Genomic DNA, 115,343 nt, shown 5'->3' with positions numbered 1-115,343 from the left:
CGATGCTGCTATATCCAGGGCATCTCTGGGTACGCAAGGATGATTCGCTGGAAAAAGACATCGTGGTCGACGCAAAGGCGCCGCCGACGTTCATCGTGCAGGCCGCCGATGACCCGACGGACGATGTCCGTCACGCATTGGTCTACCACCGCGCACTGATCGATGCCGGCGTGCCGGTTGAAATGCATCTGTTCGCGCACGGCGGCCACGCCTTCGGCCTGCGCCTGAAAGATGCGCCGGTGTCGGCATGGCCCAGCCTGGCCGAACGCTGGATGCATGACATCGGCATGCTGACGAAGCACTAGCGTCGGGGGGGGGCTCGGCCTTACAAGGTCAGCGCGCCACGGGCGAACGCCACCAGCGTAGCGATCGCCACCACCAGGATCGCGCCGAACAGCACCCATTCCCAGCGCGTGAACACCCGCTCGCCGCGCTGGCGCCGGGTCAACGCGTACAGCACTACGCCCGGCACATACAGCAGCACCGACAGCAGCAGGTTGTCCAGGCCACCGGCATACACCAGCCACAACGCATAGGCGCTGGCCAGCAGCGCGACGATGAAGTCGCGCCAGCGGGCGCCGGTCGCGCTGGCGTATGCCTCGCCCTGCCAGGCCAGCTTCACGCCGAATGCGCTGGACAGGAAGTACGGCACCAGGCTCATCGACGCCGCCAGCAGCACCAGGCTGGTGTAGCTGCCCGAATTGAACAGCACCAGCAGCAGGAACAACTGGATCAGGCCGTTGCTCAACCACAGCGCATTGGCGGGCACGCCGCGCGCGTTCTCGCGGCCGAGAAAGGCCGGCATCGTGCCATCGCCAGCGGCGGCAAACAGCACCTCGGCGCACAGCAGCACCCACGCCAGCAGCGCGCCCAGCACCGAGATGATCGAGCCGATGATGATCACCGTCGCTCCCCATTCGCCAACGATCGCGCGCAGCACATAGGCCATCGAGGGATTGGGCAGGCCGGCCAGTTCGGCCTGCGACAGCACGCCCATCGACAGCAGGCTGACCAGCACCAGCAGCAGCCACACGCCGATGAAGCCGATCACGGTGGCGCGGCCGACATCGGCGCGCCGTGCCGCGCGCCGCGAATAGATGCTGGCGCCTTCGATGCCGATGAATACCCACACGGTGACCAGCATCATCCCGCGCAGCTGCTGGCCCATGTCGCCCAGCGCGGGAGCGCCGAAGAAGTCGGCGCGGAACACGTCCATGCGGAATGCGCCGGCCGCCAGGATCAGGAACAGCGCGATCGGCACCAGCTTGGCCACGGTGACCAGGCCATTGACGATCGCCGCGGTGCGCAGGCCGCGCAGTACCAGCAGGTGCACGGTCCACAGCAACAGGGACGATGCGGCAATGGCGGCCGGTGTATTGCCTTCGCCGAACACCGGCGCGAAGTGGCCGAGACCGCTGAAGATCAGTACGAAGAAACTGGCGTTGCCGAGTACCGAAGCGACCCAGTAGCCCCAGGCGGCGGAGAAACCGATGTAGTTGCCGAAGCCTTCGCGCGCATACGCATAGATGCCGGTGTCCAGGTCAGGGCGGCGATTGGCCAGGGCCTGGAACACGAAGGCAAGCATCAGCATGCCGGCACCGCTGACCGCCCAGCCGATCAGCGCGGCGGCCGGACCGGCGCTGCGCGCCACGTTCTGCGGCAGCGAGAAGATGCCGGCACCGACCATCGAGCCGACCACCAGCGCGGTCAGTGCGGCCAGGCCAAGGCGTTGGTTGGAAGAGGACATTACGTGCGCCGCAGGTATCGGGGTATCCATGATGGACGCTGTCGCGTGCGGAAAAAAGCAAAGGCCCGGGCGCGAGCCCGGGCCTTTGCAGGTAAAGCGGCAGCAGTATTACTTGAAGGTGTACTTGAAACCGACGGTGTAATAACGGCCCAGCGCACCGGAGAAGTGCATCGGGTTGTAGTTCACGCCGCCGTAGGTGGTCGGGTCGAGCGGGGCGATGCGGTCGAACACGTTCGCCACCGAGGCGTTGAGTTCGAACGAATCGTTGATGCTCCAGCGACCGGACAGGTCCATCGTGGTGAACGAAGAAATCTTCTTCACCGGCTCGCCATCGGCGTAGAAGGCCAGGTAGTCGCCGCCACGCTTGTCCTTGTTCTCCATCTTGCTGATGTAGTTGGCAACGGCGCTGACGCTCCACGGCCCCTGCTTCCAGGTGGTGCCGAAGTTCACCTTGTCCTTCGGCGTGCCGATGCAGTTGGTGACATCGCAGTTGCCGTGGGTACCCACGTAGTCAACCGTGTCGCCACCTTCGGTACGCTCGAACTTCAGGATGTGGCTCCACTGCAGGTCCAGCTCCAGCTGGCCCGGGCCGATATCGAAGGTCTGGCGGATATCGGTATCGATACCGCGCACGCGCGAGGAGCTGGCATTCACGTAGGCGGTGTTGACTGCCAGGATGGTGCCGCTGTTGGCCACGCCATTGAGATCGTTGCTGTCACGCAGGACGTTGCCGGCGAGGATCGCCGCCGAAGTGCTGCCCTGCACGATTTCGTTGGTGCGCTTGATCTGCCAGGCATCGACGGTCATCGAGGTGGACGAAGTCGGCTGCAGCACGATGCCGACCGAGTAGCTCTTGGACTCTTCCGGCTTCAGCAGCTTGTTCGGCTTGGTGATGATCGCCACCGAGTTTGCGCCGCACTCTGCCGCGTTGTTGCCGCTGATCTGGCAACGAATCGGGTCGACGGCGGTGGAGAAGGCCGCCAGGCCACCGTCACCGTTCTCGGCCGGGTTCGGCGCGCGGAAGCCTTCGGCGTAGCTGGCGCGCAGGGCGATCCAGTCGGCCGGGGTCCACTTCACGCCCAGCTTCGGCGTGGCCTTGCCTTCACCGCTTTCGTACTTGTCGTAGCGCATGGCGGCCGACAGTTCCAACTGCTCCAGCACCGGTGCGGACAGTTCGACGTAGCCTGCATACACGTTCTGGGTGCCGTCGTAGGCCGAATAGCCCAGGCCGATGATGTCGCCGGTGTCGGTGAAGGTCTGCGGGGTCAGGCTGTTGCTGGTCTTGCGCCATTCGGTGCCGAACGCCAGGCCCAGCGGGCCACCCTTCAGGTCCATCAGGCTGCGCGACATGGTGAAGTCGAACATGTCCAGGCTGGACTTGGCGCGTGCACTGATCATCGGCGAGATGAAGTCGTACAGCGCCTGCGAGTTCTGGCCGGCGTTGTCGCCGATGCGCCACACGCCACCGGCGCAGTTCGGGTTGGCCAGTGCGCAACGCACGTTGTCGTAGTTCAGGAAGCCGGTGCGCTTGTTGGTCAGGTCGGTGCCCGAATGCAGGTAGGCGGTGTCGTAGCTCCAGTCACCCCAGTTTCCCTTCACGCCAACCAGGAAGCGATTGAACTCGTTGGTGTTGTCGGTAACGCGCGGGCCGACGTCCCAGGCCGAGTAGCGCAGGCGCACCGGCGCACCGGTCGGGTTGTCCGGGTGGGTGGCACCGAGCGTGGTTGCGCCCGAGCCGCTGTTGGCGTTGACCGGGCCGCCGGGGTAACCCCAGCCGCCGGATACGCCGGACGGGGTGTTGCTGAAGATCGTCTGCTTCTTCGAGTAGCCGATCTCGGTGTAGACCTCGCCGCCTTCACCGAAGGCGAAGCTGGCGCGACCGAACACGTTGACGTACTTCTCTTCCGGGATCAGGTCGCGGTACTGCTGCGCCGGATCGAACAGGCAGCCGTCGGCGGCGATGCTGGCCGGGGTCTGGCCACCGATGGTGGTCAGGCCCGCGCAGCCGGGCAGGGGAACCAAGTGGCCGGTGGCATCCAGGTAGGAGCCGTTCGGGCCGGAACCGCCCGAGGTGCCGCCACGGGTGTACGCGCCGCCCAGGAACTGTGCGGTCTTGTCATAGCCCCACTGGCGGGTGTCGCCGGTGCCGATCCACTTGCGGTTCTTGCGGTCGCTGATCTTGATGGCGTCGGTCTTGCCGACGTCCAGGCTGAAGAATGCATTCCAGCCGTCGCTGGCCAGGTCGCCGGTACCCGCGGTCAGGGTCGCCTTCTTGGCGTCGCCGTCGCTGTCGCCGGACAGGCCGTAGGAACCACGCAGGATCACGCCCTGGAAGTCGCTGCGCAGGATGATGTTGACCACGCCGGCGATGGCGTCGGAGCCGTAGATTGCCGAGGCGCCGTCCTTCAGCACTTCAACGCGTTCGACTGCGTCGAGCGGGATGGTGCTGAGGTCGGTGAACACCTTCTGGCCGTCATCGGCCAGGCCATAGGTGGCCATGCGGCGGCCGTTCAACAGCACCAGCGTGGAGCCGGCACCCAGGCCGCGCAGCGAAATGCCGGCGCCGCCGCCGGCGAAGCCGTTGCCGAAGGTCTTGGGAATGGAGCCGGCACCATCAGCGGTGATGGTCTGCAGGTACTCGGCCAGCGAGGTCTTGCCGGTGCGATCGATTTCCTGGCGGGTCACCACCTGCACCGGCGACGGTGTCTCGGTGTTGGTGCGCGGGATGTTCGAACCGGTGACGGTGATCCGGTCAAGGTTGGTGGCCTGTTCCTGCGCGAATGCAGAAGAGGAAGCCACGGCTCCGGCGAGCAGCAGGGCACCGCCGGTGAGGATATGGGTGATGGACGTTGCCAGGTGGTTGCGGCGGCGGCTGGCGGGCCGTTGGATCGGGTGTTTCACAGCTTCTCTCCTGACTGGAAAACTCGAGCATTGAGGGCTGTCTCCGGTGTGTCCCGGGACGCGTCAATCTAGGTTTCCGGCAGGTGACGAAGGTGTGAAGTTTTACTAAATTCGTAACGGTTTTCCAACGAAGTTCAAATAACCGGGCAGATTGGCCCTGTTCCGGCCCATTCACCGTTACTGCCGGCCCGGCAGGTGCCGGGCCGGCCCAGGGGTCAGTTGGGCAGGGAGAACTGCACCGGCACCATGCCGATGGCCGGAACGGCCATGCCATCACGCTCGGCCGGCACGAAACGCCAGTGGCGCAGCACCTGCTGGCGGGCGGCCTGGTCCAGGCTGCGCGAGCCGCTGCTGCGTTCGATGCTGACGTTCACCGGCTGTCCGCTGGGGTCCACCTCCACCCGCAGCAGCACCGTGCCCTGTTCGTGATTGCGCAGGGCCTGGATCGGGTAGCTGGGCGGCGGGTTGCTGCGGTACTGCAGCTGGGCGCCGGCCAGCGGCGTGGACGGGGCAATGGTCGGCGCAGCCTGCACCGCGGTCGGCTCGGCTGCCGGCAGGATGATGCCCTGGGCCTCCTCGACGGTCGCGGTGGGCGTCGGCAGCGGTGCGGGCACCGGCGTGGCCTGCCGCTTGTGCACCACCTCCACCTTTTCAGGCTCGGTCGGCACCGGTGCCGGCGGCTTCGGGTCTTCCTTCGGAATGAACCGGATCGTGGTCTGGTCGCGGGGAAGTGCGGTGACGGCCTGGTAGGTCGCCGGGATCAGCAACAACAGAAGCGCGAGCAGATGCAGGGCGATGGCCGCACTCCAGGCGGCAACGCGGGCGGGATCGAAGTGCAGGGGTACTACGGGATACGTACGAACCATGGTCCACCTCCATGCCAGTGTCGAAGTCCTCAACGCACCAGGGCCGCCATCGGGGTTGCCGCACGCGGCTGGCAGTCAATCATTAGCGCGCGGCCTCCACCACTGCCTAGAGGCAGGGGCGGCAGCGTTGAGCTGCCCTTCATGTAACGCTGCCGGCACGGCGGCGGTGGAAACGAAAACGGCGCCCCGCAGGGCGCCGTCGGTTGAACGGAAGGAGCCTCAGCGGCCCAGTTCGAACACCACGTCCAGGTTCACCGAGACGGTCGATTCACCCGGGGCGACCGGGGTGGCCTTGTCCATTGCCATGCCGGCGGCCTGCGCACGCATCATCGGCATCGGGCGGAAACCGCCACCGGCGTTCTCGGAAATGCTGACAATGCGGCGCACCTGCAGGCCAAGCGACTTCGCATAGGTCTGGGCACGGGCCTGGGCCTTCTTCAGTGCCGCCAGGCGCGCTTCGTCATAGACCGGCTCGGGCTGGTCGATCTCGAACTGCGGGCCGTTGATCTGGTTGGCGCCCTGCGCGGCCAGCGCGTCCAGCACCTTGCCGAGCTTGGCGATGTCGCGGACCTTCAGGCTGACGGTGTTGCTGGCCTGGTAGCCGGTGATCTTCGGTGCTTCGTTGTCGGCATAACGGTACTGCGGGTTGAGGCTGACGCCGCTGGTCTGCACGTCGCGCTCGGCGATGCCGGCGGCCTTGATCGCGGCCAGGACCTTGTCCATCTGCTGGGCGTTCTGGCGCATGGCGCTGTTGCCGTCGGCGGCCTGGGTGACCACACCGGCCGACAGCGTGGCCACGTCCGGCACGCGGGTGGCTTCGGCGTTGGCCGAGATGTTCAGCAGGGTGCCTTCGGCCGCGGCGGCGATCGACGGCGACGACGGATCGGCATGGGCGGTCATCGAAGCTCCAAGGGCGAGGGACAGGGCAAGCAGCAGCGGGGTGGCGGTGCGACGCATGGGATCTCCTTGTTGTGGCGCTGAGGGTGGTGTCGTAGCGATGAACGCGTTGTGAGTCCGTTCGGGGTTGCAGGCGCCGGGGAAGGATTGTCCGACGATTCAGGTACCGGCGTCAGGTTATGCTGTGTCGATGCTCTATCTTGCTTCCCGCTCCCCCCGACGCAACCAGCTGCTGGCCCGACTCGGACACCCTTTCCAGGCCTTGGACCTGGAGGTCGTCGAGCAGCGCGCGGCCTCTGAAAGTGCCCAGGACTATGTCTGCCGGGTCGCCGCCGACAAGGCGCGCGCCGGCCTGGCACGGGTGCTGGCCGAGGACCCGCAGGCGAGGGTGCTGGGGTCGGATACCGAAGTGGTGCTCGATGGCGAAGTATTCGGCAAGCCGGCCGACGCGGCCGACGCGCGGGCGATGCTGGCACGGCTGGCCGGGCGCACCCATCAGGTGATGACCGCCGTGGTGGTGGTGGACGCGCAGGGACTGGACAGCGAACTGGTCGTTTCCGAGGTCACCTTCGCCGCCATCGAGTCCGCCGACATCGCTGCCTACGTCGCCACCGGCGAGCCGCTGGACAAGGCGGGTGCCTATGCCATCCAGGGCGGTGCCGAGCGCTGGATCGAACACCTTTCCGGCAGCTACTCCGGCGTCATGGGGCTGCCGTTGCTGCATACCGATCGTCTGCTGGCCCGCTGCGGCGTGCTGGCCCCAACTGCTGATGCCGCCAGGGAGGCTGCCGATGTCTGAGGAAATCCTGGTCAATGTGACCCCGCGCGAAACCCGGGTCGCGGTGATCGAGAACGGCATGCTGCAGGAACTGCACATCGAGCGCGGTTGGCGCCGGGGTGTGGTCGGCAACATCTACAAGGGCAAGGTGCAACGGGTCATGCCGGGCATGCAGGCGGCATTCGTCGAAGTGGGCCTGGAGCGCGCCGCGTTCCTGCACGCCAACGACGTGGTGCGGCCGGCGCCGGTGGCCAGCGCCGATACCGAGAACACGACCCTGCCGCCGCCGTCCAGCGTGCCGATCGTGGAGCTGCTGCGCGACGGCCAGGACATCGTGGTGCAGGTGGTGAAGGATCCGATCGGGACCAAGGGCGCACGCCTGACCACCCAGATCAGCATTCCCTCCCGCTACATGGTGCTGCTGCCGCAGTCGAAGGTGGTGGGCGTGTCGGCGCGCATCGAGGACGAAGGCGAGCGCGCGCGGCTGAAGGCGCTGGTGACCGAACTGTCGGCCCAGCACGGCGGCTACGGCTACATCGTGCGCACCAATGCCGAAGGCCAGCCGGCCGAGGCCATCGCCGAAGACATCGCCTACCTGTCACGGGTATGGAACGTGGTCGAGCGCCGCGGCCGCGAGGCGGCGTCGTGCAGCAACATCTATGAAGACCTGAGCCTGCCGCTGCGTTCGGTGCGCGACCTGATCCGCAAGGACGTGGACAAGGTCAAGGTGGACTCGAAGGAGACCTTCGCCCAGCTGCAGGCGTTCGTGGCCAAGTACATGCCGGTGCTGGCAGAGAAGATCGAGCTGTACAGCGGCGATCGTCCGATCTTCGACATGTTCGGGGTCGAGGACGAGATCGGCCGTGCGCTGGACAAGCAGGTACCGCTGAAATCCGGTGGCTACCTGGTGATCGACCAGACCGAGGCGATGACCACCATCGACGTCAATACCGGCTCGTTCCTCGGCCAGCGCAACCTGGAAGAGACGGTGTTCCGCACCAACCTGGAGGCCGCGCAGGCGGTGGCGAGGCAGCTGCGCCTGCGCAACCTGGGCGGCATCATCATCATCGACTTCATCGACATGGATGACGCCGAGCATCGCCGCCAGGTACTGCGTACCCTGGAAAAGGCGCTGGCCCGCGACCATGCCAAGACCACGGTGTACGACTTCTCGCCGCTGGGCCTGGTGGAGATGACGCGCAAGCGCACGGTGGAAAGCCTGGAGCGCCAGCTGTCGGAAACCTGCCCGCAGTGCAGTGGCCGCGGCACCATCAAGACCACCGAAACGGTGACCTACGAGATCTTCCGCGAGATCACCCGCGCGGTGCGCCAGTTCGATGCCGCGCGCCTGCTGGTTATCGCGTCCAGCAAGGTTGTGGCGCGGATCACCGATGAGGAATCCACGGCCGTGGCCGAGCTGGAGGAGTTCCTCGGCAAGAGCATCCGCTTCCAGGCGGACGAGCAGTACCTGCAGGAGCAGTTCGATGTTGTTCTGCTCTGATCCAGGCCGACTGTCTGCTTTCGGTGGCCGATGAGCGCGCCGCCGCGCCTGCGACTGCGAAGGATCCGCCGTCATTTCATCGCCGCATGCGCGGTTGGCCTGGTCGGGCTTGCCCTGCTGGTCGGCACCCTCAGCCAGCTGCTGCCGCTGGCTGAGCGTCATCCGGACCGGATCGCAGCCTGGCTGAGTGCGCGTGCCGGACAACCGGTGCGTTTCGAACGCCTGGACACTACCTGGACCCGACGCGGTCCATTGCTGCAGTTGAAGGGCCTGCGCATCGGCGCGGGCCAGGGCTTGGCCATCGGCGAAGCCGAGGTGCTGGTGTCGATATACAGCGGCCTGTTGCCGGGCCGTTCGCTGACCGAACTGCGGCTGCGTGGCTTGGCGCTGGACCTGCAGCAGGCCGCCGATGGCCGCTGGTCGGTGCGCGGCCTGCCGCAGTCCCGCGCTGGCGGCGATCCGCTGGATGCGTTGCGCCGGCTGGGCGAACTGCAGGTGATTGGTGGCCGCCTCGGCGTGCATGCGCCAGCACTGGGTGTCGACGCCACCCTGCCACGTATCGACCTGCGCCTGCGCGTGGATGGCGACCGCCTGCGGGTGGGCGTGCGTGCCTGGGCACAGACCGACGCCTTGCCGCTGACGGCGGTGCTGGACCTGGATCGCCAGCGCGGCACCGGCCAGGCCTGGGTAGGTGCCGATCCGATCGATTTCCGTGCCTGGGCGCCGTTGCTGGCGGCCGGCGGCATGCGCCTGCGCGAGGGCAAGGGCGAGCTCAACCTGTGGCTGACCCTGCGTGATTTCGCCCCGGTGGCGCTGATCACCGATTCGGATCTGCGTGATCTGCGTGTCGAAGGCGCGCCGATGCCTGGCGTGGCGCGCCCGGAAATTCAATTGCAACGGCTGCAGGCGCGCCTGCGTTGGCAGCGGACGGCAGAAGGCTGGGCGCTGCAGGTGCCGCGCCTGCGCCTGCAGGCCGATGGCAGCCAGCAGCAGCTCGACGGGCTACAACTGCGGGTGGGCAAGCAGATGCAGGTGCAGGCCGCAGCAGCGCAGGCGGGTACCGCGTTGCGCGCGCTGGCGCTCAGCGACCGACTGGATGCGGGCCTGCGGCATTGGCTGTACCTGGCCAAGCCGCAGCTGGACGTGGCACAGGTGCAGTTGCGCGGCCAGCAGGGTGGCCCGTTGTGGGTACAGGGCGAACTGCAGTCGCTGGGCTTTGCCAGCGTCGGCAACTCGCCGGGCCTGCGTGGCCTGGGCGGCCGCTTCGAGGGCGATGCCAACGGCTTCAGCCTGCAGCTGCAACCCCAGCGCCAGCTGCAGTTCGATTGGCCGACCGGTTTCGGCGTGCGTCACGACCTGCACCTGGCCGGGCAGATCGTCGGTTGGCGCGACGAGGCCGGTGGCTGGCGCATCGGCACCCCGGCGATGCGTGTGGAAGGTACCGACTACGCCGCCGACGTGCGCGGTGGTCTCTGGTTCCAGGGCGATGGCACCCGGCCGTGGATGCAACTGGCGGCCAAGCTGGACGACGTACCGATGACCGCGGCCAAGCGTTTCTGGATCCATTCCAGGATGAGCAAGGGCGCCACCGACTGGCTGGACATGGCCTTGGCCGGTGGCCAGGTGCGCAACGGCATCGGACTGGTCAGTGGTGACCTGGACGACTGGCCGTTCGACAACAACGATGGCCGCTTCGAAGCCACTGGGCACATCACCAACGGTGACATCCGCTTCCAGCACGATTGGCCGTTGATGGGCCAGGTGGACGCCGATGTCGCCTTCATTGGGCCCGGTTTCCACATGCAGGGCCGCGGCGATCTGGCTGGCGTGGCGGTGCAGACGTTCGAAGCCGGGATCCGGGATTTCGGCCAGCAGCCACTGTACGTCCGCGCCGACAGCCAAGGCGATGCCGGCAAGCTGCTGGCGATGTTGCGGCAGAGCCCGCTGCACAAGGAATACGGCGACACCCTGGACAACCTCGCGGCAAGCGGGCCGGCCAACGTGCATTTCGACCTGCTGCAGCCCTTGCATCATGACCAGGGCGGTGGCCACCTGCAGGGCACGGTGGACCTGGCCGGGCTGAAGCTGGTCGACAAGCGCTTCCAGCTGGAATTCGACAACATGCGCGGGCAGGCCCGCTACAGCAACGCCGGCTTCGCGGCCGAGGAACTGGCAGTGCGCCACCTCGGACAGGACGGAAGGCTGAGCCTGCGCGCCGGTGGTTTCGTGCGTGACCCCAAGCTGGCCTTCGAATCGGAACTGGCCGCCACGCTTGATGCGGGCGTGCTGATCGACCGCGCACCGGAAATGGCGTGGCTGAAGCCCTACATCAACGGCACCTCGCCGTGGACCATCGCGGTGAACCTGCCGAAGGTCGCGCCGGGTACACCAGCGCCGCCCAGCGAGCTGCGCCTGCGCTCGGATCTGCTGGGCACCCGCCTGGACCTGCCGGCACCGCTGCAGAAGCCGGCCAACGAGCCGCTGCCGACCACCGTGGCCGCACAGCTGCCGATGGGCGCCGGCCGCATCGACGTGGCGTTCGGCCAGCGTCTGGCGCTGGCTGCGCGCAGCCACAACAACCAGACCGGCGTTCAGGTCACCCTGGGCAGCGACCACGTTGACCGCGAACCACCGCCCAGCGGGCTGACCATCAATGGCCGCAGCCCGACCCTGGATGCGCTGGAATGGATCGGCCTGGCCCGTGGCGCCGGTGGCGATGGCGAACCGATGCCGCTGCGCGCAGTGGACGTGCAGGTCGGCCAGCTGATGCTGATCGGCGGCGTGTTCGAGCAGACCCGCCTGCAGCTGCACCCCGGCCCGCAGGCACTGGACGTGCGCCTGGATGGCCCCTCGCTGGCCGGCAAGTTGAATGTACCCAACGCCGATGGCGGCACCATCAGCGGCCAGCTCGAGCGCGTGTACTGGCAATCGCTGCCGACCCTTCCCGGAGCCACGGTGGCACCGGCGCGGGTGCAGGCCGGTGCCGACGACATGGACCCGGCCAAGCTGCCGCCGTTCGCACTGGACATCGCCGACCTGAAGTTCGGCAAGGTCGTGCTGGGCCAGGCGGTGCTGCGTACGCGGCCGATCGCAAATGGCCTGAGCGTGGAACAACTGCAGTTCCGCGCCCCCAGCCAGGAGATCGACATCCGTGGCCGTTGGCTTGGCAAGGGTGGCGGTTCGCGAACCGCGCTTGATGCGCAGGTGCGCAGTGAAGACCTGGGCGGGTTGCTGCAGAACCTCGACTACGGCGGCCAGCTGCGCGGCGGCTCCGGCCACGCCCGGCTGCAGGCCTCGTGGCCCGGCGGTCCGTCGGACTTCCAGCTTGGCAACCTGCAGGGCCAGCTCGATGTGAATGCCCGCAATGGCCAGCTGCTGGAGCTGGAGCCGGGTGCCGGCCGCGTGCTGGGCCTGCTCAGCGTCGCCCAGCTGCCGCGGCGGCTGATGTTCGACTTCCGCGACTTCTTCTCCAAGGGCTTCGCGTTCAACCAGGTCGAGGGCAGCGTGCAGTTCGGCGAGGGCATGGCCCGTACCGACAAGGTGTTGATCGAAGGGCCGGCAGCGAACATCACCATCCGTGGCGAGGCCGACCTGCGAAAACAGCAGTTCGACCAGACCATCGACGTCAACCCGCGCGCCGGCAACCTGCTGACCGTGGTCGGCGCGGTGGCCGGCGGCCCGGTGGGCGCAGCGCTGGGTGCAGCCACCAATGCGGTATTGTCCAAGCCATTGGGCGAGATCGGTGCCCGCACCTACAAGGTGACCGGCCCCTGGAAGGAGCCCAAGGTGGAAGTGATCGAGCGCAGCCGCGAACGTGCGCCAGTACCCGCACCGCCGCCGCGCCTGCCGCCGTTGCCGGCCGTGCCGCCGACCGTCACCGAACCACCGCCGCCGCGCTGAGCGCGGCCCCCGTTTCCCCAGGGCGGCCTTGCCTGACCGCCTTCACACCCCCAGATCGAGACCATGACTGACAACGCCCTGACGCTTGCCCAAGATCGCCTGTTGCGCCCCGGTGGCCTGGATACCGCTGGCCTGGAGCGCACCTTCGGCCAACTGCTCGGCCCCGGTGTCGACTTCGGCGACCTGTACTTCCAGCACGCCCGGCGCGAAAGCTGGAGCGTGGAAGACGGCATCGTCAAGGACGGTGCCCATTCCATCGAGCAGGGCGTGGGCGTGCGCGCGATTGCCGGCGAGAAGACCGGCTTTGCGTATTCCGATGACATCCATGCCGGTGCATTGCTGACCGCAGCGCAGTCGGCACGCGCGATCTCGCGCGAAGGCGGCGCACAGACCGGACGCTCGCTGCTGCGCGGCGATGCGCGCGTGCTGTATCCGGCGCTGGACCCGATCGACGGCATCGGCAACGAAGCCAAGGTCGAGGTGCTCAAGCGCCTGGACGGCTACCTGCGCGCGGCCGACCCGCGCGTGAAGCAGGTGATGGTCAGCCTGTCCGGTGGCGTCGATACCGTGCTGGTTGCCCGCACCGATGGTGTGCTGGGCGCCGACGTGCGCCCGCTGGTGCGGTTGAACGTGCAGGTGATCGTCGAGCAGAACGGCCGCCGTGAGTCGGGTTATGCCGGCGGCGGTGGTCGCTATGGCTATGAAGCGCTGTTCGCCGATGGCCGCCCGGAAGCCTTTGCGCGCGAGGCGCTGCGGCAGGCCCTGGTGAACCTGGAAGCGGTACCGGCGCCGGCCGGGGTAATGCCGGTGGTGCTGGGCCCGGGCTGGCCGGGCGTGCTGCTGCATGAAGCGGTCGGCCATGGCCTGGAAGGTGACTTCAACCGCAAGGGCACCAGCGTCTACGCCGGCAGGATCGGCGAGCGCGTGGCTGCCCCGGGCGTGACCATCGTCGACGACGGCACCCTGGATGGGCGCCGTGGTTCACTCAACATCGATGACGAAGGCCACCCGACCCAGTGCACCACGCTGATCGAGGACGGCATCCTGGTCGGCTACATGCAGGACAGCCTCAACGCGCGGCTGATGGGCGTGGCGCCGACCGGCAACGGCCGTCGCGAATCGTTCGCGCACATGACCATGCCGCGCATGACCAACACCTACATGCGCGCCGGCCAGCACGATCCTCAGGAGATGATCCGTTCGGTGAAGAAGGGCCTGTACGCGGTCAATTTTGGTGGCGGCCAGGTCGACATCACCAGTGGCAAGTACGTGTTCTCGGCCACTGAGGCCTACCTGATCGAGGATGGCCGGATCACCGCTCCGGTGAAGGGCGCGACCCTGATCGGCAACGGCCCGGAGACCATGCAGAAGGTGCGCATGGTCGGCAACGACCTGGCCCTGGACGAGGGCGTGGGCATCTGCGGCAAGGACGGGCAGAGTGTGCCGGTCGGTGTCGGCCAGCCTTCGCTGCTGATCGAGGGCATCACCGTCGGCGGTACCCAGGCCTGAGCACGGCGATGGCCACAGCCACCGCCATGCCCGACGGGGACTCAGTCCTCGTCGGCGTCGTCGACCGGCTCGTCTGCCTCGACATCCTCAGCGGATGCCTTCAGGCCCAGCGCGGCCGGCAGCATCAGCGCGCGCAGTACCTGGAAAATTTCGCGGTAGGCGCGCGGCGGCTTGTTCTTGGCCTTTTCGGCCTGGGCGTTGCGCACCAGCGTGCGCAGCTGTTGGCGGTCGGCCTGCGGATGGTCATCCAGCAGTGCGGCCAGCGCTTTGTCGCCCTCGTTCATCAGGCGTTCGCGCCAGTCTTCGGCACGGTGCATCATCGCCACTTCGCGGCGGCCGGTGTCGCTGTTGGCGTCCAACGCATCGCGGATCGCATCCAGCGCGGCATCGTCCTCGCGGCGCATGTGCTTGGCCAGGAACGCCAGCTGCCGCTTGTGCGCGATATGGGCGGTGATCCGCTTGCACTCGGCGATGTGCGGCAGCAGGTCCTCCGGGATCGGCAGGCGCGCCAGCTGGGCCGGGGTCAGCGATACCAGCTTCTCGCCCAGGGCCAGGACGTCGAGCGCATCGCGCCGGTTCTGGCTGCGGCTCTTGTCGTGGAATTCACCGGTTTCTTCGTCGCGTCCGCGCATCGTCCATACCTGATTTCAAAAAAAGTCGCCCGGCGTGATGCCGGGCCCAACCCGCACAGGATAAAGCATTGAACGTGATCGCCCCTGAAGTCGCCGTCGGCGACGACAGCCCGGCCCGGCTGGAACGGCTGGCCGACATCTCCCAGCAGCTGCTGCAGCGTGCCCGCGCGCTGGGCGCCAGCCAGGCCGAGGTCAGCTGCAGCGAAGACCGTGGGCTGGAGGTCAATGTCCGTCTCGGCGAGGTCGAGACCGTGCAGTCCACCCGCGACCGCGGCATTGCCGTGACCGTCTACTTCGGCCAGCGCAAGGGCAGTGCCAGCACCGCCGACCTGCATGAGGCCAGCCTGCTGGCCACCGTCGAGCAGGCCTGCGCGATCGCCCGCCATACCGAGGACGACCCGGCCGCCGGCCTGGCCGAGGCCGACCTGATGGCCCGCGACTTCCCCGAACTGGATGGCTGGCACCCCTGGGAGCTGCAGGCCGACGAGGCGGTGGACCTGGCGCTGGCCTGCGAGGCGGCGGGCCGCCAAGCCGATGCGCAGATCCGCAATTCCGATGGCGCCTCGGTATCGAGCATGCAGAGCGTGTCGGTCTACGCCAATTCGCATGGGTTCATTGGCCGCGAGCGCGGAACCCATCATTCGATCGGCTGTGCGCTGATCGCCGGCACCGGCGATGGCATGCAGCGCGACGGCTGGTACACCGGCGCACTGGCCCGCGAGGATCTGGAAGATCCGGCAAGCGTCGGTCGCCGCGCCGCAGAGCGCACGATCGCTCGCCTGCAGCCGCGTTCGCTACCGACCGGCAGCATGCCGGTTCTGTTCGCGCCGGAAGTGGCGCGCAGCCTGGTGGGCCATCTGCTGTCGGCGGTCTCCGGCGGCGCACTGTACCGCCAGGCGAGCTTCCTGCTGGACAGCGTCGACCAGCAGCTGTTCCCCGACTGGATGCAGATCGAGGAGCTGCCGCACCTGCGCCGTGGCCTGCGCTCGGCCGCCTTCGACGGCGACGGCGTGGCCACCCGTGCCTCGGCCCTGGTGCGTGACGGCGTGCTGCAGCGTTACGTGCTGGGCAGCTATTCGGCGCGCAAGCTGGGCCTGCAGACCACCGCCAATGCCGGCGGCGTGCACAACCTGCAGCTGGCGGCCAACGCCGGCTCCCTGCAGGACATCGCCGCGCAGATGGGCAACGGCCTGCTGGTGACCGAGCTGATGGGGCAGGGGGTGAACGGGGTGACCGGCGACTACTCGCGCGGCGCCGGCGGCTTCCGCGTGGAGAACGGCCAGATCCAGTATCCGGTGGATGGCATCACCATCGCCGGCAACCTGCGGGACATGTTCATGGCCATCGAGGCGGTCGGCAGCGACGTCGATCCGCGCTCGCATATCCGCACCGGCTCGATCCTGGTGGGACGGATGACGATCGCCGGCAATGATTGATGCCATTGATGGCGTAAGCTAGGCCCGCCTGACGCGACCGGCTTGCCGCCGGTCGGTCAAGACCACCCAATAAAAAAGGAGTTTTGTCGTGAGCGAATTCGAGAACGTCCCGGCGGCGAGCAGCGTACCCGCTGACCAGCGCACCATGGCCCTGGTGGCGCACCTGCTGGGCATCTTCACCGGTTTCATCGGCGCACTGGTCATCTGGCTGATCAACAAGGATGACGCCAGCAAGGCCTTCGTCACCGACCAGGCCAAGGAAGCGCTGAACTTCCAGATCACCGTCGCCATCGCGATGTTCGTCTGCATCATCCTGACCTTCGTGGTCATCGGTGTGTTCCTGGCGCCGATCGTCGGCCTGCTCAGCTTGGTCTTCAGCATCATCGCTGCGGTGAAGGCCAACAACGGCGAAGCCTACCGTTACCCGTTCGCGCTGCGCCTGATCAAGTAAGAACGGCCGCACGCGGATACGAAAACGCCCGGCAGTGCCGGGCGTTTTTGTTGGTGGCCGCACACTGCTTCAGTGATCGCGTTCCACGGCCAGCGTGGCCAGCGCGCGCAGCGCATCGGCTTCTTCGTGATAGCCCGCCAGTGCCTGCTGCATGCGCGCGGAAAGTTCGCGCAGCTGCGCCTTGGCACCGTCCATGCCGAGAAGGGCAGGGAAGGTGCTCTTGTCCTGGGCCTGGTCCTTGCCGGCCGTTTTGCCCAGCTGCTCGGAACTGGCCTCGACATCGAGGATGTCATCGCGGACCTGGAAGGCCAGGCCGAGCGCATCGGCGAAGCCGTCGAGCTGGGCCAGCACGGGCTCGGGCGCTTCACCGCACAACGCGCCCATGCGCACCGCAGCGCGGATCAGCGCACCGGTCTTCAGCGCATGCATGCGGGTGAGCGCTGCCAGCGACTGCTGCTGGCCGGTGGCATCGATGTCCAGCGCCTGGCCGCCGCACATGCCGGCCGCGCCGGAGGCGTGGGCCAGGGTCTGCAGGCATGCCACGCGCAATGCCGCCGGCAGCGGCGCATCGGCCAGCAGGCCGAACGCACGGGTCTGCAGGGCGTCACCGGCGAGAATGGCGGTGGCTTCGTCGAAGGCGATGTGGGTGGTGGGCTTGCCACGGCGCAGGGCGTCGTCGTCCATGGCCGGCAGGTCGTCGTGCACCAGCGAATAGGCGTGGATCAGCTCCACCGCCATTGCTGCGGCATCGAGCTTGTCCAGCGGGGCACCGAACACCTGGCCGGCGGCGTAGACCAGCAAGGGGCGCATGCGCTTGCCGCCACCGAGCACGGAATAGCGCATCGCCTGGTGCAGGCGTTGCGGGGCTTCGGCCGGCGAGGGCAGGGCGGCGTCGAGCTGGCTTTCGATACGGTCGCGCCAGCGCGCGAACAACGCCTCAGCCGTCATGGCTGGGCGGATCGAAGGGTTCGGCGGTTTCGGGCTGGGCCGGATCGCTGAGCAGGCGCACGCGCAGTTCGGCCTGCTCCAGCGCCTGCTGGCACTGGCGGTACAGACCGACGCCACGTTCGTAAGCACTGAGCGAGGCTTCCAAGCTCAGCTCGCCGGTTTCCATCTGCTCCACCAGTTGTTCCAGCGATTCGAGCGACTGCTCGAACTGGGCGACCGGGGAGGCGTTTTCGGGGGACTTCTTGGCCATGCGACAAGTGTGGACGGCGCGCGTGCGAGGGTCAATTCACCAGCCGCCCGGATGCCACTGCAACTGCGCATTGCGTGCCTGCAGCCAGGCCTGCAGCGGTGCGGCAATGACTACATCGGCGGCCGCCAGCAGCTGCCCCTGGTCGAACAGCAGGGGCAGCTGTGCGCGTCGCCAGGGCGCCAGGTGCTCGCGCTGCAGGCAATCCTTCAACGCGGATGAATGCGCGCGGCCGGGCAGCACGATGCGCTCGCCACCCTGGCGGGTGCGCAGTTGCAACGGGTGTTCGAAGCCGTCCGTGCCGAGCAGGCGCAGCTGGCCGCCGTCGGGCAGCTGCAGCGGCGCGCGGCCGTCCCACGCCGCCTGCCAGTCCTTCGGCAGTGACGGCAACGCTGCCGGCATCAGGTAGGCGTGCTGGCGCCACTGGCGGATGGCGTGCTGCTGCCAACGCGCCTGCGACTGCCGATCGGCGCCTGCGGCCATCAATTCGTTCTGCACTTGTCGCAGCACATGCGCCGGCAACGGCGCTGCGTTGTGCTGGCGTACCCACGCACGCAGCACGCGCGCAGCACGTTCCGGTGCAACCTGGCGCAGCAGCGCAAGCGACAGCACCCGTGGTGCCACTTCCAGGTGAGCGAGCAGCTCGGCATCTTCTTCGTCGAGCAGCGCGCGGGTCTGCGCGCTATGCGCGGCGCTGCCAGCCAATGCGGCAGCGGCGTGTGGCCAGCGCTGGCGCAGCAGTGGCAGTACCCGCAGACGCAGGAAATTGCGGTCGGCGTGGTCGTCGCCGTTGCTGGGGTCTTCGATCCAGTGCAGGCCGTGTGTGGTGGCGTAGGCCTGCAGCCCGCTGCGAGGCACATCGAGCAATGGACGCCACAGGCGATGGCCGTCGAGGTGGCTGTCAGCGGTCATCGCCGCCAGCCCATCAATGCCCGAGCCGCGCAACGCGCGCAGCAGGAAGGTTTCGGCCTGGTCATCCTGATGCTGGGCCAGCGCCAGGGTTTCCGCAGGCTGCAACTCGGCGGCGAATGCAGCGCGGCGTGCCAGCCGCGCGGCACCTTCGATCCCATGCCCGCCCTCACGCGTGACCTGCACGCAGTGCACGGCCAGTTCGATGCCCAGCGCAGCACATTGCTGCTGGCAGTGCCTTACCCAGTCGTCGGCAGCGGGTTGCAGGCCATGGTGTACATGGATGGCACGCAAGGGCGTGCCGGCGGCCTGCGCCGATCGCCACAGCCAGTGCAGCAGCACGGTCGAATCCAGCCCACCGCTGTAGCCGACCAGCAGCGGTGCATCCAGCGGAACGAGGGTCGGGAAGGCGGTCACGGCGGCAAGTATAGGGTGGGTGGGTGAGTCGGCAGGGCTGCGCCCTGCACCCGCCAGATCAAATGCAACAGCCGAAGCAACTGCAACAGCGGGCATTCCGTTGGATGGCGGGGTGGGTCCGGTTGCGGGGGACGCTGCAAGTACGTCCATGTAAGCTCGGTCGCGCCATCCATGGCRCTCACGCCCCCGCAACCGGACCCACCCCGCCTTCGACAGTTTTCYGMGATCTGTCGGAAYGGCARGGCCTGCYCYTGKTGGGTGTCGACCTTGGTCGACACGGATCTGACTCCAGAATTTCATTCGATATCTGACAGATTTCATCCACGCATGGCGTGGATCTACTGGCCACCGGCCAACTGTCAGAGGTGGGGCGGTGTCGGATTGCGGGGTGTCCGCGGCATGGATGCCGCGGCCAAGCCCCCAAGGATGGGTTTACGGCGTCCCCGCGATCCGACACCGCCCCGCCACCCCACGGAATGCCCGCTGTTGCTGTTGCTTCGGCTGTTGCATTTGATCTGGCGGGTGCAGGGCGCAGCCCTGCTGAAAAACCCTTACTTCACTCGACGACCGGAACGATCGATGCGGAACCACTCGCCGCCTTCCATCGGCGTATGCCCGTCGCCATCGGGCGTGCCGCGGCGGCAGCCGTTGCAGACTTCGGCCACGCCGTCCTGGAATGGCCAGGCAAAATCGAACGTGGCCGCAATCACCTGTTCGAAGGCGGCGTTGAAGTAGCCCACGCGATCGCCGACGCGGCCGCGGAACAGGCCTTCCTGCAGGGAGTCGGCGCCGTTGTCCCAGGCGATCACCGCCTGGCTGCGGCCGCGACGGTCGACGTAGTGGAAGCCATCGGCGGTCTGTACCAGCGCCAGGCCATCGCCGTCGTAGGGAAGATCCTGCAGGGTCTCCGCGCTGATCTGCGGCTTGTCATTGACGACCTCGCAGCCGGGCAGCATCCACAATCCGTGTTCTTCGGTCATGACATTGCAGGCCGGCCCCTGCGCTGACGCACAGGTACTGGCCAGCACACCCAGCAGGGCCAGCCAGCGCGCACGGCGGAGACTGCCCAGAGCAGGGCGTGCCGGCCGCGCCATCACTTGGCCTCGGCCTTGCGTTCGAATGTGGCCGGTGCCGGCAGTTCCACCGGCACGCCCTTGTCATCGCAGGTGCCGGCCTGGCACAGGCGATCGCGCAGGGCCGGGGTGGCCTGCACGATCATGTGGTAGATCGCGTTCTGCTCCAGGGTGCCGCGGATCGCCTTGCTGCCCGGGCCGCGTGCCCAGATGCCGACGTCCTCGCCACCATGCGATTCGGACTTCATCGGTACCAGCGCTTCCTGCATGTAGTCGGGATGCTCGGTATCGACGTCGTGCAGGTTCGGGCGGCCGTTGGCCGGCTCGAAGCTGCTGGGGTTGTGCGGGTAGCGCTTCGGACCGGCCGGTTGCTGGTTGCTGGTGCCGGTGTGGCCGGGGCCGTTGGCGTAGCTCAGGGTGGTGTACGGCTGGCCGTTGCCATCCAGCGCGTAGTCGAGCTTGCCGGCGCCATCTTCGCCACCCTTGTCCTTCACCTTGCCCAGGATCGGATTGCCGCGGGCGGGGTAGCCGACGAAATTCAGGGTGTGCGAATGATCGGCAGTGACGATGATCAGGGTGTCATCGGCCGAGGTCAGCTCGTTGGCCACGCGCACCGCGTCGGACAGGGCCACGGTTTCGGTCAGCGCACGGTACGCGTTGCCGCTGTGGTTGGCGTGGTCGATGCGCGCGCCTTCGATCATCAGCACGTAGCCTTCCTGATGGCGCGACAGGTTCTTGATCGCCGCAGCGGTCAGCTCGGCCAAGCTCGGCTCACCGGCCGGGTCCTGCGGACGTTCGTACTCGTAGCGCATGTGGTCGGGCTCGAACAGGCCGAGGATCGCCGGTGCGTTGGCGGCGGCCTGCAGCTGCTTGCTGTTCCACACGTAGGCGCCCTGTGGGTGCGCCTGCTGCCATTCCTGCACCAGGCTGCGGCCGTCCAGGCGCTGGCCGACCTTGTCGTCGTACTCGGGGTCGCGCTCTTCCACGGTGGTGAACTCACCGCGACCACCGCCCAGGGCGACCAGCGGGCCGCGGCCGTAACGCGAGGTCGACAGCAGCTGCTGGGCGATGTCCTTGCAGCCGGCGGCCTTGGCCGCTTCGCTCAGGTCGGTGTCGTTCTCCCAGTTGCGCTCGGGCGAATGCGCATAGGTCGCGGCCGGCGTGGCGTGGGTCAGGCGTGCGGTGGAGACCACGCCAGTGGCCAGACCGGCGCTGTCGGCCAGCTGCAGCCAGGTCAGCAGCCCCTTGGACAGGCTGTCGGCGCAGTCGGTGCGGCTGCCGGCACTGACGCCGATCGCACCCATGTGGGTCTTCACGCCGGTGGTGATGGCGGTCATGGTGCCGGCCGAATCCGGGGTCTGCGAGTCGGTGTTGTAGGTCTTGCTGAACGCGGTGGCGGGGAAGCGCTCCCACGACAGCAGGTTCTCTTCGCCCGAGCCGCCCTTCTGCTGGCCTTCGTAGATGCGCGAGGCGGCCACGGTGGTCAGGCTCATGCCGTCACCCAGGAACAGAATGACGTTTTTGGCCTTGCCGGTCATCGCACCGTTCGCCGCCGCCTGCGCAGCGCCGCTGCGGTACCACCACTGCGGGGTTTCACCGGCCGGGTGGGCGACGGGGGCAACGGTGACCTTGAGGCCGGCCGGGGCGGACGCGGGAGCGGTGCTGGCGCAGGCGCCAAGCAGCAGGGTCGTGGCACAGGCGGCCAACAGGGAGACGGAACGGCGCATGGACGCTGGGATCTCACAAAGTGTAACGGGACGTTCATTATGCCCGGCCCTGCAAGGCACGCCGATGACACACTGATTTGCCACATGGGCGGTCGTTCTGCGGCCCGCCTTGGGCTATCGTGCCAGCATCCCTTCCTACCCCCTTGGATTGCCTATGAAGCTGGTCTCTGCCTGGCTGCGGATTCCATTCTGGCAGCGCGTGGTCGGTGGCTTCGTGCTCGGTGCGCTGGCCGGCTGGGCGCTTGGCCCGGCTGCTGAAACCTGGTTCGGCCCGCTCGGCGAGCTGTACGTCACCCTGATCAAGATGATCGCGGTGCCGCTGGTGTTCTTCGCGGTCATCAACGCGATCTCTTCGCTGCACGGCCAGAAATCGGTCGCCGCGCTCAGCGGGCGCACCTTCCTGTGGTTCGTGATCACTGCCGCGCTGGCGGTATGCGTGGGCCTGGGCGTGGGTACGGTGCTGCAGCCCGGCGCCGGTGGCCTGCAGCTGTCGATGGCCAGCAACTATGTGCCGCGCGAAGTGCCCAGCGTGGTGCAGGTGCTGCTGGATGTGGTGCCGTCCAACGTGTTCTACGCGCTGTCGGGTATCGGCACCAAGGTCAACGCCGCCGGTGAGACCGTGCTGGCGGCGGGCCGTGGTTCGATCCTGCCGGTGATCTTCTTCGCTGGCCTGGTCGGCTTTGCCATCGTCAAGCTTGGCGAGAAGGTGACCGAGGCGCGCAAGCTGGTCGGGCAGATGAGCGACATCATGATCCAGGTGACCCGCTTCGTGCTGGAAGTCACCCCGATCGGCACCTTCGGCCTGATTGCCGGCCTGGTCGGCAGCTATGGCTTCGAGAAGCTGTTGCCGCTGGGTCACTTCGTGCTGGCGCTGTACGTGGCCTGTGCGCTGCACATCGTGGTGGTGTACAGCGCGCTGCTGCTGGCACACGGGTTGAATCCGCTGAAGTTCTTCCGCGGTGCGGCGCCGGGCATGCAGGTGGCCTTCGTCAGTTCCTCCAGCTTCGCGGCGATGCCGGTCGCGCTGCGCTCCATTACCCACAACCTGGGCGTGAACAAGGACTACGGTTCGTTCGCGGTGCCGCTGGGCGCGAGCATCAAGATGGACGGCTGCGGTGCGATCTATCCGGCGCTGTGCGCGGTATTCATCGCCCAGTACAGCGGTGTGCCGCTGACGCCGGAGCAGTACGTGGTGGTGCTGATCGCTTCGGTGCTGGGCAGCTTCGGTACCGCCGGCGTGCCGGGTACGGCGGTGATCATGGCAACGGTGGTGCTGAGTGCGGCCAACCTGCCGCTGGAAACCATCGGTTACCTGTATGCGATCGACCGCATCCTGGACATGATGCGCACGATGACCAACGTGACCGGACAGATGCTGGTGCCGGTGCTGGTGGCCAAGGAAACCGGCCTGCTCGACCAGACGGTGTACGACAACCCGTCCACCAACGTCGGCATCGATGATCCCGACCCGAGTCCGCCGCGCGCCTGAAGCGGCACTGCAACGGGCTGTATCAGTACCTGTAACACTACTGATACAGCCCCGATGGCGCCTTGCGCAGTGGTGTTTCCTGCGCGTTAAGGCGAACGGAATCCGAACGAAGTTGTAACACTGTGGCGTCATGCCGCCGCGGTGTTACCCGTCAAACCCCCGCTGCGACGGACTTCCGGTGTTGGCACGAAAGCTGCTCTATCCCTGCGCATATGCAACGGGAGAGCGGCATGGACGGCAGCACCACCCTTTTCACTGTTTCTGGCCGGCGGCTTGCGCTGCTGCTGGTGCTGGCCGTTCCGCTGGCGGCTGCGGCCTCGGGTGCCCGCCAAGGGGTGAAGGCGCAGCCGGGTGAGATCGTCCTGCTGCGCGACGTGTCTACGCGCCCGGCCTACCGCATGGCGCCGCCCGGCATGGCGTTGATCGCCGATCCGAAACCGCAGCATGAGATCGCCGCCGCACTCGGCAGCAGCGGCGCTGCCAGCGGCATGGATGAACTCAGCGATGACGACTACGCCGGCCTCGGCGCTGGCCAGACCGGCAGCGTGCACGCGCACGGCGTCACCACTGTCGAGCGGGTGACGCAGCAGGCACTGGGCGGAACCCTTGGACGCTCGGGCGAGGGGATGATGAGCGGCAGCAGCCTCAGCGGTGCGATGAGCGGCCCGCTGGGGGCGGTCGGCAATACCACGCGCGGCATCGGCGATACCGTGCGTGGCGCACTGTCGCAGTTCCCGCTGGGCGCTCCGGCGCAGGCGGGTGGCAAGTGAAGCGCGCAGTGCTGCTGGCGGCCTGGCTGGCATTGCCCGCCTCAGCGCTGGCCGACGACTACAGCGGGATGCTGGCCTACCTCGACGTGACCCGCATCGACGGTCGCGCGCTGGCCGGTGCCAGTGGTGCCATCGCCATCAACCAGGCGGCGGGCGATCTCAACATCCAGGCCAATCTGCATGGCATGGCCAGCGGCGACCGCGCCGACGTGGCCATCGCTGCGCGGCAACAGCACAGCAACGACGTCGTGCTTTCGGCACCACTGGAAGCCAGCGCGCACATCGCCGGACAGGCCTTGGCAGGCGCCAGCGGCATTGCATCGATCAACCAGGCCAGCGGCATCGCCAACACGACGCTCAACGTCGTCAGCGCGACGCTGGCCCGGCAAGGAATACGCGAGTCCGATGACACGGCGTTGGCCGCCTCGGACATCGCGTCAGCAGGGGGGCAGGGCGATACCGGTGACGGTGTTGCGGCGGGTATCCGCAGTGTCGGCGTTTCGTCGACGGCACTGCGGGGCTTCGACGGTGTCCTGCAACTCAATCAGATCGCGGGAGCGCGAAACGACACGGCCAATGTTCTGGGCCTGGTCGTGCAGGGCAACCCGTGAGTACCACCCACCCGAACCAATCACCTGATGAGAGAGAGGGCACCATGAAAGCGACTGTCAAAAAGACCGTACTCGCCATGGCAATTGCCACTGCCTCGACCGCTGCTGCGGCCAATGGCTGGGACAACCAGAATGCCAATGCGAACATCAACCACAACCACGTCGTGACTGAAACCCGCAACGACACGCACAACCATACCGACAACGAAGTCCGCAACTGGACCCGCACCAACACCACAGTACGCAACAACACCGACACCTCGAACGTGACCCGCAATCGTACGGTGAACGTCAACGAGCAGGTGCAGAAGAACAGCAACATCCAGGCCGACGAGCGCAAGGAAAAGAACAACCACGGCGTCGACGTGAACCTGGAGAAGGATCTGCGGCTGAGTTCGGACATCAACTTCTCCGGCGATCCGACCATCACCGGTGACATCGACCTGGATTCGGCAGCCATCGCCGTGATCGACAACCGCCAGTCGATCAGCAACAACCTCACCGGCAACAGCCTGGTCACCAACAGTGCATCGATCGCCGATGATGTCGGTGCGGGTGCCTCCGGCAACCTCGGCTTCAACGTGGTGGCCGGCGACAACAACGCGCAGGACAATGCTGCGTCGCTGTCCGCTGCAGATGCTTCCTTCAGCTTCGGCATGGCCGACGCCGAGGTGTTCGTCAACCAGGCCGGCTTCGGCAACACCACCATGAACTCCGGCGTCACCAACGCCGCCGGCCTCGGTGGCAATGCCTTCGGCGGTGCCTCGGGCAACATCGGCGTGAACATCGCCTCGGGCAACAACAACGAGCAGAAGAACGCGCTCGCAGCCTCCGTGGCAACCAGTGCGATGGCGCAGTCGAGCATCAGCTCCAACCAGGTGTCCACCGGCAACACCGTGTCCAACGCCGGCTTCGTGCAGTCCTACACCGATACGGTGCAGGTCGGCCTGAGCGGTCGCGTCGCAGGCGGTACCCTGGCCGTGGGTGCCGGTACCTATCGCGGCACCGGCAATGCCTACCAGATGGCCAACTACTACCTCGATTCGTGGAGTGGCGATCTGCCGCATCCGGGTGGCAATGCGACCGGGCACATCGATCTGGACAACGAGATCCAGAATGCAACGATGAACCCGAACCGGCCGGGAGTGGGTGGCCTGGGCTTCGATACGCGTGAAAGCGGCACCAGCCAGTTCGTCGAGCTGGGCGTGGCCGACCTCTATGCCAGCCTCAGTGGCACGGTCAGCACCACCCGCTGGGTGAACGTCAATGCGACCAACACCTCGGCACTGTCCGGCAGCGCGTTCTCCGGCGCGTCCGGCAACATCGGCGTGAACGTGGCATCGGGTACCGGCAACCTGCAGGCCAACAGCCTGGCATTGGCCGTGGCGCAGCCGAGCACCGGCGGTGGGACCGGCGGCGGCGAGTGATCCACGGTGTGACCGCTTTCGCAGCGAACCTGCGTTGAGCGCAACAAGCCCGGCCATCCGCCAATGGCCGGGTTCCCCCGGGGGCCCCTGTCCCTCCTCCCCCTTGGGGCAGGGGTCCCTTCCTTCTCGTGGAGAACGGCATGGCCGGTCATCGCTGGTGGTTGCGTCTGCTGCCCTGCCTGCTGCTGCTGACCAGCGCATGTGGCTGGGCAGGCGAGGTGGTGTTCAGCGGGGTGCTGCCCAATGGCGCGCTGCTGCAGCAGAAGGTGGAAAGCATGCAGGAGCGGCGTTATCGCAACCTGGTGCGGCAGCACACCGATTACAGCTGCGGGGCGGCCGCTCTGGCCACCATCCTGCGTTATGCCTACCACCTGGACACCACCGAGGCGACGGTGATCGAGGGGATGATGGGGGTATCGGATCCACAGCTGGTCAAGGAACGTGGTTTTTCACTGCTGGACATCAAGCGCTATGTCGAATCGCTGGGCATGCGTGGACGCGGTTATCGCATCGATGAATCGCGCCTGCGCACGTTGCGGGTTCCTGGACTGGTGCTGATGGATGTACGCGGCTTCCGGCATTTCGTCGTGCTCAAGCAGGTGCGCGACGGGGTGGTGGAAGTGGCCGATCCGATCCTGGGCAACCGCAGCCTGTCACTGGCCGAGTTCAGTGCCGCCTGGCCGTCACGCGCCGTTTTCGTCGTGATCGGCAGCGACTTCGATCGCAATACGGTGCTGCTGCAACCCAGCGAACGGCCCAGTGCCCGCGCGTTGTATGCGCGGCAGGGACCGATCACCGACGCCGAACTGGTCGACTTCGGCTTCAGCCACGCCGACCTGTTCTGAAGGAGGCACGATCATGCAATGCCAACGTGTAGTACTCGCTCTGCTGCTGATGTTGCCGGTGTCGCCGTTGATGGCGGCAGACGGTGCACCGGGGCGAGGCCTGAAGGAAATACCCGATCCCGAACTGAACCTGATGCGCGGCCGCTACACCGTTGGCGGCAACAACGTGGCCTGGTTCGGGGTGACGATGATTTCGCAGTGGCAGGGACCCAACGGTGCAGTGGTGCAGGGCGCGCTGACCCTGGGCATGGATTTCCGCAATGGCGGCACCCCCAAGCTGAGCTTCCAGCCAAGCGTGCAGATTACCGCCGCTGACGCACCGTTGCCGGCAACGGCAGGGCGCAGCATCGACAGTACCGGCCTGGCCAATGCCAGCGGACTGGTGCAGAGCGTGCAGGTGGCCGGCGATGGCAACACCGCACGCAACGTGACCACCCTGACCGTGCGTGACGGCTTGGTGCCGACCGCACTGGGCGATGACGGCAGCCGCATGGCACAGGCACAGCAGGGCGGGGCTACTGCCACCGCCATGCTCGATGGCAATCAGGCGCGCCTGCTGCTGCAGGTTGATGGGCAGAGCCTGGTACAGCAGTGGATCCGCAATGGCAGCGTGGGGCAGGGCATTGCCCTGGCCGGCGATGGACAGACCGCCAGCAACCGGCTGCAGCTGGAGCTGGTACGCAATACCGCGGCCAACAACCTGCCCTTGAGCCAGAACGTGGCCCAGGCGATCGGGATGAACCGCGGCATGGGCCCAGGCCAGTAACACGGCCTGGTCGGGGGGAACCGACGTACAACGCAGGTCACCGACATGCACACTCTCTACCGGCTTACTCCGCTGGCGCTGGCGGCGCTGGCGGCCACTGCCTTCGCCCAGCAGCCTGCGCCCAGTGATGGCGCCGACATGCAGGCATTGATCGCGCAACTGGAACAGCTCAAGGCCAATTACGCACAGGAGGTACGACGCCTGCGCGAACTGGACATGCAGGTGCAGGCGATGCAGGCGCGGCTGAGTGGTCGCGCAGGCCCCGGTGCGACGCCCGCTGCGCCGTTGGCGCCGGCTGCGGCATCCGCGGTACCGCCCAGCAGCGAAGGCTATGCCAGCAGCGCGGCCGAGGCACAGCAAGCCAAGCAGGAGGCCCGGCGCAGCGTGGATGACGTCAAGCAGCAGCAGGCGGCATTGTTCTCGCGCCGGTTCACCATCGAAAACGGCCTCACCTATGCACGCTACGACCGCAAGCAGCTCACGCTCAACGGCTTCCTTGCGCTGGATGCGATCTTCCTCGGCAACATCGCGATCGAGAACGTCGAATCCGATTCGTTGACCTACAACCTGGCCGCGCGCTGGGGCGTCAGTCCCAATCTCACCTTGAACATGGACGTGCCGTACCTGGCCCGACGCACGGTCTACCAGAAGGGCGGTGCTGGTGGTGCGGCGGCGGCGATCGCGCAGGAAGAAACCAATGGCAGCGGCATCGGCGATGTCAGTCTGAGTGCCAATTACCGGCTGTTCGCCGAAAGCGGCTGGCGCCCGGAGACGGTGCTGACCGGTGGCGTTACCGCACCAACGGGTCGCGCGCCCTATGGGCTGGACTGGAAAGTAATCGAGCGCGACGACGATGACTACATCCGCTTCGCGGTGCCGCAGGAACAGCCGACCGGCAACGGCGTATGGCAGGCCAACCTGGGCGTATCGATGGTGAAGACCGCCGATCCGGCCATCCTGTTCGCCAACGCCGGCTACATCCATTCGTTCCCGCGCGGTTTCAGCGATATCGACAGCAACCCGGATACGGTCAATCCCGGCGATGTGAAACTGGGCGGTTCGGTGTACTTCGGTGCCGGCGTGGCCTTCGCGTTCAACGAGCGCACCAGCCTGAGCATTTCCTTCAGCGACAAGATCAGCACGCGCGCCTCGACCCGGTTCAAGGGCGGTGAATGGGTGAAGGTGATCGGCAGCGATGCCAATGCGGCCTCGCTCAATCTCGGCGTGACCTACGCGTTGAACCAGCACACCACGCTGGTGACGCTGCTGGGCATCGGCCTGACCCCGGATGCGCCGGACTTCACGCTGGCGTTCAAGGTGCCGTACATGTTGTAAGCGCGGCAGCCCGGCATGGCGCGGCGCTGCACGGCCGCGCTTTGCTGGTGTCGGTGCATGCCCGGCCGCGCAGGGGCCTGCGTTGTCAGCGCTGCGCCGGCAGTTCCAGATGATGCTTGCGGCACAACCGGTATATCGTGACCCGCGAGATCTGCATGTGCCGCGCACACGCCGACACGTTGTAGCCATGCTGGCGCAGGGCCTGCAGCAGTACATCGCGCTCCACCTGGCCACGCGCATCCTGCAGCAGCGCGCGCCGCGCAGGGGCGTCCGGCTCTGCCAGGTCCAGGTCAGCGGCGTTGATCAGCTCGCCTTCGGCCACGATCGCTGCCCGCTGCACGCGGTTCAACAACTCACGTACGTTGCCGGGCCAGTCGAACCCGCGCATGGCCTGGCGTGCACCGGGATCAAACCCGCGTGCGCGGCCGGGGTGGCGTTGGCGGAAGCCGCGCAGGAAGTGCTCGGCCAACAGCAGGACATCGCTGCCACGTTCGCGTAGCGCGGGCATCGGCAAGCGCAGGACATTGAGGCGGTAGTAAAGGTCCCGGCGGAAGTGGCCCTGGGCCACCGCCTGTTCGAGTTCGACGTGGGTGGCTGCCAGTACGCGCACGTCCACACGCAGCGGCTGGTTGCTGCCGACCCGTTCCAGCGTCCCCTCCTGCAGCACCCGCAGCAGGCTGGTCTGTGCGTCGGCGGGCAGGTCGCCGACTTCATCGAGGAACACGGTGCCGCCGTGGGCACTTTCAAACAGACCGATGCGGCGTTGGGCGGCACCGGTGAAGGCCCCACGCTCGTGGCCGAACAGTTCGGACTGCACCAGATTGGCAGGGATCGCGCCGCAGTTGATCGCCAGGAACGGTTTGCCGGCGCGCCCGGACAAGGCATGCAGCGCTTGCGCGGCAAGTTCCTTGCCGGTGCCGGTCTCGCCGGTGACCAGCACCGGCAGGTCGACCGGAGCGAATTTATGCAGGGAGGCGCGCACCGACAGCAGGGCGGTGCTGTCGCCGATCAGCGCCGGCAGGTTGCCGGACTCGCGGACCATGTGCGGCAACGCGTCGTCGCCCTCGGATTGCCGCTGCATTGCCGACAGCAGATCGTGCAGTTCCAGTGGCAGCGCGAACTGGTCGCGGCACGCGCGCAGCAGCGGCCCCCACGCGGGCGGAGCGCTGCCCAGTCCAGGGGGCAGCACGGCGAGCCAGGGCAGGTGGTGATGCCGCTCGATCCATGGCAGCAGCAGCTGCACGGCGTCGGCATCAAGGTGACGCAGATCGACGATGGCCACCAGGTGGTCGCGGCCGCGCAGGCCGATGGCCATGGCAGGGGCAGGGCTGACGCAGCGCAGTTGCCAACCGGCCGCCGCCAGCGCACCCCGCTCGGCTGCCTGCGGTTGGCCGAACCAGATTGCGCAACGCGATGGAATCTCCAGGCTTGCCGCCATTCCTTTCCCCCAGGCAACACGGGCGGCCCAGCCGGGCACCCGGCGCGCCGCCCCGCGCCGGGATGCTGTGGCCGAACACGGTCGGCCTGTCGCGGTCACTGCAACCTTGACATCAAGGACCAACGCAGCAAGCGGCGGCCAGCGGCCAGCGGCCCCGGTTACGGCCAGCCGCCCAATGAAAAAGCCGCTGCAGGGCAGCGGCTTTTCAGGCAATGCGCAGATGACCCCGGATCAGAGGTCGACCCGGCGGGCCTGCATGAACTTGTTGCCCCAGTAGCCGGTGAGCAGGGTGTCGACGCGGACGTCCTTGCCGGTGCTTGGGGCGTGCAGGAAGCGGCCATCGCCCACGTAGATGCCGACGTGGTCGACCCGGCCCTTGCGGCCGAAGAACACCAGATCGCCTGCAGCCAGCGCGGCGCGGTCGTTGATCAGTTCGGCATTGGCGTCATGCGCCATTTCGCGCGAGACGCGCGGCAGCTCGATGCCCAGGGCCGAGCGGAACACGTAACCGACCAGGCCACTGCAGTCGAAGCCGCTGTCCGGATTGCTGCCACCCCAACGGTACGGGGTGCCGAGCAGGGTCATGGCCCGGCGCAGCAGCGACTGCACCTTGCCGTTGTCGGCAGCGTTGCCGACCACGACGCTGCCATTGGCGGCGCTGCTGGTGTCGTAATTGGCGAGGAGGCGGCTGAGGTCACCGGCCACCATGGCCGAGCGGTCCATCAGGGGAATGGTGTCATTGGCGGCCAGGTGCGGCAGCAGGGCGGCCAGGGTGGCGCTGGCGGCGGCATCGGCGCGGCTGCGCTGCGGAGCGGTGGCGTCGGCCTTGGCGGCTGCGCGAGGGGCGGTCTCGGCGGTAGCAGCCGGGGTCGCATCGGTACGGGTGGGAGCGGACTGCGACCAGGCGGGAAGGCTGGTCAGACACAATGCCAGGCCCAGCAGAAGCGGGCGGACACTACGCGAAGAAGCGGCGGTCTGGCCTTGGCACGTCGGGTCGTTTGTCGTCACGCGTCGGTCACAAGGAAAAAAACGATGGGGCATCATGCCCTGTAAAAGCAGTAATAAGTTAAAAATTCCGTTAATAAATCGTTAGTTGCGCGGTGATATCTGTCACAGTTTTGAACATATCGCCTGTTCATTTTAGCGAAGGACCCGTTTCGCCCCTGTGTAGTGGTCCTTCCAATAGGGGCCGCTGAGGGAATCAAGGCGGACCGTTCCGCCGGTGCTCGGGGCGTGCACGAATCGACCTTCGCCCACGTAGATACCGACGTGGCTGACACTGCCGCGGCTGCCAAAAAAGACCAGGTCGCCGGTCGCCAGGCGCTTCGGGTCGATCTTCGGGCCCTGAACCGCCGCCAGGTCGCGTGAGGTCCGCGGCAGCTTCAGATCCAGCATTTCACGGTAGACGTAGGCGACCAGACCACTGCAGTCGAAGCCGGATTCAGGCGTGTTGCCGCCGTAGCGATAGGGCGTGCCAACCAGGCTGATGGCACGCATCAGCACCGAATTGGCCGCTTCGGGGTTGTCCGGAGTGGTGCTGGGCCAGCCTGCCGCAGGCGGTGGCGGTGCGGAACGGACGGCCTTGCCGCCGCCGCAGGCGGTCAGCAGCAGGGGCAGGGCCAGCAGCAGGGCGGGCGCGAGGAGCCGGCGCGTGCCGGACGAAACTGGCGTGATGTGCATGTTCTCCGGATAATGCGCGACCTTGGATTGGCCGTCATGATGGCGGCGTCCCCGCCGGGCGACAACCCGCCCCAACCCGCCTGCCTCCGGCAGATCCAGACAGAGTTGCGCATGAAGATCGAAAAAGACCGCGTTGTCCGCTTCCACTACACCGTCTCCGAGGCCGGCCAGGAGACGATCGAATCGTCCAAGGACCGCGGCGAGCCGCTGGCGATCCTGATCGGCCACGGCAACATCATCCCGGGCCTGGAAAACGCCATGATGGACAAGGAAGCCGGCGCGACCTTCGACGTCGACGTCAAGGCGGCCGATGCTTACGGCGAGCGCCGTGATGGCCTGTCCCAGCGCGTGCCGAAGAAGCACTTCGGTACCGCCAAGCTGGTCCCGGGCCAGCAGGTCGTGCTGCAGACCAACTTCGGCCCGCGTGCCGTGACCGTGCAGAAGGTCGGCATGAGCGTGGTCGACGTCGACCTGAACCATCCGATGGCCGGCAAGGACCTGCATTTCGACGTCGAGATCGTCGACGTGCGCGAAGCCGGCAAGGAAGAGCTCGAACACGGCCACGTCCACGGCGACGGCGGTCACCAGCACTGATCGCGTCGCGATAGTGATGGCAGCAACGGCCCGCCTCGGCGGGCCGTTGCGTATGTGGAACAGGGCGGAGCCATCCACGGTCCGCAGGCCGGCGGCATAATGACGGACCTGCACGCCGGATGCCCTGTGAACACCGCTTCCCCTTCCCTGCAACCGGTGGCTTCCGGCGAACGCATCGCCCTGCTGGACATACTGCGTGGCTTCGCCCTGCTGGGCATCCTGCTGATGAACATCGAGGCCCTCAGCGGGCCGCTGGACCTGGCCTTTACGGGCATCGACGCGCATTGGCAGGGCATCGACTACTGGGCTGATGCGTTCGTCTATGTGTTCGTGCAGGGAAAGTTCTTCACCCTGTTCTCGCTGCTGTTCGGGGCGGGCTTTGCGGTGATGGCCCAGCGCGCCGAGGCAGCGGGCCGCCAGTTCACTCCGTTCTACCTGCGCCGCAGCGCCGGGCTGCTGCTGATCGGCCTGTGCCATGCACTGCTGGTCTGGTCGGGCGACATCCTGGTGCTGTATGCGTTGGCCTCGCTGCCATTGCTGGCCTGCCGTGAGGCACCGCGCAGCTGGCTGCCCTGGATGGGGTTGCTGGTGTATGCGCTGGGTGTTGCGCTGATGCTGCTGGTCGGCGCGATGGTGTCGATGGCCACCCCGCAGGACCTGCAGAAGATGCTGGTCGACGCGCAGCAGGGCATCGACCAGCAACGCCTGGTGTACGGCCAGGGTGACTGGATGCAGGCCAACGTGCAGCGCCTGCATGAGTTCGGCGCGTCGCTGGGTGGCATGTTCATTTCCGGGCCCGAAGTGCTGGGCATGTTCCTGTTGGGGGCCTGGTTCGCCGGCAGCGGCGCATTGACCGCGCCGGAGCGTTTCCCGCGGTTGTATGCCGGCCTGCGCTGGATCGCATTGCCTCTGGGCCTGCTGGTCACCCTGGCGGGTGTGTTGTGGAAGCCCTATCTGGCCCCGGGTGTCTATGACCTGCCGACCACCTCGGCAATGGCGCTGGTGGCCGTGGGCGGCGTGCCGATGTGCCTGGGCTACCTGGCCTGGATCGTGCACTGGCGTGCGCGCATGGGCTGGCTGGCGCCAGTCGGCCGGATGGCGCTGACCCATTACCTTGGTCAATCGGTGGTCTGTACGTTGCTGTTCTATCACTACGGGCTGGGGTGGTTCGATGCAGTACCGCGTGCCTGGCAGCTGCTGTTCGCCTTGCTGCTGTTCGCTGCACAGGTAAGCCTCAGCCATCTGTGGCTGCGTCGTTTCCGCTTCGGTCCGATGGAATGGCTGTGGCGTGCGATGACGTACCAGCAATGGCCAGCGATGCGCCGTGGGGCTGGGCAGCGGTGATCGATGCAGGGCGCGCGCCTGGCGATCTGCATGGCTGCGTGCATCGTCAAGCACGCCATTGCACACCCTCACGTCTGCCCTGCAGCGGGTCATGGCATGCTCGCAGCAGCATGAGCGCCTGCGTCAGCCAGCTGCCCGTCGATCTTTTCTGCGGGCGCGCGCCCGCCATCGATCCTGTTCCCTGTCGACCCGAGCGATTCCGATGAACACTCCCTCTTATGACTACGATCTGATCGTCCTTGGCGGCGGTTCCGCTGGCCTGGCCGGCGCCATCCGCGCCGCGCAGCATGGCAAGCGTGTTGCCCTGCTGGAGCCAGGTGAACTGGGCGGTACCTGCGTGAATGTAGGGTGCGTGCCGAAGAAGGCGATGTGGCTGGCGGCCGACCTGGCCGAGCGCATCGGCCTGGCCAGCGCGATGGGCTTCGACGTGGAGGCGCGTCCGGCGCTGTCGTGGAAAGAGCTGGTGATCCATCGCCAGGCCTACATCAGCAACATCCACACCAGTTATCACAAGCGCCTGGATGAAACCGGCGTGGTGCGCATTCCTGCCCGTGGCCATCTGCTGGATGCGCACACGGTGGCGTGCAGTGATGGCGTGCAGTACAGCGCTGCGCAGATCCTCATCGCCACCGGGGCGCATCCGCAGCGGCCCGACATTCCCGGCGCCGAACTGGGCCTGGTGTCCGACGATTTCTTCGACCTGCGTGCAGCACCGGCCGACGTCGCCATCATCGGCGGCGGCTACATCGCGGTGGAACTTGCCGGGCTGTTGCAGGCGCTGGGCAGCAGGGTGAGCCTGCTGGTGCGTGGCAGTCGCCTGCTGGAGCGCTTCGACTACGAGCTGACCGCGCAGCTGGCCGAGAACCTGCGCCAGCAGGGTGTCCGCATCCACTTCGATTATCGTCTGCGCGAGTTGACGCGCGACGGCGAACGCGTGCGTGCCTTCGGTCACGACGGCCCGATCGACAGCGTGTTCGACGCCGTCTTCTTCGCTACCGGCCGGCGCGGCAACAGCAAGGATCTCGGCCTGGAGGCGCTCGGTATAGGCATCGGCGAACACCAGCAGGTAGAGGTGGACGAGTGGCAGACCACGGCCGTGCCGAGCGTGCATGCGGTCGGTGACATCGCCGGCAAGGTCGGGCTGACGCCGGTTGCCGTGGCTGCATCGCGCCGTCTGATGGATCGCCTGTTTGGTGGCCGCCCGGACGCGAAGATGGATTACGACAACGTGGCCAGCGTGGTGTTCTCGCACCCGCCGCTCGGCGCAGTGGGCATGAGCGAGGAAGATGCACGTGCGCGCTTCGACCAGGTGACGGTGTACCACAGCCGTTTCCGGCCGATGCTGCAGGCGCTGGCCAACGGCACCCAGCGCAGCCTGTTCAAGATGGTCTGTGCCGGCCCGGAGGAGCGTGTGGTCGGCATACACCTGCTCGGCGAAGCGGCCGACGAGATCCTGCAGGGTTTCGCGGTGGCGGTGAAGATGGGTGCGACCAAGGCGCAATTCGACGACACGGTGGCGATTCACCCGACGTCTGCTGAAGAAGTGGTGTTGATGCGCTGAGCCGACACTCACGGTAGTGCCGGCCGCTGGCCGGCAACCTCAAGATCAACAGCCGAAGCAACAGCAAAAGCGTGCTTCCTGTGGCATGGCGGGGTGGATCCGGTTGCGGGGGACGCTGCAAGTCCCCCTCCGGGGCCCGGCCCAGCCGCTGGCGGCTGTGCGTTCGGGCGCTTGCGAAGCAGTGCTTCGCAAGCAAAGCGCCCTCACCCCCGCAAGCTCGGTCGCAGCTTGCTCGCGTGCGCTGTCCTGCGCACACGGCAAGACCGGGGTTGGGCGTCCTGCCCAACCCGCCCGAGGTATACCTCGGGCCCATGCGGCTCACGCCCCCGCAACCGGACCCACCCCGCCTTCGACAGATTCCTGCGATCTGTCGGACCGGCGTTCTGTGTTGCTGTTGGTGGGTGTCGACCTTGGTCGACACGTAGATTCACGCCATGCGTGGATCAGGAATTGCAGTGAGCATGAACGGACATCGGATCGTTCGCCCGGAAGTGCCATGAGACAATTGGAAGCAATCCGGCTGCTTCCAGCCGCCCATGCGGCCCGTTTTCTTCCTGATGTCCACTTCTTCCCCCCGCATCGCCACCACGTCCCCGCGCATCGCTCTGGGCGGCATCGGCCTGGCTGCGATCGGCGCCATTGCTGCCTCGGGCAAGGCGATCATCGTCAAGCTGGGGCTGCGCCATGGCGTGGACGCGACCACGCTGCTGGCGCTGCGCATGCTGATGGCGCTGCCGCTGTTCGTGCTGATGGCGGTGTGGGCCTCGCGCCGTGCGGCGCCGCTGTCGTGGGCCGACCGCGCGCGCGTGCTGTGGCTTGGCTTCACCGGTTACTACCTGTCCAGCCTGCTGGATTTCCAGGGCCTGCAGTACATCAGCGTGACCCTGGAACGGTTGATCCTGTACTTGAACCCGACCCTGGTGCTGCTGATCAACGTGCTGCTGGCGCGGCAGCGGCCGGGTCGCTGGCAGGTCGGCGCGCTGGTGCTGAGCTATATCGGCGTGCTGATCGCCTTCGGCCACGATCTGCAGCGTGAGGGCGGGCAGATCATCCTCGGCAGCCTGCTGGTGCTGGGCAGTGCACTCAGCTATGCGCTGTACCTGTTCGGCAGTGGGCAGGTGGTGGCGCGCATCGGTGCGGTGCGGCTGACCGCCTATGCCAGCTGCGTGGCCAGCGCGCTGGTGCTGCTGCATTTCGCGGTGACCCATCCGCTGCCGCTGCTGTGGCAGGCTCCGGCGCCGGTGCAGTGGCTGTCGCTGGTCAACGCCACCGTGTGCACGGTGCTGCCGGTGCTGGCGATCATGCTGGCGGTGCAGCGCGTGGGTTCGTCGCTGGCCGCGCAGGTCGGTATGCTGGGCCCTGTTTCCACCATCGTGATGAGCCTATGGCTGCTCGACGAACCGATGGGGCCGGCGCAGATCGCCGGCACCGTACTGGTGCTGATCGGCGTACTGCTGGTGACCCGCCTGCGACGCTGACGCCGGAGCAGGCGCGTGCGCGCATCCTGGCGGTGATCCGTGCGATTCCGCCTGGCAAGGTGATGGGCTACGGCCAGGTGGCGATGCGTGCCGGCCTGCCTGGGCGCGCGCGGTTGACCGCACGCATCCTCGGCCAGAACGACGATCCAGACCTGCCCTGGCACCGCGTGCTGCGCTCGGATGGGCGCATTGCCATGGAAGAAGGGTCGGCCGGCTGGCGCGAGCAGTCGCAGCGGCTGCGTGCCGAGGGCGTAGTGGTGGAGAATGGCCGGGTGCGGATGCCCGCGACCGATCCGGTTGCAGCGCTGGATGCGGCCGTGTGGGGCCCCGGTTGAGCGCCGCTGGCGACTGAACAGGCTACGCCTGCCGGTCGCCAACAAGACACGGTGCTGCGGCTATGATGGAGGCCGTTCCATGCCGGTGTCCCCATGTTCCCGCGACTGCCAACCGTCACCAAGGCCCTGTTGATCGCCAACGCGATCCTGTTCCTGCTGCAGCAGCCGTTCCTGCTCGGCATGCAGACCTTCGAGCCGTTCATGCTGCAGCCGCTGCAGCAGGGCTTCGATGCGTTCTCGCCGGGCGGCAATTTCCAGCCCTGGCAGCTGCTGACCTACGGCTTCCTGCACGGCAGCTTCTTCCATCTGTTCTTCAACATGCTGGCCGTCTTCATGTTCGGCGCGCCGCTGGAACAGACCTGGGGTGAGAAGCGCTTCCTGACCTATTACCTGGTGTGCGTGGTCGGTGCCGGCGTGTGCCAGTTGCTGGTCGGTACGATGCTCGACAATCCGGCCACGGTGCTGGGCGCGTCCGGTGGTGTGTTCGGCCTGCTGCTGGCTTACGGCATGCTGTTCCCCAACCAGCGGGTGATGCTGCTGTTCCCGCCGATTCCGATGAAGGCGCGTACGTTCGTGATCCTGTTCGGTGTCGGCGAGCTGGTGCTGGGCATGACCGGCTGGCAGCCGGGCGTGGCCCATTTCGCGCACCTGGGCGGCATGCTGTTCGGCTGGCTGCTGATCCGCTACTGGCGCGGCCAACCGCCGTTCAACAAGCGTCGTCCGCCCGGCCCGCCGAAGCGCCCGAACCACCTGCGCAGCGTGAAGTGAGGCGCAGGTGGGTGCCAACCTTGGTTGGCACACCTTGTCCCACGCGGGTAGGTGCCAACCTTGGTTGGCACGCATTTCATGCATCGGCCAACACCACCTGCGCCGCGTTGTGCCCGGGCGCGCCGGTCACCCCACCGCCCGGATGCGTGCCCGCGCCGCACAGATACAGGCCGGGCAGGGCGCCACGATAGCCGGCCTGGCCAACCATGGGCCGCGCCGAGAACAGCTGGTTGGCGCTGAGCGCACCGTGGAAGATGTCGCCACCGATCAGCCCGAACGTCCGTTCCAGATCCAAGGGTGACAGTGCCTGTCGACCAAGCACGCTGTCGGCGAAGCCGGGAGCGTAGTGATCGACGGTGGCGATCATCAGGTCGGCAACGGTATCGCGGTGATCATCCCAGTGACGGCCATCGGGCAGCACCGGTGCCACGTGCTGGCAGAACAGGCTGGCCACATGCTGCCCGGGTGGCGCCAACGAGTCGTCCAGCGTGCTCGGAATCAGCATCTCCACGATCGGCTCGCGCGACCACCCCTCGCGGCGTGCATCCAGCCAGGCACGGTCCATGTAATCCAGGCTGGGCGCCATGATGATGCCTGCACTGAGGTGATCGCCGGGGCCGGGCAGGGCGCGGAAATCCGGCAGCCGCGACAGCGCCACGTTCATCCGGAACGTGCCCGAGCCGCAGCGCCAGTTCGCCATGCGTTCACGGGTGGTGACGGGAACCTGGGCGGGCTGCAGCAGTTGTTCGTACAGCAGCTTCGGGTTGACGTTGGCCACCACGGCACGTGCGCGCAGGCTCTCGCCGCCGGACAGCGCGACGCCGACCACGCGCCCGTCCTCAACCAGCAGGCGCTGCACGCCGGCATCGACGCGCAGCTCGGCGCCGGCCGCACGCGCGGACGCGGCGATGGCCTGGCTGATCGCGCCCATGCCACCGATGGCGTGGCCCCACGCGCCCTTGACCCCGTTGCACTGGCCGAACACGTGATGCAGCAGTACGTAGGCGCTGCCTGGCGTGTACGGGCTGGCGTAGTTGCCAACAATGCCATCGAAACCAAACAGGGCCTTGATCGGCTCACTTTCGAACCAGCGATCCAGGTACTCGGCGGCCGACAGCGTGAACAGGTCAAGCAGTTCCTGGCGCAGTGCAGGGGCGAGTGCGGCCAACTCCCGTCCCAACCGGCCCATCTGCCACAACGCCGGCAACGCACGCCAGCCAGCCATCACCCCGAGGTCGGGCGGCGGACGCAGCGCCCAGTCGCGCAGCACATCAGCAAATACCTCCAGGCGCGCTTCATAGGCGGGCAGCGCCTGCGCATCACGTTCGGAGAACTTCGCCACCTCAGCCTGGGTGCGGCCAGGTGCGGACAGCAGGTAGCGGCCATCAGGCAATGGCAGGAAGTTGTTGGCCGGCCGCGCGACGATGCGCAGTCCGTGCGCATGCAGCTGCAGCTCCTCGATCACCTTCGGCTGCAGCAGCGACACCGTGTACGAGGCCACCGAGTTGCGGAAGCCTGGATGGAACTCCTCGGTCACAGCCGCGCCGCCAAGGATGCCGCGACGTTCCAGCACCAGCACCCGCTGCCCCGCGCGCGCCAGATACGCCGCACACACCAGCCCGTTGTGGCCGCCGCCAACGATGATCGTGTCCAACGTCGTCATGCGTTGCGGATCGCCGCTTCGATGGTGGCGATGTCGATCTTCTTCATCGGCATCATCGCGTTGAAGGCGCGCTTGGCCAGGGTCTTGTCCTTGCTGGTCACCGCTTCGATCAGCATGCGCGGGCTGATCTGCCAGGACACGCCCCATCGGTCCTTGCACCAGCCGCATTGGCTTTCCTGGCCACCGTTGCCGACGATGGCATTCCACAGGCGATCGGTCTCGGCCTGGTCCTCGGTGGAAATCTGGAACGAGAACGCTTCGCTGTGCTTGAAGGTCGGGCCACCATTGAGGCCGACGCAGGGAATGCCGCAGACCGTGAATTCGACGGTGAGCACGTCCCCCTGTTTGCCGTCGGGGAAGTCGCCGGGCGCGTGATGCACAGCGGTTACTTCGCTGTCGGGAAAGGTCTTTGCGTAGAACGTGGCGGCCTCGAGCGCACCGTTGTCATACCAGACGCAGATCGTGTTTTTGTGAGCCATGGCGGGGCTCCGCAGTGGACGAAGGCGCAGCGATAGCATGGGCGGTGTTAATGCCGGATCGTGCTGCACTGCGGGAGCTGCCGGCGCCGCGCTACCATGGCCGGACGACACGACAGGGATGATGCGTGAAGATCCTGATTCTGGGTGGCTATGGGGTGTTCGGGGGGCGCCTGGTCCGCTTGCTGGCCGACCTGCCGATGCTGGAACTGCTGATCGGTGGCCGCAACCTGGCAGCGGCACAGGCCTTCTGTGCAAGCTACGTGGGGCAATCGACACTGCGCCCACTGCAGGTCGACCGGCAACGGCTGGCCACGGCCCTGCAGGCCGAGCGACCGGACCTGGTGGTGGATGCCTCCGGTCCTTTCCAGGACTATGGCGAACACCGCTATGGCGCGATCGAAGCTTGCATCGCCGCCGGCATTGATTATCTGGACTTCGCCGACGCGGCAGACTTCGTGTTCGGCGTTTCGCAGTACGACGCGCAGGCCAGGGCGGCTGGCATCTACGTGCTGTCGGGCGTCAGCAGCTTCCCCGTACTGACCGCCGCGGTGCTGCGCGAGATGGCCACGCACATGGACATCGTCAGCGTGGAGGGCGGCATCGCGCCATCGCCGTATGCCGGCATCGGCCTGAACGTGATGCGTGCGGTGGTCGGCTATGCCGGTGCGCCGGTGAAGCTGCGCCGCAACGGTCGCGATGGGCACGGCATCGGCCTTGCCGAGAGTCGCCGCTTCACCGTCGCGGTGCCGGGGCGGCTGCCGCTGCGCAACCTGCATTTCTCGCTGGTGGATGTGCCCGATCTGCAGGTGCTGCCACCCGCACATCCGACGATGACCGACATCTGGATGGGGGCTGGCCCGGTGCCGGAGATCCTGCATCGCGTGCTCAATGTGCTGGCCAAGGCGCGCCTGCACCTGAAACTGCCATCGCTGGAGCCATGCTCGCGGTTGTTCTACACCGTGTTGAACCTGATGAAGTTCGGCGAGCATCGCGGCGGCATGATCGTGCGTGCCGTGGGCACCCGCGATGGTGCGCGTGTGGAACAGAGCTGGCACCTGCTGGCCGAAGCCGATGACGGCCCGTACATCCCGTCGATGGCGATCGAAGCGGTGATCCGCAAGCAGCTGGCCGGTGATCGGCCGTCACCGGGTGCACGCCCGGCCACGCATGCGCTGGAACTGTCCGACTACGACCGGCTGTTCGACGGGCGCACGATCCATACCGGTTTCCGCCGCGACATGCCCGGTGCCAGCCTGTACCAGCGCCTGCTGGGCAGCGCGTACGCGCAGCTGCCGGCCAGCGTGCAGGCGTTGCACGCACCGTCTGCAGCCAAGCGCTGGAGCGGCACGGCATCGGTCGAACGCGGTGCTGGGTTGTTGTCGCGGTTGCTGGGGAAAGTGTTCGGTTTTCCGGCAGCGGGCGAGGCGGTGCCGGTCAGCGTGGAGTTCACCGCAGAGGCGGGTGGTGAGCGCTGGACACGGACCTTTGCCGGCCGTCGTTTCTCTTCGTTGCAGACGCAGGGGCAGGGGCGCAACGAAGCGCTGCTGGTCGAACGCTTCGGTGCGGTATCGGTAGCGTTGGCGCTTCTGGTCGACGACGGGCGGCTGCAACTGGTGCCGCGACGCTGGTCGATCCTGGGCCTGCCGTTGCCGCAGTGGCTGTTGCCCGGAGAGAACAGTTTCGAGAGTGACGAGGATGGGCGCTTCGTCTTCGACGTGGAGATCGGCGCGCCGGTGGTGGGGCGGATCGTGCATTACCGGGGAACGTTGAAGCCCGCGTGATGTCCACCGACGAAAAAGGGCGCCACGAAGGCGCCCTTTCCGTTATTGCTGTTGCATGAACCTCAGCGCAAGACCTTGATCTGCTCGCCGTCGGTGCGCTGCATCGGCTGGCCCGGCTTGCAGCTGAAGCTGGCGCCGAATGCCGGCAGGTTCGACAGCGGGCCATTGGTGCGCCAGCGACCCGGTGCACGGATGTCGGCGGTCAGGCGGCGTGCGGCCTCGTTCGGCGACAGCTGCTGCGGCCACAGCGCAGCCCAGGCGCGGAAGAAGCCCTGCTGCTGTGCCGGCTTGGCCTTCGGCTCCTGCGCGGTGTACGCGGCCCAGGCCAGTTCCAGACCGGCGATGTCGGCCAGGTTCTCTTCCTGGGTCAGCATGCCGTTGACCTTGGCCCCCTTCACGCCGGGGAACTCGTAGGCGCCGTACTGGGTGGCGACACGGGTGCCGAGCAGGGTCCAAGCGGTCTTGTCGGCCGGGGTCCACCAGCTGCGCAGTTCGCCCTTGGCATCGACCAGCGCACCCTTGGCATCGATCGCACGGGTCAGCTCGTGGCCGACCAGGCCGCCGAAGCTGCCGAACTTGTCGGCGGCATCGGCCTTGGCGTTGAACACCGGGCCCTGCAGGATCGCCGCAGTGACGATCAGCCGGTTCTGCGCCAGGTCATAGGCCAGCGACGGCTGCTGCGGCAGCACGTCCCAGCGGCGGTCGGCGTTGCCCTTGCCGATGCGCTTCATTTCCTCGCGGTGGCGCCAGGTGGACGCGATCAGCATGTTGCCGCCGAACGAACCACGGCCCATCGGCTGCACGCTGTAGTCCAGGTCACGTAGCGGGGTGCCGATCTCGATCTTCAGCGCGGCCAGCTTGGCCTGCGCTTCGGTCTTGGCCTCGGCGCTCATCCAGCTGTTGTTCTTGACCGCTTCGATCTGCACTTCACGCACCTTGTCGACGATCCAGGCCGCCTGGCGGCGGTCTTCGGCGGACAGGTAACGGGCTGCGTATTCGCGGCCGACCATCGGGCCAGCGGCCACGTTGATCGCGTCCAGCACGCTTTCCCAGCGCTGCGGCGGCAGGGTTTCACCACGCAGCACGCGGCCACGGAATTCGAACTCCGCATCGCGGTACGCCTTGGACAGGTACGGCGCCATCGAGTCGCCCACGCGCCAGCGCAGGTAGGCCTTCCACTGGTCCGGCTTGAGCTTGGTGACCATGCCGTCGAGCTGCTTGAACAGCGCCGGATCGGCCAGCGACACCAGGTCATCGTTGACGCCCTGCGCCTTCAGGAACGCGTCCAGCTGCAGGTTGCGGTAGCGGCTGTTGAGGTCCTTGGTGGAGATCGGCGCGTAGTTGTTGAACGGGTTGTTGATGCCCGCCAGCGACTGCGCGTTGCGCGCCAGTTCGGTTTCCAGCGCGATCACCGCCTGCGACTCGGCGTCCAGCTTGGCCGCCGGGGTGCCGGTCAGTGCGAGGATCTGCTTGACGTAGTTGCGATAGCGGCCCATCAACGCGACGGTGTCGGCGTCGGTGCGGGTATAGAAGGCCGGATCAGGCAGGCCCATGCCGCCCTGCATGAAGTAACCGATGTGGCGGTCCAGCGCCTTCAGGTCCACGTCCGGACCGAAGTTGAAGGCCACCGGGATGCCGACCTGGTGCAGCGCGGCGATCGAGGCCGGGACATCCTTGGCCTTCTTGATCGCGTTGATGCGGGTCAGCAGCGGTGCGATCGGGTTGGAGCCGTCGGCTTCCACGGCCGCTTCGTCCAGGCCGCTGGCCCAGAAGTCGCCCAGCAGCTTCTGCACGTTGCCCTGCGGCGCCTTCATCGAGGCGTCCAGCAGTTCACGCTGTTGCTGCCGGCTGCGGTCGACCAGCTGGCCCAGTGCGGTGGCGGCGCCGGTCTGCGGCACCGGGTTGGCCTTCAGCCAGCCTGCGTTGGTGGCGTCGTAGAAATCGCTGCACTGCGCACTGACGGCCGGGGCGCGTGCGGCCTTCTTCTTGGCGGCGAACGCATCGTGGGTCGGAACCAGGGTCGCCAGGCTGATGCCCAGGGCGATGGCAAGCGGACGGAAGTTGGGCATGTAGAACGAATCCGTGATGGATTGAGGGCGGGCGAACTATAGCAAGCCGGGCAGGGTGGGAGATGCATGCGCTGTGACGTCTGCAACGACGCAGATGATCTCCACCGCGCGGAAAAACAAAGGCCCGGGAAATCCCGGGCCTCTGCAGGCAAGCCGTGGCCTCAGCCGTGGCTTACCAGATCACCACCTGCGAGTCGCCGGTGCGCGACATCGGCGTACCCGGCTTGCACTGGAAGGCCGCGGTGAAGGTCGGCAGGTTCGACGGCGCACCGACGGCGCGGAACTGCGCCGGCGCGTGCGGGTCGGTTGCCAGGCGGACCTTGGCGTTCTCCGGGGTGTACTTGGTGCGCCACACGGTGGCCCAGTTGAAGAAGAAGCGCTGATCGCGGGTGAAGCCATCGATCTTCGCGTCTTCCTTGCCGGCCGACGCCTTCTGCAATGCGTCGTAGGCGGTGGCCAGGCCACCCAGGTCGGCGATGTTCTCGCCCAGGGTCAGATGGCCGTTCACGGCCTGGCCGTCGACCTTGTACTGGTCGAACTGCTTGACCAGCTTGCCGGTCAGGCCAGCGAAGTTCTTCGAATCGGCTTCGGTCCACCAGTTCTCGAAGTTGCCGGTCGGCCCGAAGCGGCTGCCCTGGTCGTCGTAACCGTGGGTCATTTCGTGGCCGATGACCGCACCGATACCGCCGTAGTTCAGCGCGTCGTCCGCCTTGGCATCGAAGAACGGCGGCTGCAGGATGGCGGCCGGGAACACGATCTCGTTCTGCAGCGGGTTGTAGTAGGCGTTGACCGTCTGCGGGGTCATGCCCCACTCGGTCTTGTCCACCGGCTTGCCGATCTTGGCCAGGTTGTACTGGTAGTTGAACGCGGTGGCCGCGCGCACGTTGCCCAGATAGCTGTCACGGTTGGTCTGCAGGCCCGACCAGTCACGCCACTTGTCCGGGTAACCGATCTTCGGAGTGAAGGTTTCCCACTTGGCGATGGCCTTGGCCTTGGTCTCTTCGCTCATCCAGGACAGGCCCTGGATGCGTTCCTTCAGCGAAGCGGCGAGGTTCTTCACCAGCTCTTCCATCTTCGCCTTGGCTTCCGGCGAGAAGGCGACCTTCACGTACAGCTGGCCGAAGGCTTCGCCGGCGTCGCTCTCGATGGTGCCCAGCACGCGCTTCCAGCGCGGCTTCTGTTCCTTCTGGCCATTGAGGGTCTTGCCGTAGAACTCGTAGCTTTCCTGCACGAACGCATCAGCCAGGTACGGCGAGGCGCTGTCCACGGTGTGGAAGCGCAGGTAGGCGCGCCACACCGACGGATCGGTATCGCCCAGCGCCTTGCTCACTTCCTGGTGGAAGGCCGGGATGGCCAGCGAGAACTTCTCCGGCGCGGCCACGTTCTGCGACTTGAAGAACTCGGTCCAGCTGAAGTTCGGGGTCAGCGCATCGGCCTCGGCCAGGCTGACCGGGTGGTAGTACAGCGAGACATCGCGCGACAGCTCGACGCTGGACTTGGACGCCTTGGCCAGGCGGGTCTCGAACTTGACGACTTCTTCAGCCTGCTTTGCTGCATCGGCAGCGGCCACGCCGGACAGCTCCAGCACCTTGGCCACGTGAGCCTGGTAGGCCTTCAGCTTGTCGGCCTTGGAGGCATCGGTATAGAAGGTCTTGTCCGGCAGACCCAGGCCGCCCTGGCTGGCATAGGCCATGTTCACGGCCGAGTTCTTGAAGTCGGCTTCGGCGCCGAAGCCGAACAGCACGTTCTCGCCCTTGGCGGCGCTGGTGCGCAGGTAGTTGGCGATGGCCGCCTTGTCCTGCAGGCCGTCGATCGCAGCCAGATCGGCCTTCAGCGGCTCGATGCCCTGGGCGTTGACCTTGGCTTCGTCCATGCCGGTGGCCCACAGGTCGCCGACGATCTTCTCGATGCCGGCCGGATTCTTGACCTGCGCGACCTGCTCGGCCAGCTGGTGCTGCACGGCCACCGAACGCTCGTCGAGGATGGTGAAGGCGCCCCAGCTGGTGCGGTCGCCCGGAATCTCGTTGGCGGCCAGCCACTTGCCGTTGACGTAGTCGCCGAAGGCGGTGCAGGCGTCAAGGTTGCTGTCCAGATCGCTGGCCTGGAAGGCGTTGTAGGCCGGCAGCTTGCTCTCGTCGAGCTTGTAGGTGGTGGCGGCGTCGGCCGCGGCCGGCGTGGAGGCGGTGGCATCCTTTGCCGGGGTTTCGTTCTTGCCGCAGCCGACCAGCGCGGCCGAAACGGCCAGGGTCAGCAGCACGATCTTGGGAGTACGGGTCACTTGAATGGCCTCCAGGCCGAGTGAGTCAGGGAAGGGCCGGGGGAACGGCCGTGGGCCGAACGATACGCCGCCGGCCCGCACTGCAAGGGTGTCGAAGGTCATGGCCGGGCGCAAGGGGGCCTTGCCGGTACCGGAAAAAGACAGACCCGGCAAAAGCCGGGTCTGTCGGGTTACTGCATGTGTTGCTGGATCAGAACTTGTAGGTAGCGCCCATGTACATGTAGCGACCGATGTTGTCGTACATCGCCGAACCGACGTCGGAGCCGAAGTAGTTCACCGGCGGATCCTTGTCGAAAGCGTTGTCCACGCCCAGGTAGACGTCGATCTTGTCGCCCGGGAAGCGGTAGCCGAACTGGAAGTTGTGGTAGACGTACGAGCCGTTGCGGATCGGGCTGGTCTGGCCCGGGTTGGCCTGGTAGCTCTTGGGCTGCACGCGCAGGTTGCTGCTCACGTAGTTCAGGTCCCACGACGCACGCCACTGACCCAGCGAGTACTTGGTCTGCAGCGAACCGCGCCAGCGCGGGTCGGTCACCCAGGTAACGTTCTCGTCGTACTCGGTCGGGAAGTCCTGGAAGGCCCATTCACGCGACTGCAGCAGGCGGGTACCGACCAGGCGGATCACCGTGTCACCCTCGGCCAGCTTGAAACGGTAGTCCATTTCCAGGTCGACGCCGACGCGACGCGAACGAGCCAGGTTTTCGTTCAGCGCAACCCAACGGCTGATCGAATGTTCCGGGAAGGTCCGGCCGCCGGCATCGGTCTTGCCACCGACCGGTGCGCGCTCGATGAAGCCGCAGAAGCTGTTGTTGATGCCGCCCGGAGAATCCACGCAACGGGTGGCATTGGTCTGTGCAGTCACAGCACCGATGGCGTCCTTCAGACTGATCCACCAGTAGTCCACGGACATGCCGAAGCCCTGCAGGAAATCAGGCTGCCAGACCAGCCCATAGGTGAAGCTGCGCGCACGCTCCGGCTTCAGATTCGGGTTGCCGCCGCTGACACCCGGGCGCGTTGCGGTGTAGGTGTCGACCCAGCCCACCGGCACGCCCAGCGCCGAGCAGTTGGCCTGGCGCAGAGCCGGATCAGCTGCGGTGTTGGGACGGTTGGAATTGGTGGCCAGGTAGTTGCAGGGATCGTTGACGGTGGCGAAGTTCTCGCTCTGCGGGTTGTACAGTTCACCAATGCTTGGTGCGCGCACCGCCTGCGACAGGGTGCCGCGGGCGCGCAGGGACGGGATGATGGTCCAGTCCAGGCCGACCTTCCAGGTGGTGGTCTTGCCGATGCTGCTGTAGTCGGACCAGCGACCGGCAGCGTCCATGGTCAGGTTGTAGATGCCCGGGATGTCGGCCAGCAACGGCACAGTGGCTTCGACGAATGCTTCGCGTACGTCGTACTTGCCCATCCGGTTGGGGATCGCGTTGAGGAAGGTCAGGCCCTGCGCTGCCAGCGGATCGGTGATTTCGCGGCTCTTCTCGCGGCGGTATTCCACGCCACCGGCCACGCCGACGTCGCCGGCCGGCAGGCTGAACAGCGAGGCGTTGGCCAGCGAGGCGCTGAACACCGACTGCTGCAGGCGCGAATAGTTGAACGACTTGACGTTCATCCAGTCACGCGCAGCCTGGGTCACTGCACCGTTGCCGAATACGGAGAACGGTACGCAGCCCTCGCGTGCGAACTGCGAATACACGCGGTTGCCGTTGTTGGGGTTGGTCGCGTTCGGGTTCAGCGTGGTGCGGCAGACGATCTGGCCGGTGGACGGATCGACCACGGTGTCCAAGCCTGCCTGCCAACGCTCGTTGATGCGGTTGTTGAGGTTCCAGCGCTTGACCTCGCTCTGGCCCCAGTTGCCGTACACGTCGTAGGTCCAGTTCTCGGTCAGGTTGCCCTCGACGCCAAGCACGAAGCGCTGGGTGTTGCGCTCCACGTGCTCGCCACGCTGGCCGGCATCGACGTTGAAGCGGCTCAGGGTCAACTGGCTGGCGCCGTTGGCGGCCATCAGGGCGCGCAGCTGCGGCGAAACGTAGGCATTGTCGCGCTGGATGCGCAGGGTCTGGTCGAACGACGGCTGGGCTAGGAAGTCCGACACGGTCTCGGTGTACTTGCCTTCGAAATACAGGCGATGGTTGTCGGTCAGATCGAAGTTGACGACTGTATTGACGCTCTTGCGGTCGAAGCCGGGCTGCAGATCGGCCACCGAATTGAGGTCGGCGAAGTCGCAGTTGACGCAGCTGGTGGTGCTCGGCATCACGCCGTCATAGCGCTGCGGGCGGTAGGTGCCGTCCGGGTTGAACTGGTAACGGTTGCCCCAGGTCGCCTTGTTGGTGGGCGAGAACGCACCCAGTGTGAAGGTGCCGCCGAAGGAGATCGAATGGTTGCCACCCGGGCCGCTGAGGACGGTCTGCGGATTGCTTTCGTTGGAGGGCTTGGTCGGGTCGTAGTTCGGGTTCGGCACCGACACCAGGAATTCGTTGCCGATCGCGCGGTCGCTGCGGACAAAGCGGTCCTGCTTGCTGTATTCCAGGGCGATCGCCGCGCTGCCGCGGCCATTGGCGAAATCGGTACCTGCCGAGGCGCTGATGAAGGAACGGTTGAAGCCGCCTTCACTGGCCATGCCGGTCTGAGCGCGCACTTCGGCGCCGTCGAACGACTTCTTCATGATGAAGTTGACGACGCCGGCCACTGCATCGGCGCCGTACACGGCCGATGCACCACCGGTGATCACTTCAACGCGTTCGATCCACTCGACCGGGATCGTGTTGACGTCCACCGCCGAGGAGCCGKAGGTGGCGCCGACATGGCGGCGGCCATTGACCAGAACCAGCGTACGCGAGGTGCCCATGCCGCGCAGGTCCATCAGGCCGACGCCGGCGGTGCCGATGAAGCGGGTGGAATTACCCAGCGTATAGGTCGGGCTCAGCGCCGGCAGGCGCGCCATCAGGTCGCCGATGTTGTTGGCGCCGGTGGCGCGGATTTCTTCGGCAGTGATGGCGGTGACCGGCGAGGGGGTCACGAAGCCGGTACGCGCGATGCGCGAGCCGGTCACGCTGACGCGGTCCAGGTCGATCGGGTTGCTGCCGGAGCTGGCCTCCTGGGCCAGAGCTGGGGCCGCGGCAGCCATCATCAGGCCGGCGAGCAGAGCGTTGGTCAGCGGGTGGCGACCGGGCGTGCGGTAGTGCGTCATGTGGTGAATCCCCCTAGTGGATGAAGATCGTCCGCATCCCTGCGGTTGTTACGGTCATGTTCATGGTTTGTCCTGACCTTGATCGAACCTAACACGCACTTAACGGGAAATGCATGGTTTCGTCACACTTTGTCACCCGGAATGTCAACGGCGTACATGAAATTGCAACAAATACAGATGCTTAGTCTCATTTGTGATGTGCCGAGTCTGGCGGCATGGGCCACATGTGAATGGCCTGTTAAGCCGCGCTTTGCGCAAAAAGGTGTCTCGCAAGTACATCGCTTGCCTCCTGCGTGGCGACGGGGAGTGGTGGGCGGTCAGCGCATTCAGGAGCCATTTGTGTGCCGCGGGGCGTGGTGTCAGCGCTGGCGGTGATCGGCGGTCACGGTGCGCCGCCCGCTTGCCGCAGGCAAAAGAAAAGGGCGGCCGGAGCCGCCCTTTTCATGTGCTGCAATGCTGCGATCAGAACTTGTAGGACACGCGCGCGAAGAACGTGCGGCCGTACCAGTCGTACTGGGATGCGTACAACGGCGTGTTGCCATAACGGGTGCCGGCGGTGTTGGAGATCAGGTCCGGCTCCTTGTCGAACAGGTTGCGCACGCCGACCATGATGTTCCAGTCATCCATGTCGTAGCCGACAGAGACACTGTGGCGGAACTGCCAGCCGGCCTTGATGTCGCGGGTCGCGTTCTGGTAGCCGGAATAGGTGAAGTTCCGGTCCAGGTCCTTGTTCTGGGTGCTGCTGACGTACGTGCCCTGCCAGTTGAACGTCCAGTCACCCCGTTCCAGGCTGACGCTGGCCAGGCCGACGGTCTTCGGCCGGCCGATGTAGCCGACCTGGTCGGAGGTGGTGATACCACTGTCAGAAGCCGAGTCGAACAGCTGGTACGTATCTTCGATGGTGTAGGTGACCTGCGCTTCAGCGGAAATCTTGCCGAAGGAGAAGTCGTTGTCGTAGTTGACCTGGAGGTCGTAGCCGCGGGTGCGCTCGCGGTTGATATTCACGTATTTGTTGTAGATCGTGGTGATGTTGTTCGGCGCCGACGCGTTGGTCGGGCTGTTGCGCACAATCTGGTCACAGAATGCGTTGGGGAACACCGCCGAGCCGTAGCAGCCGAACACGATGTCGTACTCGTCGAGCTGAGTGATTTCACCGCGCACGTCATAGTCGAAGTAATCCAGCGCCACGTTGAGGTTGGCGAAGGTCGGGCTCCAGACCAGGCCAAGGGTCTTGGCCTTGGACGTTTCCGGCTGCAGGTTGTTCTTGCCGCCGCCACCGGAATAGATGGTGGCGCTAGTGCCGCCGCCGCCGGTATAGGTGTCCGGAATGCCGGCCGCTCCGCAGTTGGCACGGATGAAGGTGTTGTTGCTGTCGCCCCACTGGATGCAGGGGTCGATCTGGGTCTGCGGCAGGAAGCCGGTCTGATCGCCCAGGTACAGCTCGTACAGGCCCGGCGCACGGAACGAGGTACCCATGGTGCCGCGCACGCGCAGTGACGGGATGATCTGCCAGTTCACGCCGGTCTTCCAGACGTGATCCGAGCCCGGCACCGAGTCGTATTCGAACACGCGGCCGGACAGGTTGACCGACAACGATTCAATGCCCGGGATGCCCTTCAGCAGCGGTACGTCGACTTCGGCGAACGCTTCCTTGACCTTGTCGGTGCCACGGGTCGGGCCGGCAGAGGTGGAGTTCCAGGCGCGGTCCGCGAGTGCGAAATCCGACGGCGTGTCATCGATCTTGTACTTGCGGAACTCGACACCGAATGCCGAGGCGACATCGCCGGCGGGCAGGGTGAACAGGTTGCCGCTGAAGATCGCGTTGGCACTGGTCTGATCGTAAGTGGTCTTGCCGGTGTGGTACTGGCCCACGGCGGCAATCAGCTCATTCATGCGGGTGCCGTTGAGGAAGCCCGGATCGAAGTAGTTCACCGGCATGTCGTCGTCGGTATAGACGAGGTCGCCGGCGCGGTCGACATCGATCGACAGCGTGCCGTACTTGCCGGTGGAGCGGCTGAAGCCAGCGTTGACTTCCCAGGTCCAGCTGTCGGTCGACTTGAACTGGCCATCGAACTTGGTGGTGCCGTAGAAGTAGTCGACCGTGATCTTCTGGTCACTCGGGAACGGCATGATGACCTGGAAGTAGTCATCGGCGGCCTCGCTGTAGACCGTCGGGTAGAACTGGCGCCAACTGTGCGCCTTGGTCTCACGGCGGTTGTACAGGAACTGCGTCTTCCAGTTGAAACTGTCGAAGCTGAAGTCAGTGGCGGCGTACAACGAGGCACGCTCACGCTGATTGATCACTTCCTGGTCGTGGTAGAACGGGAAGTTCAGGACATCCTGGTAGTACGCGGTGCCGCCGTTGGCGTAGGTCGGAGTCGGGCGCGGGCGTGGACGATAGCCCGGGAACGGGCCCACCGTGCTGCCATCGGGCGAGGGCACGTAGCGGATTGCCGGGTTGTTGTAGTTGATGATGGTATTGGCGTACAGGTTGCCGGTGCTGCAGCCTGCCAGGTTGCTGCCGGCCAGGATCGAGCGATCCTCACGGTCGATCCGCTTGCCGTCAGTGCCCCAGACCATGTCTTCGGCGCAGCGGAAGTAATCGCGATCACCCACGGTCAGTGCGTTCAGACGGTCCCACTGCGCGGCCGCCACGACACTGCCCTTATCGAAGTTCCAGCCGTTGGCGATCGAGGCAGAGAACTGCTCGCCGCCCCCATGCTGCGGCACGCTCATGGAGTAGGTCATCTCCGGACGGTCGATGCTCTTCTTGGTGATCAGGTTGACCACGCCGGCAAGCGCATCGGAGCCGTAGATGGAGGAGGAGCCGTCCTTGACGATTTCCAGCCGCTGCAGGATGGCCTGCGGAATGACGTTCAGATCGAACGCGGCGACCTGGCCACGGGTACCGGCCGGGCCGGGACGCTGGCCGTCGAGCAGGATCAGCGTGCGGTTCGCGCCCAGACCACGCAGCGAGACCGTCTGCACACCGGTGCCGCCTTCGACGACGAAGCCGCCGAACTGGTTGTTCATCTGCGTGGAGCCTGCAGCGATCGAAGACGTCTGCAGGAAGTCGGCGGTATCGAACTGACCGGCAGAGATCGCCTTGTCGATCGAGATGACCTGCACCGGCGACGTGGTCTCGTACTCCGGACGCTTGATCAGCGAACCGGTGACGACGACGGTGTCAAGTTCGGTGGCGCGCTTGGATGCGGGGGTGGTACTTGACGAAGCAGCTTCCTGCTGTGGTGTTTCCTGGGCAAAGGCAGGAGCGACATGTAGACAGGCCAGAACCGCCAAGGTCAGCGGGACGCGGCTCGGCTTGGAGAGGCGAATGACGTTGCGCATTTCGGTAATTTCCCTATTTGTTACGCTTCGGTTAACGGAGTGTATGTTTGCCGTAAAGTAAATGCAAGATGAACGAAGCGTGCCTGTAATGCTTTGATGTTTAAGGGAAATTCATCGTGTGGATGCGAAACGCCCCCGCTGGCGGATGCCAGGCGGGGGCGCTCAGCGACACGATCTAGGGGTCAGAGGCCGCCCGGGCCGCAATCCTTCTTCAGGAAGCCTTCGATGAGGCCCAGCGTTTCCCGCTGCTGGCGTGGGTACCACGRCATGCTGTGCTGCTGGTCGGCAATCAGGTGGTACTGCGCAGGCACCTTGTCCTTCACCGCTTCGTAGAAGCCCTGGGCGTGGAAAGAGGGTGTACGCACATCGCGGTCACCCACGAACAGCATCACCGGAATGTTGGCGCTGGCGGTGTTGCGCATCGGATCCATGCCCTTGACCGTCTGCCCTTGCAGGATGCGCTGCAGGCGGTTGTCGCTCCAGCTGGTGCCCAAGCGTGCGAGATCGGTGACCGGAGCGCCGGCAATCGCGCACTGATACGGGCTGCCTGGGCGAACGGTGGCTGCGGCAGCAGCGAAGCCGCCGTAGGAGTAGCCGAAGATCGCGATGCGGTCCTTCGCAGCGAAACCCTGCGACACCAGCCACGCCGCACCGTCATCATTGTCGTCGGACATCTTCTGGCCCCATTCGCGGTCGCCGGCAATCCACAGGTCCCGGCCCAGGCCAGAGGAGCCACGGTACTGCGGGCGAAGCACGGCATATCCGCGAGACGTCAGCAGCGCGACCCAGCCGGAGGCATCCCATTGCACGTAGTCACGCGCCCAGGGGCCGCCGTGTGGATGGACAATGGCCGGCGCTGCGGCATCGCCTTCCTTCCAGCCCGCAGGGAGATCCAGGATGGCAGGAATGACCCGTCCGTCGCGTGCCTTGTAGTTCACCCAGCGTTGTTCGCCCACCGTGCCCTTGCTGATCCACGGACGCTCGCTGCCCAGGCTCACCACCTTTTTCCGATCCAGCAGCAGGAAATGGGAGGGCGGTGCATCCGGACCGGTAGCGCGGAACAGGATCCTCGAGAAATCATCGTTGTAGCGGCTGATCTCGATCTGCCTTCCCGGCGCAGCTTGCTTCAGCGTGTCCTGGATCGATTTCAGCGTCGGGTCGACGTAGACCGTCTGTTGCGAAGGGCCATCGATGGTGAATCCGACCACTTGATTGAAGGTGCTCGGCTGGGTGCTGAAGACAAGGCTTGCGATGGAGAAGTTTGGATTGGCCAGCACCGGTTCGGGATCGAACTTCTGCGCCTTGGCGTCGTACAGATGTGCCTGCACCTTGTCCGAGAAGAGGTCGGTCAGGACGTAGTACTTGCCGGTGGCATCGTCCACACCAGCCAACTCGACCGTATGCCGGTTGGACAGGCGTGTCAGCAGCGGCTTCTGCAGTACGAACTGCCCGGAGCTCGGATCAAGGATCTGAATCTGCTGGTCGTAATCGCCGCTGACCGGTTCGATCTGGCTCTTGGCGAGCACCTTGCCGCTGCGCGGGTCGAACAACGCAGGCTGGGCGCGGGTGCCGCCGCGGAACAGCAGTTCGGTTTCCTTGGTCTTGAGGTTGTACAGGTAGTAATTGGCGGTCAGCGTTATCTCGCTGAGCTGGCGGATGATGACCCGGTCCGGATCCAGCGGCAGCATGTTGACCAGCGATGCGCTGCCACCCAGTTCCAGGCAGCGCTGGGTCTGTTCGCTCACGCCCAGCTTGCGCGTGTTGTCGGCGAATGCTTCGTTGAAGGTCTTCTGGCTCTGGTCGGTCAGGTAGGTCTTGACCACGAATGTCTTGGTCGCACCCGATACGCTGCCCTCGCCACACCCCCCAAGCTGCCCGGTCCACTCCTGGCGGCCGACCGCCAGGATCTGGTCGGACTTGAGAGCGCCCACGGCAATGAACTTCATCCGGTCGCCCGAGGGCGTAACCACCTTCGGGGCACCTCCCATTGCGTCGGTATCCCAGCTGGCCAGCGCAGTTTCTTCCGGGTTGCCCGGAGAGGGGATCAACGCGACCAGATGCTTGCCGTCCGGACTCATCGAGACCGACTGCAACGCTGGCATGCGTGCCAGGTCTTCGATCGGGATGGGAGCGGCGTGTGCCGTGGCGCCGGCCAGGGCCATGGAGAGGGCACCGCACAGGGTGCGAGCGGAAATCACGTGCATGTCTTGTCCTTTTGCTGCGCGTTGATCGGCTGAAGCTGACTGGATTGTGAACAAGGTCGAAAGGTAGCAGATCGATGACCTTCCTTGGCAGTGCCGCCGCCGCTCCGCCCTCCCTTACCGCACCGGTGCCACCCAAAGCAGAAGACCCCGCCGGAGCGGGGTCTTCTGCTGCAGGAAACGACGTCGACGGATCAGTTGTTGCCGAACTCGTACTTGGCCTGCACGTAGATGGCACGGCCATAAGCGTTGTACAGGTAGTTGTTGTACGGCTGGCCGCTGGTGCCGGCGAAGCTGTACCGCTGGTTGTCAGGCATCTTGTTGAACACGTTGTTGACCATCAGCGACAGGGTCAGGTTGTCCATCGCCCGATAGTTCACGCTCAGGTTGTAGGTGGTGTACGAACCCCACTTGCCGGCCTTGTAGCCGGAGCTGTGGACGTAGTCGTAGCCATTGCCCAGGTAGGCCATGTAGTTCGGCGTCTTGCCGATGTAGTTGGCATACAGGGTGGTGGTCCACTTGTCCTTGGCCCAGCCGATCGAACCGTCGGCGCGCACCTTGGCGTACGAGTCGTACACCCACATCGCATACGGGTCGCGCAGCAGGTCCAGGTACTCATCGCCCGGCTGCGGTTGCAGTTCGCGCTTGAGCATGTCGGTGTAGTTGCCGGAGAACTGCAGCGAACCGAAGCGGCCGATGTCCTGTACGTACTTGAAGCTGGCCGTCAGCGCCTGCAGGTTCTGGCTGGCCACGTTCATCTTCGGCGTATAGATCTCATCGAGTACGCCGGAGGCGTCGCGGGTGATCCAGTCGCTGACGTTCTGGCAGCTGGCCGAGGTGTTGTTGGTCTGGCCGTTGCGGCAGTAATACTCGGCCAGCAGCAACTGGTCGGAACTGAGGGTGTTGACCTCGTTCTTGATCTTCCAGTTGTAGTAGTCCACCGACACCGACAGGTTGTTGATGGGCGCCCACACGATGCCGGCGTTCCAGACATCGGCGGTGATCGGCTCCAGGTCCGGGTTGCCGGATTGGGTGCCGAACACCGACACGCTGTCATACGGGCAGCCGGTGGTGTTGGCCGGGTCGTAGCCCAGCTGGCCGCAACGGTAGTAGTCGGTGGAGCCGTTGGCGTAGTAGCCGCTGACACCCTGGAAGGCATCGGACAGGGTGGGCGCGCGGAACGCGGTGCCGTACTTGCCACGGAACAGCAGGCTGTCGATCGGACGGAATTCCAGGCCGACGCTGTAGGTCGCCTTGTCGATGGTGTTGCCACCGATCTTGAAGGCGTCGTAGCGGCCGGAGCCGGTCACCGTCAGTGATTCCAGCAACGGCATGCGCAGTTCGCTGGTCACCGCGTAGCTGCTGCGATGGCCGGCGCCGGAAACCGCAGTGGTACCCCACACGCTGCCATCCACCAGCCGGGTATCGGGCGTGTAATCCCAGCCTTCGCTGCCGCCTTCAACCACCACAGCGAAGCCGGCGTCGCCGCCGGGCAGCTTGAACAGCGAACCATTGGTGACCTGCGCACGCAGCAGGTTCTGCCAGGTGCGGCTCTGGCTGTAGGTGTAGCCGGTGAAGCTCTGGAAATCACCGCTCGGCAATGGCGAGTAGAACGCTTCCCAGTCCGGGCTGTATATGTTGTACCCGGTGCTGGTGGTGCCCAGCACCGGCCCCAGCACGCGCTGCTCGAAGTAGTCGTTGATCGGATCGTTCCAGCGCACGAAGTTGCGCTCGGTCAACTTGTATTCGCCGCGGGTGAAGCTGGCACTGTAATCCCAGCTGCCGGCCGTGCCGCGGCCGCCGAGCGTGACCTGGTAAGCCTTGTTGCGATCGGTGTTCATGATGTCGCGATAGCCGCCGGCGCCGATGTCCTCCGGCGCGAACACGCGCTGCAGGTTCATGTACTGGCCGCTGTCCTGATCGTAGAAGCGGCCCCAGCCGGAGGAGGTGCCCCACCAGGTGTAGTTCGAGCCTGTGGCGTACTTCACTTCTTCCAGGCTGTAGAGCGCGTCGCCGAACAACTGGAAGTTGTCGTTCACATCGAAGGTCATCGAGCTGTAGATCTGCCCGCTTTCCTTGCCGTTCTTGATGGTCTTGTAGCCGGTGCCATAGACCGAACCGCAGGCCTGGCCGGTCGGCCGGGTGCCGAGCACGGTGGTGCCGTCGAACTGGCCCGCCACGTTGGCGCACAGGTTCGGGTCCATCATGGCGTAGCGGTTGCTGTTGGCCGGCAGCAGCACCAGGAAGTCGTTGGAGACGTACTGGGGGCTGTAGCCGTCGGGATTGTTGACCTTGGTCAGGTCACGCTGATAGCCCCAGATCGGGCTGGTCTTTTCGTACTGCACGTTGACCAGCGCATGGAATCGATCGTCGACACCATTGAAGCCGCGCGCCGCACTGACGCGTACGCTGTTGCCGCCGCCTTCGGAGTAGGCACCGCCACGGACGTTGAGCACACCGCCATCCATGCGCTCCTTGAGGATGATGTTGACCACGCCGGCGATCGCATCCGAACCGTACAGCGAAGACTGGCCGCCGGGCAGGATCTCGATGCGCTCGACGATGTCGATCGGAATGCCGCTGATGTTGTTGAAACTGTCGCTGCCGTTGTACAGCGCCGGATACGAGAGCATCGGGCGGCCGTTGATCAGGTACTTGGTGTAGCCGGGGCTGAGCCCGAACATGCCGGCGGCCTCGGCACCCTGGGTGAACGAAGCGGAGGTCTGCCCGCCCTGCAGGCCGCCGGTCGACAGCGAGGACTGCTGCAGGACGTCGGCGACGCTGGTGAAACCGCGGGTCTGGATGTCCTCGGCGGTGACGGTCAGGACCGGCGTGTGGTTCTCGATCTGCGTCTGCGGGATCAGTGAGCCGGTGACGGTGACGCGGTCAAGCTGGGTCGGGCCGGTGTCCTGCGCGTGGGCTGCGCCGGAGGCGAGCAGGGTGCCGATCAGGGCAAGGGTCAGGGGGTGACGCGAAGGCGTGGAGCGATGGCGAGACATGATGGATCCCCGTAATGAGCGATGTCGTCTGGCTGATGTCCTCCCTGACATCTTCATGATGTGTTCAGTTGCAATCCATTCAGCCGGACCGTAACACGACGTTCACGTTGTCAAAACGGTCCCGTCACACGGATGTGCTGCTCATCGGAAGAAAAGTCCTTTGAAATCAGTGCGTAAACGCGATTGTCTGGGAATGTTTCAAAATGTTGCGTTGCGGAACAAAATCGATCGAAGTCGATGTTTCTTATGTAGATCAAGGGCTTGCCGCCTTCGCGGATGCTTTTCTCATTATTTAATTTATGAGACTTATTTTGATCTTCCGTCTCAATTGACGGGCATGAAAAAGGCCCCGCCTAAGCGGGGCCTCCCGGGCAGCGCGGGCGCGGCGCTTACTTCCCGCCGAACTCGTACTTGGCCTGCACGTAGACCGCACGGCCGTAGGGGTTGTAGATGCTGCTGTTGTACGGTGCGCCGATGTTGCCGGCGTAGCTGTGGGCCTGGCCGTCGGGCATCTTGTTGAACACGTTGTTGACCATCATCGACAGCGTCAGGTTGTCCATCGCCTGGTAATTCACGCTCAGGTTGTAGGTGGTGTACGAGCCCCACTTGCCGGCCTCGTAGCCGGACGGATGCACGTAGTCGTAGCCCTTGCCCAGGTATGCCATGCGGTTGGGCGTCTTGCCGATGTAGTTGAAGTACACGGTGGTGGTCCACTTGTCCTTCGCCCAGCCCACCGCACCGTCGGCACGCACCTTGGCGTACTGGTCGTAGTTCCACATCGCGTACGGGTCGCGCAGCAGGTCCAGGTACTCGTCGCCCGGCTGCGGCTGCAGTTCGCGCTTGATCATGTTGGTGTAGTTGCTGGAGAACTGCAGCGCACCGAAGCGGCCGATGTCCTGCACGTACTTGAAGCTGGCCGTGACCGCCTGCAGGTTCTGGCTGGCGATGTTCATCTTCGGCGTGTAGATCTGCTCCAGCTTGCCGGTGCCATCGCGGGTGATCCAGTCGCTCACGTTCTGGCAGCTGGCCGAGGTGTTGTTGGTCTGGCCGTTGCGGCAGTAGTACTCGGCCAGCAGCAACTGGTCGGAACTGAGGGTGTTGACCTCGTTCTTGATCTTCCAGTTGTAGTAATCCACCGACACCGACAGGTTGTTGATGGGGGCCCACACGATGCCCGCGTTCCAGACGTCGGCGGTGATCGCTTCCAGCTCGGGGTTGCCGGACTGCTCACCGAACACCGATTCGTTGGCATACGGGCAGCCAACCGTGTCGCTCGGGTTGAAGCCGAGCTGGCCACAGCGGTAGTAGTCGACCGAACTGTTGGCGTAGTACCCGCTGCGGCCCTGGAAGGCGTCGGACAGGCTGGGCGCGCGGAAGGCGGTGCCGTACTTGCCGCGGAACAGCAGGCTTTCAATGGGACGGAACTCCACGCCGATGCTGTAGGTCGATTTGTCGACGGTCTTGTCGGCGATCTTGAACGCGTCGTAGCGGCCCGAGGCGGTCACGGTCAACGACTCCAGCAACGGCATGCGCAGTTCGCTGGTCAGTGCGTAGTTGCTGCGATGTCCGGCACCGGCCACCGAGGTGGTGCCCCACACGCTGCCGTCCAGCAGGCGCTGGTCGGGGGTATACGACCAGCCTTCGCTGCCTGCTTCGGCCACCACTGCCAGGCCGGCATCGCCACCGGGCAGCTTGAACAGCGAACCATTGGTGATCTGCGCGCGGCCCAGGTTCTGCCAGGTGCGGCTCTTGTTGTAGGTGAAACCGGTGAAGGTCTGGAAATCGCCGGCCGGCAGCGGCGAATAGAACGCGCCCCAGTTCGGGTTGTAGATGTTGTAGCCGTCGTCGGTGACGCCCAGCACCGGACCCAGCACGCGGTCTTCGAAGTAGCTGTCGATCTCATTGGCCCAGCGCGCGAAGCTGCGCTCGGTCAGCTTGTACTCGCCACGGCTGAAGCTGGCGCTGTAATCCCAGTTGCCAACGTTGCCGCGCCCGCCCAGAGTGATCTGGTAGGCCTTGTTGCGATCGGTGCTCATGGTGTCGCGGTAGCCGGCGGCGCTGATGTCCTCCGGCGCGAACGCGCGCTGCAGGTTCATGTATTCGCCACTTGCCTGGTCGACGAACGCACCGAAGCCGACATCGCTGCCCCAGAAGGCGTAGCCCGAACCGGCGTTGTACTGCACTTCTTCCAGGCTGTAGAGCGCGTCTGCGAACAGCTGGAAGTTGTCGTTGACGTCGAAGGACATCGACGAATAGATCTGGCTGCTTTCCTTGCCGTTCTTCAGCGTCTTGTAGCCGGCACTGAAGGGCGAGCCACAGGACTCACCGGTAGCGCGTGTGCCCAGTACGGTGGTGCCGCCGAACTGGCCGGCGACGTTGGCGCAGCGGCTCGGGTCCATCATCACGTAAGCGTTCTGCTGGCCCGGCAGGTAGACCAGGAAGTCGTTGGTCGGAACCTGCGGCGTATAACCCTTGGTGTTGTTCTGCTTGGTCAGGTCGCGCTGGTAACCCCAGATCGGGCTGCTCTTCTCGTACTGCACGTTGACCAACGCGTGGAAGCGATCATCGAATGCATTGAAGCCATGCGCGCCGCTGACGCGGAAATCGTTGCCGCCACCCTCGGTGTAACCGCCGCCGCGCACGTTCAGCACGCCGCCGTCCATGCGGTCCTTGAGGATGATGTTGACCACACCGGCGATCGCGTCCGAGCCGTACAGCGAGGACTGCCCACCGGGCAGGATCTCGATGCGCTCGACGATGTCGATCGGGATGCCGCTGAGGTTGTTGAAGGTGTCGCTGCCGTTGTAGAGAGCGGGGTAGGACAGCATCGGCCGTCCATTGATCAGGTACTTGGTGTAGCTCGGGCTGAGGCCGAACATGCCCGAGGCTTCAGCGCCCTGGGTGAACGAAGCGGAGGTCTGGCCGCCCTGCAGGCCACCGGTGGTCAACGAGTTCTGCTGCAGCACCTCGGCAACGCTGGTGAAGCCGCGGGTCTGGATGTCCTCGGCGGTGACGGTCAGTACCGGCGTGTGGTTCTCGATCTGCGTCTGCGGGATCAGTGAGCCGGTGACGGTCACGCGTCCGAGATCGGTGGGGGTGTTGTCCTGGGCGAGCGCGATCGCGCTGCTGCTGGCCAGGATCAGGCCGCTGAGGACGGCGCGGGTGAGCGGGTGACGCGGGAAGCCATTGCGAGACATGCGGTACTCCGTGTGGTCGTGAGAAACGCGTTTTCCCTTTCCTGGGAACTCATGGATGGTTCAGCAGCCCGTGGACGCAGAAAGGCGGCGTTTTTCGAACGTAACACACGCTTAACTTGTTTTTCGCGGAGTTGTCGCGCTCTCGCAATCGCTCGTTTCGAGTTAATAAAAATATATTTAAAAACAATGCGTTACGAAATTGGTACGAATTTGCCGAGTTTGGCTTAATGAATATCCCGTAAATCATTGGATATTTAACAATCGAGATGTTCATGCGCTGATCGATGCATATGCGCCGGCAAAAAAAAGGCCCCGCCGAAGCGGGGCCTGGTCCGGAATCAAACCCGGAAAACGACGGGATTACTTGCCGAAGTCGTACTTGGCCTGCACGTACACGGTGCGGCCGTAGACGTTGTACAGGTAGTTGTTGAACGGCGTGCCGGAGGTGCCCTGGTAGCTGTGGGCCTGCTGCTCGGGCATCTTGTTGAACACGTTGTTGACCATCAGCGACAGGGTCAGGTCATCCTGCACGCGGTAGTTAACGCTCAGGTTGTAGGTGGTGTACGAAGCCCACTTGCCTGCCTTGTAACCCGACGCACCATGGGTGTACTCATAGCCGTTCAGGCCCGCCAGGTAGTTCGGGGTGTGGCCGATGTAGTTCGCGTACAGCGTGGTGGTCCACTTGTCCAACGACCAGGCCACCGACGCGTCGGAACGGACCTTGGCGTAGCTGTCGTAGTTCCACATCGACTTCGGGTTGCCCAGCAGGTCCTGGAAGTCCTCACCCGGCTGCGCCTGCACTTCACGCTTCAGCATGTTGGTGTAGTTGCCCGAGACCTGCAGCGAACCGAAGCGGCCGATGTCCTGCAGGTACTTGAAGCCGACGGTCACGGCCTGCAGGTTCTGGCGGGCCACGTTCATCTTCGGGGTGTACAGCGAGCTCAGGTTGCCGGCCGAATCACGGGTGACCCAGTCAGCCACGTTCTGGCAGGTAGCCGAGGAGCCGTTCGGCAGGCCGTTGCGGCAGTAGTACTCGGCCAGCAGCAGCTGGTCGGTGCTGGCCGTATCGACTTCGTTCTCGATCTTCCAGTTGTAGTAGTCGGCCGAGATCGACAGGTTCGCCATCGGCGCCCAGACGATGCCCGCATTCCAGACGTCAGCGGTGATCGGCTCCAGGTCCGGGTTGCCGGCACGCTCGGAGTAGACCGAGACGCTGTCCGCGTAGCGGCAGGCGTCGGTGTTACCCGGCACGTAGCCCAGCTCACCGCAACGGTAGTAGTCGGTGGAGTTGGCAGCGTAGTAGCCGCTGCGGCCCTGGAACGCGTCAGGCAGGGTCGGCGCGCGGAAGGCGGTGCCGTACTTGCCGCGGAACAGCAGGCTTTCGATCGGACGGAACTCGACACCGACGCTGTAGGTGGCCTTGTCGACGGTGTTGTCTCCGATCTTGAAGGCGTCATAGCGACCGGAAGCCGTCACCGTCAGCGACTCCAGCAGCGGCATGCGCAATTCGCTGGTCACCGCGTAGTTGCTGCGATGGCCATTGCCGGCAACAGCCGACGAACCCCACACATCGCCGTCCAGCAGGCGCTGGTCCGGGCTGTAGTCCCAACCTTCGCTGCCACCTTCGACGACCACGGCCAGGCCGGCGTCGCCGCCCGGAAGCGAGAACAGCGAGCCATTGGTGACCTGGGCACGAGCCATGTTCTGCCAGGTGCGCGCATGGTTGGTGGTGTAACCGGTGAAGCCGGCGAAGTCTTCCGGCGCGATCGGCGAATAGAACGCGCCCCAGTTGGTGTTGTAGATGCCGAAGCCATCCTTGGTGCCGAGCTGCGGGCCCAGTACCTTGTCAGCGAAGTAGCTGTTGATGGCATTGCCGAAGCGCTGGAACTTGCTTTCATCCAGGCGGTACTCGCCGCGGGTGAAGCTCAGGCTGTAGTCCCAGTTGCCGACCGCACCCTTGCCGCCCAGGGTGACCTGGTAGGAACGGCTCTTGTCGTTGTTCAGGATGCCCTTGTAGCCTTCGCCGCCGATATCTTCCGGAGCGAACGCGCGCTGCAGGTTGACCAGCTTGCCCGACGTCTGGTCATAGAAGCCACCCATGCCGCTCTTGGTGCCCCACCACAGGTAGTTCGAACCGGAGGTGTATTCGGTCTTTTCCTTGCTGTACAGCACGTCGGCGAACAGCTGGAAGTTGTCGTTCACATCGAAGGTCATCGACGAATAGAACTGGCCGCTGTCCTTGCCGTTCTTCAGGGTCTTGTAGCCTGCGCCGAACACCGAACCGCAGGACTGGCCGGTCGGGCGGTTCGCCAGCACGGTGGTGCCATCGAACTGGCCGGCGACGTTGGCGCAGTTGCTCGGGTCCATCATGTACAGCGCATTGGTCTTGGCGTCGATGACGGCGAAGTCGTTCGACGGCAGCTGTGCGGTGTAGCCGTTGGTGTTGTTCTGCTTGGTCAGATCACGCTGGTAGCCCCAGATCGGGTTGCTGCTTTCGATCTGCACGTTGACCAGTGCATTGAAGCGGTTGTCCAGCGCCGAGAAGCCGTGTGCGCCGCTGATGCGGAAGCTGTTGCCGCCGCCTTCAGTGGTGGTGCCGCCACGCACGGACAGGCTGCCGCCTTCCATGTGGTCCTTCAGGATGATGTTGACCACGCCGGCGATCGCATCCGAACCGTACAGGGAGGACTGGCCACCCGGCAGGACTTCGATGCGCTCGACGATGTCGATCGGAATGCCGCTGATGTTGTTGAACGCGTCGCCGCCGTTGTACAGCGCCGGGTAGGACATCATCGGGCGGCCGTTGATCAGGTACTTGGTGTAACCCGGATTCAGGCCGAACATGCCAGCGGCTTCAGCGCCCTGGGTGAACGAAGCGGAGGTCTGGCCGCCCTGGATGCCGCCGGTGGTCAGCGAGGACTGCTGCAGCACTTCGGCGACGCTGTTGAAGCCGCGCGACTGGATGGCTTCAGCGCTGATGGTCATGACCGGGGTCTGGGTCTCGACCTGGGTCTGCGGGATCAGCGAGCCGGTGACGGTGATCTTGTCCAGGTTGGTGGCCTTGTCCTGGGCCATTGCCGGCGAGGCGGCAACCAGGGCGGAGATCAAGGCGACGGCGAGGGTGTTGCGACGTGCGGAATTGCGAAGGTCTTTCATGTAGTTCCGTTCAGAGAGCAAATACGAGTACGGCACTGCGCATGCGCCATCGTGCGTGCTGTAGAACCAGCAACGCAGCCCAAAACCAGTGCCCAGCGAACGTAACATGAACTTAACAATCTGTGCACGAATCTGTAGCAATCCTGAATTTCAGTCAGCGTACGTCCAGCTAGTATGATGTTGGGTTCTTCTTATCGATTCACCCGGAGTCCGCAGTGAACAGTTCTTCCCGTCGTCCGCATGCCAGCCAGGTGCAGAAGGGACTGGCGCCGCATGCGCGCATCCGCAACGTGATCGCGGTGGGCTCGGGAAAGGGTGGGGTGGGCAAGTCGACCACGGCGGTCAACCTGGCCGTCGCACTGCAGCAGCTGGGGGCGCGCGTAGGCGTGCTTGATGCCGATATCTACGGCCCCAGCGTGCCGGCGATGCTCGGCCTGTCCGGTCGCCCGGAAAGCCCGGACAACAAGAGCATCGAGCCGATGCGGGCCTTCGGCGTGGACACCATGTCGATCGGTTATCTGGTCGAGGACGAAACGCCGCTGATCATGCGCGCACCGCGCGCGACGGCGGCGTTGACCCAGCTGTTCGAAGACACGCTGTGGGACGACCTGGACTATCTGCTGATCGATCTGCCGCCGGGCACCGGCGACATCCAGCTGACCCTGGTGCAGAAGATCCCGCTGGCCGGCGCGGTGATCGTCACCACGCCGCAGGACATCGCCACGCTGGATGCGAAGAAGGCGCTGAAGATGTTCGAGAAGGTCGAGGTGCCGGTGCTGGGCGTGGTCGAGAACATGGCCGTGCATACCTGCAGCAACTGCGGTCATGTGGAGCACCTGTTCGGCGAGGGGGGTGGCGAGCGCATGGCGGCGCAGTACGGCGTGCCGCTGCTGGGGTCGCTGCCGCTGCAGATCGGCATCCGCGAGCAGGGCGATGCCGGTACCCCGATCACCGCCGCGCAGCCGGAATCGGCGGCGGCCCAGGCCTACCATCGCGCCGCCCAGCGTCTGGTCGAGGAGGTGGGCAAGCGCCCGCGCGCCTCGATCCCGATCCTGTCCTCGCTGCTGTAAGGGCCTGCTGGCGGGGCTGCGGCGGCGACGCCCGGCCCCCTGTTAGAATCCTCGCGCCCCCTCGCACCCAGGACAGAGCATGAGCATCAAGAGTGACCGTTGGATCCGCCGGATGTCCGAACAGCACGGCATGATCGAGCCGTATGAGGCCGGGCAGGTCAAGCAGGCCAACGGCGAGCGCATCGTCAGCTACGGCACTTCCAGCTACGGCTACGACGTGCGCTGCTCGCGCGAGTTCAAGGTGTTCACCAACATCAACTCGACGATCGTGGACCCCAAGCATTTCGACCCGGGCAGCTTCGTCGACATCGTCGGTGATGAGTGCATCATTCCGCCGAACAGCTTCGCACTGGCACGCACGGTCGAGTATTTCCGCATTCCGCGCGATACCTTGGTGGTGTGCCTGGGCAAGAGTACCTATGCGCGTTGCGGCATCATCGTCAACGTGACCCCGCTCGAGCCGGAGTGGGAAGGCCACGTGACCCTGGAATTCAGCAACACCACGCCGCTGCCGGCGCGCATCTACGCCAACGAAGGCGTGGCGCAGATGCTGTTCTTCCAGTCCGATGAAGTGTGCGAGACCTCGTACAAGGATCGTGGCGGCAAGTACCAGGGCCAGACCGGTGTGACCCTGCCGCGCACCTGACAGCTTGCGTCAGCGCGTATCGGTAGCGCCGGGCCATGCCCGGCGTTTCCGTTTGTGGGGCCGCGCTGCGCTTGCCGGGCATGCCCCGGCGCTGCAGGACAAAGGCGGCGCATGCGCCGCCTTTGTTTATTTGCCGCGACCGAACAGGATCGCGATGCCTACGGCGACCAGGCCGAGCGGCCACCAGGTCAGCAGCAGGCGAGACAGGTTCAGGTTGGTCCAGCCCAGGTTGCTGGCCAGCATGAACAGGCCGATCAGGATCAGCAGGATGGCGGCGACGATATTGAATCGCATCGGGTCGGCACTGGCTCAGGAATGGGCCGGATATCCTAGCCGTTCCTTCCAGTAGGCGACATGCTGGTCCAGTGCAGCCGGTTCATAGCGGTGCGCCGGACCGCTGCCCCAGACCGGTCCCGGCCACGCCGGATCGCCGTCGTGGCGGCCGATCACGTGGAAATGCAGCTGGCGTACGATGTTGCCCAGCGCGCCGATGTTGATCTTCTCCACCCCGTCTGAACCGTGCAGGGCCTTGCAGGCGCGGTTGAGCTCGGTGCGCAGCTTGTCCTGCTGCTCGCCGTCCAGCTCGATCCACTCGGTCACCCCGGCCAGACGCGGCACCAGGACCAGCCAGGGGAATCGTTCGTCGTTCATCAGTCGCACTTGCGACAACGGGCCTTCGGCCACCAGCACGCTATCGGTGGCCAGGCGTGAATCGAGTTCGAAATCGCTCATCCAAGATGCTCCGAGAAGAAGTCCAGGGTGCGTTGCAGCGCCAGGGCGGCGCTGTCTGGATCATACGCATGTCCGACCTCGCGGTTGAAGGCATGGTCGGCCGGATAGACGTAGGTCGCCATCTGCGGCAGCTTCTCACGGTGCGCCTGGATCGCCTCCGGCGGGATGCTCTTGTCCTGCGCGCCGAAGTGGAACATCACCGGGGCCTTCGGCGTCTCGTCCAGGAACTGCACGTTGCGCGCGCCGTAGTAGCTCACCGAGGGCAGGCCCAGGCGCAGCGCGGACAGCAGGGCGACGCTGCCACCCCAGCAGTAGCCGACCGTGCCGACCTTTCCATGCGGTGCCAGCCGGGTTGCCGCGGCGCGGACCACTTCCAGTGCCTTTTCCATGCCCAGCGCGGTAACCCGCTCCAGCCCATCCTTCACTCCCTCGGGGGTGTAGGGCAGGGCATCCGGGTCGGCCTCGGGGCCGTCGACCAGGTCGAAGAACGACGGCGCCAACACGGCGTAGCCCTCGGCCGCGAATCGCTCAGCGACGCTGCGGATGTGCGGGTTGGCGCCGAAGATCTCCTGTACCACCACCAGGCTGCCGCGCGGGGCTCCTTCGGGCAGGGCCTGCCAGGCGCGGACCGGGCCGTAATGCGTATCCAGGGTGATCCATTCGGACATCGGGGGTACCTCGTTGCAGGGGCCAGGCCTGCATTGTCGATGCTGGGCGGGTTAGCGCGATGTCAGCGGTTGTGCGGAATCGGGCGGCTCATGATTCAGAGGCGGCCGTTCAACCCCGGTATACTGGCGCCCCTTCAGGCCCCGGCCCCCAGGTCCCCCTGCCATGCCGGCAGGGGCCCAGGCCCCCAGAGTCCCGCGATTCCATGTCCCAGCTGAACCCCAAAGTCGGCTTCGTCAGCCTTGGCTGCCCGAAGGCCCTCGTCGATTCCGAGCGCATCCTCACCCAGCTGCGGTCGGAAGGCTACGACATCGTCCCGTCCTACGATTCGGCCGACGTGGTGGTGGTCAACACCTGTGGCTTCATCGATTCGGCGGTGACCGAATCGCTGGATGCCATCGGCGAGGCGATGAACCAGAACGGCAAGGTCATCGTCACCGGCTGCCTGGGCAAGCGCCCGGAGCAGATCCGCGAGGCGTACCCGAACGTGCTGGCGGTGTCCGGGCCGCAGGATTACCAGAGCGTGATGGAAGCGGTGCATGCGGCGCTGCCGCCCAAGCACGACCCGTTCGTGGATCTGGTGCCGGACTACGGCATCAAGCTGACCCCGCGCCACTACGCATACCTGAAGATTTCCGAAGGCTGCAACCACCACTGCAGCTTCTGCATCATTCCGTCGATGCGCGGCAAGCTGGTCTCGCGTCCCGTGGACGAGGTGCTGCGCGAAGCCGAGCGCCTGGTGCGCGGCGGTGTGCGCGAACTGCTGGTGGTTTCGCAGGACACCTCTGCCTACGGCGTGGATGTGAAGTACGCCGAGAAGATGTGGCGCGACAAGGCCTACCAGACCCGCCTGAAGGCACTGTGCGAAGGCCTGTCCGAACTGGATGCGTGGGTGCGCATGCACTACGTCTATCCGTATCCGCACGTCGATGACGTGGTGCCGTTGATGGCCGAGAACCGGATTCTGCCGTATCTGGACATCCCGTTCCAGCACGCCAGCCCGCGCATCCTGCGCCTGATGAAGCGCCCCGGCGCGGTCGAGAAGACCCTGGAGCGCGTGCAGAACTGGCGCCGCATCGCGCCGGACATCACCGTGCGTTCGACCTTCATCGTCGGTTTCCCGGGCGAGACCGAGGCCGAGTTCGAAGAGCTGCTGTCCTTCCTGGACGAAGCGCAGCTGGACCGCGTCGGTGCATTCGCCTACTCGCCCGTCGAGGGCGCCACGGCCAACAACCTGCCGGATCCGGTGCCGGAGGAAGTGAAGCAGGAACGACTGGCGCGCTTCATGGAGAAACAGGCGCAGATTTCGGCTTCGCGTCTGGAAGCCAAGATCGGCACGGTGCAGCAATGCCTGGTCGATGCCATCGAAGGCGATATCGCGGTGGCGCGTTCCAAGGCCGATGCTCCGGAGATCGACGGCCTGGTGCATATCCAGAACGCAGACCAGGTGGCGTTGCGCGTGGGTGAGTTCGTCGACGTGGAAATCACCGAGAGCGACGAGCACGATCTCTACGGCGACGCACTGCCGCCGACCACGCGCCCGGCATTCGACCTCAAGGTGCTGTGACCGGGGCGGAGGCTGCTGATGGCGGCCCCCGCCGCTTCGTGCCACCGCTGCGTGCGGCGGTGGACAGTGCTGCGTTCGATCATCCGCTGTTTGCCGGTATCGCTGGGTTCGGTGATCTGCTGACGGCAGCGGACTGGCCACGCGTGGTCGATCTGGACGCGCGCCTGGCGCTGCCGGGCAAGCGCTTTGTTGAACAGGATGTGGCATTGCTGGCAGACGGCCTGCATTACGAAACGCGCATTGCCGAAGGGTGCATCGCAACCCGCGCGGGCAACTGGCACGACCTGTTCAATGCCCTGGTCTGGGCACGCTACCTGCCGATCAAGTGCGCACTCAACGCGCAGCAATGCCGGCACATCGAGGGCATGGCCGCAGGACAGCGCAACCGCGCGCAGGCCGCGCTGACCCAGTTCGATGAAACCGGCGTGGTGGTACGCATGCGCGACCCGGCATTGCTTGCAGCCTGGGATGCTCACCAGTGGCGCGTGCTGTTCGAGCCGATCCATTGGCAGTCAGGTCGGATCGCCATCGCCGCAGTATTCGGTCATGCCTTGATGGAACAGGCGCTGCTGCCGGGCCGGCTGCTGGTCGGCAAATGCGTGGTGCTGCAGGGCGATGACGATGTGGACTGCATCGTCACGGTCGCGCGGGCCATCAAGGAGGGCAGGGTGCTGCTCGATCCCTTGGAACTGCGTCCGCTGCCATTGGCGGGCATTCCCGGCTGGCACACCGACCAGGTGCCAGCCTTTTACGCGAACGACGATTATTTTCGTCCGCTGCGCGAAGGGCGCCGCTATCCGCCGCCGCTTCTCTAGAACCGAGCCCATGCCCGGCTGAGCGCCGCTGCCCGCCACAGGCTCAGCCGTTGGCCGCGGTCTCGTACTCCACACCGATCACCGCAAAGGTGTGGTTGCCACTGGGCAGTTCCACTGAAAACTCATCATCCAGGCGCTTCTTCAACAAGGCCCGCGCCAAGGGCGAATCGATGCTGATCCAGCCCAGTCCCGCATCGGTCTCATCCGGCCCGACGATGCGGTAGCGGCTGGTCTGCCCGCTGTCCACGTTCTCCAGTTCCACCCACGCACCGAAGAACACTGCTTGTGGATCAGTCGGCGTGGTGTCGACCACACGCAGCGATTCCAGGCGCTTGGTCAGGTAGCGCACGCGACGATCGATCTCGCCCAGCTGCTTCTTGCGGTAGGTGTATTCGGCATTTTCCGAGCGATCGCCTTCGGCCGCGGCCGCGGCCAGCGCCTTGACCACTTCCGGTCGACGCACCCGCCACAGCTCATCCAGCTCGGTTTTCAGGCGCGCATGGCCGGCGGCGGTGATCAGTGCGGTGCTCTTTTCTGCGGGGGGACGCCAACGCGACATGTAATGCGGCTTCTCGTGCGGAATGAAACAACTACGGCGCGCCGTCGCCGGCGCGCCGCGAAGGTGAAGGTACTATCGGAGCTCTCAGCGCTTGCCGCCGAAGATGCCACCGAGGATGCCGCGCACGATCTGGTTGCCCAGCTTGGTGCCGACCGTACGCGTGGTCTGCTTGGCCATCGTCTCGATCATGCCCTGGCGGCGTTTGGTGCCGAAAATCGCGTCCTTGATCGACTGCCCGAAGCCACCTTCCTGCGCCTCGTCCTGCTCACGGCTGCGCGCGGCGGGCGCATCGGTTTTCTCGACGGCCTTCTGCGCGCGCTGGGCCAGCAGTTCGGCGGCCGATTCGCGGTTGACGGCAGTGTCGTAGCGGGTGCCGACCGGGCTGCCAGCACGCACCTGCGAACGTTCGGTCTCGGTGACCGGTCCCATGCGGCAGCGCGGCGGCGCGATCATCGTCTGCTGCACCGGCATCGGCACGCCCTTGTCCTGCAGCGTGGACACCAGCGCCTCGCCGGTACCGAGCTGGCTGAGCACCTTCACCACATCCAGCTTCGGGTTCGGTACGAAGGTCTCGGCGGCGGTCTTCACCGCCTTCTGGTCGCGCGGGGTGAATGCGCGCAGCGCGTGCTGTACACGGTTGCCGAGCTGGCCGAGGATGTTGGCCGGCACGTCGTCCGGGAACTGCGAGCAGAAGTACACGCCCACGCCCTTGGAACGGATCAGCCGCACCACTTGTTCGATGCGCTGTACCAGAGCGGGCGGTGCATCGTCGAACAGCAGGTGCGCTTCGTCGAAAATGAAGACCAGCTTCGGCTTGTCGAGGTCGCCCACTTCGGGCAGCTGCTCGAACAGCTCCGATAGCAGCCACAGCAGGAAGGTGGAGTACAGCTTGGGCTTGAGCACCAGCTGGTCGGCGGCAAGGATGCCGATGACACCGCGGCCGTCATGGCTGACCCGCATGATGTCGGCCAGTTCCAGCGCCGGTTCGCCGAAGAAATGCTCGCCGCCGTCCTGGGCCAGCCGCAGCAGGGCGCGCTGGATGGCGGCCACCGACTGCGCACTGACCAAGCCGTACTCGGTGGAGATGTCCTTGCGCTCCTCGGCCACCAGGCCGAGCAGGGCGCGCAGGTCGTCCATGTCCAGCAGCAGCAGGCCGCGGTCGTCGGCCAGCTTGAACACGATGTCGAGCACGCCGGCCTGGGTGTCGTTCAATTCCAGGATGCGGGCCAACAGGGTCGGGCCCATCTCGCTCACGGTGGTGCGCACCGGGTGGCCGAGCTTGCCGTACAGGTCCCAGAACACGGTGGGGCTGGCGGCCGGGGCATAGTCGCTCACACCGATCTCGGCCGCGCGCTTGAGCAGGTTCTCGGCGCCGGTACCCGGCACGGCCAGACCGGACACATCGCCCTTCACATCGGCCAGGAACACCGGTACCCCGATCCGCGAGAAGCCCTCGGCCAGGGTCATCAGGGTCACGGTCTTGCCGGTGCCGGTGGCGCCGGCGACCAGCCCATGGCGGTTGCCGAGTTTCGGCAGCAGGGTGACAGCCACATCGTCGGTGATGCCTTTGCCGAGCAGAATCGGATCCATGGTCCAGCCCTTGTGATGAATGTGCCAATGTTAACCGCCGACAGTGACGGGCCGAAGGTCGGCTTGCCCCGACCTTGGCAGCGCCGCTACTCTGCCTGCCTGTTTCATACACAGTGCCACCAATGCCCGTTCCTGTCCTGATTTCCCGCACCTGGCCGCTGCTGGCCCTGGCTGGCCTGGTTTCCCTGGCACCGGAGGCCCACGCACAGCGGGTTTCGGCCCGGGACAAGGTGAAGGTGGATGCACTGCAGCAGCGCATGACTGCAGCCGAGAAGCGCTACAGCGATGCCGTGCTGCTGGTGGCCAACGCCGATCCGAAGGGTCGCAACGAGGCCGATGCCGCGCTGGAGGACATGGAAGATGTCATCAGCGAATGCGTGAAGCAGAAGGGTTGCCAGATGAGCAACATGCTGGCGACCTACAAGCGGCTGCTCAAGCACGACGCCGATGCCGCCGCCGATGATGACGTGGTCGATGAAGCCGGCGACCGCCTGGAGGCCGACCCGGACCATGTCGGCCCGCTGGCTGCGGATGTGCCGGAGGCGGCACGCGCAGCGGCGCTGCTGAACGACAAGCGCCATGCCTTCGACAACATGGTCGAGTACAACCCCGCCGTGCAGGCCGGCATCCGCCGCTGGCTGACCGACATGCGCCCGGCGCTGATGACCACCTACGAGAACTACCAGAACCTGCGCGCGGTGATGTGGCCGGAATGGGAGAAGCGCGGCCTGCCCGAGGCGCTGCTGTTCGGCATCATGGCCAAGGAATCCAACGGCCGTGTACATGCGTCCTCACGTGCTGGCGCCGCGGGCCTGATGCAGTTCATGCCGGCCACCGGCCGCCGCTTCGGCCTCGGCCCGGACGGTACCGGTTTCGATACCCGCTTCGATGCGCGCAGCGCCGCTGAAGCCAGCGCGACGTACCTCAACGAGCGGATGCGTGAGCTCAACAACAACGTCGAACTGTCGCTGGCCGGTTACAACGGCGGTGAGGGCCGCGCAGCGCGCGTCTACAAGCAGTACCCGGGCCAGAGCTTCTGGGTGGACAGCGTCTACAACCAGTTCCCGGGCGAAACCAAGGACTACGTGCCGATGGTGATCGCCGCGTCCTGGATCTTCCTGCACCCCCAGCAATACGGCGTGGAGTTCCCGAAGATCAACGCGCAACCGGCCACCATCCGCCTGGCCCGCTCGACCACGATCTACGAACTGACCATCTGCCTGGGCAGCCATGGCACCCGCGACGGCTACATGCGCGCATTGCGCAACCTCAACCCGCGCTATGAGGCCGATGGCTGGATTCCGGCAGGAACCCTCATCAACGCCACCAACCGCATTGCTGGCCTGTACGCGCGCAACTGCGTCAGCGGCCCGCGTGCCGATCTGGCCCGCACCCTGATCACCGCCGACCTCAATGCCGCGATCGTGCGCCCGAGCGCCGCCAGCTACACCGGCAGCGTGGCCGTGGGCGGGGTGGTGCCGGTGGTCGATCCCAATGCCGCCAGCAGCGTGCCGACCACGCCCGCAGCGCCGTTGGCTGCGCCGCGCCCGGCGCCGGCCCCGCGCGCCAAGCCGGCCCGCAGCTACAAGGTCGGCAAGGGTGAGACTCTGGGCCGGATCGCCGCGAAGTTCCAGTGCGATGTGCCGGTGCTGGCCCGCGCCAATGGCCTCAAGGCCCCCGGCTACAGCCTGCGCCACGGCCAGGTGCTGAAGCTGCAGGGCTGCGACAAATAATCTCTCCGCACTCTGGATATCGCATGGACCTCGAAGACACCCGCAACCTGTTCACCAACCTCCGCGAGAACACCGACTGGGACCTGGATGCCCCGCTGCTGTGGGGGTACTTCTTCGTGCACTCCACCGCCGAGCCGCTGCAGGCACTGGGCACCCACCTGCAGGCGCAGGGCTATGTGCTGGTGGAACTGTTCGAGCAGGAGCCGGAGGACGGTGACGCTGCATTCCACGTGCTGCATGTGGAGCGCGTGGAAGTCCACGACGAAACCTCGCTGGACAAGGGCCGGCAACGCTCGATGCGTTGGATCAACGGAGATGCCGGCCAGCGGCCGGCACTACCGCAGGATCAGCGAAGCTTGGCCAGTGCCTGGCCCAGCTGCACCGGATGTTCGGCATCCAGATGCGGGGCAAATTYGGCCACGCCCGGCGGCAGCAGCACGATCACGGTCGAGCCGTAATTGAAGCGCGCCATCTCTTCGAAGCGCTGCAGCGTGATGCCGCGGCCCCGGTAGTCCTTGCGGGTGATGCGGTCGCCGTAATGCGGAATCTCTTCGCCGCTCCATACCGTTTCCACGCCCGACACCAGCAGCGCACCGACCATCACGCTGACCATCGGGCCGAAGCTGGTGTCGAAATGGCAGACCAGGCGTTCGTTGCGCGCGAACAGGCCGGGCACGTTGTTCACCGCAGCCGGGCCGACGCTGAACAGGCGGCCGGGCACATGCACGGTTTCGCGCAGGGTGCCGGTCCACGGCATGTGCACGCGGTGGTAGTCGCGCGGCGACAGGTACACCGTGGCATACAGGCCCTCGTTGAACGGCTTGGCGTCCTCGGCGCTGCCCAGCAGCTCGGCGGCGGTGAAAGACTGCCCCTTGGCCTGGAAGATGCGCCCGGCGTCGATCTTTCCGAGCTGGCTGATGCGGCCGTCCGCCGGCATCACCAGGCTGCGCGGATCGGCATCGGCCACGCGTGCGCCGGGCTTCAGCGCGCGGGTGAAGAACTGGTTGAAGGTCGGGTAGCTGCGCGGGTCCGGGTTGGCCGCTTCATCCAGGTTGACGTTGAACTTGCGGGTGACCGTGTCGATCAGCCAGCGCGATACGCGCGGGTTGTCCGAGTACGCCAGCGAACGCGCCATCGAGGACAGCAGGCGGTGGGGCAGGACGTACGTCAGGGCGGTGGTCAGACTCATGGGGCGGATTTCTCGGTCAGCTTCTGCAGGTCGCGGGCGATCGCCGGCGCATTGAACGGGGGCCGCACCAGGCCGGCAAGCCGGCCCTGCGGATCGAGCACGGCCAGGCTGGCGGAGTGCTCGAGGGTGTAATCCTCGGGATTCTCGTCGAAGTGCTTGCCCGGCACCTTCTGGAACACGAAGCCCAGCGAGGTGGCAAAGCGCTCCAGCGAGGGAATGTCGGCGGTCGCCGCCAGGGTGTCCTTGTGGAAGCCGTGGGCGTACTCGCCCAGGCGCGTGGCGGTGTCGCGCTCCGGGTCGACCGAGACGAACAGCACGCGCGGGCGCAGGCCATCGGGCAGCGCTTCCCACTGATTCTGCGCACCGGCCAGCTCGGCCAGGGTGGTCGGGCAGACGTCCGGGCAGAAGGTGAAGCCAAGGAATACCAGGGTCCAGTGGCCCTTCAGTTCGCCGGGAATCAGGCGCGTGCCGTCGGACTGGGCCAGGTTGTAGTCGGGCAGGGTGCGCGGCTGCGGGTACAGGGTGATCGCTTCGGTGGCCGGCTGCCCGGCCGGCGGCTTCGGCGCGAACACCTGCTGGGCGGCGAGCAGGCCAAGGCCCGCTGCCAGAGCGATCAGCAGGATGATGCCGACGTTGCGATTGAACATGGGATTCCGCCGCAGGAAGTGGCCACCATCATACCGGCTGCGACTGGATCGTTTCTGCCGCAACGGATGCCGGCGCAGGCGGCAACCCCTATAATCGGGGGCCACTTTGCCCGCAGTACCGCCATGACCGCTGAAACGGCCGCCGAACTCCATACGATCATCGATCTGATCCGCTACGGCACCAGCCGTTTCAACGCTGCGGGCCTGACCTTCGGGCACAGCTACGACAATGCCCTGGACGAGGCCACCCAGCTGGTGCTGCACGGCCTGCACCTGCCGCACGACCTCGGCCCGGCCTACGGCCAGGCGCGCCTGTTGCTGGAAGAGAAGCTGGCGGTGCTGGAGCTGTTCCAGCGCCGCATCGACGAGCGCGTCCCGGCTGCCTACCTGACCGGTGAAGCCTGGTTCGCCGGCCTCAGCTTCAAGAGCGACACACGCGCCCTGGTGCCGCGTTCGCCGATCGCCGAACTGATCGAGTGCGGCTTCGAGCCGTGGCTGGCCGGCCGCGATGTCAACCGCGCGCTGGACCTGTGCACCGGTTCGGGCTGCATCGCCATCGCCATGGGCCACTACTACCCGAACTGGGAAGTAGACGGCGTGGACCTCAGCGATGATGCGCTGTCGCTGGCCGAAGAGAACAAGGAACGCCTGCAGGCACACAACGTGACGCTGCTGAAGTCGGACCTGTTCAACGGCCTGACCGGCCGCCACTACGACCTGATCGTCACCAACCCGCCGTATGTCACCAACGACGAGACCGATGCCCTGCCGCAGGAATACTCCTACGAGCCGGAGATGGGCCTGCGTGCCGGCGACGACGGCCTGGACCTGGTGCTGAAGATCCTGCGCGACGCGCCGCTGCACTTGAGCGAGGACGGCCTGCTGATCTGTGAAGTGGGCGAATCCGAACAGCACCTGATCAAGCTGCTGCCGGAAGTGGATTTCGCCTGGGTCGAATTCAAGGTCGGCCAGATGGGCATCTTTGCGGTCGAGTGCCGCGAGCTGATCGCCCACAGCGCGCGCATCACCGAACTGGCGGCGCAGCGCCCGTGAGCTCCAATTCGTTCGGCAAGCTGTTCACCGTCACCACGTTCGGCGAATCGCACGGGCCGGCCATCGGCTGCGTGATCGATGGCTGCCCGCCGGGGCTGGCGCTGGACGCGGCCGAATTCAGCCACGACCTGCAGCGTCGCGCCACCGGCAAGAGCCGGCACACGTCGGCGCGGCGCGAGGCCGACGAGGTCGAAATCCTGTCCGGGGTGTACGAGGGCCTGACCACCGGCACCCCGATCGCGCTGCTGATCCGTAACACCGACCAGCGCAGCAAGGACTACAGCAACATCGGCCAGCAGTTCCGTCCGGGGCATGCCGATTACAGCTACTGGCACAAGTACGGCATCCGCGACCCGCGCGGTGGTGGCCGTTCCTCGGCACGCGAGACCACCATGCGCGTGGCCGCTGGCGTGGTTGCCAAGAAATGGCTGGCCGAACGCTTCGGCGTTACCGTGCGCGGCTACCTGTCGCAGCTGGGCGAGATCACTCCGGCCGGTTTCGACTGGTCGGTGGTCGAGGACAACCCGTTCTTCTGGCCGCATGCCGCACAGGTGCCCGAGCTGGAGGCGTACATGGATGCGCTGCGCAAGTCCGGCGATTCGGTCGGTGCCTGCGTGGACGTGGTCGCCGACAATGTGCCGCCGGGCTGGGGCGAGCCGATCTACGGCAAGCTTGATGGCGAGCTCGCGGCCGCACTGATGAGCATCAACGCGGTGAAGGGCGTGGAGATCGGCGACGGTTTCGCCAGCGCCATGCAGAAGGGCACCGAACACCGTGACCTGCTGACCCCGCAGGGTTTTGCCAGCAACCATGCCGGCGGCATTCTCGGTGGCATTTCCACCGGCCAGCCGGTGGTCGCCTCGATGGTGCTCAAGCCGACTTCCAGCCTGCGCCTGCCCGGTGAATCGCTGGATACGGCCGGCAATGTGGTGGAGGTAGTCACCACCGGCCGCCATGATCCCTGCGTCGGCATCCGCGCCACGCCCATCGCCGAGGCGATGATGGCCCTGGTGCTGATGGACCAGGCGCTGCGCCACCGCGCGCAGTGCGGCGATGTCGGCACCATCACCCCGCGCATTCCCGGCCAGCTTGATGGCTGATACGCGGCCGACGGTATGGGTGAGCCAGCCGCTGATCGACGCGGCCATCGCGCCGCTGCGCGATCGCGTGCAGCTGCGCACCACCGATACCGTCACCGCCTGGTCGCCGCAGCAGATCGCCGCGCAGCTGGCGGATGTTGACGGGGCGATCATCACCCTCAACGAGCGCATCGGTGCGACCCAGGTCGCCGATGCCGCGCAGTTGAAGGTGATCGCCAATGTCGGCGTCGGCTACAACAATCTGGATGTTGACGCCCTCAGCACCGCCGGCATTCTCGCCAGCAACACCCCGGACGTTCTCACCGAGACCACGGCCGATCTCGGCTTTGCGCTGTTGATGGCCACTGCGCGCCGGATCACCGAATCCGAGCGCTGGCTGCGCGAGGGCCAGTGGGGGCAGTGGTCGTTCCAGACCATGCTGGGTGCCGACATCCATGGCAGCACGCTGGGCATCCTCGGCATGGGCCGCATCGGCCAGGGCATCGCCCGTCGTGGCGCGCACGGCTTCGGCATGAAGGTGCTGTACCACAACCGTTCGCGGCTGCCGGCCGACACCGAAGCCGCGCTCGGCGCGACCTACGTGGATCTGGACACGCTGCTGGCGCAGTCCGACCATCTGTTGACCGTGTTGCCATACACCGCCGCCTCGCACCACATCATCGACGCCGCCGCGCTGGCCAAGATGAAGCCGTCTGCCACCCTGGTGAACATCGCCCGCGGCGGCATCGTTGACGAACTGGCGCTGGCCGATGCACTGGCCAACGGTCGCCTGTCGGCGGCCGGCCTGGATGTCTACGAAGGCGAACCGAACGTGCGGCCGGAACTGCTGGCCCTGCGCAACATCGTGCTGACCCCGCATATCGGCAGCGCATCGCTGGCCACGCGTACGGCCATGGTGCAGATGGCCGTGGACAATCTGCTGGCCGGGCTGGGCCTGGACGGCAGCCCGTCGCGCATGCCGAGCGCGATCAACGCCGACGCGGCCCTTGCCGCGCGCGCGCCCTCGGACAAAAAAAGCGGGAAACGATAGGGAACCTCCGCGCATCCATCCGAGGAGGCTCCCCGAACCCAGCTGTCGTGCGTGAGTTTTCCCCCTTCCCGTTTTCGTGAGAGTTCCCCCATGAGCAATGCACAACGCAGCTTCCACGTCGCCATCGTCGGCGCCACCGGCGCGGTCGGCGAGACCATGCTGGCCATCCTGGCCGAGCGCGATTTCCCGGTCGGCACCCTGAGCCTGCTCGCTTCCGAGCGCTCGGCCGGCGGCGAAGTCGAATACAACGGCAACAAGGTCAGGATCCAGGACCTGGCCACTTTCGACCCGAGTGGCGTGGACATCGCCCTGTTCTCGGCCGGTGGCAGCGTGTCCAAGGAATACGCCCCGAAGTTCGCTGCGGCTGGCGCGGTGGTGATCGACAACTCCTCGGCCTTCCGTTACGACGATGACGTGCCGCTGGTGGTGTCGGAGGTCAATCCGGACCAGGTCGCCAACCGGCCGCGCGGCATCATCGCCAACCCGAACTGCTCGACCATGCAGATGCTGGTCGCGCTGGCACCGCTGCACCGCAAGTACGGCATCGAGCGCATCAACGTGTCCACCTACCAGTCGGTATCCGGCGGTGGCCGTTCGGCACTGGAGGAACTGGGCAAGCAGACCGGCCAGCTGCTGAGCTTCCAGGAAATCGATCCGCAGCGTTTCCCGGTGCAGATCGCCTTCAACCTGATCCCGCACATCGACGACTTCCTGGACAACGGCTTCACCAAGGAAGAGATGAAGCTGGTCTGGGAGACCCGCAAGATCCTGGGCGACGACAGCATCCTCGTGAACCCGACCGCGGTACGCGTGCCGGTGTTCTATGGCCACTCCGAATCGGTGGCGATCGAAACCCGTGACAAGGTGACCGTCGCCGAAGCGCGCGCGCTGCTGGAACAGTCGCCGGGCATCGAGGTGGTGGATCGTCACGAGGCCGGTGGCTACCCGACGCCGGTCACCCATGCCTCGGGCACCGACGCGGTGTACGTCGGCCGCATCCGCGAGGACCTGTCGCATCCGCGCGGCCTGAACCTGTGGATCGTGTCGGACAACGTGCGCAAGGGCGCAGCCCTCAACGCGGTGCAGCTGGCCGAGCTGGTCGCCGCCGAGAAGCGCTGATCCCTGCTGTTGCATGACCGGTAGTGCCGGCCGCTGGCCGGCWGTGCCTTATCGGTGCATGCCCGTGCCTGCCGGCCAGCGGCCGGCATTACCGCAGTCCGCCTCCCCGGTGGGTGCGGACCGTGGTCCGCACGCTTTATAGTGTCGCCCATGAATAAACGAGCCAAGGGCGCACGGCGTCCGCTCACCTGTCTTTCCGCCGCGCTGCTGGCCCTGGTCAGCAGTTCGGCCATGGCCCTGGGCCTGGGCGACATCCGGGTCCTGTCCAAGCCGGGACAGCCGCTGCTGGCCGAGATCCCGGTGATCTCGGCCGATCCGTCCGAACTTGAGAACCTGCGCGTCGCGCTCGCTTCGCCGGTCACCTTTGAGCGCGTTGGCCTGCAGCGCCCGGCAGGTCTGGTCAGCGAACTGCAGTTCGAGCTGACCCGCAATGCGCAGGGCAGGGCGGTGGTGCGGGTAACCTCGCAGACCCCTGTGGAAACACCCTCGTTGAGCTTCCTGGTCGAGGCCGATTGGGGCCAGGGTCGGCTGGTGCGTGAGTACTCGGCGCTGGTCGATGCACCGGCCAGTGCACTGGCCGTGGCCGAACCGGAAATCGTCGCGCCGGCCGGCGTGCTGTCGGACACCATCGTCCGTGATGCGCCTGCCGCCGCTGCAACCGCACCCGAGCCGGCACCGGTCACGGCGGCCGCCGCACCTGCTGCACCGCGTCCACGGGCCGCGTCACCTGCGCCAGCACCAGCAGTGCCAGCGCCTACGCTGGCCACAGACGGCAGCGTGACCGTGCAGCGCGGGCAGACGCTTTCGCAGATCGCCGGCTCGCTGGCCCGTGGCAATCAGATCAGTCGCGACCGGGCGATGATCGCGCTGTTGCGTGCCAACCCCGAAGCCTTCATCCGAGGCAACGTCAACCTGCTCAAGCAGGGCGCGGTGCTGCGCATGCCGGGCGATACCGCACTGGCTGCGGTGGATGCGGCCGAGGCCGCCGCGCTGGTTCGTGAACATGCCGCGCAGTGGCGGCAGGCACGCACCGTGCCACAGCCGGCCGGCGCCCCGATGCCGATGGCCAAGGCCGATGGCGCTGCTTCTTCCCCGGCTGCGGCCACAGGGGCACGACTTGAAATCGCTCCGGCGCTGGCATCCGACGCCGCGCACGCGGGCACAACCACCGGCACCAGTGCCGGCAGCGAGGGTGACATGCTGGGCAACGAACAACTGCGCCAGGCCAAGGAGGACATCGCCACCCGCGATGCCGAAATCGGCGATCTGAAGCAGCGCGTGGCGGAGCTGGAGAAGCTCAAGGAGCAGCAGCAGTCACTGATCGCGATGAAGGACAACGACCTGGCCGCCGCGCAGCAGCGTTTGGCCCAGGCGCCCGGTGCGCCCGGCGCTGGCACGCCGTGGTACTGGCTGGGCCTGCCGCTGCTCGTGCTGGTTGCCTTGGGCGCCTGGCTGCTGCGTCGTCGCAAGCCCTCGCCGCTGCCGCCGCTGCGCGAGGAACACGATGCCGCCGGCCTGGCAGCAGCGCTGCCGGCAGGTGCCGCGCTGGATACCCTGACCGAACAGGACGCCGGGGTGAACTTCGCCGCCGATGGCGGACGCCAGGAACCGGCGATGCCGGCCTGGGCTGCCACTGCCGACCATGACGTGCCGGCTGCGGACATCCATGAGGATGCCTCGCCGGCCGAGTGGCGGGCGGGTGAGCTTGATGAAGACGAACGAGTTGAACTGCCTGCAGCGGTGAACGATCTGCCGCGCTGGGACGATCCTGCCGGCGCTGCTGCGGTGGCGCCCATCGAGCCAGCCGAGGTGGCCGTGCCCGAATACGCGCTGCAGGCCGAACAGGAGCCGCAGTTCCGCGGTGTGTTCGATCTGCCTGCCGAACCGCATGAGACGGCTGCACCGGTCGACCTGCATGACGACCGTACTGCCGCCGAGGACGCCGCCGGGTCTCGGGCAGACGGTGGTCATGACTGGACCCCGCGTGTCGGCCAGGAGCGGCTGGAACTGGCCATCGCCTATCTGGATCTGGGCGACGCACAGACCGCGCGTACCTTGTTGCATGAGGTGGCCGAAGGTGGAGATCTGCATTGCCAGGCGCAGGCCCGCGAGCTGCTGGCCCGTCTGCCCTGACATCGCGTTGACAAGGACCTGCCATGACCCGCGAACGTCGTCTCGACTACGTTGAATTCGCCTCGTGCGACCCGGCTGCGAGCCGCGCCTTCTTCGAAGAAGTGTTCGGCTGGTCGTTCGTCGATTACGGCAGCGACTACACCGCCTTCGATGATGGCCGACTGCAGGGAGGCTTCTTCCGCGGCCAGCCACAGCGCGCCAGCGAAGGCGCGCCACTGCTGGTGCTGTATGCCGACCAGCTGGCACCGATGGAAGCGGCGGTGCGCAGGGCCGGTGGCCAGATCGTGCGAACCGTGTTTTCTTTCCCCGGCGGCAGCCGTTTCCAGTTCGTCGAGCCCGGTGGCAACGAACTGGCGGTCTGGTCCGAGCGCGACCCGGCCTGAGTGCCGCCCCACCCGCAACATCGAGGTAGCACATGCGTTACGCGCTCGGCGTCGAGTACGACGGCAGCGATTTCAGGGGATGGCAGAACCTGGGCGAGGGCGGACCCAGTGTCCAGGCCAGCCTGGAGCAGGCCCTGTCATCGGTGGCCGACACCCCGCTGCAGGTGGTCTGCGCCGGCCGCACCGATGCCGGCGTGCACGGGCAGTGCCAGGTCGTGCACTTCGACACCGACGTGGTGCGTGATCCGCGCGCCTGGATGCTCGGCACCACCACCCGCCTGCCGCGTTCGATCGCGGTGCGCTGGTGCGTGCCGGTGGCGGATGACTTCCATGCCCGTTTCTCCGCCCGCGCACGACGTTATCGCTACCGTCTGCTCAATCGCGAAGTGCGCCCGGCGCTGGGCCGGCAGACCCTGAGCTGGGAGCGGCGATCGCTCGATGCCGAGCGCATGCACCAGGCCGGGCAGGCCCTGCTGGGCGAGAACGATTTCAGCGCCTTCCGCTCGGTCCAGTGCCAGGCCCTGCATGCCCGGCGAGAGCTGCAGTCGCTGCAGGTCAGCCGCCACGACGACGTCATCGAGGTGGCGGTGCGCGGCAATGCATTCCTTCATCACATGGTCCGCAATATCGTCGGTTCGTTGATACTGGTCGGCAGTGGCGAGCAGCCGGTGGAGTGGATCGCCGAACTGCTGGCCGGGCGCGACCGCACCGTGGCCGGTCCCACCGCTCCTCCGCAGGGACTGGTGTTCCTGGGGCCGCTGTACCCCGACAACTGGCATCTGCCCGCCGAGGTAACGCTATGAGCCGCTCCTACTACCGTACCCGCATCAAGTTCTGTGGCATGACCCGTGCCGGCGACGTGCGCCTGGCCGGCGAGCTGGGCGTGGATGCGGTGGGCTTCATCTTCGCCCGCGAGAGCAGCCGCCGGGTCGCGCCGGCCGAAGCGCGCGCGATGCGCCAGGCGATCGCACCGATGGTCGACGTGGTGGCGCTGTTCCGCAACAACAGCAGGGAAGAAGTGCGCGAGGTGCTGCGCACCGTGCGGCCGACCCTGCTGCAGTTCCATGGCGAGGAAGACGAGAGCTTCTGCCGCAGCTTCAACATGCCTTACCTGAAGGCGATCGCCATGGGCGGGCGCGAGGAGATCAATGCGCGCACCCTGCAGCTGCGCTACCCCAGCGCCGCCGGCTTCCTGTTCGACAGCCATGCACCTGGCGGCGGCGGCGGTACCGGCGTGGCCTTCGACTGGTCGCGTATCCCCACCGGCCTGCACCGGCCGTTCCTGTTGGCCGGAGGCCTGACGCCGGAGAACGTGCATGACGCCGTGCTGGCGACCCTGCCGTGGGGCGTGGATGTCTCCAGTGGCATCGAACTGGAGCCGGGCATCAAGGATGGCTACAAGATGCGCACGTTCGTGGAAGAAGTCCGGCGCTCCGATTGCGCCGTGCTGGATTGAGACACGGTCACTTCCGAGGTGTCCGGTCTTCACATTTGAGCCTGCACACCCTCTTCACATAGGATGATCCCAAGCGTGCTGGCCATGAGGGCCTGCACGAGGATCGACGGAGCCGCTGGTGGCGTGCTCCGAACGGGCGCTTGGCGCCCCCGCCCAGGAAGGCAAGCAATGCAGGAATTCCTAACCGTCGTGCTCGGTTATCCGACCCTCCCGTACAGCGTCGCGCTGGCGGTGGCGGTTCTGTATTGGGGGATTGCCGCCTTTGGCCTGGTCGATGACGGTTTCGGCGAGGCCGGTGCCGATGGCGCCCTTGAAGGCGATGCCCATCTCAGTGGCCTGTCAGCGCTGCTGGCGCGCTGGGGCCTGGGCGGCGTGCCGCTCATGGTGGTGGTGACGCTGCTGAGCCTGTTCGCCTGGACCCTCACCTACTTCATCCATCTGTACCTGCTGCTGCCGTTGCCCGACCTGCTGCGCTGGTCATTGGGCACCGTCGTGGCGGTGCTCGCACCCCTGCCGGCCGTGCCGGTCACCGCGCTGCTGCTGCGTCCCATCCGCCGCTTCCTGCTGCGCCTGCGCCCGGTGCCGCAGGCCTCGCTGCTGGGCCGGGTCGGCGTGGTCGCTTCGCCGAAGGTCGACGCACGCAGTGGCCATGCCACCGTCGATGACGGCGGTGCCGGCCTGGTCCTGCAGATCCGCAGCGACATCGAACTGCAGCGCGGCGAGCGCATCGTGCTGGTCGAGCACGTGGCTGCACAACACCATTACCGGGTGGTCCGCGCCGACGCGGTCGCCCTCGACTTCCAGGACAACCTGCTTCCGGGCAACAAGGAGAAACATCAATGACGTTGGCATCCGTGCTCCCCTTCCTGATCATCGTGGGCGGCGTCCTCGCCCTCCTGCTCGGCGTGGCGGGCCTGTTCAAGGCGTTCTACCGCAAGGTCGACCAGGGCGTGGCCCTGATCGTCAACGACATGAGTTCCACCCCGAAAGTGCATTTCACCGGCGCGCTGATCATTCCCGTGCTGTACCGCGCCGAGCTGATGCGGATCAGCCTGATCACCCTGCAGATCGACCGCCGCGGCAAGGAAGGCCTGATCTGCCGCGACAACATGCGCGCCGACATCGCCGTGGCGTTCTACCTGCGCGTCAACGAGACCCAGGCCGACGTACTGCGCGTGGCCAAGGCGATCGGCGCCGACCGCGCGTCGGACAAGCATGCCGTCGATGAGCTGTTCAACGCCAAGTTCTCCGAAGCACTGAAGACGGTCGGCAAGAAGTTCGATTTCACCGAGCTGTTCGAGAAGCGCCAGGAATTCCGCGACGAGATCATCGCGGTGATCGGCAACGACCTCAATGGGTATGTGCTGGAAGACGTGGCCATCGACTACCTGGAGCAGACCCCGAAGTCGCTGCTGGACCAGTTCAACATCCTCGATGCGCAGGGCATCCGCAAGATCACCGAGCTGACCGCTGCGCAGAACGTGGTGACCAACGAGCTGGAGCAGAACGAGAAGCTGGCCATCACCAAGAAGAACGTCGAAGCCCGCGAAGCGTTGCTGGCGCTTGAACGGCAGCAGGCCGAGGCCGAGGCGCGGCAGAAGCGCGAGATCGAGACCATCCGTGCGCGCGAGGAAGCCGAGACCGCCAAGGTGCAGGAAGAGCAGCGCCAGTTGTCCGAGAACGCCCGCATCGAAGCGCAGCAGGTGATCGACATCCGCGAGCAGAACCGCATGCGCGAAGTTGAAGTGGCCGAGCAGAACCGCCAGCGCGCCGTGGCCATCGAGGCCGAGCGCGTCGAGCGCGCACGGCAGCTGGAGCAGGTCACCACCGACCGCGAAGTGCAGCTGCAGGGCGTGGAGCGCGACAAGGTGGTCGAGCAGGGCAAGATGGACGTGGCCAACATCACCCGGGAACGCATCTCCATCGACAAGACCGTGGCGCAGGAAGAAGAGCGCATCAAGGAAGTGCGCGAAGTCTCCGAGGCCGACCGCCAGAAGCAGGTGTTGATCCTGGAAGCCGAGGCGAAGGCGCAGGAATCGCTGGTGCGCGAAGTGAAGGAAGCCCAGGCCCGCGAGACCGCCTCCAAGCATCGCGCGGTGGAGCTGACCACGCTGGCGCAGGCCGAGCACGAAGCCGCCGGCAAGCAGGCCGAGGCCAAGCGCCTGCTGGCCGACGCCTTCCGCGCCGAGCAGGCCGCACCCGGCCTGGCCGAAGCGCAGGTGCGCGAAGCCTCGGCGCTGGCCATCGAGAAGGTCGGCATCGCCGAGGCGCGCGTGATCGAAGCCAAGGCCGAAGCGAACCTGAAGCAGGGCAGCAACGAGGCGCGCGTGCTGGCCGAGACGCTGCAGGCACAGGCACAGGGCGAGGAGAAGATGGGCCTGGCCCGCGCCACCGCCACCGAATCGCTGGGCAACGCCGAAGCCGGCGTGGTGCAGAAGAAGCTGCTGGCCGAGGCCGAGGGCCTGGTCCGCAAGTTCGAGGCCATCGCCTCGCTGAGCGACCAGGCGCGCGGCCATGAAGAATTCCGCATGATGCTGGACAACAGCCTGAAGCAGGCGCTGGCCTCGATCGAAGCCGGCAAGGAAGTCTCGCGCGAGAACGCCGGCGTCATCGCCAGCGCGCTGCGCAACGCCGACATCGACCTGGTTGGCGGCGACGGCGGCATGTTCGAGAACCTGATCAAGGCGGTTTCGCTGGGCAAGTCGATCGAAGGCTTCGCCGGCAAAAGCCCGATCGTGCAGGACCTGATGCAGCGCTACCTGGGCGTCAACGTGGCCGACAATGCACCGCGGCAGATCGCCGAGGACGCAGAGACCGTGCCCGTCGCGGCGACTGTCGTGGTCGACAGCGCGCGCTGATCCACCCGGCGATGGCCATCGCCATCGCCCACCCGTGCCGGCCGCATCGACGGCCGGCCGTCCGTGAGCCGGAACCCTGCTGATGTCCGAAACCAAAGCGTCCACCGAGTCCGCCGCACCAGAGGCTGCCGGCGATACCGTCGACCAGGCCGTAGCCCAGGGCGGCGCCTATGAAGTCCTGCGGCGCCGTCTCGGCGAACAGGGCCAGCGCCTGCAGGCCGTTGCCGAGCAGCTGAACCGCCAGCGCCTGGCCGAGTTCGGCGACAGCCGCCTGGAGGTGGTCGGCCGCTTCCGCATCCGCAGCGAGAACAACTGTGTCGGCCGCGACATCGTCCAGGTCGGCCCGGATCGCCTGCTGTTCGGCTACAACGTGTTCATCGGGCTCAAGACCCAGACCCGCATCGAAGATGTGTTCGGCCTGTACCGGCTGGTACAGGGCGCTGATGGCTACGACGTCGCTGCCCTTGAACTGAAGGGCAGTTTCCTCGACCAGCCCGGCTTCGTGCATGACTTCAACGAGCTGTACGCCTACTACAAGCATGCGCGCCTGCTGCAGCTGATCGTGGTGGGCGACAAGCTGCTGGCCTCGTTCCAGATCGGCGAGCGCAGCAGCGACGTGCGCGTGTTCCGCTGGGCGCTGTCACGCGAAGGTGAACTGACCTATCTCGATGCACGTGGCGAGCGTGACATCGCCTTGCCGCCGCCCTTCGATTTCGAATGGACGCGCGCCACGCGCGACCTTGCCGTCAACGGCCGCCATTCGCATCTGAACATCCTCGATACCCTGTTCGTGGAAACCACCGGTGGCGATCTCACCATCAAGGTGGAGAACAACACCGAAACCGGGCAGGGCATCTACAGCGAACCGGTGGAAGACAGCACGCAGTCGCTGGACGACGCCCAGTTCGAGTTCGCCCGGGTCGGCTCGCTGGTGCTGCTGAAAGTGCTGCCCTACCGCGAAACCGAATGGCGCGGACTGATCTACAACACGCTTACCGGCGACATCGTACGCAACGATGCCATCGTCCAGGCCTGCGTGCAGCTGCCCGAAGACCACGGCATCATCTTCCCCGGCGGCTATTACCTGCAGGGTGGCGAGCACAAGGCGTTCGACGCCTCGATGGATGGCATGCAGTTCAAGCGCAGCATCCGTTCGCCCAACGGCGAGGACGTGCTGTACATCTTCTACGAGCGCGAAGGCGGGCGTTCGGCGCTGTTCGTCTACAACACCATCCAGCGCGTGCTGCAGAACCCGGTCTTCGGCCACGGCTATGCCTTCATGCAGGACGGGCGCATGGTGCTGTTCCATGCCGAGGGCACCGAGCCGACCCGCATCCATCCGATGCAGGTCTGGCAGACGCCCTTCAGCAGCGATGAGTTCGCCGCCAGCCGTCCGCCCGGCAATACCTTCATGGGGCGCATCGGCAACGCCGAGCTGGTTCGCGGCATCTCCAACCTGTTCAACCTGGCGCGCGAGATCGACGGCCAGGATGTATCGGTGCAGCGCTACCAGCGCCTGGTAGCCGACACCCGGCGGCTTTTCGATGCGCATCATTGGCTGGGTGACGAAGCCTGCGATGGCGCCGAAGCCCTGCTGCGGCAGATCAGCGCCACCGGCGAATCGGTGCTGGACGAATACGAGAAGGTGCAGTCGATCCGCCAGCAGTCGGCGCAGGCGATGGCTGAGGCAGAGGCCACGCACAAGGCACTGCTGGGCCGGCTGCAGCCGGAAAACTGGAACGAGGTGCAGGCCTTCGTCGAAGCGCTCAACGCGATCACCGCACTGCGCGGTCGACTGCTGACCATCCGCGAACTGCGCTACATCGATACTGCGCGCATCGAGGCGATGGCCGCCGAGCTGGTGCAGGCGCACGACCGTGTCGGCGCCGCCACCGGTACCTTCCTTGCCGGCGATGCAGCACTGGCCCCCTTGACCGCCCGCATGCAGGCGCTGGACGAAGCCGCACAGCAGGCCGCCAGTGCACGCCAGCTGGATGAGCAGCTGGACGGCCTGCGCGGCATGGCCGGCGATCTGGACATGCTGTCCGAGCTGATGGCCGGACTGAAGGTCGACGATGCGACCGCGCGCACCCGCGTCGTCGAATCCATCTCGCTGCTGTACGGGCGCCTGAACCAGGCACGCGCACGCGCCGAACAGCGCCGCAAGTCGCTGGGTTCGGCCGAAGCTGTGGCCCAGTTCGCCGCCCAGTTCGCCCTGTTCTCGCAGTCGATCACCAGCGCGCTGGCGATGGCCAGCGACCCTGAGCGCGCCGACGAACAGTTGTCGCGCCTGCTGGTGCAGCTGGAAGAACTGGAAAGCCAGTTCGGCGAGCACGAGCAGTTCCTCGGCGACATCCTGAGCAAGCGCGAAGAGCTGGTCGAAGCCTTTGATACGCACAAGCAGGCCCTGCTGGATGATCGCCAGCGCAAGGCACGCTCGGTGCTCGATGCCGCCAACCGCATCCTTGATGGCCTCGGAAAGCGTACCGAGCGGTTCGGCACGGCCGACGAGCTCAACGCTTTCTTCGCCGGCGATCCGCTGATCCTCAAACTGCGTGAACTGGCCGAGCGCCTGCGTGCGCTGCGCGACAACGTCAAGGCTGACGATGTCGAGGCGCGCCTGAAGGGCGTGCGCGACCAGGCCGTGCGCCAGCTGCGCGACCGCAGCGACCTGTACGAGGCCGGTGGCAACGTGGTCCGCCTTGGCCCGCGCCATCGATTCAGCGTGAACACCCAGGCGCTGGACCTGACCCTGCTGCCACGGGGTGAAACCCTTGCCATCCATCTCACCGGCACCGATTTCCTGGAGACCCTGCACGATCCCGAGCTGGATGCGCTCAAGCCGTTCTGGCCGGTGACCCTGGATTCGGAATCGGCAGCGATCTACCGCGGCGAATACCTGGCCGGGTGCCTGTTGCTGGCTGCGGAGGAGGGCCGCGATGGCCTGGACCTGGCCCAGCTGCAGCACGATGCAGCCGAACCGGAAGCGCTGGGCCAGCGGGTCCGCGCCTTTGCCGCGCCCCGTTACCGCGAGGGCTACGAGCGCGGTATCCATGACCATGACGCCGCCCTGATCCTTCGCGCGCTGCTGCCGCTGCAGCAGGCCGCCGGCCCGCTGCGGCATTCGCCCCATGTGCGTGCGTTGGCACTGCTGTTCTGGGCCGCGCGGCAACGCGATGAAGCCGTGGCGCAGTGGCCCGGCCGACAGGCCGGTGCCGAGGCCATCGCGCGTCTGTTCGGTTCCGATGAGGGGCGCCAGGCCCTGCGTGCGGAAATGGCCAAGGCGCTGCATGACCATGCACTCGCGCATGCACTGCCGTTCGACGCCGCCGCCGCCGATGCAGCAGCGGCATACCTGGGCGAAGAACTGGTGGCCGGCGAGCCGGTGTTCAGCACCAGCCGGCACGCGCAGGCATTGCTGGACGCGCTGTCGCAGCAACTGGAGCAGGCGGGCCAGCGTGATGCGCTTGAACGTGCGCTGCAGCGATCGCAGGATCCGCTGGCCATGCGTTGGGCATTGGCCGGGCAATGGCTGCGGGCGCTCGCCGGGCTGCCGGCACAGTCGGCGCATGCCGGCTATGTCGAAGAAGCAGCGGCATTGCTGCTGGTGCRGCGACAGCTGCGCACCCGTGCCAGCGATGCACCGCTGCAGGCGGACGTCAGCGGCCTGCTGGGTGAACACGCCCGCATCCACAACGGCAGCCTGACCGTGTCGCTGGACGATTTCCTGGCACGCCTGCAGCACCACCTGCAGTCGTTCGTACCGGCCTTCCATGCCTATCAGGCGGTGCGCCAGGGCATCATCGGTCGCGAACGCGAAACCCTGCGGCTGTCGGAGTTCAAGGCCCGGCCGTTGTCGTCCTTCGTGCGCAACAAGCTGATCAACGACGTATATCTCGGCGTGATCGGCGACAACCTGGCCAAGCAGATGGGCACCGTTGGCGAGAACAAGCGCAGCGACCTGATGGGCCTGCTGATGATGATCTCGCCGCCCGGCTACGGCAAAACCACGTTGATGGAGTACGTGGCACATCGCCTCGGCCTGGTCTTCATGAAGATCAACGGCCCGGCGCTGGGCCACGAAGTGCGGTCGCTGGATCCGCAGCAGGCACCGGACGCCACCTCGCGGCAGGAGCTGGAAAAGCTCAACCTGGCGTTGGAGATGGGCAACAACACCATGCTGTATGTCGATGACATCCAGCACACGCACCCCGAGTTCCTGCAGAAGTTCATCTCGCTGTGCGATGGCACGCGCCGCATCGAAGGCGTATGGCGCGGCCGTACGCGCACCTACGACATGCGTGGCAAGAAGTTCTGCGTGGTCATGGCCGGCAACCCGTACACCGAATCCGGCGAAGTGTTCAAGATTCCGGACATGCTGGCCAACCGTGCCGACATCTACAACCTGGGCGATGTGCTCGGCGGCATGGAAGCAGCCTTCACGCTCAGCTACATCGAGAACAGCCTGACCTCCAACCCGGTATTGGCGCCGCTGGCCACGCGCGAGATGGCCGACCTGTACCTGCTGGTCGACCGCGCGATGGGCAAGGATGTGTCCACCAACGGCCTGAGCCACGCCTACAGCGGCGCCGAGATCAACGAGATCACCGCCACCCTGCAGCGCATGCTGCAGGTCCGCGATGTGGTCTACAGGGTCAACCAGCAGTACATCGCCAGCGCTGCCCAGGATGACCGCTATCGCACCGAGCCGCCCTTCCGCCTGCAGGGCAGCTACCGCAACATGAACAAGCTGGCGGAGAAGATTTCGCCGGTGATGAATGACGACGAGCTGCAGCAGCTGATCTCCGACCACTACCTGGGCGAAGCGCAGCTGCTGACCACCGGTGCCGAAGAGAATCTGCTGAAGCTGGCCGAGCTGCGTGGCGTGCTCGATGAAGAACGCGCGCAACGCTGGGCGCAGATCAAGCGTGATTTCCTGCGCAACAAGGCAATGGGCGCCGGTGACAGTGATGTCGGTGGCCGCGTGGTCGCGCAGCTGGCCGACATCGCCAGTGCGTTGCAGCTGCCGCCGCCACCGCCGGCAGAGGTGGCCGTCGCACCGGAGCCTGCGCCATGGCCCGCCCTGCTGGCAGCGCTGCAGCGCCTGGCCGATGCGCGTCCGGCCAGCGCGCCGGCTGCCGCCGTACCGCAGGCCGCAGCCACGCCATTGGCCGAAGACCTGCAGGCTGGTCTGGCACCGCTGCTGCAGCTGCTGGTCGCCTCGCAGGAACAGCAGGTGCAGTTGTCGCAGACGTTGGCGGCGTTTGCCGGGTGGGCCCGGCAGCAGGTAACTGCCGATGTGGCAACGACCGACACGCGTCGTCGCCCGCGCGTGCGTCGTGCAGCGACTCCGGAAGAACGTGCGCTGGACGAAGCGCTGATGCGCCACTTCTACGGTGAATCATTGCCGCCGGAAACGGTGGCTGATGACGGCCCACGGCCGCCGCCACTGCCGTGACCTGCGTGCGCACCCTGCCCGAACCCACGCTTCCGGCGCGCGCCGATGTGGCCACGCTGGCAGCGTACGGCAGCCACTTGCTGCAGGTATTGGCCGAGCCTGCACCGTTGCAGGCCGGCGCGGAAGGCGAGGGACTGGTGGCTGCGCTGGCGCGGATCGCATTGGCGTTGCAGGCCAGCGATCCGGCGCGCCTGGGCCGGCAGGAGAGCTGGTGGGGGCGCCTGCTCGGCCGTGACGTTGAACGCCAGGCACAGGCGCAGGGGCTGCAGGCGCAGCTGGGCGTGCTGGCGCTTCAGGCGCGCGAGCAGGCCCAGGGTCTCGCGCAGCGTGTGCAGCAGCGTGCCCGGGCCATCATCGACAACGATGCGGCTGCCGCCGCGTTGGAGGCCTGGGCCACGTTCGGCGCCGCGCAGCTGGCAATGCTGGAAGGAGCCGCGCAGGCCGCTCTGGCGCCGCGCGTGGACCACCTGCAGCGGCTGGCCACGCTGCGACGTATCGAAAGCGGGCAGTGGCAGCTGCTGCAGCAGCAGGATGAGGCCCTGCTGCAGCGCTTCATCCGCATCCATGATGTCCTGCTGCCGGCCTGGCGCCAGGCCGCATTGGCGCGCCAGGCACAGGCGCAGGCTGCACAGGCCGAGCAGGCAGCCACGCTGCAGGCCCAGATCGACGACGAAGTAGCCGCTGCTCAGGCTAGACTGCCCTGAGCCGGCCGCCGCTGCCGCTTATCCACCGCAAGGACACTGCCCGATGACCCAGGACAGCCAGAACTCCGGCACGCTCGTGCCCGCCACCACGCCCGCCCCTGAACTTGATGACAGCACGTTGAAGGCCCTCGGCCTGGTCCGCGACGACCTGCCGCGCATCGCCGAAATCGGCCGCGAGCTGGAAGACCTGCGTCCGGGCAACCTGCAGATATTCGGTCGTGAAGCCGCCGCTCGGACAACGGCCTTCTCCAGCCAGCTGCTGGATCAGGTGCGCAACCGTGACCTCGACGCCAATGGCGAGAAACTCGGCGAAGTGGTGCGCATCGCGCGCGAGCTCAAGCTGGATGGTTTCTCCCAGCGCTCGAAGGTGCCGTTGATCGGTGGCCTCATCGATCGCCTGCGTTCTTCCAAGGGCGAACTGGTGCAGAAGTTCAGCGATACCAATTCGCAGATCGAACAGCTGCTCGGCGACGTGGGCGCGCAGCAGGCGCTGATGGGCAAGCGGGTGACCGATTTCGACCGCATGCATGACGTCGTCCGCGAGGAACGTCACGCCCTGGGCCTGTATGCCGCCGCCGGCAAGCAGCGCCTGGCCCAACTGCAGTCCGAGCAGTTGCTGGCGCAGGGCAGCGAAGACCCGCAGCAGCGCATCCGCCAGAGCGAGATCGACAATGCGATCCGCCTGATCGAGAAGCGCGTCTCCGACCTGCAGCTGATGCAGCATGCGGCTGATCAGTCGTTGCCGATGATCCGCCTGATCCAGGCCAATGCGCTGCAGCTGATCGAGAAGTTCAACACCGTCCGCGACATCACCATCCCCTCGTGGAAGCGTCAGTTCGCGATCCAGTTGTCGCTGGGCGAGCAGAAGAACGCCGCCGAACTGGCCAATGCCATCGATGATGCGACCAATGAGTTGATGCGACGCAATGCCGATCTGATGCGCCAGGCGTCGGTGGACACCGCACGCAGCAACCAGCGCGGCGTGATCGATGTGGCTACGTTGCGCCACGTGCACGATCAGCTGATCGCTACCGTCGAGGAAGTGCGCAGCATCCATCGCGAGGGCATGCAGCAGCGTCAGCAGGCCGAAGTCGAGTTGTCGCGCCTGCGCGAGGACCTGCAGCAGCGGCTGGCGGCACCGACGGCGCCGTAGCTGGGTACCTGCTGTCCAAGCGGCGTGCAGGAATGCGACGAATATCCCATTTCTGCATGAATACGCACCGACGAGGGTGGGGATGACGTCCTCGCAACATTTGATCGGACACAATGTGCCCCAGCCTGCCACGGCTGGGTGCCAGCCTGTGTGCGTTCCACCATCTCGCGCCCCTGCGGCGCGTCATGCTTTCAATGAGGTTGCAATGGATATGCCGCGTCTCTCCTCCCCGCGATTCCGCTTGGCCCGTGTTTCTGTCGTTCCTGTCTTGCTGCTGGCCTTGGCCGCCTGCGCGGCGGGAGAATCCTCGAATTCCGCGGCCTCGTCGCCGGCCACGACGGCGCCTGCCGCTGCTGCGACGGCCACGGCGACGCCTGGGACTGCCCCCGTATCGGCCGACAATGGGCTGGCCGCGCTGATCCGCGCCAGCGGGGTGACGTGCAGCAATGCTAGTGCCGGTACCGGCTGCACGGCAGGCGATGTCGACAGCGGTGACTTCTACGATGTTGAACTGTCGCCGGACTGCGGCGACCAGGGATTCTTCGCCGGCGTGGCCGAGGCCAAGGGCGTGGAGACGCTGGATGCGGTACCGAGCAGCGGCAGCAAGGCCACCGCCACCGCGAAGCTGTCGAAGGGGCAGCTGGTGTGCGTGCAAGGCATCGGCCGCACCGGACAGAATCCGCTGTTCTATTACGTTGTCGCCATTCCGGCCAACACGGTCGGCAAGTGCAAGGACAATGCGTTGTGTGACACCTATGGTGACAGGCCGATCAACAATCGGGTCGCCACGGGAGGCGAGGCCTGCCATGCGGCAGCCCCGGGACACTACGCCGGGAACTGCGCACAGGGCTGGGTCAGTGCGGATGTGCTGGACGTGTTTTCCAACGGAATGTAATCGCCGCCAGGGGAGCGGTCCAATCAACCACTGGCAAAGGAACAGCGCATGTCGGATCCAAACGTCACCCGGGTAGTCAGCAGCGTCGGTACGACGCGCACGCTGGAAATGGACGATGGCAGTGTCATCGAACGGTCAGGCGGCAGCGTCTCGTGGCGCAACAACAACCCCGGCAATCTCAAGTTCGAGTTCGCCGGCAGCGCCGACAAGACGGTAACCAACCCCCGTACCCGTGAGCAGGCGCTCGAGGCGGCGCAGGGTCGTTACCAGGGCGTAGTCGGTCTGGACCAATGGGGCAACGCGGTCTTCGAAAGCTATGAAGCCGGGCGAGTGGCGAAGATCCAGCTGCTGGAGCGCCGGTTTGGTGACAAGACCGTCGAGGAAATGCTGCCGAGTTACTCCAAGCAGGACTACAGCGGCACAACCCACCACAAGGAGCAGGCCGCCACCATCTACGCCGAGGGTGATCGCAACGGCGTTGATCTGCGCTCGAAGACGGTGGGCGAAATGAGCGTGCGCGAGCGCGAAGTGCTGGCCGACGGCATCCGCCGTTTCGAGGGCTGGCAACCTGGCGATGTCGCTACCGTCCAGCAGCCGACGCGCACATCGGCTGCCGTGCCGGCGCAGACCCAGACCCAGACCCAGACCCAATCAACGACGCCTGCTGCGACCGCACCCGCTGCGGCTCAGGTGGTGGCTGCGGCCGGCAGTGCCGCCGTCTACAACGAGGCCCACCAGCATTTCATGGGCTCCGGCCGCCAGTACGAGTATGGCCGGCCGGACCATCCGCGGCCGGGTCGTGACAGCAGCCGGCTGGAGCGCGACCTGGACGGGGACGGGCGGCTCGGCGTGGATTGCTCTGCATTCGTCTGGCGCGGTCTGAAGAATGCGGGCTACGACGTGCGCGGCGAGAACGCCGCGGGCTTCACCACCTCGACCCTGTTCAACGGCGCGAATACGACCGCGTACGCGCGCGAGCATTTCGATGTGACCTCGGCGGCGGATGCGCGCAAGCCCAATGGCTCGCTGAAGCAGGGTGACATCCTGATGTTCTCCTCTTCGCAGGGTCAGCATGTCGGCATTTTCAAAGGCTACGACGCGCAGGGAAACATCCAGTTCATCGGTTCCCAGGGCAGTACCGGGCCGGCTGAAGTCACCATTCGCCCGGGTGGTTACTGGGACGGTGGTGGTACGCGCATCGTCGGTGCACTGACGCCCAAGCCGGAGTTCCAGGTCCGTGCGCCGCTGCACGGCAATGGCGAGCCGGCGCTTTCTCGCCCCGCCGCACCGGCGGGGGCATCGGCAGCGCAACCGGCGCCATCGCACGCAGCATCGGCCGAGGTGATCCGGCACGGCCAGCGCGGCAGTGATGTGCAATCCCTGCAGCAAACCCTCAATCAGCTTGGCGTGCGCGACGCGCACGGCAACCGGCTGGCCGAGGACGGTCGCTTCGGTGACCACACCCGCGAGGCGGTGCTCGCCTTCCAGAAGCAGCAGGGTCTGGTGCCCGATGGCATCGCCGGCCGCAACACCCACGCTGCGCTGGCCACAGGCCGTTTGCAGGGCCAGGAGCCGGCGGCTGCCGCGCCGAAGGGACCATCGCTGAACGATGCTTCGCATCCGGACAATGCCCTGCACAACGCAGTGCGCAGCAAGCTGCCAAGCGTGTTCTCCGAAGAAGCCGCGGCCAACATCACCCTGCATGCAAAACAGAACGGCATCGACGCCGCCGACAAGCTGCAGAGCATCACGGTGCAGGATGGCAAGGCGTTCGTGATGGGAACCACGCCGGGATTCCGCGCCGCCGTTGACCTTGCCCAGGCGCCACCATCGCTGGAGCACACCAGCGCGAAGCTGCTGTCCGATCCTTCGCAGCACCAGCAGGTGCAGGAAGAGCAGCAGCGGGTCGCGATGGGCGGCCGCTGAGGCCTGCGCAGTGCTGGCACCGGGTGGATCATTCCGCCCGCGTTGCCGGCCATTGCGCACCCGCCGCGGGGCGCCTCATCGCAGCTGGGCAGTCACCCAGTCCGCCAGCGCGTCCACGCGCGCATCGACAGGGCCGTCCGGTCGCGCCAGCACCCAGAAACCCCCGGTCGCGGCGAACCCCCACGGCGCGACCAGCCGCCCCGCTGCCAGATCCTCGGCCACCAGTGGCTCCGGCGCGATCGCAGGGCCCAGCCCCGCGACCGCTGCTTCCAGCAGGTAGTACAGGTGTTCGAAGCCGGTGCCGAGCTGCAGCTGGGCCGGGTCCAGCCCGTGCGACTGCGCCCATGCAGGCCACGCCTGCGGGCGCGAACTGGTGTGCAGCAGCGTTTCCCGCAGCAAGGCCGACGGCGGTACCTGGCGCAGCCGCTGTGCCGCCGGATGCGAGGGGGCCACCACCACACCCACCCGTTCCGGTGCCAACTCGCGCACCTGCCAGCCGCGCGGCCACGGCCCCTGCGCCAGCAGCAGCACCGCATCCAGCGTGGCCTGTGCCTCGGTGAAACTGCCATCCAGGGCGGACCACTGCAGGCGCACGCCGGGGAGAGCAGCCTGTAGTGCCGGCAGCCGCGGAATCATCCAGCGCGCCAGCACGCTGCCGCTGCAGCCCAGTACCAGGGCTGGCTCCGCGCTTGGCCGCCGCAGTTCGCGCACGCAGTCTTCAATGCCGCCGAACGCCTCGCTGCAGGCCTGTTGCAGGCGGGTGCCGGCGGCCGTCAGGCGCAGTCCTCGGCCGGCGCGCTGGAACAGGGCAATGCCCAGATGGTCTTCCAGCAGCTTCAGTTGCCGGCTGATCGCGCCATGGGTCACATGCAGCGCCTGTGCAGCGCGGCCGACGCCGCCGAGGCGTGCGRTGGCCTCGAAGGCCCGCAGGGCATTCAGGGGCGGCAGCAGTGACGTGCTCATGTGAGATTTCCTGACGGGAGTGGCCAGATAATATCCATTTTCCGGACACAATCCGTGCGCTAGAGTATCCACCTGTCTGAACGACCGGTCGTCCCATGCCTGACTCTCCCATCGCCGATTTCCATGCCTTCCCTGATGCCCAGGGCCACTTCGGCCGTTACGGTGGCAGCTTCGTCGCCGAAACCCTGGTCGGCCCGCTGCAGGAACTGGCCCAGGCCTATGACCAGGCCCGCCAGGATCCGGCGTTCCAGCTGGCCTATGACCGCGACCTGGCCCATTACGTGGGCCGGCCGAGCCCGATCTACCACGCTGAACGATTGAGTGACCACGTCGGTGGCGCGCAGATCCTGCTCAAGCGCGAGGACCTGAACCACACCGGCGCGCACAAGATCAACAACACCATTGGCCAGGCGTTGCTGGCGGCGCGGATGGGCAAGAAGCGCATCATCGCCGAGACCGGCGCAGGCCAGCATGGCGTCGCCAGTGCCACCGTCGCGGCGCGGCTGGGCCTGGAGTGCGTGGTGTACATGGGGGCCACCGACATCGAGCGGCAGAAGATCAACGTCTACCGCATGAAACTGCTCGGTGCGACGGTGGTGCCGGTGACCTCCGGTTCGGCCACCCTGAAGGATGCCCTCAACGAAGCGATGCGCGACTGGGTCACCAACGTGCAGGACACCTTCTACATCATCGGCACGGTGGCCGGCCCGGATCCGTACCCGCGCATGGTGCGCGACTTCAACGCCATCGTCGGCCGCGAGGCACGCGAGCAGATGCTGGCCGAGTACGGTCGCCTGCCCAATGCGATCACCGCCTGCGTCGGCGGCGGCAGCAATGCGATCGGCCTGTTCCATGCCTTCCTCAACGACCGCCAGGTCGAGATCGTCGGCGCTGAAGCGGCCGGTGATGGCATCCACACCGGCCGCCACGCAGCTTCCATCGCCGCCGGCCGCCCGGGCGTGCTGCACGGCAACCGCACCTATGTGCTGTGCGACGACGATGGCCAGATCATCGAGACCCATTCGGTGTCGGCCGGCCTGGATTACCCGGGCGTCGGCCCCGAGCATGCGTTCCTGGCCGACAGCGGCCGCGCGCGCTACGTCGGCATCACCGACGAAGAGGCGTTGCAGGCTTTCCACCTGCTGGCGCATACCGAAGGCATCCTGCCGGCGCTGGAGTCCAGCCACGCGCTGGCACAGGCGATGAAGCTTGCGCGCGGGCGTCCGCGCGACCAGATCGTGCTGTGCAACCTGTCAGGACGTGGCGACAAGGACGTGCATACCATCGCGGCGCGCGAAGGGCTGGTGCTGTGAGCGCGCTGATGCGCAGTACGGGCGTGCTGCTGGTGCTGGGCCTGGCCGCGTGCCAACCGCCGGAACCGCCGGTGCTTGCGCCGGCGGCCAAGGCCGCTGCGCAACCGGCGCAGCCGATGGCGGCCAACGATGACGTCGACCCGATCGCGCGGACGCCCATCGATGATCCACCGGCCTCGGCCGCGGTTTCCAGCGACGACGCGCCCGCCGTGGCGTCGGTGGCGCTGGATCATGCCGGAGAGGTGCTGATCGGCCAGCACATGAGCGATCTGAAGGCCTTCGGACCGTGGACGGCAATGGGCGCGGTCGAGGCCATCGGCGGCAGCTGCGAGTACTACGACGGCAAGGGACTGCCGCCCGGCGTGTCGATGATGACCGACGAAGACCGCGTGGTCCGTTTCGATCTCGGCCCGGGCGAGGACGCCAAGGCGCCGGTCGACCAGCCGGGTCCGTTCGGCCTGCGCATCGGCATGACGCGGGCGCAGGCGGTGGCGCAGTTCCCCGGCGCGCCGGTCTCCAGCCCGCATGCCTACGACGGCGATCAGGGCGAGTACCTGACCTGGCAGGACCCGGGCTCGGCCCTCGGCATCCGCCTGGAAGTGTTTGAAGGGAAGGTCATCCTGATGTACTGGGGGACCAGCGAAGCGATTGAACTGATTGAAGGATGTGCCTGAGATGCCTGTTTCCCGACTCGATGACTGTTTCCAGCGCCTGCGCCAGCAGCAGCGCAAGGCCCTGATCCCCTTCATCACCGCCGGTGATCCTTCGCTGGAAGCCACGGTGCCGGTCATGCACGCGCTGGTCCAGGCCGGTGCCGATGTGATCGAACTGGGCGTGCCGTTCTCCGATCCGATGGCCGACGGCCCGACCATCCAGCGCAGCTCCGAGCGCGCGCTGGCGCGCGGTGCCGGCAACCGTTACGTGCTGCAGGCGGTGGCGCAGTTCCGGCAACAGGACACGCAGACGCCAGTAGTGCTGATGGGCTATCTCAACCCGGTGGAGATCCACGGTTACGTGGCGTTCGCCGAAGCGGCGGTGGCTGCTGGCGTGGACGGCGTGCTGCTGGTCGACCTGCCGCCGGAAGAGGCCGGCGAAGCCCAGCAGGCCTTCGACGCTGCAGGCCTTGCGCTGGTTCTGCTGGCATCGCCGACCACCAGCGAGGCGCGCGCCGACAAGCTGCTGGCGCTGGCCCGTGGCTATCTCTACTACGTCAGCTTTGCCGGGGTCACCGGCGCCTCGGAACGACTGGACAGCGACGCGGCCAGTGCACGCCTGCAGGCGCTGCGGGCCAGGGCCAGCGTGCCGGTGGTGGCCGGCTTCGGCATCAAGGACGCAGCCAGTGCGGCGGCCATGGCCCGGCAGGCCGACGGCGTGGTGGTCGGCAGCGCACTGGTGGCGGTGCTGGCCGAAGCGACCTCCGCCGAGGATGCGGCGCAGCGCGCTGCAGCGTTCCTGGCTCCGCTGCGGCAGGCGCTGGACGCGTAACGGTAGTGCCGGCCGCTGGCCGGCATCCGCCCGACCCATTCGGGTGCAAGCGGTTGCCGGCCAGCGGCCGGCACTACCGCCGACGCTAAACGTACGTCCCAGCATGGTTTTTTCCAGCGGGCCCAAGGCCGGGCAGGGGGTGCACGGGCGGGGAAAGCGGAGCTAGACTGTCCGCCTTTGCGGCCCCCGGGCCGCCCTGAACGGAAGTGTCCTCCCGCATGAGTTGGCTCAGCAAGTTGATGCCGTCTGGCATCCGCACCGACAACACCCCCAGCAAGAAGCGCAGCGTCCCCGAGGGCCTGTGGGAAAAGTGCAGCAACTGCGGCAGTGCGTTGTACCGTCCGGAGCTGGAAGAGAATCTGGAGGTCTGCCCGAAGTGCGGCCACCATATGGCCATCCGCGCGCGCGCCCGTCTGGCTGCGCTGTTCGACGCCGACAGCACCACCGAGATCGCTGCCCGCCTAGGGCCGACCGACCTGCTGAAGTTCAAGGACCAGAAGAAGTACAGCGAGCGCATCAAGATCGCGCAGAAGAACACCGGTGAGTACGACGCGCTGATCGCCATGCGCGGCCTGCTCAAGGGCCGTCCCCTGGTGGCCTCGTCCTTCGACTTCGCCTTCATGGGTGGCTCGATGGGCTCGGTGGTCGGCGAGCGCTTCGCCCTTGCCGCCGAGACCGCCGCCGAGATCGGCGCACCCTACGTGTGCTTCTCCGCCAGTGGCGGGGCGCGCATGCAGGAGGGCCTGTTCTCGCTGATGCAGATGGCCAAGACCTCGGCAGCCCTGGGCAAACTGCGTGAAGCCGGACAGCCGTATATTTCGGTGCTGACCCACCCGACCACCGGCGGTGTGTCGGCGTCGTTCGCGATGCTGGGTGACATCAACATCGCCGAACCGCATGCACTGATCGGCTTCGCCGGCCCGCGCGTGATCGAGCAGACCGTGCGCGAGAAGCTGCCGGAAGGGTTCCAGCGTTCGGAGTTCCTGCTCGAGCACGGCGCCATCGACCAGATCTGTGACCGCCGTGAACTGCGCGACCGCCTGGCCGACCTGCTGGCGATGCTGCGGCGCGAGCCGGCACCGGAGGAGGTTTGATGGGGGGGCGCAAGTACTTCGGTACCGACGGCATCCGCGGTCGGGTCGGTCAAGGGCCGATCTCGGCTGATTTCGTGCTGCGCCTGGGCAACGCCCTGGGCCGCGTGCTGGTCGCCCAGCGTGGCCAGGAGGGGCGCCGTCCGATCGTGGTGATCGGCAAGGACACGCGGATCTCCGGCTACATGTTCGAAGCCGCACTGGAAGCCGGGCTGGTCGCTGCGGGCGCTGACGTGCAGCTGCTCGGCCCGATGCCGACCCCGGCCGTTGCCTTCCTGACCCGTACCCTGGGCGTGGATGCGGGCATCGTCATCAGTGCTTCGCACAACCCGCACTACGACAACGGCATCAAGTTCTTCTCCGCCCAGGGCGAGAAGCTCGACGATGCCACCGAGCTGGCGCTGGAAGCCGCATTGGACGTGCCGTTCACCACGGCCGTTTCGGAGAAGCTCGGCAAGGCCTCGCGTGCACGTGAGGCCGTCGGCCGCTACATCGAGTTCTGCAAGTCCAGCGTGCCGCGCGCGTTCGATCTGCGCGGTGTGCGCCTGGTGCTCGACTGCGCGCATGGCGCCACCTACCAGATCGCGCCGCTGCTGTTCCGCGAACTGGGCGCGGAGGTCATCGGTATCGGTGCCGAACCCAATGGCGTCAACATCAACGACGGCGTCGGTTCGACCCACATCGACAACCTCGCTGCAAAGGTGCGTGAGACCCGCGCCGACCTGGGCATCGCCTTCGATGGTGATGGTGACCGGGTGTTGATGGCCGATGACCGCGGCAATCCGGTCGACGGCGATGACCTGGTGTACATCCTGGCGCGCGCATGGCAGGCCGACGGTCGCCTGCGTGGCCCGGTGGTCGGCACCCTGATGAGCAATTTCGGCCTGGAAAAGGCCCTGGCCGACCTGCAGATTCCTTTCCAGCGCAGCAACGTCGGCGACCGCTACGTGCATCAGGCACTGGTGGAGGGAGGCGGCGTACTCGGCGGCGAAGCGTCTGGCCATCTGCTGTGCCTGGACCGGGCCACCACCGGCGACGGTATCGTCAGTGCCCTGCAGGTACTGGTGGCGCTGAAGCAGCAGGGAAAGAGCCTGCGCGAAGCGCTGCAGCCGTTGTCCAAGGTGCCGCAGAAGACGGTCAACGTGCGCCTTGGCGATGTCTCGGCCAAGGCCACCGTGCAGGCCGAGAGCGTTCAGGCTGCACTGACCGAAGCGCAGCAGGCGGTTTCCGGCCGCGGGCGTGCCTTCCTGCGTCCTTCCGGCACCGAACCGGTGGTGCGGGTCACGGTCGAGGCCGATGACGCGACGCTGATGCAGGACACCCTGGACCGGCTTTCGGCGGCGGTCAGGACGGCGGCCGCGGCCTGAGCCCGGGCGCTGGATCGAACCAACAACATGGCCGCTTGTGCGGCCATGTTGCTGTCTGCCGCAAGCAAGGCATCAGGCGCTGCGCGTCATCTCCGTCTGCCATTTCCAGGTGTCGCGGCACATGTCCGCCAGGCCGTGGCGGGCGGTCCAGCCCAGCTCGCGCAGGGCGAGGGACGGGTCGGCAAAACTCACCGCGATATCGCCGGTACGGCGACCGGTGATCCGGAATGGAATCGGCCGGCCGACGGTCTGCTCGAAGGCCTTGATCAGTTCCAGCACGCTGTGGCCCTGTCCGGTGCCCAGGTTCAGGGTGATGCTGCGGCGCTTGTCGCGCAGGTACTGCAGCGCCAGCACATGGGCCCGCGCCACGTCCTGCACATGGATGTAGTCGCGTACGCCGGTACCGTCGCAGGTCGGATAGTCATCGCCGAATACCTGCACTTCCGGCAGCAGGCCGGCGGCCACCTGGGCGATGTAGGGCATCAGGTTGCTGGGCGTTCCGTGCGGCAGCTCGCCGATCAGCGCGCTTGAATGCGCCCCCACCGGGTTGAAGTAGCGCAGCGTTGCCACATGCAGCGACGTATCGGCGCCGACCAGGTCGGACAGCAGCTGCTCCACCACCAGCTTCGAACGGCCATAGGGCGTCATCGCGCAGGTCGAGGCCGTTTCGGCCACCGGGCAATGGTCCTGGTCGCCGTAGACGGTTGCCGACGAGCTGAACACGAACGTGCCCACGCCGGCATCGCGCATGGCGCCGAGCAGGGCGAGTGTGCCGCTGATGTTGTTGTCGAAGTAGTCCAACGGCATCTGCCGCGATTCGCCAACCGATTTCAGCGCGGCAAAATGCAGTACCGCATCGATCGAATGCTCGCGCAGCACCGCGGTGATCCGCGCACGGTCGCGCACGTCGGCCTGTACGAACAGCGGCGCGATGCCGGTGATGTCGCCGATCCGGCCGATCACCCCGGCGTCGCTGTTGCACAGCGAATCGACGATGACCACCGCATGGCCCTGCTGCTGCAGTTCCACACAGGTGTGGGAGCCGATGAATCCCGCACCGCCGGTAACCAGAACGTTCATTTCCTGTATTCCTTCCACTCTGTTGGGGCTTCCTTGCCGAAGCTGCGTCAGCCCTGGCCCGGGAAAACCATCACGGCCCCGGCACCATCTTCTTCTGTCGCGCCTTGAAGCCATTGAACAGCGGTGCGATCAGCGGGTTGTAGCTCCACGCGATGCGCTTGCGCAGCCAGCTTGCCGGCCGGTTGCGGATGGCGAAGCGGTAGATGCGCTCGGGATCGCCGCCAACCACGTTGCGTCCGAACGGATGGGTGGTATGCAGGTAGCGGAACCCCTGCTCACGTGCCACTTCGATGTAGTCCTGGTCGAAATCACCGTACGGCCAGCACAGCGTGTCCGACACCTCGCCCAGCTTCTCCAGCAGCACTTCCTTGGCCTTGGACAGATCGCCACTGATACCGGCACGGCGCTGGGCGCGATCCAGGTCCTGGCGGCGCAGCCAGCGCGTGTGGGTGTGGGTATGGCAATGGATCTCGAAGGTGCCCGCCTCGATGGCCGCACGTGCTTCGCTCCAGCGCATCATCACCTCATCGCTGCGGCCCTGCTTGTAGATCAGGTCTTCGCAGGCGCGATGCTCGGGCGTTTCCGGCAGCGTGGCACCGGCGATGCCGGCATGCGGGCGTATCGGCCCCTCGTGCATCCAGCCGGTCACCACGAACACCACCGCGTGCATGCCGTACTTCTGCAGGATCGGATGGGCGTAAACCCAGTTGTCCAGGTAGCCATCATCAAAGGTGATCACGATCGACTTGCGCGGCACCGGCTTGCCGGCCAGGAAGCCGGCGTACTGGTCCAGCGTCAAGGACGTCCAGCCGGTGCGCGCCAGCCAGGCGATCTGGCTCTCGAAATTCTCCGGCGACACCGTGATCATGCCGGGCGAGTTGCTGACGTGATGATGCATCAGCACCGGTACGGTTCTGGCATTAGCCATGACCCAGCTCCTTCATCCATTGGTGGTAGTAGTGTTCGGTGGCTTCAGCGTGGCCTTCGGGGCTGAAACGCTTGGCGCTGCAGATCCACTCCCAGCCGGAACGACCCATCTGTCGGCGGCGTTCGGGATCGTCCACCAGCAGCCGCAGCGCGCCGGTGAGCGCGGAATTGTCGCCAAGCCGGGTGAGGATGGCATTGCTGCCTTCCACCAGCATTTCGGGCACACCGCCGACCCGATGCGACACGATCGGCAGGCCCGCCTGCGCCGCTTCCAGGAACACCGTGCCCGATGCTTCCTTGTGTGTGGCCAGGGCGAAGATGTCGAAGCCGGGCATCAGCTGGCTGGCATCGCTGCGGAAGCCCAGCAGATGAACCTGGCGCTGCAGATCGTGTTCGGCGCAGGTGGCCTGCAGGCGCTGCATCACGGCCTGGCCATCGCCGACCACCACCAGATGCAGGCGGGGGTTGGCCTTGCACAGCGGCACCATGGCCTGCAGCAGTTCGGCGTGGCCCTTGGGTTCGCGCAGCACTGCCACGCAGCCTACGACGATGTCCTGTTCCTCGAATCCGAGCTCGGCGCGCACGCGTGCGCGCGTCTCCTGCAACTGCTGCCAGGAGGGCTCATGCGTGGTGTCGGTTGGCGCAACCGCCATCGGCGGCACGATGCCGATGTGCTCGGCGGGAATTCCGCGGTCCGCCAGCAGTTGCTTGACGAAGTTGCTCACCGTGATGACCCGGTGGGGCAGGCCGGTGTAGGTCAGCAGCGAATTCACCGGGCTCATCAGGTGGCGCGAGCGCACCACCAGCGGTGTGCCGCCCAGGCGTGCGCCCGCGGCGGCAATCAATGCGTCGCGACGGCTGGTGGTGTTGACCACGTCGTAGCGCTCGCGGTGGACCAGCCGTGACACCGACCAGATGCCGCGCAGCAACCGGGCCATGCCACCCATCCGCAGCGTATGCACGGTGAAGCCATCGTCGCGGGCGCGCATGGCCAGGCGCGCGTCCGGTTGGCACAGCAGGGCGACATGATGGCCGCGCGCGCGCATCACCTGCATGTGGCGGAAAATGTAGATCTCCTGCCCGCCCATGCCTTTGGCGGCTTCGGTATGCAGGATGCGCAGCGGACGGTTCATGCGTGGATCGGTCCTTGGATTCAGCGGTTGCGGAAGCGGGTCAGCGCTTCCCATGCCGCGCGGATGCTGGCGGCGTCGGGGGTCTGTTGCGGCAACGGGCGGTAGCGCGCATCGAGCGCGGTGGCGTTGCCGAATTTGTCGAACACGTAGATCGCCTCGCCATTGCGTACCGCGCGCTGCGACCAGCTTTCCACCACCAGCGCACGCTTGCCGGTCGGTGCCGCCAGCAGGTCATGGCCGGTGCTGTAGTCGGTCAATGCGTTCTCGCAACCGAGTCCCTGGCGCATCAGTGTGGGTACCCAGTCTTCATGCGAGCTGACGCGTGCGTCGCGGCCGCCCTCCTGGCCAGGCCAATGCAGCACGAAGGGCACCTGCAACTGGTAGTTGGAGAAATTGCCGTTGTGGCCCCAGTAGTTGAGCTTGAGGTCGTTGAATTCCTCGGCGTGGTCGCCGGTCACCAGCACGATCGTGTTCTGCTCCAGACCCTGTGCGCGCAGGTCATCCAGCAGCGATCCAATCAGGCTGTCGGCGTAATGCACCGCGGTGTGGTAGCGGTTCAACTCCGGCGTTGGATCGTGCCCGGGGCCGAACTTGAGGAAATCGATGGCATCGGCCATCGGCGTGGCGAGCGGCGGATAGCCGGCCGGCATGTGGTAGGGCGCGTGGGTGGAATCGAGGAACACGAAACCGAACCACGGGCGCTGTGCAGCCTGGCTGGCGCGGATGTCCTTCTGCAGTCCAGCGACGATGGCGGCATCGCGGCCATCGGAGGTCAGTTCGGACGGCCCCTGGTGCAGCTGGTCGCGGACATCGGCGAACGCGGTGCGATCGAACTCCGGGCTGTACAGCGGCGCGCTGCCATACAGGTGCAAGTCATAGCCCTGCTGTCCCAGTACCTTGAACAGCTGCGAGCCGCGCTGCTCGTCGAGCATGCTCGGCCAATAGCCACCCGGCAGGCCGTACAGCAGCCCGAACAGACCATAACGGGTGGCGTTGCCGGTGCTGAAATGATGCTCGTACACCCGCGAGGACCGGGCCAGCGCCGAGGCGTTGGGCATGAACTGCGGGGTGAGCACGTCATGGCGCAACGACTCCAGTACCACCATCAGCACGTTCGGCCGCTGGTGGCTCTGGCAGCGCAGGGGTTGCAACGGATAATTCAGCTGGGCATGGCGCGGATCGGGCAGGCCGACCTGGTGCTGGCTGACCACGCCGAAGCGACGCATCGCGCTCTTGGCGGTGATCGGCTGCGCCCATGGCAGGTAGTTCCATTGGCTGATCACTGCGCGTTCGCCGAGCGCGTCGTAGTAGGCAGTGGCGACCTGGCCGCCGCCCATCAGCAGGGCAACCACCGCCCAGGCCTGCAGTACCCGCCGCCGACGCGGCGCTGCGGGCAGCAGCTTCCAGCACGCCCAGGCCAGCAGGCCCTGCGCGGCGAAGATTGCCGACACCAGAGCCGTCACCTGCAGCCAGGTCTTCCAGGACAGGCTCACCTGATCCTGCAGGGCGCCGCCGAACACCATGTTGGCGACCATCGCGTTGAGGTGGAAGCGATACAGCGCGAAGACCTTGGCATCCACCAGCAGCAGGCACAGCCACAGACCCTGGCAGATCACCGCCGAGACGCTCAACGCGCGCGCGCTGCGCGGCCACAGGCCGATGGCCAGTGGTAGCAGGCCGGCCAGTGCACCGAACGCGAGCAGGTGGCCTGGCAGGGCGAACGCCAGGTAGGCCAGGCCGAGTGTGCCGCCAGGGTTGTCGCGCAGCGGCACGTTGCCCAGCGCGATGAACGCGGCAAGCACCGCGTTGGCCGCGATGAACAGCGACCACCAAGCCAGCCTGCGCCAGCGTCGGGCGGGCCCGGGAAGAACGGCGGCGGTGGCGTCGGGCAGAGCGGCGTCCATGGGAGAGGCGGGTTCAAGTGGGCAGCAAGGGCGTTTCCCGGCGTGACGAAGTCGTTAAACCGCGCGCGGGTGGCGCATTGTATCGGTTTGTTTCAGTGTGTCGGTGGCATGCCCCGATCTATCTGTCACAATGTTCAGATCGGTCGCCATGACATGGCGGGCCCGTACCGACTCAACGACAAGCCAGGAACCGCTGTGAGCCAGATCCCCACCCTCGACATCACCCGTTTCGACAGTGACCGCGACGCCTTCGTGGCCGAGCTGGGGGCGGCGTACCGCCAATGGGGATTCGCGGGTATCCGCAACCACGGCATCCCGCAGGCCGACATCGACGCGGCCTACGACGTCTTCAAGGCCTTCTTCGCACTGCCTGATGAGACCAAGCGCAAGTACCACGTGGCAGGCAGCGGCGGCGCCCGTGGCTATACCCCGTTCGGTGTGGAGACCGCCAAGGGCTCCAAGCACTTCGACCTGAAGGAGTTCTGGCACATCGGCCGCGAGATCGCCGACGACTCCAAGTACCGGGAAGTGATGGCGCCGAACCTGTGGCCGTCCGAGGTCGAGGGTTTCCGCGAGCGCGGTTACGGCCTGTACCAGGCGTTGGACAACCTCGGTTCGCGCGTGCTTTCGGCCCTGGCCCTGCACATCGGCCTGCCGGAGCACTTCTTCGCCGACAAGACCAATTTCGGCAATTCGATCCTGCGCCCGATCCATTACCCGCCGATCACCACCGACGACATTCCGAACGTGCGTGCCGGTGCGCATGGCGACATCAACTTCATCACGCTGCTGGTCGGTGCCAGCGCGGCGGGCCTGGAAGTGCAGTCGCATGACGGGGACTGGGTGCCGTTCACCTCGGACGCGGACACCATCGTGGTCAACATCGGCGACATGCTGCAGCGCCTGACCAACCACGTGTATCCGTCGACCATCCACCGGGTGGTCAATCCCCCGGGTGAGCTGGCCCGCCAGCCGCGCTATTCGGTGCCGTTCTTCCTGCACCCGAACCCGGACTTCCTGATCGACGTGCTGCCCTCGTGCATCACCGAGGAAAGCCCGAGCCGGTACCCGGAGCCGATCACCGCGCACGGCTTCCTCGAAGAGCGCTTGCGCGAGATCAAGCTGAAGTAATGAGAAGGCCGCCGAAAGGCGGCCTTTTTCTTTGCAGGGTTGCACCCTGCACCCGCAGAGGCCGGAGCCAAAGCCAAAGCGGTTCTGGAATGTTCCGTGAGGAGGCGGGGAGGTGTCGGATGGCGGGGACGCCGTAAACCCATCCATGGGGGCTTGGCCGCGGCAGGCGGGGACGCCGTAAACCCATCCATGGGGGCTTGGCCGCGGCATCCATGCCGCGGACACCCCGCCATCCGACACCTCCCCGCCTTCGACAGCTCCCTGCGGCTGTTGGTAGGTGTCGACCTTGGTCGACACGATCTATCCAGGTCATGCGTGGATGAGATCTGTCAGATCTCGAAGCAGGGGAGGGGGCCAAAGCTCCGCTTTCGCTTTTGCTTTTGATCTTCTTTTTTCTTTCCGTGGCGGGCGGACCGCCGCAATGTGTCATGGGCCGGGCGGGTGGGGCTGGCGAGGGTGTCCGCGGCATGGATGCCGCGGACAAGCCCCCAGGGATGGGTTCACGGCGTCCCTCGCCGGTCCCGCCCGCCCGGCCAACCCCACAAATCCAGCCGGGGCTCTCCGCGACCAACCCCCAACCCCCGCCACGAGGGGCTGCGCCGTTGGCTGAAAATCCATGTAACCGCTTACACGGAAACGGTTTTTTGCCGCAGCAGGTATCATGGGCGGCTGAGTTCACACAGGAGCCACCCGCTCATGCGCCGCAAGATCGTCGCTGGAAACTGGAAGCTGCACGGCAGCCGTCAATTCGCCACCGAACTGCTGGGGCAGGTCGCTGCCGGGCTGCCCAAGAGCGGGGTGGAGGTGGTCATCCTGCCGCCGATGCCCTATCTGGGTGAGCTGGTCGAAGACTTCGGCGAGACCGGCTTGGCCTTTGGCGCACAGGACGTCAGCAGCAACGAGAAGGGCGCCTACACCGGTGAGGTCTGTGCGGCCATGCTGCACGAGGTGGGTGCCCGCTATGGTCTGGTCGGCCACTCCGAGCGCCGCCAGTACCACAACGAGAGCAGCGAACTGGTCGCGCGCAAGTTCGCCGCCGCCCTGCATGCCGGCCTGGTGCCGGTACTCTGCGTCGGTGAAACCCTTGAGCAGCGCGAGGCCGGGCAGACCGAGTCGGTCATCGCCAGCCAGCTGGCCCCGGTGCTCGAGCTTGTCGGGGCCGCAGGCTTCGCCAATGCCGTGGTCGCCTACGAGCCGGTCTGGGCGATCGGAACCGGCCGCACCGCAACCAAGGAGCAGGCGCAGCAGGTGCACGCGTTCATTCGTGGCGAAGTCGCGCGCATCGATGCTAGAATTGCTGATTCACTGCCCATTGTTTACGGCGGTAGCGTGAAGCCCGACAATGCCGGGGAACTGTTCGCGCAGCCGGATGTCGATGGTGGGCTGGTTGGTGGTGCCTCCCTGGTGGCCGCCGACTTCCTGGCCATCGCAGAGGCGGCGGCAAACAATTAGTTACGGTTGCCGGCTAGCCGCCGGCACTCTAGTCCGAGGGCGGATTTCCAATGCTGATGTTGATCCTCAATGTCGTCTACGTGCTGGTTGCCGTAGCCATGGTCGCGCTGATCCTGATGCAGCGTGGCTCGGGTGCGGCGGCAGGTTCGGGCTTTGGCGCTGGCGCCTCGGGGACCGTGTTCGGTGCGCGTGGCGCGTCCAACTTCCTGTCCAAGTCGACCAAGTGGCTGGCCGTGGTGTTCTTCGGCATCAGCCTCTTCATGGCCTGGTACGCCGGCCATGGCAACCGCCCGGCCGCCGATCAGGATCTGGGTCTGATGTCCGCCCCGGCGGCCAGCGCTCCGGCCGCTCCGGCGGGCGAATTGCCGGCCGTTCCGAAGGCCGATGCGGTCCCGGCCGCCCCGGTTCCGGCCGCAACTGTGCCGGCTCAGGCGGAATCTTCGGTTTCTGGTGAAGAAAAGCCTTCGGAAGGCTCCCAGAAAGACTGAAGCCGGTTACAATACGCGGCGCATCGGGAAGATAGTCTGATGTGATCGTTTGCCCAGGTGGCGGAATTGGTAGACGCACTACCTTGAGGTGGTAGCGACTTAGGTCGTAGGGGTTCGAGTCCCCTCTTGGGCACCATTTAGTAAGTAAAGCGGGTTGGTCTGGCGCGCAAGGCGCCAGGCAGCTTCCCGTCCACTCCCCCATGCCAAAGCGCCTGCAGGCGCAGCGGCAGAGGCAAGAGAGAATCGCTGTGCTGGCCGAATATTTGCCGTCTCTGCTGTTTCTGATCGTTGCCACCGGTATCGGCATTACGCTGATGCTGGTTGGTCGATTCCTCGGTCCCCGCCGCCCCGATCTGGAAAAGCTGTCGCCGTACGAGTGCGGCTTCGAAGCCTTCGAAGACGCGCGTATGAAGTTCGACGTGCGCTACTACCTGATCGCGATCCAGTTCATCGTCTTCGACCTGGAAATCATCTTCATCGTGCCGTGGACGCAGGTCTTCATGGAGCTTGGCGCGCGTTCGCTCGTCACCATGGGTCTGTTCGTCGGCATGCTGTTCCTCGGTTTCATCTATGTCTGGAAGAAGGGAGCGCTGGAATGGGAGTGATTCAGACTCTCGATGGCCTGATGACCAATCCTGTCCCGGAAGGGCGGGTTGACGACATCCTGCGGCCGGAAGGCGACAACCCGCTGCTGGAAAAGGGCTTTGTCACCACCAGCGTCGATGCGCTGCTGAACTGGGCACGCACCGGCTCGATGTGGCCCATGACCTTCGGTCTGGCCTGCTGTGCGGTCGAAATGATGCACGCAGGTGCGGCGCGACTGGATCTTGACCGCTACGGCGTGGTGTTCCGCCCGTCGCCGCGCCAGTCCGACGTGATGATCGTCGCCGGCACCCTGGTCAACAAGATGGCCCCGGCGCTGCGCAAGGTCTATGACCAGATGCCCGATCCCAAGTGGGTGATCTCCATGGGCAGCTGCGCCAACGGTGGTGGTTACTACCACTATTCCTATTCTGTGGTGCGCGGCTGTGATCGCGTGGTGCCGGTGGACATCTATGTCCCGGGCTGCCCGCCGACCGCCGAGGCGCTGGTGTACGGGATCCTGCAGCTGCAGAAGAAGATCTGGCGTACACAGACCATCGCCCGCTGACCCCTTCACCTGACAAGAGCGCGCCAAGCCCCCATGGCAGAGCAAGCATCCTTCATCGACCGACTCTCCGCACGTTTCGCAGGTGCGAAGGTCATCGTGGTCGAACCCCGCGGCGAAGTGACGCTGGAAGTGCCTGCCGCTGAGTGGCACGCCACCGCCCTCGCGCTGCGTGACGAGTTTGGTTTCGAGCAGGCCGTGGACCTCTGCGGCGTCGATTACCTCGGTTATGGCTCCGATGAGTGGGACACCGCCGACGTGTCCTCGCAGGGCTTCAGCCGCGGTGTCGAAGGCAAGGCCCAGGGCCGCTTCGCCTGGGGCGAATTCCCCAGCGAGGAGAGCGCCGACGGCGCCCGCCCTCAGCACATGCCGACCCAGCGCTTTGCCGTGGTCGCACAGCTGCGTTCGTACCAGCACAACCTGATGATCCACCTGCGCTGCTTCGCGCCTGACGAAGCGCTGCCGGTGGTGTCCTCGCTGACCAGCATCTGGCCGGGGCTGAACTGGTTCGAGCGCGAAGCGTTCGATCTGTATGGCGTGATCTTCGAAGGTCACCCGGACCTGCGCCGGATCCTGACCGACTACGGTTTCGTCGGTCATCCGTTCCGCAAGGACTTCCCGCTGATCGGCAACGTCGAAGTCCGCTACGACGAAGAAAAGAAGCGTGTCATCTACGAACCGGTCACCTCGGTGGAGCCGCGCGTCGGCGTGCCGCGCGTGATCCGCGACGACGCCCGCCTGCAGACCGCTGCCGGCGAGCGCTCGCAGGAGGCAGTGAAGTGAGTCACGTACACCAGGCCGGCGAAGCATTCGCCAGCAATGCTGCCGAAAGCCGGCAGGAAATCCGCAACTACACCATGAACTTCGGCCCGCAGCATCCGGCTGCGCACGGTGTGCTGCGCCTGATCCTGGAGATGGACGGCGAGACCATCATGCGTGCCGACCCGCACGTGGGTCTGCTGCACCGGGGCACCGAGAAGCTGGCCGAATCCAAGCCCTTCAACCAGTCGATCGGCTACATGGATCGCCTGGATTACGTGTCGATGATGTGCAACGAGCACGCCTACGTGCGCTCGATCGAGACCCTGATGGGCATCGAGGCGCCGGAGCGCGCGCAGTACATCCGCACGATGTTCGACGAGATCACCCGCATCCTGAACCACTTGATGTGGCTGGGTTCCAACGCGCTCGACCTGGGTGCGATGGCGGTGATGCTGTACGCCTTCCGCGAGCGCGAAGAGCTGATGGACTGCTACGAAGCGGTCTCCGGCGCGCGCATGCACGCGGCGTACTACCGTCCGGGCGGTGTCTACCGCGACCTGCCGGACCACATGCCGAAGTACAAGGAATCGCGCTGGCACAAGGGCAAGGCCCTGAAGAACCTCAATGCCTCGCGCGAAGGTTCGCTGCTGGACTTCCTGGAGAACTTCACCAATGAGTTCCCGGGTCGTGTCGACGAATACGAGACCCTGCTGACCGACAACCGTATCTGGAAGCAGCGTACCGTCGGCATCGGCGTGGTCACCCCGGAGCTGGCCCACCAGTGGGGCATGACCGGCGTGATGCTGCGTGGCTCGGGCGTCGCCTGGGATCTGCGCAAGAAGCGCCCCTATGCGAAGTACGATGCCGTCGATTTCGACATCCCGCTGGGCAAGGAAGGCGATTGCTACGATCGCTACCTGTGCCGCGTTGCCGAAATGCGCGAGTCCAACCGCATCATCAAGCAATGCGTGGCATGGCTGAAGGCCAACCCCGGCCCGGTCATGGTCAAGAACTTCAAGGTCGCTCCGCCCAAGCGCGAGGACATGAAGGACGACATGGAAGCGCTGATCCATCACTTCAAGCTGTTCAGTGAAGGCTATTGCGTGCCGGCCGGCGAGACCTACGCCGCGGTTGAAGCGCCCAAGGGCGAATTCGGCTGCTACCTGGTTTCCGACGGCGCCAACAAGCCGTTCCGCGTACACCTTCGTGCGCCGGGCTTTGCCCACCTGTCCTCGATCGATTCGATCGTGCGCGGCCACATGCTGGCCGACGTGGTGGCGATGATCGGTACCTACGATCTGGTGTTCGGCGAGGTTGACCGGTAATGCCGTCCGCCACGCCAACGCCCGCTGCAGGCAGCCGGCGCAAGCCGGCGCCGCAGTTTCTGCAATTTCACGTTATGCATTTCGCTGAGGTCGGCCGATGAAGGCGACAGGTAATTTCGAGGCGGCGCGCGACGTCGACCCGATGGTGGTGTTGAGCGACAAAACCCGCGCTCACATCGATCACTGGCTGTCCAAGTTCCCGCCGGACCGCAAGCGCTCTGCCGTGCTGCAGGGTCTGCATGCTGCCCAGGAGCAGAACCAGGGCTGGCTGACCGACGAGCTGATCGCCGGCGTGGCCAAGTACCTGGACCTGCCGCCGGTGTGGGCCTACGAGGTTGCCAGCTTCTACTCGATGTTCGAGACCGAGAAGGTGGGCCGCAACAACGTGGCCATCTGCACGAACATCAGCTGCTGGCTCAATGGCGCCGAAGACATCGTGCGCCATTGCGAGAAGAAGCTGGGCATCAAGAACGGTCAGTCGACCGCTGACGGCCGGGTCTACCTCAAGCGCGAGGAAGAGTGCCTGGCCGGCTGCGCGGGTGCACCGATGATGGTCATCAA

Annotated in this window: 90 protein-coding genes and 1 tRNA gene (2 of these 91 cut by a window edge); 56 read left to right on the top strand and 35 right to left on the bottom strand. The window is 66.0% G+C overall.

Annotated features, from left to right (window positions below):
• Positions 1 to 305, top strand: the final stretch of a protein-coding gene (locus AB4Y98_RS07855; protein ID WP_442244102.1) for an alpha/beta hydrolase. The gene continues 646 nt to the left of window position 1, outside the view; only the last 305 of its 951 coding nucleotides appear in the window; its start codon lies off the left edge, out of view; it ends in the stop codon at positions 303 to 305.
• Positions 306 to 325: 20 nt separating this feature from the next.
• Here AB4Y98_RS07855 and arcD read toward each other — a convergent pair whose 3' ends face one another.
• The 4 genes from arcD to AB4Y98_RS07835 form a co-directional block, all read right to left on the bottom strand.
• The gene (gene arcD, locus AB4Y98_RS07850; RefSeq protein ID WP_442244101.1) at positions 326 to 1,747 is read right to left on the bottom strand and encodes an arginine-ornithine antiporter; all 1,422 of its coding nucleotides are present in this window, start codon (positions 1,745 to 1,747) and stop codon (positions 326 to 328) included.
• 108 nt (positions 1,748 to 1,855) lie between these two features.
• Positions 1,856 to 4,648: a TonB-dependent receptor gene (locus AB4Y98_RS07845; RefSeq protein ID WP_223496034.1), complete on the bottom strand. Its 2,793-nt coding sequence runs from the start codon at positions 4,646 to 4,648 to the stop codon at positions 1,856 to 1,858.
• 215 nt (positions 4,649 to 4,863) lie between these two features.
• The gene (locus AB4Y98_RS07840; RefSeq protein ID WP_363732324.1) at positions 4,864 to 5,514 is read right to left on the bottom strand and encodes an energy transducer TonB; all 651 of its coding nucleotides are present in this window, start codon (positions 5,512 to 5,514) and stop codon (positions 4,864 to 4,866) included.
• 219 nt (positions 5,515 to 5,733) lie between these two features.
• Positions 5,734 to 6,471 (bottom strand): SIMPL domain-containing protein, encoded by a 738-nt coding sequence (locus tag AB4Y98_RS07835; protein ID WP_025879289.1) that lies wholly within the window; start codon positions 6,469 to 6,471, stop codon positions 5,734 to 5,736.
• Between the two features lie 130 nt (positions 6,472 to 6,601).
• Between AB4Y98_RS07835 and AB4Y98_RS07830 the strand changes: the two genes are divergently transcribed.
• From AB4Y98_RS07830 to tldD, 4 genes are all read left to right on the top strand, one after another.
• Positions 6,602 to 7,210: a Maf family nucleotide pyrophosphatase gene (locus AB4Y98_RS07830; protein ID WP_080148327.1), complete on the top strand. Its 609-nt coding sequence runs from the start codon at positions 6,602 to 6,604 to the stop codon at positions 7,208 to 7,210.
• A complete protein-coding gene (rng, locus tag AB4Y98_RS07825) occupies positions 7,203 to 8,690 on the top strand; it encodes a ribonuclease G (protein ID WP_025879287.1) in 1,488 nt (495 codons plus the stop codon). Before AB4Y98_RS07830 ends, rng begins: the two co-directional genes overlap by 8 nt.
• A 30-nt stretch (positions 8,691 to 8,720) precedes the next feature.
• Positions 8,721 to 12,590: a YhdP family protein gene (locus AB4Y98_RS07820; RefSeq protein ID WP_442244100.1), complete on the top strand. Its 3,870-nt coding sequence runs from the start codon at positions 8,721 to 8,723 to the stop codon at positions 12,588 to 12,590.
• A gap of 63 nt (positions 12,591 to 12,653) precedes the next feature.
• Complete coding sequence (tldD, locus tag AB4Y98_RS07815) at positions 12,654 to 14,099, top strand: metalloprotease TldD (protein WP_025879285.1); 1,446 nt, start codon at positions 12,654 to 12,656, stop codon at positions 14,097 to 14,099.
• A gap of 41 nt (positions 14,100 to 14,140) precedes the next feature.
• Here tldD and yjgA read toward each other — a convergent pair whose 3' ends face one another.
• A complete protein-coding gene (gene yjgA, locus AB4Y98_RS07810) occupies positions 14,141 to 14,731 on the bottom strand; it encodes a ribosome biogenesis factor YjgA (protein ID WP_442244099.1) in 591 nt (196 codons plus the stop codon).
• 68 nt (positions 14,732 to 14,799) lie between these two features.
• Here yjgA and pmbA point away from each other — a divergent pair, with 68 nt between their 5' ends.
• Both pmbA and AB4Y98_RS07800 read left to right on the top strand, forming a co-directional pair.
• Positions 14,800 to 16,167 carry a metalloprotease PmbA gene (pmbA, locus tag AB4Y98_RS07805; RefSeq protein WP_363732332.1) on the top strand — a complete coding sequence of 456 codons (1,368 nt, stop codon included), beginning with the start codon at positions 14,800 to 14,802 and terminating at the stop codon, positions 16,165 to 16,167.
• An 88-nt stretch (positions 16,168 to 16,255) separates the two neighbouring features.
• The gene (locus AB4Y98_RS07800) at positions 16,256 to 16,618 is read left to right on the top strand and encodes a DUF4870 domain-containing protein (RefSeq protein ID WP_025879282.1); all 363 of its coding nucleotides are present in this window, start codon (positions 16,256 to 16,258) and stop codon (positions 16,616 to 16,618) included.
• 69 nt (positions 16,619 to 16,687) lie between these two features.
• Here AB4Y98_RS07800 and AB4Y98_RS07795 read toward each other — a convergent pair whose 3' ends face one another.
• The 5 genes from AB4Y98_RS07795 to AB4Y98_RS07775 form a co-directional block, all read right to left on the bottom strand.
• Positions 16,688 to 17,566, bottom strand: coding sequence for a polyprenyl synthetase family protein (locus tag AB4Y98_RS07795; protein WP_442244098.1), 879 nt, complete (start codon positions 17,564 to 17,566; stop codon positions 16,688 to 16,690).
• Positions 17,556 to 17,816: an exodeoxyribonuclease VII small subunit gene (locus AB4Y98_RS07790; RefSeq protein WP_006381978.1), complete on the bottom strand. Its 261-nt coding sequence runs from the start codon at positions 17,814 to 17,816 to the stop codon at positions 17,556 to 17,558. The genes AB4Y98_RS07795 and AB4Y98_RS07790 overlap by 11 nt, the downstream gene beginning before the upstream one ends.
• A gap of 36 nt (positions 17,817 to 17,852) precedes the next feature.
• Positions 17,853 to 19,139: a tRNA lysidine(34) synthetase TilS gene (tilS, locus tag AB4Y98_RS07785; protein WP_442244097.1), complete on the bottom strand. Its 1,287-nt coding sequence runs from the start codon at positions 19,137 to 19,139 to the stop codon at positions 17,853 to 17,855.
• Positions 19,140 to 19,690: 551 nt separating this feature from the next.
• Complete coding sequence (locus tag AB4Y98_RS07780; protein ID WP_442244096.1) at positions 19,691 to 20,236, bottom strand: WG repeat-containing protein; 546 nt, start codon at positions 20,234 to 20,236, stop codon at positions 19,691 to 19,693.
• A complete protein-coding gene (locus AB4Y98_RS07775) occupies positions 20,233 to 21,939 on the bottom strand; it encodes an alkaline phosphatase (protein WP_442244095.1) in 1,707 nt (568 codons plus the stop codon). Before AB4Y98_RS07775 ends, AB4Y98_RS07780 begins: the two co-directional genes overlap by 4 nt.
• Before the next feature lie 154 nt (positions 21,940 to 22,093).
• Between AB4Y98_RS07775 and AB4Y98_RS07770 the strand changes: the two genes are divergently transcribed.
• The 7 genes from AB4Y98_RS07770 to AB4Y98_RS07740 all read left to right on the top strand — a co-directional run bounded on the left by AB4Y98_RS07770 (position 22,094) and on the right by AB4Y98_RS07740 (position 29,182).
• On the top strand, positions 22,094 to 23,428 hold the full coding sequence (locus tag AB4Y98_RS07770) for a dicarboxylate/amino acid:cation symporter (RefSeq protein ID WP_025876066.1): 1,335 nt from the start codon (positions 22,094 to 22,096) through the stop codon (positions 23,426 to 23,428).
• Positions 23,429 to 23,658: 230 nt separating this feature from the next.
• Positions 23,659 to 24,198, top strand: a complete 540-nt coding sequence (locus AB4Y98_RS07765; protein ID WP_363732349.1) for a hypothetical protein — start codon at positions 23,659 to 23,661, stop codon at positions 24,196 to 24,198.
• On the top strand, positions 24,195 to 24,809 hold the full coding sequence (locus tag AB4Y98_RS07760; RefSeq protein WP_223496015.1) for a hypothetical protein: 615 nt from the start codon (positions 24,195 to 24,197) through the stop codon (positions 24,807 to 24,809). Before AB4Y98_RS07765 ends, AB4Y98_RS07760 begins: the two co-directional genes overlap by 4 nt.
• Before the next feature lie 44 nt (positions 24,810 to 24,853).
• Positions 24,854 to 26,236, top strand: coding sequence for an adhesin (locus AB4Y98_RS07755; RefSeq protein ID WP_312108114.1), 1,383 nt, complete (start codon positions 24,854 to 24,856; stop codon positions 26,234 to 26,236).
• A 140-nt stretch (positions 26,237 to 26,376) separates the two neighbouring features.
• Complete coding sequence (locus AB4Y98_RS07750; RefSeq protein WP_025876073.1) at positions 26,377 to 27,081, top strand: C39 family peptidase; 705 nt, start codon at positions 26,377 to 26,379, stop codon at positions 27,079 to 27,081.
• A 13-nt stretch (positions 27,082 to 27,094) separates the two neighbouring features.
• Positions 27,095 to 27,847, top strand: a complete 753-nt coding sequence (locus AB4Y98_RS07745; RefSeq protein WP_394197823.1) for a hypothetical protein — start codon at positions 27,095 to 27,097, stop codon at positions 27,845 to 27,847.
• Positions 27,848 to 27,892: 45 nt separating this feature from the next.
• Positions 27,893 to 29,182 carry a transporter gene (locus tag AB4Y98_RS07740; protein WP_363732357.1) on the top strand — a complete coding sequence of 430 codons (1,290 nt, stop codon included), beginning with the start codon at positions 27,893 to 27,895 and terminating at the stop codon, positions 29,180 to 29,182.
• Between the two features lie 85 nt (positions 29,183 to 29,267).
• On the opposite strand, the gene AB4Y98_RS07735 is transcribed toward AB4Y98_RS07740, so the two are convergent.
• From AB4Y98_RS07735 to AB4Y98_RS07725, 3 genes are all read right to left on the bottom strand, one after another.
• The gene (locus tag AB4Y98_RS07735) at positions 29,268 to 30,620 is read right to left on the bottom strand and encodes a sigma-54 interaction domain-containing protein (protein WP_033831683.1); all 1,353 of its coding nucleotides are present in this window, start codon (positions 30,618 to 30,620) and stop codon (positions 29,268 to 29,270) included.
• Positions 30,621 to 30,851: 231 nt separating this feature from the next.
• On the bottom strand, positions 30,852 to 31,628 hold the full coding sequence (locus AB4Y98_RS07730; RefSeq protein WP_033831682.1) for a C40 family peptidase: 777 nt from the start codon (positions 31,626 to 31,628) through the stop codon (positions 30,852 to 30,854).
• 132 nt (positions 31,629 to 31,760) lie between these two features.
• A complete protein-coding gene (locus AB4Y98_RS07725) occupies positions 31,761 to 32,300 on the bottom strand; it encodes a C40 family peptidase (RefSeq protein ID WP_428705193.1) in 540 nt (179 codons plus the stop codon).
• 111 nt (positions 32,301 to 32,411) lie between these two features.
• On the opposite strand from AB4Y98_RS07725, the gene AB4Y98_RS07720 reads away from it, so the two are divergent.
• The 6 genes from AB4Y98_RS07720 to AB4Y98_RS07695 all read left to right on the top strand — a co-directional run bounded on the left by AB4Y98_RS07720 (position 32,412) and on the right by AB4Y98_RS07695 (position 38,380).
• Complete coding sequence (locus AB4Y98_RS07720) at positions 32,412 to 32,894, top strand: FKBP-type peptidyl-prolyl cis-trans isomerase (protein WP_442244094.1); 483 nt, start codon at positions 32,412 to 32,414, stop codon at positions 32,892 to 32,894.
• Between the two features lie 99 nt (positions 32,895 to 32,993).
• The gene (locus AB4Y98_RS07715; RefSeq protein WP_442244093.1) at positions 32,994 to 34,238 is read left to right on the top strand and encodes a DUF418 domain-containing protein; all 1,245 of its coding nucleotides are present in this window, start codon (positions 32,994 to 32,996) and stop codon (positions 34,236 to 34,238) included.
• 202 nt (positions 34,239 to 34,440) lie between these two features.
• Positions 34,441 to 35,799 (top strand): glutathione-disulfide reductase, encoded by a 1,359-nt coding sequence (gene gorA / locus AB4Y98_RS07710; protein ID WP_394197816.1) that lies wholly within the window; start codon positions 34,441 to 34,443, stop codon positions 35,797 to 35,799.
• A 557-nt stretch (positions 35,800 to 36,356) separates the two neighbouring features.
• Entirely contained in the window at positions 36,357 to 37,277 is a 921-nt protein-coding gene (locus AB4Y98_RS07705; RefSeq protein WP_312109917.1) for a DMT family transporter, read from the top strand.
• Positions 37,184 to 37,612 (top strand): MGMT family protein, encoded by a 429-nt coding sequence (locus AB4Y98_RS07700; protein WP_428705144.1) that lies wholly within the window; start codon positions 37,184 to 37,186, stop codon positions 37,610 to 37,612. Before AB4Y98_RS07705 ends, AB4Y98_RS07700 begins: the two co-directional genes overlap by 94 nt.
• Positions 37,613 to 37,705: 93 nt before the next feature.
• Positions 37,706 to 38,380, top strand: a complete 675-nt coding sequence (locus AB4Y98_RS07695; RefSeq protein WP_223482807.1) for a rhomboid family intramembrane serine protease — start codon at positions 37,706 to 37,708, stop codon at positions 38,378 to 38,380.
• A 76-nt stretch (positions 38,381 to 38,456) separates the two neighbouring features.
• On the opposite strand, the gene AB4Y98_RS07690 is transcribed toward AB4Y98_RS07695, so the two are convergent.
• Positions 38,457 to 40,043, bottom strand: a complete 1,587-nt coding sequence (locus AB4Y98_RS07690) for a phytoene desaturase family protein (RefSeq protein WP_442244092.1) — start codon at positions 40,041 to 40,043, stop codon at positions 38,457 to 38,459.
• Positions 40,040 to 40,522, bottom strand: a complete 483-nt coding sequence (locus AB4Y98_RS07685) for a VOC family protein (protein WP_312106870.1) — start codon at positions 40,520 to 40,522, stop codon at positions 40,040 to 40,042. The genes AB4Y98_RS07690 and AB4Y98_RS07685 overlap by 4 nt, the downstream gene beginning before the upstream one ends.
• A 125-nt stretch (positions 40,523 to 40,647) precedes the next feature.
• On the opposite strand from AB4Y98_RS07685, the gene AB4Y98_RS07680 reads away from it, so the two are divergent.
• Positions 40,648 to 42,303, top strand: a complete 1,656-nt coding sequence (locus tag AB4Y98_RS07680) for a DUF4166 domain-containing protein (protein ID WP_442244091.1) — start codon at positions 40,648 to 40,650, stop codon at positions 42,301 to 42,303.
• A gap of 62 nt (positions 42,304 to 42,365) precedes the next feature.
• On the opposite strand, the gene AB4Y98_RS07675 is transcribed toward AB4Y98_RS07680, so the two are convergent.
• The 8 genes from AB4Y98_RS07675 to AB4Y98_RS07640 all read right to left on the bottom strand — a co-directional run bounded on the left by AB4Y98_RS07675 (position 42,366) and on the right by AB4Y98_RS07640 (position 64,732).
• Positions 42,366 to 44,372 (bottom strand): M13 family metallopeptidase, encoded by a 2,007-nt coding sequence (locus AB4Y98_RS07675; protein WP_442244090.1) that lies wholly within the window; start codon positions 44,370 to 44,372, stop codon positions 42,366 to 42,368.
• A gap of 172 nt (positions 44,373 to 44,544) precedes the next feature.
• Complete coding sequence (locus tag AB4Y98_RS07670) at positions 44,545 to 46,650, bottom strand: M13 family metallopeptidase (protein ID WP_312106864.1); 2,106 nt, start codon at positions 46,648 to 46,650, stop codon at positions 44,545 to 44,547.
• A 190-nt stretch (positions 46,651 to 46,840) separates the two neighbouring features.
• Complete coding sequence (locus AB4Y98_RS07665; RefSeq protein WP_442244089.1) at positions 46,841 to 49,831, bottom strand: TonB-dependent receptor domain-containing protein; 2,991 nt, start codon at positions 49,829 to 49,831, stop codon at positions 46,841 to 46,843.
• Positions 49,832 to 50,293: 462 nt separating this feature from the next.
• Complete coding sequence (locus tag AB4Y98_RS07660) at positions 50,294 to 53,179, bottom strand: TonB-dependent receptor domain-containing protein (protein WP_428705142.1); 2,886 nt, start codon at positions 53,177 to 53,179, stop codon at positions 50,294 to 50,296.
• A gap of 182 nt (positions 53,180 to 53,361) precedes the next feature.
• Positions 53,362 to 55,383, bottom strand: coding sequence for an alpha/beta hydrolase family protein (locus tag AB4Y98_RS07655; RefSeq protein ID WP_442244088.1), 2,022 nt, complete (start codon positions 55,381 to 55,383; stop codon positions 53,362 to 53,364).
• 191 nt (positions 55,384 to 55,574) lie between these two features.
• Positions 55,575 to 58,379, bottom strand: a complete 2,805-nt coding sequence (locus AB4Y98_RS07650) for a TonB-dependent receptor domain-containing protein (protein WP_025876109.1) — start codon at positions 58,377 to 58,379, stop codon at positions 55,575 to 55,577.
• Positions 58,380 to 58,768: 389 nt separating this feature from the next.
• Positions 58,769 to 61,576 carry a TonB-dependent receptor domain-containing protein gene (locus AB4Y98_RS07645; RefSeq protein ID WP_442244087.1) on the bottom strand — a complete coding sequence of 936 codons (2,808 nt, stop codon included), beginning with the start codon at positions 61,574 to 61,576 and terminating at the stop codon, positions 58,769 to 58,771.
• Between the two features lie 360 nt (positions 61,577 to 61,936).
• A complete protein-coding gene (locus tag AB4Y98_RS07640) occupies positions 61,937 to 64,732 on the bottom strand; it encodes a TonB-dependent receptor domain-containing protein (RefSeq protein WP_442244086.1) in 2,796 nt (931 codons plus the stop codon).
• A gap of 215 nt (positions 64,733 to 64,947) precedes the next feature.
• Between AB4Y98_RS07640 and apbC the strand changes: the two genes are divergently transcribed.
• Positions 64,948 to 65,802: an iron-sulfur cluster carrier protein ApbC gene (gene apbC, locus AB4Y98_RS07635; protein ID WP_025876115.1), complete on the top strand. Its 855-nt coding sequence runs from the start codon at positions 64,948 to 64,950 to the stop codon at positions 65,800 to 65,802.
• Between the two features lie 79 nt (positions 65,803 to 65,881).
• Entirely contained in the window at positions 65,882 to 66,448 is a 567-nt protein-coding gene (gene dcd, locus AB4Y98_RS07630) for a dCTP deaminase (RefSeq protein ID WP_025876117.1), read from the top strand.
• 126 nt (positions 66,449 to 66,574) lie between these two features.
• On the opposite strand, the gene AB4Y98_RS07625 is transcribed toward dcd, so the two are convergent.
• From AB4Y98_RS07625 to AB4Y98_RS07615, 3 genes are read right to left on the bottom strand one after another with little or no spacing between them, the layout of a single operon-like run.
• Positions 66,575 to 66,742, bottom strand: coding sequence for a LiaI-LiaF-like domain-containing protein (locus AB4Y98_RS07625; protein ID WP_025876120.1), 168 nt, complete (start codon positions 66,740 to 66,742; stop codon positions 66,575 to 66,577).
• A 15-nt stretch (positions 66,743 to 66,757) separates the two neighbouring features.
• Positions 66,758 to 67,180 (bottom strand): HIT domain-containing protein, encoded by a 423-nt coding sequence (locus AB4Y98_RS07620; protein ID WP_032975033.1) that lies wholly within the window; start codon positions 67,178 to 67,180, stop codon positions 66,758 to 66,760.
• Positions 67,177 to 67,848 carry a dienelactone hydrolase family protein gene (locus AB4Y98_RS07615; protein WP_442244085.1) on the bottom strand — a complete coding sequence of 224 codons (672 nt, stop codon included), beginning with the start codon at positions 67,846 to 67,848 and terminating at the stop codon, positions 67,177 to 67,179. Before AB4Y98_RS07615 ends, AB4Y98_RS07620 begins: the two co-directional genes overlap by 4 nt.
• Before the next feature lie 203 nt (positions 67,849 to 68,051).
• On the opposite strand from AB4Y98_RS07615, the gene rimO reads away from it, so the two are divergent.
• On the top strand, positions 68,052 to 69,413 hold the full coding sequence (rimO, locus tag AB4Y98_RS07610) for a 30S ribosomal protein S12 methylthiotransferase RimO (protein ID WP_025876127.1): 1,362 nt from the start codon (positions 68,052 to 68,054) through the stop codon (positions 69,411 to 69,413).
• The gene (locus AB4Y98_RS07605; RefSeq protein WP_312106847.1) at positions 69,410 to 70,228 is read left to right on the top strand and encodes a DUF3025 domain-containing protein; all 819 of its coding nucleotides are present in this window, start codon (positions 69,410 to 69,412) and stop codon (positions 70,226 to 70,228) included. The genes rimO and AB4Y98_RS07605 overlap by 4 nt, the downstream gene beginning before the upstream one ends.
• 43 nt (positions 70,229 to 70,271) lie before the next feature.
• Here AB4Y98_RS07605 and greB read toward each other — a convergent pair whose 3' ends face one another.
• A complete protein-coding gene (greB, locus tag AB4Y98_RS07600) occupies positions 70,272 to 70,787 on the bottom strand; it encodes a transcription elongation factor GreB (protein WP_032975018.1) in 516 nt (171 codons plus the stop codon).
• 84 nt (positions 70,788 to 70,871) lie between these two features.
• The gene (locus tag AB4Y98_RS07595) at positions 70,872 to 72,377 is read right to left on the bottom strand and encodes a helicase HerA-like domain-containing protein (protein WP_223495970.1); all 1,506 of its coding nucleotides are present in this window, start codon (positions 72,375 to 72,377) and stop codon (positions 70,872 to 70,874) included.
• A 122-nt stretch (positions 72,378 to 72,499) separates the two neighbouring features.
• Here AB4Y98_RS07595 and AB4Y98_RS07590 point away from each other — a divergent pair, with 122 nt between their 5' ends.
• Entirely contained in the window at positions 72,500 to 74,110 is a 1,611-nt protein-coding gene (locus AB4Y98_RS07590; RefSeq protein ID WP_363732401.1) for a transglycosylase SLT domain-containing protein, read from the top strand.
• Between the two features lie 23 nt (positions 74,111 to 74,133).
• Positions 74,134 to 74,568, top strand: coding sequence for a ribonuclease E inhibitor RraB (locus tag AB4Y98_RS07585; RefSeq protein ID WP_442244084.1), 435 nt, complete (start codon positions 74,134 to 74,136; stop codon positions 74,566 to 74,568).
• On the opposite strand, the gene asd is transcribed toward AB4Y98_RS07585, so the two are convergent.
• Positions 74,457 to 75,299 carry an archaetidylserine decarboxylase gene (gene asd / locus AB4Y98_RS07580; RefSeq protein WP_442244083.1) on the bottom strand — a complete coding sequence of 281 codons (843 nt, stop codon included), beginning with the start codon at positions 75,297 to 75,299 and terminating at the stop codon, positions 74,457 to 74,459. The two genes, AB4Y98_RS07585 and asd, sit on opposite strands and share 112 nt — an antisense overlap.
• On the bottom strand, positions 75,296 to 75,946 hold the full coding sequence (locus tag AB4Y98_RS07575; RefSeq protein ID WP_032975016.1) for an SCO family protein: 651 nt from the start codon (positions 75,944 to 75,946) through the stop codon (positions 75,296 to 75,298). The genes asd and AB4Y98_RS07575 overlap by 4 nt, the downstream gene beginning before the upstream one ends.
• 123 nt (positions 75,947 to 76,069) lie before the next feature.
• Here AB4Y98_RS07575 and prmB point away from each other — a divergent pair, with 123 nt between their 5' ends.
• The 15 genes from prmB to AB4Y98_RS07500 all read left to right on the top strand — a co-directional run bounded on the left by prmB (position 76,070) and on the right by AB4Y98_RS07500 (position 97,214).
• Positions 76,070 to 76,999, top strand: coding sequence for a 50S ribosomal protein L3 N(5)-glutamine methyltransferase (gene prmB, locus AB4Y98_RS07570; protein ID WP_313251991.1), 930 nt, complete (start codon positions 76,070 to 76,072; stop codon positions 76,997 to 76,999).
• On the top strand, positions 76,996 to 78,099 hold the full coding sequence (gene aroC, locus AB4Y98_RS07565; protein ID WP_223495965.1) for a chorismate synthase: 1,104 nt from the start codon (positions 76,996 to 76,998) through the stop codon (positions 78,097 to 78,099). The genes prmB and aroC overlap by 4 nt, the downstream gene beginning before the upstream one ends.
• Positions 78,092 to 79,129 carry a 2-hydroxyacid dehydrogenase gene (locus AB4Y98_RS07560; protein WP_442244082.1) on the top strand — a complete coding sequence of 346 codons (1,038 nt, stop codon included), beginning with the start codon at positions 78,092 to 78,094 and terminating at the stop codon, positions 79,127 to 79,129. Before aroC ends, AB4Y98_RS07560 begins: the two co-directional genes overlap by 8 nt.
• 90 nt (positions 79,130 to 79,219) lie before the next feature.
• Complete coding sequence (locus AB4Y98_RS07555; RefSeq protein WP_025876149.1) at positions 79,220 to 80,248, top strand: aspartate-semialdehyde dehydrogenase; 1,029 nt, start codon at positions 79,220 to 79,222, stop codon at positions 80,246 to 80,248.
• Between the two features lie 150 nt (positions 80,249 to 80,398).
• Entirely contained in the window at positions 80,399 to 82,381 is a 1,983-nt protein-coding gene (locus AB4Y98_RS07550) for a FimV/HubP family polar landmark protein (protein ID WP_442244081.1), read from the top strand.
• A 23-nt stretch (positions 82,382 to 82,404) separates the two neighbouring features.
• Positions 82,405 to 82,764: a VOC family protein gene (locus tag AB4Y98_RS07545; RefSeq protein WP_312112470.1), complete on the top strand. Its 360-nt coding sequence runs from the start codon at positions 82,405 to 82,407 to the stop codon at positions 82,762 to 82,764.
• 32 nt (positions 82,765 to 82,796) lie between these two features.
• On the top strand, positions 82,797 to 83,567 hold the full coding sequence (truA, locus tag AB4Y98_RS07540; RefSeq protein WP_312112473.1) for a tRNA pseudouridine(38-40) synthase TruA: 771 nt from the start codon (positions 82,797 to 82,799) through the stop codon (positions 83,565 to 83,567).
• The gene (locus AB4Y98_RS07535) at positions 83,564 to 84,220 is read left to right on the top strand and encodes a phosphoribosylanthranilate isomerase (RefSeq protein WP_025876155.1); all 657 of its coding nucleotides are present in this window, start codon (positions 83,564 to 83,566) and stop codon (positions 84,218 to 84,220) included. Before truA ends, AB4Y98_RS07535 begins: the two co-directional genes overlap by 4 nt.
• Before the next feature lie 168 nt (positions 84,221 to 84,388).
• On the top strand, positions 84,389 to 85,063 hold the full coding sequence (locus AB4Y98_RS07530; protein WP_032975011.1) for a DUF1449 family protein: 675 nt from the start codon (positions 84,389 to 84,391) through the stop codon (positions 85,061 to 85,063).
• Complete coding sequence (locus AB4Y98_RS07525; RefSeq protein WP_025876158.1) at positions 85,060 to 87,078, top strand: hypothetical protein; 2,019 nt, start codon at positions 85,060 to 85,062, stop codon at positions 87,076 to 87,078. The genes AB4Y98_RS07530 and AB4Y98_RS07525 overlap by 4 nt, the downstream gene beginning before the upstream one ends.
• A gap of 82 nt (positions 87,079 to 87,160) precedes the next feature.
• Positions 87,161 to 92,536 carry a DNA repair ATPase gene (locus AB4Y98_RS07520; RefSeq protein ID WP_442244080.1) on the top strand — a complete coding sequence of 1,792 codons (5,376 nt, stop codon included), beginning with the start codon at positions 87,161 to 87,163 and terminating at the stop codon, positions 92,534 to 92,536.
• Between the two features lie 5 nt (positions 92,537 to 92,541).
• Positions 92,542 to 93,240: a hypothetical protein gene (locus tag AB4Y98_RS07515; protein WP_363732423.1), complete on the top strand. Its 699-nt coding sequence runs from the start codon at positions 92,542 to 92,544 to the stop codon at positions 93,238 to 93,240.
• A gap of 43 nt (positions 93,241 to 93,283) precedes the next feature.
• Positions 93,284 to 94,393 (top strand): toxic anion resistance protein, encoded by a 1,110-nt coding sequence (locus AB4Y98_RS07510; protein WP_312111580.1) that lies wholly within the window; start codon positions 93,284 to 93,286, stop codon positions 94,391 to 94,393.
• A gap of 205 nt (positions 94,394 to 94,598) precedes the next feature.
• Complete coding sequence (locus AB4Y98_RS07505; RefSeq protein ID WP_230109743.1) at positions 94,599 to 95,288, top strand: hypothetical protein; 690 nt, start codon at positions 94,599 to 94,601, stop codon at positions 95,286 to 95,288.
• A gap of 48 nt (positions 95,289 to 95,336) precedes the next feature.
• Complete coding sequence (locus AB4Y98_RS07500) at positions 95,337 to 97,214, top strand: C40 family peptidase (protein WP_442244079.1); 1,878 nt, start codon at positions 95,337 to 95,339, stop codon at positions 97,212 to 97,214.
• A 75-nt stretch (positions 97,215 to 97,289) separates the two neighbouring features.
• Here the strand turns inward: AB4Y98_RS07500 and AB4Y98_RS07495 are convergent, their stop codons facing one another.
• The gene (locus tag AB4Y98_RS07495; RefSeq protein ID WP_442244078.1) at positions 97,290 to 98,177 is read right to left on the bottom strand and encodes a LysR family transcriptional regulator; all 888 of its coding nucleotides are present in this window, start codon (positions 98,175 to 98,177) and stop codon (positions 97,290 to 97,292) included.
• 95 nt (positions 98,178 to 98,272) lie between these two features.
• On the opposite strand from AB4Y98_RS07495, the gene trpB reads away from it, so the two are divergent.
• The 5 genes from trpB (at position 98,273) to glmM (ending at position 103,433) form a co-directional block, all read left to right on the top strand.
• Positions 98,273 to 99,490 (top strand): tryptophan synthase subunit beta, encoded by a 1,218-nt coding sequence (gene trpB / locus AB4Y98_RS07490; protein WP_394196657.1) that lies wholly within the window; start codon positions 98,273 to 98,275, stop codon positions 99,488 to 99,490.
• Positions 99,487 to 100,164 carry a hypothetical protein gene (locus AB4Y98_RS07485; RefSeq protein ID WP_223495942.1) on the top strand — a complete coding sequence of 226 codons (678 nt, stop codon included), beginning with the start codon at positions 99,487 to 99,489 and terminating at the stop codon, positions 100,162 to 100,164. The genes trpB and AB4Y98_RS07485 overlap by 4 nt, the downstream gene beginning before the upstream one ends.
• Before the next feature lies 1 nt (position 100,165).
• Positions 100,166 to 100,975, top strand: a complete 810-nt coding sequence (gene trpA, locus AB4Y98_RS07480) for a tryptophan synthase subunit alpha (protein WP_363732437.1) — start codon at positions 100,166 to 100,168, stop codon at positions 100,973 to 100,975.
• A 218-nt stretch (positions 100,976 to 101,193) separates the two neighbouring features.
• Positions 101,194 to 102,069 (top strand): acetyl-CoA carboxylase, carboxyltransferase subunit beta, encoded by an 876-nt coding sequence (gene accD, locus AB4Y98_RS07475; protein WP_132824577.1) that lies wholly within the window; start codon positions 101,194 to 101,196, stop codon positions 102,067 to 102,069.
• Complete coding sequence (glmM, locus tag AB4Y98_RS07470; protein ID WP_312107818.1) at positions 102,069 to 103,433, top strand: phosphoglucosamine mutase; 1,365 nt, start codon at positions 102,069 to 102,071, stop codon at positions 103,431 to 103,433. Before accD ends, glmM begins: the two co-directional genes overlap by 1 nt.
• 72 nt (positions 103,434 to 103,505) lie before the next feature.
• Here the strand turns inward: glmM and galE are convergent, their stop codons facing one another.
• The 4 genes from galE to AB4Y98_RS07450 form a co-directional block, all read right to left on the bottom strand.
• Entirely contained in the window at positions 103,506 to 104,513 is a 1,008-nt protein-coding gene (gene galE / locus AB4Y98_RS07465; protein ID WP_312787078.1) for a UDP-glucose 4-epimerase GalE, read from the bottom strand.
• A 70-nt stretch (positions 104,514 to 104,583) separates the two neighbouring features.
• A complete protein-coding gene (locus tag AB4Y98_RS07460; protein WP_312787077.1) occupies positions 104,584 to 105,441 on the bottom strand; it encodes a polysaccharide deacetylase family protein in 858 nt (285 codons plus the stop codon).
• A complete protein-coding gene (locus AB4Y98_RS07455) occupies positions 105,434 to 106,573 on the bottom strand; it encodes a glycosyltransferase family 4 protein (RefSeq protein WP_442244077.1) in 1,140 nt (379 codons plus the stop codon). Before AB4Y98_RS07455 ends, AB4Y98_RS07460 begins: the two co-directional genes overlap by 8 nt.
• Before the next feature lie 20 nt (positions 106,574 to 106,593).
• Positions 106,594 to 108,477 carry a DUF3413 domain-containing protein gene (locus tag AB4Y98_RS07450; protein WP_442244076.1) on the bottom strand — a complete coding sequence of 628 codons (1,884 nt, stop codon included), beginning with the start codon at positions 108,475 to 108,477 and terminating at the stop codon, positions 106,594 to 106,596.
• A gap of 153 nt (positions 108,478 to 108,630) precedes the next feature.
• Here AB4Y98_RS07450 and AB4Y98_RS07445 point away from each other — a divergent pair, with 153 nt between their 5' ends.
• The 9 genes from AB4Y98_RS07445 to nuoE form a co-directional block, all read left to right on the top strand.
• Positions 108,631 to 109,608: an isopenicillin N synthase family dioxygenase gene (locus AB4Y98_RS07445; protein WP_442244075.1), complete on the top strand. Its 978-nt coding sequence runs from the start codon at positions 108,631 to 108,633 to the stop codon at positions 109,606 to 109,608.
• Between the two features lie 696 nt (positions 109,609 to 110,304).
• Positions 110,305 to 111,060, top strand: coding sequence for a triose-phosphate isomerase (gene tpiA / locus AB4Y98_RS07440; protein ID WP_336030507.1), 756 nt, complete (start codon positions 110,305 to 110,307; stop codon positions 111,058 to 111,060).
• Between the two features lie 50 nt (positions 111,061 to 111,110).
• A complete protein-coding gene (secG, locus tag AB4Y98_RS07435) occupies positions 111,111 to 111,548 on the top strand; it encodes a preprotein translocase subunit SecG (RefSeq protein WP_025876192.1) in 438 nt (145 codons plus the stop codon).
• Positions 111,549 to 111,599: 51 nt separating this feature from the next.
• A tRNA-Leu gene (locus AB4Y98_RS07430) sits at positions 111,600 to 111,684 on the top strand.
• A 112-nt stretch (positions 111,685 to 111,796) separates the two neighbouring features.
• Entirely contained in the window at positions 111,797 to 112,153 is a 357-nt protein-coding gene (locus tag AB4Y98_RS07425) for an NADH-quinone oxidoreductase subunit A (protein WP_005414075.1), read from the top strand.
• Positions 112,144 to 112,698, top strand: coding sequence for a NuoB/complex I 20 kDa subunit family protein (locus AB4Y98_RS07420; protein ID WP_089236302.1), 555 nt, complete (start codon positions 112,144 to 112,146; stop codon positions 112,696 to 112,698). The genes AB4Y98_RS07425 and AB4Y98_RS07420 overlap by 10 nt, the downstream gene beginning before the upstream one ends.
• A gap of 33 nt (positions 112,699 to 112,731) precedes the next feature.
• Positions 112,732 to 113,478, top strand: a complete 747-nt coding sequence (locus AB4Y98_RS07415) for an NADH-quinone oxidoreductase subunit C (RefSeq protein WP_312786960.1) — start codon at positions 112,732 to 112,734, stop codon at positions 113,476 to 113,478.
• A complete protein-coding gene (locus tag AB4Y98_RS07410; protein ID WP_025876202.1) occupies positions 113,475 to 114,782 on the top strand; it encodes an NADH-quinone oxidoreductase subunit D in 1,308 nt (435 codons plus the stop codon). The genes AB4Y98_RS07415 and AB4Y98_RS07410 overlap by 4 nt, the downstream gene beginning before the upstream one ends.
• Positions 114,783 to 114,879: 97 nt before the next feature.
• Positions 114,880 to 115,343: the 5' portion of an NADH-quinone oxidoreductase subunit NuoE gene (gene nuoE, locus AB4Y98_RS07405; RefSeq protein ID WP_025876204.1), read on the top strand. It continues 64 nt past the right edge of the window; only the first 464 of its 528 coding nucleotides appear in the window; it begins with the start codon at positions 114,880 to 114,882; the stop codon falls past the right edge of the window.

The organism is Stenotrophomonas sp. 2YAF26, from assembly GCF_052114625.1.
GTDB lineage: Bacteria > Pseudomonadota > Gammaproteobacteria > Xanthomonadales > Xanthomonadaceae > Stenotrophomonas > Stenotrophomonas indicatrix.
The sequence above is the reverse complement of the archived record's forward strand: the minus strand, read 5'-3'. Positions and strand labels throughout refer to the sequence as shown.

Coding starts and splice junctions, on each gene's coding strand:
- arcD (WP_442244101.1), bottom strand. CDS start 1,747: ATGTCCTCTTCCAACCAACGCCTTGGCCTGGCCGCACTGACCGCGCTG.
- AB4Y98_RS07840 (WP_363732324.1), bottom strand. CDS start 5,514: ATGGTTCGTACGTATCCCGTAGTACCCCTGCACTTCGATCCCGCCCGC.
- AB4Y98_RS07835 (WP_025879289.1), bottom strand. CDS start 6,471: ATGCGTCGCACCGCCACCCCGCTGCTGCTTGCCCTGTCCCTCGCCCTT.
- AB4Y98_RS07830 (WP_080148327.1), top strand. CDS start 6,602: ATGCTCTATCTTGCTTCCCGCTCCCCCCGACGCAACCAGCTGCTGGCC.
- rng (WP_025879287.1), top strand. CDS start 7,203: ATGTCTGAGGAAATCCTGGTCAATGTGACCCCGCGCGAAACCCGGGTC.
- AB4Y98_RS07820 (WP_442244100.1), top strand. CDS start 8,721: ATGAGCGCGCCGCCGCGCCTGCGACTGCGAAGGATCCGCCGTCATTTC.
- tldD (WP_025879285.1), top strand. CDS start 12,654: ATGACTGACAACGCCCTGACGCTTGCCCAAGATCGCCTGTTGCGCCCC.
- yjgA (WP_442244099.1), bottom strand. CDS start 14,731: ATGCGCGGACGCGACGAAGAAACCGGTGAATTCCACGACAAGAGCCGC.
- AB4Y98_RS07795 (WP_442244098.1), bottom strand. CDS start 17,566: ATGACGGCTGAGGCGTTGTTCGCGCGCTGGCGCGACCGTATCGAAAGC.
- AB4Y98_RS07790 (WP_006381978.1), bottom strand. CDS start 17,816: ATGGCCAAGAAGTCCCCCGAAAACGCCTCCCCGGTCGCCCAGTTCGAG.
- AB4Y98_RS07775 (WP_442244095.1), bottom strand. CDS start 21,939: ATGCGCCGTTCCGTCTCCCTGTTGGCCGCCTGTGCCACGACCCTGCTG.
- AB4Y98_RS07770 (WP_025876066.1), top strand. CDS start 22,094: ATGAAGCTGGTCTCTGCCTGGCTGCGGATTCCATTCTGGCAGCGCGTG.
- AB4Y98_RS07765 (WP_363732349.1), top strand. CDS start 23,659: ATGGACGGCAGCACCACCCTTTTCACTGTTTCTGGCCGGCGGCTTGCG.
- AB4Y98_RS07755 (WP_312108114.1), top strand. CDS start 24,854: ATGAAAGCGACTGTCAAAAAGACCGTACTCGCCATGGCAATTGCCACT.
- AB4Y98_RS07750 (WP_025876073.1), top strand. CDS start 26,377: ATGGCCGGTCATCGCTGGTGGTTGCGTCTGCTGCCCTGCCTGCTGCTG.
- AB4Y98_RS07745 (WP_394197823.1), top strand. CDS start 27,095: ATGCAATGCCAACGTGTAGTACTCGCTCTGCTGCTGATGTTGCCGGTG.
- AB4Y98_RS07740 (WP_363732357.1), top strand. CDS start 27,893: ATGCACACTCTCTACCGGCTTACTCCGCTGGCGCTGGCGGCGCTGGCG.
- AB4Y98_RS07735 (WP_033831683.1), bottom strand. CDS start 30,620: ATGGCGGCAAGCCTGGAGATTCCATCGCGTTGCGCAATCTGGTTCGGC.
- AB4Y98_RS07725 (WP_428705193.1), bottom strand. CDS start 32,300: ATGCACATCACGCCAGTTTCGTCCGGCACGCGCCGGCTCCTCGCGCCC.
- AB4Y98_RS07720 (WP_442244094.1), top strand. CDS start 32,412: ATGAAGATCGAAAAAGACCGCGTTGTCCGCTTCCACTACACCGTCTCC.
- AB4Y98_RS07715 (WP_442244093.1), top strand. CDS start 32,994: ATGACGGACCTGCACGCCGGATGCCCTGTGAACACCGCTTCCCCTTCC.
- gorA (WP_394197816.1), top strand. CDS start 34,441: ATGAACACTCCCTCTTATGACTACGATCTGATCGTCCTTGGCGGCGGT.
- AB4Y98_RS07705 (WP_312109917.1), top strand. CDS start 36,357: ATGTCCACTTCTTCCCCCCGCATCGCCACCACGTCCCCGCGCATCGCT.
- AB4Y98_RS07700 (WP_428705144.1), top strand. CDS start 37,184: ATGGCTGCTCGACGAACCGATGGGGCCGGCGCAGATCGCCGGCACCGT.
- AB4Y98_RS07695 (WP_223482807.1), top strand. CDS start 37,706: ATGTTCCCGCGACTGCCAACCGTCACCAAGGCCCTGTTGATCGCCAAC.
- AB4Y98_RS07690 (WP_442244092.1), bottom strand. CDS start 40,043: ATGACGACGTTGGACACGATCATCGTTGGCGGCGGCCACAACGGGCTG.
- AB4Y98_RS07685 (WP_312106870.1), bottom strand. CDS start 40,522: ATGGCTCACAAAAACACGATCTGCGTCTGGTATGACAACGGTGCGCTC.
- AB4Y98_RS07675 (WP_442244090.1), bottom strand. CDS start 44,372: ATGCCCAACTTCCGTCCGCTTGCCATCGCCCTGGGCATCAGCCTGGCG.
- AB4Y98_RS07660 (WP_428705142.1), bottom strand. CDS start 53,179: ATGCGCAACGTCATTCGCCTCTCCAAGCCGAGCCGCGTCCCGCTGACC.
- AB4Y98_RS07650 (WP_025876109.1), bottom strand. CDS start 58,379: ATGTCTCGCCATCGCTCCACGCCTTCGCGTCACCCCCTGACCCTTGCC.
- AB4Y98_RS07645 (WP_442244087.1), bottom strand. CDS start 61,576: ATGTCTCGCAATGGCTTCCCGCGTCACCCGCTCACCCGCGCCGTCCTC.
- AB4Y98_RS07640 (WP_442244086.1), bottom strand. CDS start 64,732: ATGAAAGACCTTCGCAATTCCGCACGTCGCAACACCCTCGCCGTCGCC.
- dcd (WP_025876117.1), top strand. CDS start 65,882: ATGAGCATCAAGAGTGACCGTTGGATCCGCCGGATGTCCGAACAGCAC.
- AB4Y98_RS07625 (WP_025876120.1), bottom strand. CDS start 66,742: ATGCGATTCAATATCGTCGCCGCCATCCTGCTGATCCTGATCGGCCTG.
- AB4Y98_RS07620 (WP_032975033.1), bottom strand. CDS start 67,180: ATGAGCGATTTCGAACTCGATTCACGCCTGGCCACCGATAGCGTGCTG.
- AB4Y98_RS07615 (WP_442244085.1), bottom strand. CDS start 67,848: ATGTCCGAATGGATCACCCTGGATACGCATTACGGCCCGGTCCGCGCC.
- rimO (WP_025876127.1), top strand. CDS start 68,052: ATGTCCCAGCTGAACCCCAAAGTCGGCTTCGTCAGCCTTGGCTGCCCG.
- greB (WP_032975018.1), bottom strand. CDS start 70,787: ATGTCGCGTTGGCGTCCCCCCGCAGAAAAGAGCACCGCACTGATCACC.
- AB4Y98_RS07595 (WP_223495970.1), bottom strand. CDS start 72,377: ATGGATCCGATTCTGCTCGGCAAAGGCATCACCGACGATGTGGCTGTC.
- AB4Y98_RS07590 (WP_363732401.1), top strand. CDS start 72,500: ATGCCCGTTCCTGTCCTGATTTCCCGCACCTGGCCGCTGCTGGCCCTG.
- AB4Y98_RS07575 (WP_032975016.1), bottom strand. CDS start 75,946: ATGTTCAATCGCAACGTCGGCATCATCCTGCTGATCGCTCTGGCAGCG.
- prmB (WP_313251991.1), top strand. CDS start 76,070: ATGACCGCTGAAACGGCCGCCGAACTCCATACGATCATCGATCTGATC.
- AB4Y98_RS07560 (WP_442244082.1), top strand. CDS start 78,092: ATGGCTGATACGCGGCCGACGGTATGGGTGAGCCAGCCGCTGATCGAC.
- AB4Y98_RS07555 (WP_025876149.1), top strand. CDS start 79,220: ATGAGCAATGCACAACGCAGCTTCCACGTCGCCATCGTCGGCGCCACC.
- AB4Y98_RS07550 (WP_442244081.1), top strand. CDS start 80,399: ATGAATAAACGAGCCAAGGGCGCACGGCGTCCGCTCACCTGTCTTTCC.
- AB4Y98_RS07545 (WP_312112470.1), top strand. CDS start 82,405: ATGACCCGCGAACGTCGTCTCGACTACGTTGAATTCGCCTCGTGCGAC.
- truA (WP_312112473.1), top strand. CDS start 82,797: ATGCGTTACGCGCTCGGCGTCGAGTACGACGGCAGCGATTTCAGGGGA.
- AB4Y98_RS07535 (WP_025876155.1), top strand. CDS start 83,564: ATGAGCCGCTCCTACTACCGTACCCGCATCAAGTTCTGTGGCATGACC.
- AB4Y98_RS07530 (WP_032975011.1), top strand. CDS start 84,389: ATGCAGGAATTCCTAACCGTCGTGCTCGGTTATCCGACCCTCCCGTAC.
- AB4Y98_RS07525 (WP_025876158.1), top strand. CDS start 85,060: ATGACGTTGGCATCCGTGCTCCCCTTCCTGATCATCGTGGGCGGCGTC.
- AB4Y98_RS07510 (WP_312111580.1), top strand. CDS start 93,284: ATGACCCAGGACAGCCAGAACTCCGGCACGCTCGTGCCCGCCACCACG.
- AB4Y98_RS07505 (WP_230109743.1), top strand. CDS start 94,599: ATGGATATGCCGCGTCTCTCCTCCCCGCGATTCCGCTTGGCCCGTGTT.
- AB4Y98_RS07500 (WP_442244079.1), top strand. CDS start 95,337: ATGTCGGATCCAAACGTCACCCGGGTAGTCAGCAGCGTCGGTACGACG.
- trpB (WP_394196657.1), top strand. CDS start 98,273: ATGCCTGACTCTCCCATCGCCGATTTCCATGCCTTCCCTGATGCCCAG.
- trpA (WP_363732437.1), top strand. CDS start 100,166: ATGCCTGTTTCCCGACTCGATGACTGTTTCCAGCGCCTGCGCCAGCAG.
- accD (WP_132824577.1), top strand. CDS start 101,194: ATGAGTTGGCTCAGCAAGTTGATGCCGTCTGGCATCCGCACCGACAAC.
- glmM (WP_312107818.1), top strand. CDS start 102,069: ATGGGGGGGCGCAAGTACTTCGGTACCGACGGCATCCGCGGTCGGGTC.
- galE (WP_312787078.1), bottom strand. CDS start 104,513: ATGAACGTTCTGGTTACCGGCGGTGCGGGATTCATCGGCTCCCACACC.
- AB4Y98_RS07460 (WP_312787077.1), bottom strand. CDS start 105,441: ATGGCTAATGCCAGAACCGTACCGGTGCTGATGCATCATCACGTCAGC.
- AB4Y98_RS07455 (WP_442244077.1), bottom strand. CDS start 106,573: ATGAACCGTCCGCTGCGCATCCTGCATACCGAAGCCGCCAAAGGCATG.
- AB4Y98_RS07450 (WP_442244076.1), bottom strand. CDS start 108,477: ATGGACGCCGCTCTGCCCGACGCCACCGCCGCCGTTCTTCCCGGGCCC.
- AB4Y98_RS07445 (WP_442244075.1), top strand. CDS start 108,631: ATGGCGGGCCCGTACCGACTCAACGACAAGCCAGGAACCGCTGTGAGC.
- tpiA (WP_336030507.1), top strand. CDS start 110,305: ATGCGCCGCAAGATCGTCGCTGGAAACTGGAAGCTGCACGGCAGCCGT.
- secG (WP_025876192.1), top strand. CDS start 111,111: ATGCTGATGTTGATCCTCAATGTCGTCTACGTGCTGGTTGCCGTAGCC.
- AB4Y98_RS07420 (WP_089236302.1), top strand. CDS start 112,144: ATGGGAGTGATTCAGACTCTCGATGGCCTGATGACCAATCCTGTCCCG.
- AB4Y98_RS07415 (WP_312786960.1), top strand. CDS start 112,732: ATGGCAGAGCAAGCATCCTTCATCGACCGACTCTCCGCACGTTTCGCA.